At 49.8% G+C, this 115,343-nt stretch carries 91 protein-coding genes and 1 pseudogene (2 of these 92 only partly in view); 11 read left to right on the top strand and 81 right to left on the bottom strand.

Annotation, left to right across the window (positions count from 1 at the left end):
* From AC0YNV_RS02895 to AC0YNV_RS02870, 6 genes are all read right to left on the bottom strand, one after another.
* On the bottom strand, nt 1-778 hold the 5' portion of the coding sequence (locus AC0YNV_RS02895; RefSeq protein WP_475765670.1) for an extracellular solute-binding protein. Its footprint begins 734 nt before the window's first position; 778 of the gene's 1,512 nt are visible here — the first part of the coding sequence; its start codon is at nt 776-778; its stop codon lies off the left edge, out of view.
* Nucleotides 779-817: 39 nt separating this feature from the next.
* Nucleotides 818-1,696, bottom strand: a complete 879-nt coding sequence (locus tag AC0YNV_RS02890; protein WP_210039451.1) for a carbohydrate ABC transporter permease — start codon at nt 1,694-1,696, stop codon at nt 818-820.
* Between the two features lie 73 nt (nt 1,697-1,769).
* Nucleotides 1,770-2,681, bottom strand: coding sequence for an ABC transporter permease (locus AC0YNV_RS02885; protein WP_475767273.1), 912 nt, complete (start codon nt 2,679-2,681; stop codon nt 1,770-1,772).
* Between the two features lie 584 nt (nt 2,682-3,265).
* On the bottom strand, nt 3,266-4,504 hold the full coding sequence (locus AC0YNV_RS02880; RefSeq protein ID WP_475765668.1) for a hypothetical protein: 1,239 nt from the start codon (nt 4,502-4,504) through the stop codon (nt 3,266-3,268).
* Complete coding sequence (locus AC0YNV_RS02875; RefSeq protein ID WP_475767271.1) at nt 4,497-4,967, bottom strand: RNA polymerase sigma factor; 471 nt, start codon at nt 4,965-4,967, stop codon at nt 4,497-4,499. The genes AC0YNV_RS02880 and AC0YNV_RS02875 overlap by 8 nt, the downstream gene beginning before the upstream one ends.
* A gap of 246 nt (nt 4,968-5,213) precedes the next feature.
* Nucleotides 5,214-6,335 (bottom strand): ATP-binding protein, encoded by a 1,122-nt coding sequence (locus AC0YNV_RS02870; protein ID WP_475765666.1) that lies wholly within the window; start codon nt 6,333-6,335, stop codon nt 5,214-5,216.
* 344 nt (nt 6,336-6,679) lie between these two features.
* Between AC0YNV_RS02870 and AC0YNV_RS02865 the strand changes: the two genes are divergently transcribed.
* The gene (locus AC0YNV_RS02865) at nt 6,680-8,098 is read left to right on the top strand and encodes an ABC transporter substrate-binding protein (RefSeq protein ID WP_475765664.1); all 1,419 of its coding nucleotides are present in this window, start codon (nt 6,680-6,682) and stop codon (nt 8,096-8,098) included.
* A gap of 25 nt (nt 8,099-8,123) precedes the next feature.
* On the opposite strand, the gene AC0YNV_RS02860 is transcribed toward AC0YNV_RS02865, so the two are convergent.
* From AC0YNV_RS02860 to AC0YNV_RS02755, 22 genes are all read right to left on the bottom strand, one after another.
* Nucleotides 8,124-9,113 carry a phage baseplate protein gene (locus tag AC0YNV_RS02860; protein WP_475765662.1) on the bottom strand — a complete coding sequence of 330 codons (990 nt, stop codon included), beginning with the start codon at nt 9,111-9,113 and terminating at the stop codon, nt 8,124-8,126.
* Between the two features lie 159 nt (nt 9,114-9,272).
* Nucleotides 9,273-9,677 (bottom strand): hypothetical protein, encoded by a 405-nt coding sequence (locus AC0YNV_RS02855; RefSeq protein ID WP_475765660.1) that lies wholly within the window; start codon nt 9,675-9,677, stop codon nt 9,273-9,275.
* A 519-nt stretch (nt 9,678-10,196) separates the two neighbouring features.
* Nucleotides 10,197-11,498: a 4-hydroxybenzoate 3-monooxygenase gene (locus tag AC0YNV_RS02850; RefSeq protein ID WP_475765658.1), complete on the bottom strand. Its 1,302-nt coding sequence runs from the start codon at nt 11,496-11,498 to the stop codon at nt 10,197-10,199.
* A gap of 694 nt (nt 11,499-12,192) precedes the next feature.
* Nucleotides 12,193-13,299 (bottom strand): glycoside hydrolase family 172 protein, encoded by a 1,107-nt coding sequence (locus AC0YNV_RS02845; protein WP_475765656.1) that lies wholly within the window; start codon nt 13,297-13,299, stop codon nt 12,193-12,195.
* 15 nt (nt 13,300-13,314) lie between these two features.
* The gene (locus AC0YNV_RS02840; protein WP_475765655.1) at nt 13,315-14,301 is read right to left on the bottom strand and encodes an ABC transporter ATP-binding protein; all 987 of its coding nucleotides are present in this window, start codon (nt 14,299-14,301) and stop codon (nt 13,315-13,317) included.
* Nucleotides 14,291-15,289 (bottom strand): ABC transporter ATP-binding protein, encoded by a 999-nt coding sequence (locus AC0YNV_RS02835; protein ID WP_475765653.1) that lies wholly within the window; start codon nt 15,287-15,289, stop codon nt 14,291-14,293. The genes AC0YNV_RS02840 and AC0YNV_RS02835 overlap by 11 nt, the downstream gene beginning before the upstream one ends.
* Before the next feature lies 1 nt (nt 15,290).
* Complete coding sequence (locus tag AC0YNV_RS02830) at nt 15,291-16,115, bottom strand: ABC transporter permease (protein ID WP_475765651.1); 825 nt, start codon at nt 16,113-16,115, stop codon at nt 15,291-15,293.
* A gap of 24 nt (nt 16,116-16,139) precedes the next feature.
* Entirely contained in the window at nt 16,140-17,138 is a 999-nt protein-coding gene (locus AC0YNV_RS02825; protein ID WP_475765649.1) for an ABC transporter permease, read from the bottom strand.
* Between the two features lie 88 nt (nt 17,139-17,226).
* Complete coding sequence (locus tag AC0YNV_RS02820) at nt 17,227-19,164, bottom strand: ABC transporter substrate-binding protein (protein ID WP_475765648.1); 1,938 nt, start codon at nt 19,162-19,164, stop codon at nt 17,227-17,229.
* A gap of 99 nt (nt 19,165-19,263) precedes the next feature.
* Nucleotides 19,264-20,763, bottom strand: a complete 1,500-nt coding sequence (locus AC0YNV_RS02815) for a response regulator transcription factor (protein WP_475765646.1) — start codon at nt 20,761-20,763, stop codon at nt 19,264-19,266.
* An 18-nt stretch (nt 20,764-20,781) separates the two neighbouring features.
* On the bottom strand, nt 20,782-22,515 hold the full coding sequence (locus AC0YNV_RS02810; protein WP_475765644.1) for a histidine kinase: 1,734 nt from the start codon (nt 22,513-22,515) through the stop codon (nt 20,782-20,784).
* Nucleotides 22,516-23,467: 952 nt separating this feature from the next.
* The gene (locus AC0YNV_RS02805) at nt 23,468-26,173 is read right to left on the bottom strand and encodes a UxaA family hydrolase (protein ID WP_475765643.1); all 2,706 of its coding nucleotides are present in this window, start codon (nt 26,171-26,173) and stop codon (nt 23,468-23,470) included.
* A gap of 378 nt (nt 26,174-26,551) precedes the next feature.
* Entirely contained in the window at nt 26,552-27,370 is an 819-nt protein-coding gene (locus AC0YNV_RS02800; protein WP_475765642.1) for a class I SAM-dependent methyltransferase, read from the bottom strand.
* A gap of 258 nt (nt 27,371-27,628) precedes the next feature.
* Nucleotides 27,629-28,444, bottom strand: coding sequence for an SDR family NAD(P)-dependent oxidoreductase (locus tag AC0YNV_RS02795; RefSeq protein WP_475765640.1), 816 nt, complete (start codon nt 28,442-28,444; stop codon nt 27,629-27,631).
* Between the two features lie 16 nt (nt 28,445-28,460).
* Nucleotides 28,461-29,300, bottom strand: a complete 840-nt coding sequence (locus tag AC0YNV_RS02790) for a carbohydrate ABC transporter permease (RefSeq protein ID WP_475765638.1) — start codon at nt 29,298-29,300, stop codon at nt 28,461-28,463.
* A gap of 2 nt (nt 29,301-29,302) precedes the next feature.
* Nucleotides 29,303-30,190 (bottom strand): carbohydrate ABC transporter permease, encoded by an 888-nt coding sequence (locus AC0YNV_RS02785; protein ID WP_475767270.1) that lies wholly within the window; start codon nt 30,188-30,190, stop codon nt 29,303-29,305.
* A gap of 165 nt (nt 30,191-30,355) precedes the next feature.
* Complete coding sequence (locus AC0YNV_RS02780; protein ID WP_475765636.1) at nt 30,356-31,702, bottom strand: ABC transporter substrate-binding protein; 1,347 nt, start codon at nt 31,700-31,702, stop codon at nt 30,356-30,358.
* Between the two features lie 61 nt (nt 31,703-31,763).
* A complete protein-coding gene (locus AC0YNV_RS02775; RefSeq protein ID WP_475765634.1) occupies nt 31,764-32,573 on the bottom strand; it encodes an SDR family NAD(P)-dependent oxidoreductase in 810 nt (269 codons plus the stop codon).
* On the bottom strand, nt 32,573-33,571 hold the full coding sequence (locus AC0YNV_RS02770) for a sugar phosphate isomerase/epimerase family protein (RefSeq protein WP_475765632.1): 999 nt from the start codon (nt 33,569-33,571) through the stop codon (nt 32,573-32,575). Before AC0YNV_RS02770 ends, AC0YNV_RS02775 begins: the two co-directional genes overlap by 1 nt.
* Nucleotides 33,572-33,602: 31 nt before the next feature.
* Nucleotides 33,603-34,373 (bottom strand): SDR family NAD(P)-dependent oxidoreductase, encoded by a 771-nt coding sequence (locus AC0YNV_RS02765; protein WP_475765630.1) that lies wholly within the window; start codon nt 34,371-34,373, stop codon nt 33,603-33,605.
* A gap of 96 nt (nt 34,374-34,469) precedes the next feature.
* Nucleotides 34,470-35,462: a zinc-dependent alcohol dehydrogenase gene (locus AC0YNV_RS02760; RefSeq protein WP_475765629.1), complete on the bottom strand. Its 993-nt coding sequence runs from the start codon at nt 35,460-35,462 to the stop codon at nt 34,470-34,472.
* A 60-nt stretch (nt 35,463-35,522) separates the two neighbouring features.
* On the bottom strand, nt 35,523-36,683 hold the full coding sequence (locus tag AC0YNV_RS02755) for a mandelate racemase/muconate lactonizing enzyme family protein (protein ID WP_475765627.1): 1,161 nt from the start codon (nt 36,681-36,683) through the stop codon (nt 35,523-35,525).
* A gap of 262 nt (nt 36,684-36,945) precedes the next feature.
* On the opposite strand from AC0YNV_RS02755, the gene AC0YNV_RS02750 reads away from it, so the two are divergent.
* The 6 genes from AC0YNV_RS02750 to AC0YNV_RS02725 all read left to right on the top strand — a co-directional run bounded on the left by AC0YNV_RS02750 (nt 36,946) and on the right by AC0YNV_RS02725 (nt 43,838).
* The gene (locus tag AC0YNV_RS02750; protein WP_475765626.1) at nt 36,946-37,749 is read left to right on the top strand and encodes an IclR family transcriptional regulator; all 804 of its coding nucleotides are present in this window, start codon (nt 36,946-36,948) and stop codon (nt 37,747-37,749) included.
* 426 nt (nt 37,750-38,175) lie between these two features.
* Nucleotides 38,176-38,952, top strand: coding sequence for a helix-turn-helix transcriptional regulator (locus tag AC0YNV_RS02745; RefSeq protein WP_475765624.1), 777 nt, complete (start codon nt 38,176-38,178; stop codon nt 38,950-38,952).
* Between the two features lie 195 nt (nt 38,953-39,147).
* Nucleotides 39,148-40,092 (top strand): carbohydrate ABC transporter permease, encoded by a 945-nt coding sequence (locus AC0YNV_RS02740; RefSeq protein ID WP_475765622.1) that lies wholly within the window; start codon nt 39,148-39,150, stop codon nt 40,090-40,092.
* Nucleotides 40,093-40,108: 16 nt separating this feature from the next.
* Nucleotides 40,109-41,482, top strand: coding sequence for an ABC transporter substrate-binding protein (locus AC0YNV_RS02735; protein WP_475765620.1), 1,374 nt, complete (start codon nt 40,109-40,111; stop codon nt 41,480-41,482).
* A 66-nt stretch (nt 41,483-41,548) separates the two neighbouring features.
* Nucleotides 41,549-42,409, top strand: a complete 861-nt coding sequence (locus AC0YNV_RS02730) for a carbohydrate ABC transporter permease (protein WP_475765618.1) — start codon at nt 41,549-41,551, stop codon at nt 42,407-42,409.
* 76 nt (nt 42,410-42,485) lie between these two features.
* Nucleotides 42,486-43,838 carry a family 4 glycosyl hydrolase gene (locus AC0YNV_RS02725; RefSeq protein WP_475765616.1) on the top strand — a complete coding sequence of 451 codons (1,353 nt, stop codon included), beginning with the start codon at nt 42,486-42,488 and terminating at the stop codon, nt 43,836-43,838.
* 156 nt (nt 43,839-43,994) lie between these two features.
* Here the strand turns inward: AC0YNV_RS02725 and AC0YNV_RS02720 are convergent, their stop codons facing one another.
* The 14 genes from AC0YNV_RS02720 to AC0YNV_RS02655 form a co-directional block, all read right to left on the bottom strand.
* On the bottom strand, nt 43,995-44,177 hold the full coding sequence (locus AC0YNV_RS02720) for a hypothetical protein (protein ID WP_475765614.1): 183 nt from the start codon (nt 44,175-44,177) through the stop codon (nt 43,995-43,997).
* Between the two features lie 341 nt (nt 44,178-44,518).
* Nucleotides 44,519-46,300 carry an extracellular solute-binding protein gene (locus tag AC0YNV_RS02715; protein ID WP_475765612.1) on the bottom strand — a complete coding sequence of 594 codons (1,782 nt, stop codon included), beginning with the start codon at nt 46,298-46,300 and terminating at the stop codon, nt 44,519-44,521.
* Nucleotides 46,301-46,359: 59 nt separating this feature from the next.
* Entirely contained in the window at nt 46,360-47,259 is a 900-nt protein-coding gene (locus tag AC0YNV_RS02710) for a carbohydrate ABC transporter permease (protein ID WP_210039479.1), read from the bottom strand.
* 12 nt (nt 47,260-47,271) lie between these two features.
* On the bottom strand, nt 47,272-48,246 hold the full coding sequence (locus AC0YNV_RS02705) for an ABC transporter permease (RefSeq protein WP_475765610.1): 975 nt from the start codon (nt 48,244-48,246) through the stop codon (nt 47,272-47,274).
* Between the two features lie 25 nt (nt 48,247-48,271).
* On the bottom strand, nt 48,272-48,667 hold the full coding sequence (locus AC0YNV_RS02700) for a Rieske (2Fe-2S) protein (protein WP_475765608.1): 396 nt from the start codon (nt 48,665-48,667) through the stop codon (nt 48,272-48,274).
* A gap of 18 nt (nt 48,668-48,685) precedes the next feature.
* A complete protein-coding gene (locus tag AC0YNV_RS02695) occupies nt 48,686-49,741 on the bottom strand; it encodes an amidohydrolase family protein (RefSeq protein ID WP_379113078.1) in 1,056 nt (351 codons plus the stop codon).
* A 499-nt stretch (nt 49,742-50,240) separates the two neighbouring features.
* The gene (locus tag AC0YNV_RS02690; RefSeq protein ID WP_475765606.1) at nt 50,241-52,481 is read right to left on the bottom strand and encodes a helix-turn-helix transcriptional regulator; all 2,241 of its coding nucleotides are present in this window, start codon (nt 52,479-52,481) and stop codon (nt 50,241-50,243) included.
* Nucleotides 52,482-52,900: 419 nt separating this feature from the next.
* Entirely contained in the window at nt 52,901-53,692 is a 792-nt protein-coding gene (locus AC0YNV_RS02685) for an endonuclease/exonuclease/phosphatase family protein (RefSeq protein WP_475765604.1), read from the bottom strand.
* A gap of 133 nt (nt 53,693-53,825) precedes the next feature.
* Nucleotides 53,826-54,563 (bottom strand): tyrosine-protein phosphatase, encoded by a 738-nt coding sequence (locus AC0YNV_RS02680; protein ID WP_475765602.1) that lies wholly within the window; start codon nt 54,561-54,563, stop codon nt 53,826-53,828.
* A 37-nt stretch (nt 54,564-54,600) separates the two neighbouring features.
* Nucleotides 54,601-55,479: an MBL fold metallo-hydrolase gene (locus AC0YNV_RS02675; protein ID WP_475765600.1), complete on the bottom strand. Its 879-nt coding sequence runs from the start codon at nt 55,477-55,479 to the stop codon at nt 54,601-54,603.
* A gap of 77 nt (nt 55,480-55,556) precedes the next feature.
* Nucleotides 55,557-57,107 carry an extracellular solute-binding protein gene (locus tag AC0YNV_RS02670; protein WP_475765599.1) on the bottom strand — a complete coding sequence of 517 codons (1,551 nt, stop codon included), beginning with the start codon at nt 57,105-57,107 and terminating at the stop codon, nt 55,557-55,559.
* A gap of 49 nt (nt 57,108-57,156) precedes the next feature.
* Nucleotides 57,157-58,032 (bottom strand): carbohydrate ABC transporter permease, encoded by an 876-nt coding sequence (locus AC0YNV_RS02665; RefSeq protein WP_475765597.1) that lies wholly within the window; start codon nt 58,030-58,032, stop codon nt 57,157-57,159.
* A gap of 1 nt (nt 58,033) precedes the next feature.
* Nucleotides 58,034-58,864 carry an ABC transporter permease gene (locus AC0YNV_RS02660; RefSeq protein WP_210039489.1) on the bottom strand — a complete coding sequence of 277 codons (831 nt, stop codon included), beginning with the start codon at nt 58,862-58,864 and terminating at the stop codon, nt 58,034-58,036.
* Nucleotides 58,865-59,281: 417 nt separating this feature from the next.
* The gene (locus AC0YNV_RS02655) at nt 59,282-60,871 is read right to left on the bottom strand and encodes a cache domain-containing protein (RefSeq protein ID WP_475765594.1); all 1,590 of its coding nucleotides are present in this window, start codon (nt 60,869-60,871) and stop codon (nt 59,282-59,284) included.
* Nucleotides 60,872-61,093: 222 nt separating this feature from the next.
* Between AC0YNV_RS02655 and AC0YNV_RS02650 the strand changes: the two are divergent.
* Nucleotides 61,094-61,273 (top strand): annotated as a pseudogene (locus AC0YNV_RS02650) (arginase family protein); the annotation flags it as partial.
* A 114-nt stretch (nt 61,274-61,387) separates the two neighbouring features.
* Here the strand turns inward: AC0YNV_RS02650 and AC0YNV_RS02645 are convergent.
* The 9 genes from AC0YNV_RS02645 to AC0YNV_RS02605 form a co-directional block, all read right to left on the bottom strand.
* Complete coding sequence (locus AC0YNV_RS02645; RefSeq protein ID WP_475765592.1) at nt 61,388-62,260, bottom strand: sugar phosphate isomerase/epimerase family protein; 873 nt, start codon at nt 62,258-62,260, stop codon at nt 61,388-61,390.
* A 67-nt stretch (nt 62,261-62,327) separates the two neighbouring features.
* The gene (locus AC0YNV_RS02640) at nt 62,328-63,374 is read right to left on the bottom strand and encodes a glycoside hydrolase family 18 protein (RefSeq protein ID WP_475765591.1); all 1,047 of its coding nucleotides are present in this window, start codon (nt 63,372-63,374) and stop codon (nt 62,328-62,330) included.
* Between the two features lie 122 nt (nt 63,375-63,496).
* Nucleotides 63,497-65,710, bottom strand: a complete 2,214-nt coding sequence (locus AC0YNV_RS02635) for a helix-turn-helix domain-containing protein (RefSeq protein WP_475765589.1) — start codon at nt 65,708-65,710, stop codon at nt 63,497-63,499.
* A gap of 169 nt (nt 65,711-65,879) precedes the next feature.
* The gene (locus AC0YNV_RS02630; RefSeq protein ID WP_475765587.1) at nt 65,880-67,520 is read right to left on the bottom strand and encodes a type 2 periplasmic-binding domain-containing protein; all 1,641 of its coding nucleotides are present in this window, start codon (nt 67,518-67,520) and stop codon (nt 65,880-65,882) included.
* 225 nt (nt 67,521-67,745) lie between these two features.
* Nucleotides 67,746-68,645, bottom strand: a complete 900-nt coding sequence (locus AC0YNV_RS02625; protein ID WP_475765585.1) for a carbohydrate ABC transporter permease — start codon at nt 68,643-68,645, stop codon at nt 67,746-67,748.
* A gap of 15 nt (nt 68,646-68,660) precedes the next feature.
* Nucleotides 68,661-69,641, bottom strand: a complete 981-nt coding sequence (locus AC0YNV_RS02620) for an ABC transporter permease (protein ID WP_475765584.1) — start codon at nt 69,639-69,641, stop codon at nt 68,661-68,663.
* Nucleotides 69,642-69,980: 339 nt separating this feature from the next.
* On the bottom strand, nt 69,981-71,384 hold the full coding sequence (locus AC0YNV_RS02615) for an alpha-L-fucosidase (protein WP_475765583.1): 1,404 nt from the start codon (nt 71,382-71,384) through the stop codon (nt 69,981-69,983).
* 206 nt (nt 71,385-71,590) lie between these two features.
* Nucleotides 71,591-72,142 carry a DUF5412 family protein gene (locus AC0YNV_RS02610; protein ID WP_475765581.1) on the bottom strand — a complete coding sequence of 184 codons (552 nt, stop codon included), beginning with the start codon at nt 72,140-72,142 and terminating at the stop codon, nt 71,591-71,593.
* Nucleotides 72,143-72,320: 178 nt separating this feature from the next.
* Nucleotides 72,321-72,764, bottom strand: a complete 444-nt coding sequence (locus AC0YNV_RS02605; RefSeq protein ID WP_475765579.1) for an Lrp/AsnC family transcriptional regulator — start codon at nt 72,762-72,764, stop codon at nt 72,321-72,323.
* Nucleotides 72,765-72,912: 148 nt separating this feature from the next.
* On the opposite strand from AC0YNV_RS02605, the gene AC0YNV_RS02600 reads away from it, so the two are divergent.
* Complete coding sequence (locus AC0YNV_RS02600; RefSeq protein WP_475765577.1) at nt 72,913-73,740, top strand: alpha/beta fold hydrolase; 828 nt, start codon at nt 72,913-72,915, stop codon at nt 73,738-73,740.
* 102 nt (nt 73,741-73,842) lie between these two features.
* Here AC0YNV_RS02600 and AC0YNV_RS02595 read toward each other — a convergent pair whose 3' ends face one another.
* From AC0YNV_RS02595 to AC0YNV_RS02575, 5 genes are all read right to left on the bottom strand, one after another.
* Entirely contained in the window at nt 73,843-74,469 is a 627-nt protein-coding gene (locus AC0YNV_RS02595) for a cysteine hydrolase family protein (protein ID WP_475765575.1), read from the bottom strand.
* A gap of 245 nt (nt 74,470-74,714) precedes the next feature.
* Entirely contained in the window at nt 74,715-77,021 is a 2,307-nt protein-coding gene (locus AC0YNV_RS02590) for a helix-turn-helix domain-containing protein (protein ID WP_475765573.1), read from the bottom strand.
* 142 nt (nt 77,022-77,163) lie between these two features.
* Entirely contained in the window at nt 77,164-78,042 is an 879-nt protein-coding gene (locus AC0YNV_RS02585; RefSeq protein ID WP_475765571.1) for a carbohydrate ABC transporter permease, read from the bottom strand.
* A 12-nt stretch (nt 78,043-78,054) separates the two neighbouring features.
* The gene (locus tag AC0YNV_RS02580; protein WP_475767268.1) at nt 78,055-79,011 is read right to left on the bottom strand and encodes an ABC transporter permease; all 957 of its coding nucleotides are present in this window, start codon (nt 79,009-79,011) and stop codon (nt 78,055-78,057) included.
* 103 nt (nt 79,012-79,114) lie between these two features.
* On the bottom strand, nt 79,115-80,716 hold the full coding sequence (locus tag AC0YNV_RS02575; protein WP_475765569.1) for an extracellular solute-binding protein: 1,602 nt from the start codon (nt 80,714-80,716) through the stop codon (nt 79,115-79,117).
* 484 nt (nt 80,717-81,200) lie between these two features.
* Here AC0YNV_RS02575 and AC0YNV_RS02570 point away from each other — a divergent pair, with 484 nt between their 5' ends.
* Nucleotides 81,201-82,103 carry a manganese catalase family protein gene (locus tag AC0YNV_RS02570; protein WP_475765567.1) on the top strand — a complete coding sequence of 301 codons (903 nt, stop codon included), beginning with the start codon at nt 81,201-81,203 and terminating at the stop codon, nt 82,101-82,103.
* Between the two features lie 229 nt (nt 82,104-82,332).
* On the opposite strand, the gene ppsA is transcribed toward AC0YNV_RS02570, so the two are convergent.
* The 23 genes from ppsA to AC0YNV_RS02455 form a co-directional block, all read right to left on the bottom strand.
* A complete protein-coding gene (ppsA, locus tag AC0YNV_RS02565; RefSeq protein WP_475765566.1) occupies nt 82,333-84,927 on the bottom strand; it encodes a phosphoenolpyruvate synthase in 2,595 nt (864 codons plus the stop codon).
* A gap of 360 nt (nt 84,928-85,287) precedes the next feature.
* A complete protein-coding gene (locus AC0YNV_RS02560) occupies nt 85,288-85,881 on the bottom strand; it encodes a YdeI/OmpD-associated family protein (protein WP_475765564.1) in 594 nt (197 codons plus the stop codon).
* A 308-nt stretch (nt 85,882-86,189) separates the two neighbouring features.
* A complete protein-coding gene (locus AC0YNV_RS02555) occupies nt 86,190-86,612 on the bottom strand; it encodes a DoxX family protein (protein ID WP_475765561.1) in 423 nt (140 codons plus the stop codon).
* 270 nt (nt 86,613-86,882) lie between these two features.
* On the bottom strand, nt 86,883-87,794 hold the full coding sequence (locus AC0YNV_RS02550) for an aminoglycoside phosphotransferase family protein (RefSeq protein WP_475765560.1): 912 nt from the start codon (nt 87,792-87,794) through the stop codon (nt 86,883-86,885).
* 148 nt (nt 87,795-87,942) lie between these two features.
* A complete protein-coding gene (locus AC0YNV_RS02545) occupies nt 87,943-89,370 on the bottom strand; it encodes a sensor histidine kinase (protein ID WP_475765559.1) in 1,428 nt (475 codons plus the stop codon).
* A 3-nt stretch (nt 89,371-89,373) separates the two neighbouring features.
* Complete coding sequence (locus AC0YNV_RS02540; RefSeq protein ID WP_475767267.1) at nt 89,374-90,081, bottom strand: response regulator transcription factor; 708 nt, start codon at nt 90,079-90,081, stop codon at nt 89,374-89,376.
* 126 nt (nt 90,082-90,207) lie between these two features.
* Entirely contained in the window at nt 90,208-92,391 is a 2,184-nt protein-coding gene (locus tag AC0YNV_RS02535) for a M1 family metallopeptidase (protein ID WP_475765558.1), read from the bottom strand.
* Nucleotides 92,392-92,422: 31 nt separating this feature from the next.
* Complete coding sequence (locus AC0YNV_RS02530) at nt 92,423-92,782, bottom strand: YxeA family protein (protein ID WP_475765556.1); 360 nt, start codon at nt 92,780-92,782, stop codon at nt 92,423-92,425.
* A 25-nt stretch (nt 92,783-92,807) separates the two neighbouring features.
* The gene (locus tag AC0YNV_RS02525; protein WP_475765554.1) at nt 92,808-94,739 is read right to left on the bottom strand and encodes an FtsX-like permease family protein; all 1,932 of its coding nucleotides are present in this window, start codon (nt 94,737-94,739) and stop codon (nt 92,808-92,810) included.
* On the bottom strand, nt 94,726-95,484 hold the full coding sequence (locus AC0YNV_RS02520) for an ABC transporter ATP-binding protein (RefSeq protein ID WP_475765553.1): 759 nt from the start codon (nt 95,482-95,484) through the stop codon (nt 94,726-94,728). Before AC0YNV_RS02520 ends, AC0YNV_RS02525 begins: the two co-directional genes overlap by 14 nt.
* Nucleotides 95,485-95,787: 303 nt before the next feature.
* Nucleotides 95,788-96,375, bottom strand: a complete 588-nt coding sequence (locus tag AC0YNV_RS02515) for a protein kinase (RefSeq protein WP_475765551.1) — start codon at nt 96,373-96,375, stop codon at nt 95,788-95,790.
* The gene (locus tag AC0YNV_RS02510; protein ID WP_475765549.1) at nt 96,332-96,880 is read right to left on the bottom strand and encodes a hypothetical protein; all 549 of its coding nucleotides are present in this window, start codon (nt 96,878-96,880) and stop codon (nt 96,332-96,334) included. The genes AC0YNV_RS02515 and AC0YNV_RS02510 overlap by 44 nt, the downstream gene beginning before the upstream one ends.
* A gap of 131 nt (nt 96,881-97,011) precedes the next feature.
* Entirely contained in the window at nt 97,012-97,659 is a 648-nt protein-coding gene (locus tag AC0YNV_RS02505) for a nucleotidyltransferase domain-containing protein (protein ID WP_475765548.1), read from the bottom strand.
* 132 nt (nt 97,660-97,791) lie between these two features.
* A complete protein-coding gene (locus AC0YNV_RS02500; RefSeq protein ID WP_475765546.1) occupies nt 97,792-98,319 on the bottom strand; it encodes an N-acetyltransferase family protein in 528 nt (175 codons plus the stop codon).
* A gap of 31 nt (nt 98,320-98,350) precedes the next feature.
* Nucleotides 98,351-99,076, bottom strand: coding sequence for a Stf0 family sulfotransferase (locus tag AC0YNV_RS02495; protein ID WP_475765545.1), 726 nt, complete (start codon nt 99,074-99,076; stop codon nt 98,351-98,353).
* 184 nt (nt 99,077-99,260) lie between these two features.
* Nucleotides 99,261-101,393: a GMC family oxidoreductase gene (locus AC0YNV_RS02490; protein ID WP_475765544.1), complete on the bottom strand. Its 2,133-nt coding sequence runs from the start codon at nt 101,391-101,393 to the stop codon at nt 99,261-99,263.
* A gap of 208 nt (nt 101,394-101,601) precedes the next feature.
* Nucleotides 101,602-102,339 (bottom strand): UMP kinase, encoded by a 738-nt coding sequence (pyrH, locus tag AC0YNV_RS02485; protein ID WP_210039652.1) that lies wholly within the window; start codon nt 102,337-102,339, stop codon nt 101,602-101,604.
* Between the two features lie 215 nt (nt 102,340-102,554).
* Nucleotides 102,555-103,391 carry a nucleotidyltransferase domain-containing protein gene (locus AC0YNV_RS02480; protein WP_475765541.1) on the bottom strand — a complete coding sequence of 279 codons (837 nt, stop codon included), beginning with the start codon at nt 103,389-103,391 and terminating at the stop codon, nt 102,555-102,557.
* Between the two features lie 334 nt (nt 103,392-103,725).
* On the bottom strand, nt 103,726-105,519 hold the full coding sequence (locus tag AC0YNV_RS02475) for an ABC transporter ATP-binding protein (RefSeq protein ID WP_475765540.1): 1,794 nt from the start codon (nt 105,517-105,519) through the stop codon (nt 103,726-103,728).
* Entirely contained in the window at nt 105,516-107,267 is a 1,752-nt protein-coding gene (locus tag AC0YNV_RS02470) for an ABC transporter ATP-binding protein (protein WP_475765538.1), read from the bottom strand. Before AC0YNV_RS02470 ends, AC0YNV_RS02475 begins: the two co-directional genes overlap by 4 nt.
* Before the next feature lie 623 nt (nt 107,268-107,890).
* Complete coding sequence (locus AC0YNV_RS02465) at nt 107,891-109,093, bottom strand: macrolide family glycosyltransferase (RefSeq protein ID WP_475765536.1); 1,203 nt, start codon at nt 109,091-109,093, stop codon at nt 107,891-107,893.
* Nucleotides 109,094-109,304: 211 nt separating this feature from the next.
* A complete protein-coding gene (locus tag AC0YNV_RS02460; protein ID WP_475765534.1) occupies nt 109,305-110,312 on the bottom strand; it encodes an SDR family oxidoreductase in 1,008 nt (335 codons plus the stop codon).
* A gap of 239 nt (nt 110,313-110,551) precedes the next feature.
* Nucleotides 110,552-111,475: an AraC family transcriptional regulator gene (locus AC0YNV_RS02455; protein ID WP_475765532.1), complete on the bottom strand. Its 924-nt coding sequence runs from the start codon at nt 111,473-111,475 to the stop codon at nt 110,552-110,554.
* Nucleotides 111,476-111,707: 232 nt separating this feature from the next.
* Between AC0YNV_RS02455 and AC0YNV_RS02450 the strand changes: the two genes are divergently transcribed.
* On the top strand, nt 111,708-112,676 hold the full coding sequence (locus tag AC0YNV_RS02450; protein ID WP_475765530.1) for a quinone oxidoreductase family protein: 969 nt from the start codon (nt 111,708-111,710) through the stop codon (nt 112,674-112,676).
* A gap of 138 nt (nt 112,677-112,814) precedes the next feature.
* Here AC0YNV_RS02450 and AC0YNV_RS02445 read toward each other — a convergent pair whose 3' ends face one another.
* Together AC0YNV_RS02445 and AC0YNV_RS02440 are read right to left on the bottom strand one after the other, a co-directional pair.
* Complete coding sequence (locus AC0YNV_RS02445) at nt 112,815-114,266, bottom strand: hypothetical protein (RefSeq protein ID WP_475765528.1); 1,452 nt, start codon at nt 114,264-114,266, stop codon at nt 112,815-112,817.
* A gap of 346 nt (nt 114,267-114,612) precedes the next feature.
* Nucleotides 114,613-115,343, bottom strand: the 3' portion of a protein-coding gene (locus tag AC0YNV_RS02440; protein WP_475765526.1) for a zinc-binding dehydrogenase. Its footprint extends 202 nt past the window's final position; only the last 731 of its 933 coding nucleotides appear in the window; its start codon lies beyond the right edge, outside the window; the stop codon is at nt 114,613-114,615.

Here is a 115,343-nt window from a genome sequence, read left to right as displayed (position 1 = left end):
CCCGGTTCAGCCACTGGAGCGCTTCCTTCATCTCCGGCAGCAGATTCACATTGACCAGCTTGCCGTCCACTTCCTTCCAATCGCCGGTGGTATGGGTGAAAGCATTCACAAGGGTGCTGAAGTAGGCCATCCCGTTCTGATCCACAAAGCCTGCGTAGCCTATTGTATCCTTCTTGCCGTTCCCGTCGGGATCCTGCTCCACAAAAGCCTTCAGCACCGTGTACAGCTCATCTGTTGTAGTCGGAGCCGCCAGGCCCAGCTTGTCCAGCCAGTCCTTGCGGATATAGGGGAAGCCTCCGCCTTCCACAGGACGGACCCTTGGAATACCGTAATTGTTGCCATCCGCCTGCTTCGTATTGGTCCAGGAATCCTCAGGGAATTTCATCAGATTGGGATAATCCTTCAGGAAGGGAGTCAAATCCCAGAATGCGCCCTGCTGGACCATGGTTCTCACCTGTGCCGTGAACGGGTCATCCAGCAGCATCAGATCGGGGATATCGCCCGAAGCGAGCGTGACATTAACCTTGTCCCCATAGCTGTTGGGAGAGACCCAGGTTATATTAAGCTCCGTATTGGTCTTCCTGGCGAACTCCTGCACAACGACATTGTCCGGTCCAGGCGGCTCAGCTGTGTAATACATGGTCATAATATTGACCTTCAATGGAGCTTCGCTGCCTGTTCCTTCATCGTTCGGATTCCCAGCGCTGCAGGCGGAGATAATCATGGTCATTACCAGAACGACGGCAAGGGTCAACCGTTTTTTTGATAAACGTTTCATAGTTTCATAGCCTCCCAATAGTTTATATGGTCCAGTTGCTTACTCTTTAACGGCCCCGATCATCGAGCCCTTCGCAAAATGCTTCTGCAGGAAAGGATAGACCAGCAGAATGGGAACCGTCGCAATGACGACCGCCGCCATCTTCAGCGTCTCCGGTGGAATCTGCTGCTCCGAGACCATCTCCGCCGCCGCAGCGCCCCCCGCAGCTGTGGAAGAGTCAATGAGCATGTTTTGCAGGAGCACCTGCATGGGCTGCTTGTCAAAATCATTAATGTACAGCAGCGCGCTGAAGAAGGTGTTCCAGTAGGCGACGGCATAGAAGAGGCCGAAGGCAGCCATAGACGGCAGGGATAATGGCAAAATGATCCGCCACCAGACACTGACATCGTTGCATCCGTCAATCCTTGCAGCTTCCTCGAGACTCGGCGGGATGCTGTCGAAGAAGCCCTTCATCAAGAGGACATACCAGCCGCTTGTCAGCACAGGCAGAATGAGCGACCAGGTGCTGTTGATCAGATGCAGATCGCGGACAAGCAGGTACGGCGGAATAATTCCCGGATTGAACAAGGTGGTAAGCAGGATAAGCAGCATCATGATGCGCCGGCCCTGCAGCCTTCGGCGGGAGAGGGAATAGGAAAGCCCCGATGTCACGAGCAGACTTAAGGCTGTGCCGACAACAGCGAGAAATCCGCTGTTGCCCATGGCCCGCAGGAACGCGTCCGTGGACATCAAATATTGATAGGACACCAGGCTCCAGTGCGCCGGCCACAGCGTTGCCCGGTTCTTGATGAATTCCGACGGGTCGGTGAAAGATACCACGAATACATAATAAAGCGGAAACAAGGTGACCAGGCCGACAACGGCAAGCAGAGCCGCATTGGCAAAGGTGAACATACGGTCACCGTAGTCTCTTTTCATAATCGACTCCTCCTTTCATTCTTGCGTAATTACAAGCCCAGGCATCTACGCGGACAATCCTTCGAACGCTTATTCAATAAACGCCTTCCTCGCCGAATTTTTTGGCCAGGCGATTGGCGCCAATGACCAGCAGCAGGCCGATGACCGATTTGAATACACCCACTGCCGTACTGAAGCTGAATTGTCCCTGCTTGACCCCCAGGCGGTAAACGTAGGTGTCGAACACGTCCGCAACCTCGGACACCGCTCCGTTCATCATCAGAAATACCTGCTCGAAGCCGACATCCATCATATGGCCGATGCGGAGAATCAGCAATATGATGATGACCGGCCGTATGCCGGGCAGCGTGACATGCCAGATTTGCCGAAGCCTCCCCGCTCCGTCAATCTTCGCCGCCTCGTAAAGCTGCGGGTCAATCCCCGCCATAGCGGCAAGGAAAATAATCGTCCCCCAACCTGCGTCTTTCCATATGGATTGTGCCGTCAGCAGCCCCCAGAAATAGTTCGGGGTCGTGAGGAAATCTATTTTGTTCAGACCCGCCGCCACAAGCAGCTGATTCACAACGCCTTCGCCTGTGGAAAGCAGCAGGAACGTGATGCCGACAATAATGACCCAGGATAAAAAATGCGGCAGATAGACGATGGTTTGAATGACCCGTTTGTAGGCGATGCTGCGAACCTCGGCAAGCATGACCGAAATGAGTATGGGAAGCGGAAAAAACAGCAGCAGCGACAACAGGTTAATCGCCATCGTATTGCGGAACAGCATCATGAAATCGGGATTGGAGAAGAACCGTACATAATGATCGAAGCCCACCCACGGGCTGCGCCACATCCCCTGATACGGCGAGTAATTCTGAAATGAAATGATGATTCCCCACATGGGCACATATTTGAACAAAATAAAGAAGACAATTCCCGGCAGCGCCAGCAGGTAAAGAAATTTGTCCCGCTTGATTCCGTTCCATATGCTCTGCTTGCGCATTTGTTTCACGGCAGAGATGTATGCGGTTTCATCACTTTGCTTCCGGTTCGCCTTATAATACGAAGACATTCTTCCTGCCACCTCCTTGACTGTATGAACCCAAGCCGCCGCCCAGGGTTCGGGTAAGGCCACTTTACGATATGCGGTCATTTCCGGCAATCGCAACTTTTTGCAAAGCGGGCCTGCCGGTGCCTGATTGCCCTCTGCTGCGGGGTTTCCAGCCTGACCGCTCCCGCTGCCCGGGAGGCTTCGCCATGGATTTTCACCAGTTGACTTTTCTTGCATAATGACTGTCCGGACGTGAAACTGCTCGTTGAAAATACAAATTGTTGAATGGGGATGCTGATTCCACGCGGTTATTAGAATGACAAAAACGGCAGCCCTGGACGAAAGAATGTCCTGGACTACCGCCGTTATATGGAGCCATTTAACCGGGAACGGGAATTTTCCATCCCGGCTGTATGCTCCCAGATCTAAACATTCAACTCTTATTCAGGGCCTGTTTGAATTCAAGATATAAGCCGCCAGGCTTGCAAACTTCACCGAACGGTCTGAATTGGAGCGGTATCGTCAGAATATGCCTGTTACAGCTTCAGATAATTAACGTTGCTGATATAAACCGTATCATCCGCATCCGCAGCTGCAGCCTCGGCTGGTTCGTCATGATCCTGTTCGGCTCGCCGAACATCGATCACGCCTTCATTCTTGATCAGCTTCGTTTGGACTATGCCATACTGTTCGCCCTCGACGCTGATGACGCCATAATTTACGATAGATCCGAGCGAATCGAACAGCAGCTGCGGATCGATCTCTGGCGCAACATCAAGCACCCCGTGTACAATGAAAGAGAGTGGTTCCGGCGTATATTTCAGCTCGCTCGGTGTTAAGCGGTATTCGCCTTCAACGACGCGCAGCTTGCCAGCGTAGCTCAGCACCTCCACGGCGGGATCGGTCGTTACGGCCAGCACGCCGTCTTTCAGTTCCAAGGGGCACAGGATCGTTCTGTCAGAGTGCAGACGGTCGACTGACGCGGCAAGCCGCTCCGGCGTTACGTCGCGCTCGAACCGGAGCATACTGGTTGCATGGATGCTTCTATTTGGCAGTCTCTGCAGCACGCCCGCATCCAGCGTCAGGTCGCGGTCGATATAGTACGTATCTGCAGGAATAGTTACGATCTTCGCCTTATGCGGATTGACCAGCCTGCCGGACAGCGCGGCCAACAGCTCCTCGCGGATAACAAGCTCGCCCGTGAACTCCGCATTGTGCAGCTTTTCATCCAGCAGGGCAGTGTCGACAGCATCCAGCAGAACAGCTTTTCCGCTGAAGGAAACCCTGGAGCCGGAAGGCAGCTTGCGCAGGAACAGGTCGTCGATATGGACCGGATCGTTAATCAGAAGCGCGTTATCCATGTATGAAGCGAGACGGCCGTTGTGCTGTATGATCTTCCGTTGAACGACGCTGAGCACGCCCTCGGGGCAAAAAATCGTGCCATTCACGATGATGCCGGCAATGCCGCGCTCCAACGATTCGGCATCGGCATCCGGCCGAATAACAATCGTCCCGTTGACCAGAAGATATTTCGGGCTGTCTCCCTCCGCGGCGGCTCCGACCTCGTACCGGTCGTTCACCAAATGCAGCTTGACGCCTTCCGGTATCTCGACCCGTACGTTGATGTTATTCTGAGCGACGTTAGCCAGCAAGCCGACGGTCGCTGTGCTGTACAGTAGTAAATTCACGTTCCTGATCATGCTTACGTCGTCCATCGTTTGTTCGGCTGCCGTCGTGATGTCCAGCACATTAACATTTTGGATTACTTTATTCATGGCGGGAATCCTCCTGTTCTTGGTTCAGCTTATTTCGCAATAGGCGTAAGGCGGTATGAATACGATAGCGGACGGTGGCGTGGGGGACGCCGGACCGATCGGCGATCTGCTTGCCGGTCATGCCCAGAATATAACGCTGTCGGACGATTTCGCGAAGCTGGGAAGGAAGGCACTGCAGCAGCTCTTCCGTTTCTAGACCAGCCAGGAAATCGAAGTCGGTCCAGGGGTCGTACCCTTCGGGCAGCGCGGTCTCGAATTTCGTTCTCCGGCGCCGGTCGTAAAGCAGGTTCCTCATCACCTTATAGAGCCAAGCCCTGCGCTCGTATGCCGCCAGCCGTTCGAGGGTTACGGAATGGGCCAGCGCCCGAACGAACGTCTCCTGCAGCAGATCTTCCGCTTCCTTGTCGTTGCCGGCGATGGATCGGGCAAAGCGGTTCAATTCGGCATAATGCACGGTATACAGTTGTTCGATGATCGCGGCAGCCCCCTTTCAATATCCGTCCATTTCAGCTCCATCCGTCCTTCGCATGTATAACGTTCGGGCGGGGAAAAGTGTTGGGCAATGCGCGAACTTTTTTTTCTGGAAGCACAATCCTTGAATTTGAGACTGGCTGGGAGCAACAGTATCCAGTAGATTGTATAGGGGTAATGACATATTTGAATAGCACGCCAAAGAGCCAACCATCGAAACGGTTGACCCCTGGATCGTCTATTGAATGCTGAAACGCAGCTCTGGATTGTCTTCTCTGAGCTCATTGACTCGTGCTTCTATGACTGCTTTGTCAAAACCGCCCGCAAACAGATCCCGTTCGGGCTTAAAGGTAATGCTCGTGCCCGTTTCATTCGTCTCACCGACCATCATTAATCCGGTTTGCGGTATCCCGTGCCGATACTCTTGCCGATAAATTCCGCCCTCTCTGCGAATTTCCACGTTCAACACGTGAGATAGCGCATTAATGAACGCCATCCCGATTTCTTTCTCCGCACCTGGAGCGAAAAACGATGTGCCTTCTTTGGAAGCGTTGATCTGTTCGATTTCGGTCAAGACAGTCTGCACCACAGGCTTGCCGGTATGCGGCAGCAATCGAATCGGAATCCCCCGTCCGTTATCCGTTACCGTTATGCTTCCGTCGTCATGCAGATAGATACCCAGTTCGCTGCAATATCCGGCCCGATGCTCGTCGATCGAATTGTCGAGAACAGGCCAAAGCAGATGATGTATATCATATCCTGACTGTGTTGGAGCGCCCAAATAGGCATGCGCTTCATTACGGGCTTCGGTCATATCGATAAAATCACTGGTATCGATCAAATCCGAAACCGCTGACAGCAGAAGAAGAATCGGAAAACGGCGGTGAGCCGGAATGGTATAGCGTCCTCCGCGTTCCTCCTGAGTCAATAAATCCGCGCCAGACAATGCCTTCAAATGATGATACAGCTGTCCGGTTGTCCCCATATTCAGCCGCTCTACAAGCTCCGTTCCAGTACGTGGCTCATCCCAAACCTCAAGTAGCAAATCCAGACGCTGTTTATGTCCGAGCGCGGAAATTACTTTCGCCGCCTTGCCTCTGTCAAGTCCGAGCAAATCGTCAGATTTTCGTTCCTGCGGCCCGCATCTTACGGTTTGCTGCCCGCTTCGATAATAACCCGAGAAGTAAATCGCGCCATGTTCCGCGTTACCATCCTGCAGAAACGCTTCCGTTGAGAGCGGTTCGTTCCCTCCTTCAGCCGCCGTTTTCCGCTCTGTTCCTCCCATTTGCCGAATAAGCCGCTCGAGCTCTGACAACTGCGCTTTCAAGGCATCCAGTTCAACTCCGTAATCCCGATCCATTGTATCCTCACTCCTTTTATTCAATAATGCTGCGATCATTTAAGTTATTCATTCGCGTTTAATGTAATTACGTAATTACGTTATTACATACATAATAACAAATATATCCTTCGTTGTAAATGCCAATGGGCATAAAAAAACAAAAGGAGCTGCCGCAGCAGCCCCTTCGTCAAATGACTTTCGTTAAGTCAGGTATCGCTCGCTCTCATTCTGATGGAGGTTAATTCGAGCAGATACAAACGTTTATATTTTGTTTACAACTTCATTACGTTTAGGTCACAAGCTTCCTTTACATTAAATGATGCAGAACTCTGAATCCCCAAATAGGAAGACAGGTGTCCACAATGAAAAAAACAGCCCTAGCATTATTTCTAAATATCCTTTTTGTATTTCTAGCCGCCTGCAGCAATAACAGTTCACGCAGCGCAGCATCCCCCTCCACGCAGGAGACGGGAAACAAGGGAGATCCGTCCAGCCCGCCAAACCAGACGGGAACAGGAACAGATCCGCAGTCTCCTCCGGCAGAGGGGAAAGCCACAATCGTCTTCTCGACGTTCTGGGAGGACGCCAATCTTCAGGGAGCCGTAAAGAAATATGAGGCGCTGCATCCCAATATTGATATCGATCTGAAGTATGTGAAGACGGATAATGAGCATTTTACAGCCGATTTTGAAAAATTCGTGGAGACCTCGAACACGTCTATGCTGGCAGGCAAAGGTCCCGATCTGATCATGATGGATGATTTGCCGATTGATAAGTATGTGGATCATAAGCTGCTTGCCGATCTGAACCTTATGATGCAGCAGGATTCGGGCTTTCCGGTGGAAGACTATTTCACCAATATTCTCGATAAGCTGGAGCTGGATGGAGGTCTGTACGGAATGCCGCTTTCTTTCCAGCTCCATGCGCTGGTCGGCGATTCAGACGCAATCAGCCAAAGCGGAATTAAGGTGGATGATAAGAACTGGACATGGAGCCAATTTGCCGAGTCTGCGAAGCAAATCAAGGAAAAAGGCAGTGACAAGAACAAAATCGGGTTTGGCGGCACTCCGAATTATATGCTGCTTCAGATGGTGAACGATAATTATTCCCGGTTTGTGGACCGGACGAAGCGGCAGGCAAATTTCGACTCGGAGTCCTTTACCGGTCTGATGCAGCAGGTCAAAACACTCTTCGACGACGGAGTCATAGGCCCGGGCGTTTTGGGAGCGAATGGGTCCTTCTCTTATTTTAACCAGTCCCAATTCAATTCTCCCAGCGACTACCTCGTTTCCCTGAAGGAATTTGGAGAGGGCGCCAGGCTGTATGTCACACCACATACGCAAGACGCAGGAAATGGAGGTTATTTCACTCCCTACAGAAGTATAGGAATGAACGCCAGCTCTTCAGTGAAGCCGGAAGCCTGGGAATTCATCAAATTCCTGATCTCGGAAGAAGGACAGACCCGTACCAATCTGCAGTCTGCTGGATTCTCCTTCAACAAAAACGTCTTCAAAAAACAAATCCAGCAGCTGAAGGACGCAGGGACGGTGCAGCCCGATAAGGAAGGACCTCTTCAAGGAAAGCCGTTTGCGGTTGATGCCGCTGCGCTCGATCAATTGGACGCCATCGTAAACGGAGAGTTTCATTCCGCCGCGCCCAAATCCTCACAAATTGAAGATACGATTATTCAGGAATCCGAAGCATTCTTCACCGGCCAAAAAACGGTGCAGGATGTTGCCAAGCTGATTCAGAACAAAGTTACTCTCTTCCTTAATGAGTAATGAGAATGCCTTTTATTGGCGCTATTTAAAAAATGCTATCAGGAACGTAATAAATTTTCTGCGTATTTTTTTTATTCACGGGGTCTGTAACGATATTAAAATAAACGTTGCCGTCTTTTGTCTGTACTCCCTCGATTTCATGGGTTCCCACATTTGTGATATTCACAAGGGTTTTGTATGCTCCTGTGTTTGACATCATTGCAATCTGGGGAGTATCGCCTTCCGCTCCGCCTGATGTATAGATTTCTGTATTAACGAGCATATCAAAACCCTGGAAAGATCCGTTCGGTCTGACTATTGCACTGCCTGACTGGGTAAAGCTTGTAACGCAGGCGCTGACCGCCGCAGCACTGTCCATCCGCACCTGCTCATTGCTGTCAAGAAGCCGGTTCAATGCTGCCGTGTCATAAATGGACCAGGTAACAGTTCCTTCTGCAGTTTGTGTGCGTAAAATCGTATAGGTGCTGTTGCCGCCGCCATCAACACGGTATGTCTCACCTAATCTTGAGCCGGTCTTATCGGCGTAGTTCATATAGGTAAACCGATGAAGATCCGTATAATCATAAGTCGCGCCAGCCGAGTATTGAAGTCTTGCTACCTGAAGCGACCAGTTATAAGTTGTTGAGGGATCCGCTTTTGAGCTGAAATAAAAGTAATTTATACCATTATACGTGTACATATCCAGGGTTTGGCCATGACCGGAATTAGTAATGGTCATTTCATCCACGTAAGTAGCGTCACTTCCGTTCATGAGCAATCTTGATAGATAGACTGTCCCCCCAGACCGCTGGGTAACGTAGAGATATGTTGAAGCGATGTAAGCTTTCTGAACGGCCAGGTTGTGATTAAGTCCCTTGAGATTGTATGCGAGTTTTGCCGAAGCGTTTACTGTTTTCTCAGGAGATGCCGCAAATACGGGCAAAACAGACATTCCAAAAATAAGAATGGCGAGAAAAACAGATGTGAATATTCTTAGTTGGCTTTTGATAAGACTGAGCGCTTGAATTTGAAGCATAGTGATACCTCCATTGTATTGGACTAAAATCGTTGTACAGCTCCGGAAAACTAAATACATAACCGGTTTATAATTACAACTAGATTATCCAGTATTAGGATTAATCTTAGAATGGTCATTTAGAACCAAAAAATGTTAACATTCTGTATATGAAGATGGTTATGCGCACTTTCCTATAATATTTACCTTATCCTTACTAATTGTCACTTTCGAATTTCCCGCCAGATATTCCGTATAGCCGCAAACCGTTTCCTTACCGGTAACTCCTCTTGAATCGATATAAGTTATATATATTGCCCCTTCACCACTTAAGGTAAGTTTAGGCTTTATTTTCATGGTTTCCCCGCTCTTGATTTTCTTTGTATGAATATCTTTCGAGGTCTCTTTTATTATTCCAGTCTCCACTGAAACAATCTCATAGTCTGATTTATTATGTATGGTTACTGAAAAGCTCTGAAATTGGTAAAGAATATTGTCCTGAAGCCAATTGAAACCTAAAATAACTAATAGTATAAAAGAAAACGCGGAAATTAACAGAAGAATAGGCCGCTTTTTTCGGTTCACATTCGTAACCCTCTTCCATTATTAGTATAATATTACTACTATAAGAGACGTATTCATACGCTTATAAGTTGCACCCTGCCAGATTAACCTATTGACCCAAGTGTGAAAGGATTCACCATTATCAGAATAGCCATGCAATGTCAATTGTGAACAATGAAACGTAGAATGTTGAGCATTATCTGCACTCTTCGTGCCCGTTCTAATGCGCTTCTTTGAAAATCCTTCCAAGTTATTTCTTCCAGTTAATGGATGGATTCGGTGTTATTTTTTTAGTTCAATAGGAGATGGACAGATCAAAGGGATCGCTATCAATGACCCATTTCCATTTCCATGTATTTCACCGGGTTTACATTATTCACGACACGGTTCACATAACGAGACCCCTGTGCGTAGTCCCCAGGGGCAGAATACTTTCTCATATTCACTGCAGTACGATCGATGGCAGACATTCGTCTGGTTTTAAAAAGCATTTTTAGTTCGTTACCTCTCGGACGATGATCTACCCGATTAGCAGGATCGCTATCGACCGACATAGCTTTCCGCGAACAGATTCGCATAAGCGTTGGATCCGCACAACCTTTCAAGTCTTGCTCTTCGCAGGCGCTCGGAGAACGCCTGTTCATTACTTCCATCGGTGCTGTGGATCAACCGCAACATCCAGTCGGAGAACTCTTGTACCCGCCACACATGCGGGAGGCGTGTCTTGGAGTACTCCTTTAGCAGCGTTCCATCCCTCTTTCGGTAGTGAGCGATAAGCGCGCGTGCGAGGACTTCGGCGTCGGCAATGGCGAGATTCATGCCCTTCGCTCCGACGGGAGTGATGATGTGGGCAGCATCGCCGGCGAGGAAGAGGTTTCCATACTGCATCGGCTCAGTTACTACGCTACGCATGTCGAGTACCCTGCGCTCGATGATCGGGCCTGTGATCAAGTCGTTTTCACCGTCGATAGCCATACGCTTGCGCAGCTCTCTCCAGACACGATCATCAGGCCACTCTGATTCCAGGTCCCCGGGCGGACACTCCAGGTAAAATCTTGTGACCTGTGGGGTTCGAGGCATCTGCCCGGCAAAGCCGGAATCGTGCAGTGCATACACGATCCTTTTCATCGATGATGGTACCTCAGCGAGGAGAGCGAGCCAACCGATCCCGTACTGCTTAGTGAATGTCGTAACATGGGTCGAGGGGATCGATGTGCGGGACAGGCCGTGGAACCCGTCGCACCCCGCGACGAAGTCACATTCCAATTCCAATAGGAGCGGACTGTCAGAAGAGTCCTGCGCGACACAGGTGACCACTGCTCGATTGTCCTCCAGGCCTTCCATTTTGACAGCCGGGTGTGAGAACAGCACTTTCCCGCCTCGGGACGTAAACAGCTCGAGCAGGTCCCTCACCAAGAACTGCTGTGGGTAGACGACGTGGGCACCGCCGGCGAGATCACCGTATGGAACTATGTACTGGCTCCCTCCGTGGCGGAACTCGCATGTCGTGTGGGGTACGCCTCGAAGGTCCAGCCCCTCCGAGAGGCCATGTCGGCGCAGGAATTCGACTACGCGGTGCTCAATAAATCCGGCTCGTGCACGGGTCTCCACGTATGCCTGGGTCTGACGCTCGACGACGACGCAATCAATGCCCTCATGCTGCAGCAGGAGGGCCAGGACTAGACCGGCTGGCCCCGCTCCGACGATAGCCACTTGCGTTCGTGAGCGTATCAGATCCTCGCCAGCTACCGGGCTGGGCACAATTTCCTCACCCAACCCTTTGGTATAGCATGCAGATTGGTCACTAGCAATCTCGTCGTAATGAAAGTACCGCTTCGCCATTTGAACAGCCTCCCTTATTCTCAAACAATTCTGATTTTGATAGAGTCATTACTGTTTTTTGTTCTCTAACAACAGTTCAAGAGATTATATAAAATCACTCACGATTGTTCGTGAACCGATGGCATTAAGGCGTTTACTGGTATTTTTGGCGACTTACGGTCAATTTGTTTTATTCGTATCTCTATGTGTGGCAACACGCCACCATAAAGCAAAGACAGCCTTCTCCAAATGCTGAATGCTCAGTGAAATTGAATCCCTCTCCAGTTTTTCATAGCCATTTATCCACTCATGGCGCAATAACGGGTTAGAGCTCGCAAATTTCTTCAAGTACGTAAGGACTACATGTGCTCCTGCAATTCTCCGTCTTCTTCCCGAATCCTTCCCCCACCATTTTATCACTTCCAACATTTGGTTTGTTAAATTTCTTGTTTCACTTTCCCGCTTAATCTTTCGCATACCCTTGTTCTTTATGTCTTTGCAGTCTTTTTGCTTCTTCAGCAGAAGTGAGCGGCATGTGTTTCCGGCTATTTTACAAAAAATAACCTGAGTCTGCGACAATCCATACAGGTTCTTATCAGGAACTGACAAGAACCTGTACCGATAAAAAAAGTCGCGCAGTTGCGCGACCACCAAACCATAATATTTATCCTTATCTCTGCCCAATAAATTTTTTTTGAATTAAGATGACTGGGCTTTACCTCGGCCATCGCTTGTTCACAGGCAGCAGCTGCGGGAATGAAGCATGCGGCTCGGCCTGGTACCAGTACGCGACGGAAGACACATCATCCGTTCGTTCGTACAGGGCGCGGCTGTTATGGCCCATCTGCTGAATCGTAACCCGCAGCTCGCTGTCGAAGCGGATCGGGTCCATCAGATGCCAGCGATACAGACCGTGCATCGGAACGCTGTCTTCGCCGAAGATGTCGCTGCGGGTGTTGTCCTCCTTTGAGTAGAACGGATAGCCCATGTAAGGCGTGTTATAGGGGGTTTCTACAATTTTGCCGTCGCGCTTCTCATAGAAACACCAGGCTCCGCCGAAATAATCCTCCGTACCGGTGCCGCAGATCGTCGGCCATTCCACGTCGCCGTCCATAAAGAACTTGATCTCGCCTTCGCCCCACCAGTACCGCTCAAGCGCGGCCCATGCGAGGTATGTGCCTACGTAATGGCCTTTTCCCTTAATGCCGTCCACAATTGTGTAATCCTGCGCTTCTGCCGTCATGTTCTCTCTTCGCCATTGGGCGTGAAAATAGCCTGCTTCCTCCGGGAGCGCATCAACGAGCGTGTAATTGAATTGATAGAAGAAGCCTTGAATATCGGCAGCGTGCTGATTCTCCACCGTGATCTTCGCCGATTTGCGGAATGGCATCGGGAAATAGCAGTTCATGCCTCCTGTCGGGTTGACCACGACCGGCAGGGAGTTCACATTGCTGCGGGCTCCGAAGCCGTTGCAGAAGAAGTCGCCGAGCGGCGCCTCTACCGAAGGCTCCGCTTCGTCGTCCCAGTACATCCGCAGTACTAAATCCCGCAGGACGAAATACCCCTGATCCGTTCGATCGGTAACGGTAATCCAGAAATGCTGGAGAACGCCCGGCCCTGTAATTTCTGCGAGAGTTACCGTGTCTCCCTGGGCAAGCGTGATACAAGGGCGGCCTTTTCGCGCTACACCGAGATGGCTTGCTTCTTTTCCGCCTGCGCCTGCTTCGCCCTTCGGATTCTCGGCCGAGATGGAGCGGGATTTGCCGCTGGTCATTAATGGGGCGGTGGATAAACCGAAGCCTAAACCGTGATTTTGCAGCATGTTCATTACCTCCTGTTATCGTGTGGATTGGTATTCGTTGTGTTTGATGCATAACACCTCATGTTCCGGTTCAATGTCAACCATGTAAGGCTGAGCGGCTCGGCAGGCGTCCTTCGCGTATTTGCATCTTCCGGCAAATTTACAACCGGAACCGTCTGATTGGACACCATCCCAATCGGGGAGCGTGAGATCTTCATCCCATTTCTTGCCTACTCTCGGAATGGAATCGAGCAGCAGCTCGGTATACGGATGGGAAGGCTTGTTCAGAATGCTTCTCGCATCCCCGAACTCGATGAGCTGGCCGCGATACATGGTTGCAATATAATCGCTGATATAGTAAGCCGTCGAGAGATCATGCGTAATGTAAATGAAACTGACCTTATATTGGTCCTTCAGCTTGAGAAACAGGTTGACGATGTTCATCCGCAGCGAAGCGTCGATCATCGCGACAGGCTCGTCGGCTACGATCAGACTTGGTTTCGGGATAAGCGCCCGCGCTATCGATATACGCTGCAGCTCCCCGCCGGAAAACTGGTTCGGATACTTCCCTTTAATATGGTCCGGATCAAGACCAACCGAATGAAGCACCTCCGCTACGACCGCGTGCGCTTCCTTCTTGTTTGCGGCAATTTCAAGATTGATCGCGGTTTCGTACAAATAGGAGTCGACCGTCTTCTGCGAGCTGAACGACGTGAACGGATTCTGGAAGATCGGCTGTACCTTCTTGAAAAATGCCTTCCTGTTCTTTCCCTTCCCATAGGCTGAGAGCGGGACGCCGCCAAGGTGGATATCACCCGAGGAAGGGGCAAGCAGACGCAAAATCATTTGCGCCAGCGTCGTCTTGCCGCTGCCGGATTCACCGACGATGCTCAAAATTTGCGGTTTGTCGCCAGGCAGCTTCAGATCAACCTTGTCGACAGCAATGATCTTCTTGCCGAGCACCATGCCTCCGATTTTAAAGCTGCGGCTTAGCTGATTAATTTCCAATATATTAGCGGACAATGATTTCACCCCTTTGCAGCGAATGGGAATCGTTCAGCAGGTGGCAGCTCGCGAAGTGATCCTCGCCGACGACCGACTCCGCAGGATCCTTCATCCGGCAAAGGTCCATCGCCAGTGGGCATCTCGCAGCGAACCGGCAGCCGGCGGGAGGGTTTTTCAAGCTCGGCGGCGTACCGGGAATTCCCTCCTTTTGGCTGTTATCTCCAATTTTCGGGAGCGCGTTAATCAACATTTTCGTGTAAGGATGCTGCGGGCTGTTGAAGATTTGCTCCGTCGGTCCAACTTCAATCATCTGCCCTGCATACATAATGCCCATCCGGTTTGTAATCTGGTAGTGAACGCCCATGTCATGGGAGACGATTACCATCGAGTTCTTCATCTTTCTCTGGACGCGGGAGAGCATCGTCAATATCCCCCGCTGCACAATGACATCCAAGGCGGTCGTCGGCTCGTCGGCAAGTATGATGTCGGGATGGAGGAACGTCGCCAGCGCAATCAGGACGCGCTGCTTCATGCCGCCGCTCAGCTGATGCGGATAAGCATTCAGCACTTCTGGAGGGAGCTCAAGCTCTCTTAAATACTGTACGATCTCCTCCTGCAGCAGCCGCTTGTTTTTCTTGCCATGATACTTGCCGATTGCATCGAAGAACTGCCCCTTCACCCGCGCCACAGGATTCAAGACATGCATAGCTCCCTGAGGGACATACGAGATGACTTTCCACCAGCTCTTATGAATGTCTCCGTTCGTATAGACAATCGGCCTGCCGTCCTTTTGCGTGGAGTGAATTTCTACGGAGCCCGTTGATATTTCCAGCGGATATGCGATCAGGTCGTACATCACCTTCAGCAGGGTCGATTTGCCGCAGCCCGATTCTCCCGCAATCCCGAAGATCTCATTCTTTCGCACCTCGAAATTGACGCGGTCTACCGCCTTCACATAGCTGCCTAGCATATTGTATTGAGCGCTTACGTTGTTCAATCTCAGCATACTATTTCCCTCTCCTTAGCGCAGAATATTGCTGATATCCTGTCATGGTCAGGAACAGGGCAATGAAGATAAGAGCAATCGAGACAACCGGAGACCCGATCCACCACCAGCGGCCCGCCAGCATCGCCTGATGCTGATTCGCCCAGTAAATCATCGTGCCGAGCGTCGCTTTCTCGTTGCTCGACATCCCGATGACCGCAAGCCCGGATTCCGAGCCGATCGCGACCAGGATGGTATTGACGAAGTTCGCAAGCGACCATCCCGCTACGAACGGAAAGATCTCTTTGACGATAATTTTCAACGTGCTGCTGCCGGAGAATACAGCGGTATTGATAAAGTCGCGCTCCCTCAGCGACAGCGCCATCGCACGCAGCTGGCGCGCGGGCCACGGCCAGTTGAAAATAATCAGGATAAGCGCAATATAAACCAGGGACGCCCTGCCCTTGAGCAGTGTGCCGAGAAGGATCAGGATCGGCAGCGACGGAATGACAATGAACGAATCGGTCATCAGCGTGATGAGCCGGTCAAGGAAGCCCCCTTTAAAACCGGCGATCAGCCCGAGCAGCGCCCCGATTACGGTGGCGAAGAATGCGACGGTAATGCCGATGATGAACGAGTTTTGCAGCGATTTCGTAAGCAGCCAGAACGTATCCTGGCCCAGGTTCGTCGTGCCAAACCAGTGCGCCGGGCTTGGCTTCAAATTTTTGGGATACGTTCCCCACTCGATCGGGTTTCCCGCGTAAAACCAAGGAAATACTAGTCCAAGGATAAGGAAAACGGCAAGGATGGCAGCTCCCGTTTTTAATCGAAAGTTCCAATTCTTCATGATTTCTCCTCCTTTTTCCTCTGGTCACTTGTAGCGTACACGGGGATCCAGGAACGGATACAGGAAATCCACGATAAACGTCGCTCCAGCAACGGCAATGATGGACAGCGTGATCGTACCCATAATCAGGTTGTAGTCGGCCTGCAAAATGCTGTTATAAATAAGCGTTCCGACTCCCGGATAGCCGAAGAGGATTTCCGTGACAAGCGCTCCGTTAAAAATAGTTCCGAGCTGCAGCGCCAGCATGGTCACCTGAGGAAGCGCCGCATTCGGCAGGACATAGCGGGTCATAATTTTACGCTCCTTCAAGCCTTTCAACCGGGCAAAGTGCACATAATCCTCCTCTGCGATCCCGGACGAAATCGTCTTCATGCTGATCACCCACCAGCCGGTGCCGACTAGAATCATGGACAACGCGGGGAGCGTCGAGTTAACCAGCAGGCTCCTGATATGTTCCCATGTAAAGCCGGCCCCCTGAAACGTCGCCGTGAGCGGGAAGATCGGAATGATATAGGAGAACAGCATAATCAGCACAAGCGCGAAGATATAATAGGGAATCGGATAGAGTGCGATAGACAGGGCTTCAAAGAATTTGGAATACGGCTTCTCCTTCCGGAATCCGGCCAGCAGTCCGACGGTATTGCCAATCAGCCAGGAGATGAAAGTGGAAGTCAGCAAGAGGCCCATTGTCCAGGGCAGCGCGCGTCCGATCAGCTCGTTGACAGGAGCCGGATAGTTGGCCAGTGAAGGCCCGAAATCCTGAGTCAGCAGCACCCGCTTGAAAAAACCGAAGTATTGCGACACAACCGAGCCTTGCAGTCCGAAGGAATCGTTCAGCGTTTCCCGCAGCGTCTCAACGGCTTTCGGATCGAGAAACGCGGATTTGGACGTCATTTGTCCGATCATCGCTTCCACCGGGTCCGAAGGCAGGAATCGCGGTACGAAGAACACCGCCGTAATGCCGATGAACACGACCAGGATAAAGGTTAAAATCCGGGAAAATAAAAATTTATAGAAATCCATGGGGACTCACACTCCCTTTTTTGAAGCGCATTCCGGGCCGGATACGTTACACCCGGACCCGGTATGAAAGGCTTCGATTTCTTCTGTCCTACTTGCCGGTCGGTTTATAATTTGGCGTATAGAACTTGAACTGGGACCACCACCACCACGGTCCTTCGAATTCATTCTTGGCTGTTTGGAATCCCTTCCAATAATACGTGTCGACAGGGACGAACTTGGATGTGCCGAACATGGGGATAAACGGCATTCCTTTTACCATTTCCTTGCTGATTTCTGTGATGTTCGGAATGACCTTCGGATCGCTGCTTTCCAGCCCGTTCAGCTCCTCGACCAACTGGCTGACGCGGTCGTTCGCCCAGCGGTTCCGGTTGCCCGGCGCCTGCTGTCCGTTGGGAACGATATATTCCTTATTCCAGCCCTGCAGGTTGGCCGTGCTGTCCGGCAGCAGGCCGCAAGCAGGCCAGTATGAACCGACTTCGAAGCTGCCGGTCGATTCGCTGTCCCAGAACGTGGCGGCATCCATCTGCTGTACGTTCACATCAATGCCGTTCTTTCTCCAGCTGTCCGCAACCGCGAACGCCAGGCGCATCGATTGCACCTCGAAATTGGCAGGGGCGTTGATCGTCAGCTTCCAGGGCGTACCGTCCGGCTTCAGCCAGTTATCGCCCTTCTTCTTGAAACCGGCCTTCTGCAGCAGCTTGGCGGCCTCATCGGGATCATATTTGAACCAGCCTACACCAAAGGTGTTGACCATTTCTTTCGAGTCGGTCGGCAGCCCTTTAATGCCCTGCTGCTTCAGCATGTCGACCATGTCCTTCGCATAGCTCTCCTCGAACGGCTTATAGCCGTCACTGAGCTGAAAATCCTTCAACCACGCCGTCATCGGCTTATGGTAATTATCCTGCAGCACGGAGATGGGCGGGAGAATAATCGGCGATACGCGAAGCATGCCGCCAAATGTCGCCATGGAAACGTTCTTGATATCGGTCATGAGCGCCAATGCCCATCGTACATCTTCGTTATCGTAAGGAGCTTTAGAAGCGTTGAAGGACATGCCCCTCTCGCAAGGGTCGTTCATATCGGCGTACGGGAAATTATCGTACCACGCCTGGGCAAACGTGTTCTTCTGTCTTAATACCTCCCAGCTCTCTGGCGTAATATCCTGAAGAATATCCATATCATGCTGGATAGCGGCTACGATACGCTTCTCCTCAGGACCGAAGTATTTGAATAGAATATATGGGGGTCCGGGCTCTCCTACAAGCTTGCCAACGTCGCTCTTCTGCCAGTCCTGTCGCTTCTCGTAGAGAAACCAGTTGCCCTGCGGGTCCCGCTTGCTCAGCTTGTAAGGGCCGACGCCGATCGGATCGGTAAATTTGAACTTCGTCGGATCTTCCTTCTCCCAGATGTGCCTCGGCATGACCCGGAACGAAGTCCCCCAGATCACGACGCCCAGCTTCTGCGCGAGGCGCGTTTCCGGCTGCACGGTTTCCACTTCGATCGTCGATTTATCGACTGCCTTCATGCTCTTCACCAGGCTGGAAAAATAGCCGCTATATCCGATCTCCTTGGTTTTCAGCAGCATATCCGCCGTGTACTGCACGTCATCCGCCGTAAATTCGACACCGTCGGACCAAGTGAGGCCTTCCTGAATCTTGAATTTGAATTTTGTATTCGTCTTGTCAAGGGGCTCCGGCATCGTTGCCGCCAAATCAGGAATTTGCTCGCCTTTTACCGTATTAATTTCCCATAGATTCGAGTAAATCAGCTGATGCAGGCCGCTGTCCATCGCGACCGCTCCCGGCATATACGGATTCATGCGGTCGGGGTCCGGGCTTCTTCCGCTAAGAATATCCACGATGAGCGTCTGGTTTCGCGGTGTGCCGACGTCTGTCATTTTCCCTCCGCTGCTCGCGGACGGGGTATCCCCGGCAGACTTCGGTTGGGTCGTCGTGGCGGAATCCGTACACGCCGTCAGAAGAATAATAAGAGCCAACAGATAACTGACCAACCATTGATTTTTCATCACTATGATTCCTCCTTGATTAGGATATCAAAAGTGTATCACCGCCCCTTATTGAAAAAATTGAATATCCTTTGATTTCTTGTAATCGTATTGGGATATTCATGTAACCGTTTTCTGAAAATCCTTCGGGCTCATCCGCTCAATGCTTTTAAAAACGGTGCTAAAATACGCGGGGTCTTGAAAGCCGACCATTTCGGCCACCTCATATACTTTCAGATCCTTCTGTTTCAGAAATTGTTTGGCCATTCGTACGCGGAGCTGGTTGACGTATTCGCTGAAGGAAACGTTCATCCACTTCTTAAATTGCGTGCTGAAGTACCAGGGATTCAAAAAAACCGTATCCGACACGTTCTTGAGTGTAAGCTCCTCCATGTAATGCTGCTCCATATACCGGATGGCTTTTTGAATGTATCCCGGCATTGCTTCATCCCCCTCCGACTGGCTGAGAAACGAAGTTGTGACCCGCCTGATCCACAGCATCAGCCCATGGAAGGTGGCCTGGCGTTTCACTTCATCTACGTAATCGATCCATTCATGCCGTATCGACCTGACGCCGTGTTCCTCCAAATACTCCTTAAGAAACAGCACCTCTTTAAGTACTTCGTTCTTAAGCCGCTTCGGATCCCAATAAAGATGAAGTCTCTCAAGCGCCTCGACGGCTTCCCCGAGGACCTGCTTCAGCTTGGCTTTATCTCCCTTCAGGATGCACGTTCCCATCACCCGGATGGAGAAATAATAGCTGAACGAATAGGGTTTCTGCTTCTTCATATTTTCACAATACGATATGGCATTTAAAAGGGGCGGTATCTCGTTAAATGAGGCAAAATCCATCCGCCTGAGACACTCCTCATAGATTTGTCTCAGCTTGCCCGGATCGTCGAACCGATCGCCAATGCCAATATACGTCCTGTAGCCTTGCTCCAGCAAAAACTGTTGAACTTCGCAAAGGCTGCTCATGAACTTGTCGTCATTTACCGGGGCGCGAAAGATCATGACAACATGCCCGTCATCGCACACCAGATCATCCATCCCCTGCAGCATGACGCCCGACTTCCACCGCTCCTTGAGCAGCAGAGCGACCCGTTCAATGGCGCTGATTTGTGACGCAAGCGTCACCATGAGCCTTGGATGCGGTTCAGTCCAGGTTGCCGTCAATACCCGCTTCCCCGACAGTGCCTCCTTCAGCAGCTCTTCATTCGCCCGTTCCTCATCCTGTTTGCTTTCTTTTGACCTTCGCTCTTCTATTTTGTGCAAAGTGTCGATAATATTCTGGTAATGACAAGGCTTGAGCAAATAATCGCATGCGCCGTGCTTCATGGTTTCCCGGACAAATTCAAAATCCGCATATCCGCTGTGTACGATGACAGAAGTATCCGGGTATTGCGATCGGATAAATTTGGTCAGCTCGACCCCGTTCATATCCGGCATTTTAACGTCCGTAATGACACAATCGACATGTTCGCCGGAGAGCAGCCGCATGGCGTCGGCGGCATTCTGTGCCGCACCTACGATATCGTAATTCGGGCAGTATTGAGACAAAATATGCGCCAGACCCTGCAGGACGGTATTCTCATCATCAACCAGCAACAATTTCAGCATATCGATTGATCCCTCTCTTCAGGCATTGTCTTCGCTAACTGAAAGCGGTCTGATGTTTATTCGATTGCTAAGCTTTACTGTAATGATCGTTCCCTTTCCCACGGTGCTTTGAATCGAGACTCCATAGCCCTCTCCATATATATATTTCGCCCGTTGATGCACGAGCTGTATGCCAAGGCCCAAACCTTCCTCTGGGTCCTCCTGCTCGCAGGCCGCAAGCAGCTGCCGCACCCTCGCCTCGGGTATTCCAATCCCGTTATCCTCCACTTCAAATACCAAATCTTCCCTGCTGATCCGATAACCGCGAACGGAAATGTGTCCGCCATGCTTCATATCCTGAAACGCATATTTGAACGTATTCTCAACCAATGGCTGAATGACCAGCTTCGGTATTTTGTCTTCCCATATTTCGGGATGGATGTCGAAGCTGTAATTCAGTTTATCTTGAAACCGCATGTACTGAATCGTTAAGTAGCTTTCCAACTGGTTTATATCCTCACGTACGGTGACGAAATCATTGCTGTGAGAGATGGAGTAGCGAAGAATATTGGATAAGGCAACGATCGAGCCCCCAATCTCCTCCTCTCCTTTCATAATCGTTTTCCAGTAAATCATATCAAGGGAATTATAAAGAAAATGAGGATTAAGCTTGGACAGCAGGCTTACGATCTCCGCTTCCCGATGACGCCTTTGCTGCTGAAATACCGTTTCGATCAAGCTTTGAACCCGATCCACCATGTAATTGAATTGGAACATGATCGCGCTGAATTCGTCATTGCCTTTATGCTCCAGCTTTACGTTCAAGTTTCCCTGCTGAATGCTCTCCATGCCTTTAATGATCTTCTTCAGAGGCCGTAGAATAGCTCTTGCCGACATCATTGCGAATGACAGGATCGCCGCCAGTATGGCAATGACCATCAAAATGAAAATTCGGTTGAACTCGTGGATCAGTTGTAAAATCTCAGCCTGTGGAACAATTCCTACCAAGGTCCAGCCGGTTTCGCTCATGGCATATTGCCCTCTTGTGCTGCTTCTGCCGGCTTTCTCCCGCTCATTCAGGGAGTTCCCAATCTGCGACCGGTCTTTGGCATACAAGATGGTATCGTCTTTCACCAAATAAATTTCGCCCTGCTTGCCAAGCTGGACATCGTCGAGGAAGCTGAAGAATGAATCGCTCAAGCTGATTTGCAGAATGCCGTACCTTTCGGTTTCCTGAATGGGTAAGAATGCCGATATCTGACCGGGTTCCGCCCGGGATTCCTTCCATAGAATCTTTTCTGGCTGCAAGCCGGAAGTGTCCGTCATCATTCTTTGGATGTCGGCATCTGCAGTGAATACCGGTTTTGAATAGAACAGATTAATCGGAGGCTGACCGTCGACCGGATAAATGCACATATTGTCAATCCAGCTTAAATTCGCCGTTCGTAAAATTACGTAGCTGATTTTATACTTCGCAATCGTATAGTTGATGGAACGTCCCTTCAGATCCGCCAAATAATTTTTGACGACCTGATCTTTTCCGATCCCGATCGCCATCGTCTGGAACTGTTGAAATTGCATATCCACCCGTTGTCCGATTTGATAAACGGTTCCCTGGAAGTATGTTTCCGATTTATCCAGAATGATCGAGCGGATCCATTGCTGGAAAACCCCGATCTGAAGGACCAAAATCATGCTTGCAAAAATAATGAAGAAAATAATAATCTTCGATTTCAGCGAACGAATTTTTATTCGTCTCCCAAGTGATATCATAATTTGCTTATATCGTCCAAAAAAGTCATTTTCATCCGCCTCCTTCGGCTCAATCGTATTTTGTAAACGATTACAATTTCATTGTAATTCTAGTACTCCCTTTCCGAACCCGTCAAGATTATAATTAGCCGGCAAGTCGGCCAAGATCCGACCGGAATATCGGAATCAGACATTAATAGGCGATAGCTTCAGCCACCACAATGATTCCTTAGTCCATGTGCGCCAAGCACAGAAAAGCCTAATCTTCAGTTTTGGACTGAAGATTAGGCTCGTTTTGTTAGTGGGAGATTTAGCTGATCTAAGGGACATCATCTTACTGCAGTCCCCCCTTCAATCCTATTGCTTGATACTCTTTATGTCCCCATAAGCCAATCTGAGACCGTCCCAAGTGGCAATAAGTTCGTTAGTATCCAACTCATGAAGACGAATGACGGTATAGTCATACAGGTTATTATTCGCTGCACAGTGAATGATGCGGTCTATATAATACTGTCTTGTATTTTCCAAGTTTAAACATCCCCCTTGAATTATTTGAATTCAATGATTTTCAATTGTTTCATTGACGAAGCTTCGAGCAAAATAAGTTGGGCGACGATTAGTAAAGCTTGATTTCACCGCTAATCTGAATGTCCTATATCGAAGTTGGACGAAAGAGCAGAAGCACGTTTAACTTTTACTCTTGTTGCTTTAAACCCAATATAAAACGGATCCAAATTTATATCAATAGTTAGATCATCAAAACAAAAAGAGTCGAGTACTCCAATACTCGACTCTTTTATCACTTTATAACGTTAGCTTTGGCATACTCAATCCCCAACAACTTAATTTAGATTCAAGCTACCAGGGATAATCAGAGGAAAAGGTTGCTGAAAACACTCCCTCGGATTTAGTCCCATCAATCTATTTGCCAATATCATTTTATCCAATATTAAAACCTCACCTGAGGTCCCATTCACAATGAAACACCCAAAAATCCGCGTGTTAATTGAAAATCAATATTACCCTGTTGATAGAGACGAGGAGTATAGCTATGCTCAATGATTTGCTTAGATGTCTCCAGAATCTGATTGGTCCAAGCGGCTGGATTCCCGTTAAGCAACAGATCCAAATCCTTGGGATAGGTTTGCTGCATAGTCGGCTCCGATGCCATTTGCAGCATCGGCACGAACGGATGTGTCTGCATTGGGCGATTGTGGACGAGCGCAATAATTAACTCTACACCCGTGGCTGCTAAGCCCGTTACGGTCTCCACCCAATGCCCGGTCGGGGTTTCCATGATGTGGAAACCTGTGAGGCGGGCATGTTCGCCATATGCCAATGACGGCGGGACATTGGAGGCATTAAATAAATTATCACGGAAAGCTGGCTTTGAAAGCAACCCGCTGTTCTCGGGGATAACCACCATACCGCCTTCGCCGACAATCATCTTTGTCAACTTCGCCAGTTGTTCACCATCTGCGTCTGTAACGGAACCATCACTTAAGATGCCAATGCGTAATGCTTCCAGACCGACAGTCTCCTTCGTGGTTGGCCCATTCGCGGACAATTGATCAGCAAACCACGTTTCCACCTTCCGAGTTACCTTATCAATCCCGCCGTCAAGTTGAATACTAGCAAAGCCAAGACGGCTGGGATCAACCCCCATCTCCTCCATCTCGTGACGCATATAGTCATTGTGGGTTTTCTCACAGCCATGCTCCAGCAACAGACAATGCTGAACCAGAGGATGGGTAATATAGCCAATCATAGTGCGGGCATACAACTGTTCGGGCTGCCCGGCCGAATTACCGCATCCTTCCGTATGAGCCAAGGCCACAAAGCGTGAGAGGTGCTCAGGCTGCCCAAGCCCCTGTTTGTTCAGCTTCAGAGCAATCATATTCGCTACCTGACCGGCACAAAGACTTGTGGGCAGGATTAAGCCAATGTGGTCACTGGCTCGATGGCCGTTGCGACGTGTTAATGTGAATCGGAAGGAATTTGGATCCGCGGCTGCATCCGTTTGAATCGCAATAGGTTCCCCCGTCGGCAGAGGTGCATGGAGCAATGTTTCAAGTTGGCTGGAATCGGTTTGCCGCCAGTTGCGCCAGATCTGCACCTGTGAGTGGCCCGCCTTCTCGCCAACACTGCGCTGACCGGAGGCTATTCGTAACGAAAGTTCAAAGGCCTGCTTGCCCAACTCATCCATGGATACACCTTCCAGGTACTGACCGGCGTTGACATCCATATCATTGGATAATAATTCGAAACGACGCGTTGTTGTTACCACCTTGACTGTCGGTACAAAAGGAAAGTTGGTGATCGAGCCATTGCCTGTCGTAAAGAAAATCAGGTTGCAGCCTGAAGCCACCTGACCGGCAATGCTCTCGAGGTCATTACCCGGGCTATCCATAAAATAATATCCGGATTCTTTCATGAGCGCACCATAGTCTATCGCATAGTCAAGGCGGGTGGACGGGTCTTTCTTGAGGGCAGCACCAATGGACTTGAGATAAATATTATAAAGGCCACGATATTTATTACCACCGGATGGGTTTCCTTCAGCGTTAGCGCCATGCCAAGACGTGCGCTCCTTGAATTCTTCTAAGAACGTTAAAAATTTGCGGGCGGTTTCCACGTCGCGTACCTTCTTCAAGACATAGGGCTCTGCGCCAATTAATTCATCGGTTTCAGCCAGACTGGCACTGCCGCCGTAATTTATCAATTCCTGCGCAATCCAGCCCAGAAGCGGATTAGCAGAAATGCCGGAAAAGGCGTCTGAGCCTCCGCATTGTAATCCGATTTTTAGATTGCTAATGGATTCAGGAGTCCGCTCCATGTCATTGACCGTTGGCAGCCAATCTTGCACAATAGCCTCCCCTATGTTCAGATTATCCTGAAAGCCGCCTTTGATTGACAGAAACCGATGCAGAACTTCATCCAATGGATAATTGTGTTCGCGTAAATACGTTTCTACCATCTGGTTGGTCACGGATTCAATGCCATAATCTACTATCAAGACCGCGCCTACGTTGGGATTGACGATAAATCCGGCCAGCGTGCGCAGCAATAGCGCCAGGTTATTAGGCTGTTCAGTGCCTCCCTCAGTATGCGCTGCGGGGACAATCCCATCCACTTGGGGAAAGTTCTTCAGTTGCCCTTGCAGACGAGCGGCAAGTTGCTTGACATAGCTGCCCGTGCGTGAAGTTGTGCCCAACAAAACAATCGTGTTGCGGGTACCGACACCGCGGGCTTGGCTGCGCCGGTAACCCATGAAGGTGCGTGTTTCTTGGTATGCGGGCAATGCTGCAGCCGGTTGGAAATTCATCTCGTCGAGAACATACGGAGGAACTTGATCAGAAAAATTGGGCGCGGCCGGCAGCGCAAATTTCAACGAACGTACACTGAGCGCCTCCAGCACGCTTTTGTTGATCACATAATTGCCGGGCTGAATGGATTGCAGAGCCACACCAAATGGTAATTCCCACGAGAATAGAGCTTCACCAGGAGCAATCGCCTTGACCGCAAAACGATGGCCTTCCATGACCGTGAAATCCAAGTTCAGGATTTGGCCTTGATAATGAATGATGGTGCCAGCGTCCAGTTGCCGGGTCGCTACCGCGACATTATCTCCGGGTAAGGGAAGTCTGCCCACTTCGTCAAAGTTATAAGATGCTTTCATAGATTTCTAACTCCTTATTTAAGTTTTCACTTGAGTTAAATATAAATCCGTAGCCGCACTGATTCTTGAATAGCTCGCTGATCACCAGTGGGAAGAGATGAAACCGATTACAAAAAGTCGAAATCAAACCTTCGCAACGACGCAGGTTCATGCAAATATTGTATCATAAATTGAAATAACTAGCTGATATTTTCATCATGCATTTAGGTTTCTCAATCCAGAGCAGTCCTGCCCGTTACTTTAATGAAAAAGAGGAACTGCCACCTGGCAGCTACTCCACTAACGTGCCCGTTAGCATTCCATTAGAACGTTAAATTTCCGAATGCGAGCGCCCCGTACGATGGGAGTACGCAAAGGGTCATAGCCCGTTAAATCCCATCATCCAGATGTTGGGATGCTTAAAACATTTGGATAATTATACCAGATAAACTCAATCCAAGGCGGTGCTATATTTGCAAAATGTCCCCAACTGCCAGGCAATGACTCCGTATCGTTGCTTTTAATCTCGGAGAAGTAAGCAAGAAGAAACCCCTCTTTAATTAATCCATTCATCACTCTGCTTAATGTTTGCCTGTATTCTCTCGGTTCTTGTATTTTAACAGGAGACTTGGATTGATCATACACCCACTCTTGATCCGGATAAGAAGTCACTGTTTCATCTTCGTATGGATGTTTTAATGTGTAACCATCCCCGTTCCAATCCTTGTGGGTTACTCCTGAGAAAAAAGGATTAGCGCACATCAGATGATAGAGTCCGCCCGCTTTGAGAACACGGGATACTTCATGAAATACAACCCGTGAATCCGGAACAAACGTAAGAGAATACGGATGCCAGACTATATCAAATGAAGCAGCGTCGAAACAGGATAAATCCCGCATGTCACCCTGATATAAATTAATTCTGATCCCATAATGTTCAGCTGCAGCTTTATCACGTTCCAATTGGGACGGGGAAATGTCTAGGACCGAGACCAAAGCGCCGAGCAAAGCAAATGCAGCTGACTGTTGCCCTCCACCACTTGCCAGACAAAGAACCGTCTTTCCGGATAAATCCCCATCAACTCCCAGCCTGTCCAATCCCAAATAATCGCGTGCTGTTTTTTCATCAAGATCTAGCTTTGGTCGCGTGAATAAGGCATTGGCTTCAGCCAACGCTTCCCAGCGGGCGTGATTATATAAATAGACATCATCTTTCAATACGACACCTCCTAAGATCAATATAAAATGGATTTTATCATCCAAATCATATCATATACAGAGATTTATTTTACTCAGCCATGCTGCCGGTTATATCAAATAGACTAAAAAAGAGGAGCTGCCCCGGGCAAGCTCCTCCATTATCTTGTCAGCTAGCGAAATTAAAGCCATTCCATATCGTTATATTTTAGCCCAGATCTGTTTTATCGGGATGCCGGATTAGTTGACACGGATGTGCAAACCGCATGCTTATTCTTCTCACCGAAGGCTGGCTCCCCCGTCCACGGTCAGGATTTGGCCCGTTATCTGACCTGCCAAATCCCCAGCCATGAAAACGACTGCGCCGGCGATATCCTCTCCGGTCTGCATCCTTCCAAGCGGCATTCGGTCACCGCGCTTGTCGATTTCTTCTTGATCCATGCCCAAGGCTTTCAAGCGCTCAAGTTCCCCATCGGACATTACCCAGCCGGGGTTGACGCAATTGACGCGGATACGATGTTTGGCCAGTGCCCGGGCCAAATTGCGTGTCAAGGTGATGATGCCGCCTTTGGAGACGGCATAAGCCATCGTCGATTCTTCGCCCATCCTGGCGTGGAGGGACCCGATATTGACCATGCAGCCGCCGCCGCGCTGTATCATTCCGGGCACCGCCGCCTGGCTCATCAGGTATGCCCCCTTCAGGTTAATGCCGAGCACCTTATCCCAGAATGCTTCATCGGTGCCAAGCAGGTCTGCCCTGGGGAAAATTCCCGCATTGTTTACCAGTACGTCCACGCCGCCGAATTCCAGCTCAGCTTTGCGGATAACGCTCTCCGCTTGCTCCGGAACGGATACGTCGCATTGAATAAACCGGACTGCACAGCCTGCCTGCGCCCACTGAGCAGCATCCTCTTCTCCGTTTTCAGCGACGTCGGCGATTACTATTCGTGCACCGTACCGGACGAACTGTTTCACGATAGCGCGTCCGATTCCCTTCGAGCCGCCTGTTACGACCACTGTTTTTCCCTCAAAATTCCAATCCATTTGGCGAATAGCGCATTCCCCCTTTTCGATCCCGCTTGTCAGTCCAACCAATACCTATGTCTCACCATTAACCTTTTATGCCAGTTGTCGAAATACCCTCCACAAAATGTTTCTGAGCAACGAAAAACACGAGAATGGACGGGATGACGGATACGAGCGAGACGGCGAGGAGCTGACCCCACTCAACTTTATACTCGGAATCGATAAAAACCCGCAGCGCCACGCTGACCGTATAATGCTCCGCTGAGCTCAAATACAGCAGCTGCCCGAAGAAATCGTCCCAGCTCCATAGAAACGTATACACGATAACGGTTACCAGCGCCGGTTTGACCAGCGGCAGTATGATTCTCAGGAAAATGCCCAAGGACGAGCAGCCGTCGATTTTTGCGGATTCATCCAGCTCGCGCGGTATTCCACGGATAAACTGCACCATCAGGAAAACGAAAAAAGCGCCTCCGCCGAAAAAGTGGGGCAAAATGAGCGGAAGGAACGAGTCTACCATTTCCAATTTGTTGTACATAATATACTGCGGTACGATGGTCACTTGTCCGGGCAGCATGAGGGTCATCATCAGCAGGCCGAACATCAAGCCCTTGAGCTTGAAATTGATCCGCGCGAACCCGTAGGCTACAAGCGGCGTTGTGATCGCGGCTCCCAGCACGCACCAGAATTCAAGCCAAAGCGTATTGCCAAAGAATCTCGTAAACGTGAAGGACGGGAATGATGTCCAGCCGTTATAGAAATTATCCCACATCGGCTTGGAAGGCCAGATGGTGGGAAGCGGCATCTCGGCATTGCTTTTTAGCGACGCGCCAACCCACCAGAATACCGGATACATCATCAGGAAGGAAAACACGAGCAGTATGATATGGTACCGGAGCGAGCCGCGTCGGATAGCGAAGGTCATTTTTACTTCCTGCCTCCTTCCGATTCATAGAATACCCAGTATTTCGAGACGTAGAAATTGACGACAGTCAAGAGAGCGATGAGAAACAGCAAGAGCCAGGCCAATGCCGATGCGTAACCCATTTCAAAGTTTTTGAACGCTTTGTCATAGAGCATGAGCGCATACGTATAGGTCGAGTTTGCCGGTCCGCCGCCCGTAATGATGAACGCCGAGTTGAACATTTGGAACGAGCCGATAATGCCGAGTACGAGATTGAAGAACATAACCGGCGACAGCATTGGCAATGTAATATGGAAAAACTGGCGAATCTTCGATGCGCCGTCCACGCCCGAGGATTCATATAAATCCCGCGGTATTTGTTTTAGGCCGGCCAGGAAAATGATCATGGTGGAGCCAAACTGCCATGTCGCGAGCAGAATAAGCGTGCCCAGCGCGGTATTCGGATTGGAGACCCAGCCGATTCCTGTGATCCCGAACCATCCCAGCATATGATTGACGTAACCGTCCATGCCGAACATGTTCTTCCACAGCACCGCCACCGCGACACTCCCGCCGATTAATGAGGGGATGTATACCATGGTCCGATAGAACGAGATGCCTCGAATTTCCCGGTTAAGCAAAATCGCCACCATGAGAGAGAAGAACAATTTCAGTGGAACGGAGAACAGAACGTATGCAAATGTGACGCCCAGCGACTTCATAAAGATCGGATCCTCGCCAAATATACGGGCGTAATTTTCCGTACCGACCCACTCCGGGTCGCGAAGCAACGGATAGTCCGTGAAGGATAGATAGAAGGATTGCATAATCGGCCATAAAGTCAGAAGCAGAAAGCCGACAAGCCAAGGCGAGATGTACAGGAAGCCGGCCAAATTGTTTTCGTCCGATATCCGCTTTCGTTTGAAAAAAGCATGCGAGCGACCTGCAGCCAGCTTTTTTGCCCTTGTCGAGTTCAATTTGCGTATCACCTGCTCTCGATAAGATTCGGGAAGGGGACCAAGATTTGCAAACTCCCGGCCCGGCCCGATTTGATCCTTCTGTAGGCTTGTGTCTGCTTAATTCACTTCGGCCATCTTACCCTCGGCATCCTTCGCGGCGGCCATGATTCTATCGAAAGCTTTCTCAATCGTCTGCTTATTGAACATGACGGCTTCCATTTCCGATAGATATACTTTCTCAAAGTCCTGCGCGCCGGCCGGGAGCGGATAAAACTTCTGGCCCATCTCACGCCCGACGTCCAGCATTTCTTTGCCAAGCTTCTGTCCTGGCTCGAGTCCGGGCTCGATCGCTTTCCAAACTTCCTCGTTCAAGGGAATGCCGCGTGCCGTCTCCATGATTTTGCCCGCTTCCGGATCCTCCAGGAACCACTTGGCGAACTTGAGGGCCTCGTCTTTGTTTTTGGAATTCTCGGCTACGCTCCAGAACAGCGTCGGCTGCGACCAACCGCCGCCTTGCGCCGCAGTGGGATCATTTACGACAGCAATCTTCCCGGGCATCAAATTCTCCACGACGCCAGCCGAGGCAACGGTGGCTCCTGTTACAAGCACGGCTCCGGAAGCGACCGGATCCAACTGCGGGTCGCCTTCTTTGAAGCTGATCGTCTTGTCGGGAGGCGGAACGACTCCTTCTTCGCGGTATTTCGCGTACAGCTGCTGCAGGCTCATCCACAGGTCTTTATCAATGTGCACCGTGCCGTCTCCCGGGAAGACGGGGCCTTTGCCGTTTGCCATCTGATAGGTCTGGAAGGGGAACCATAGCCGGGAGAGATCCTGAATACCGTACCGGTCTTTCGGAAGCTTCTGCCGCGCCTCCTCCGCAAACTCGAAATATTCATCCCAAGTCCAATTCTTATGCGGCGGCGTCAGGCCGAACTTCTCGACATCGGCTTTATTATAAATGTATCCGCCGCCATTCAAGCTGGTCGGAATGCCGTACAGCTTTCCGTTGAATTTAATCGCATCCAGCAGCTTGCTGTCCACAAGACCGGACAGGTCGACACTCGAGACATCCATCAACTGCCCGCGTTTGACGTATTGCTCCATGATCGCCATGTCCATATGGACGATGTCGGGCAGGTTCTTGGCGGCCGAAAGCGTTACCAATTTATCGAAATAACCTTGGACGGCAGCATATTCTGGTTGAAACTTCACATTCGGAAATTTCTGCGAATAGAGCTCAAGCACCTTTAACGTATTGTCATGCCGCTCCTGCGAACCGCCCCACATGATCCGCAGTGTGACGGGCTTCGCTTCCGACTGTTCGCCACTGCCCTCTTCATTCGCCTTCCCGCTGCCATTCTCTTCCGTGCCGGAGCCGGTATTTCCTCCGCCGCACGCCGCCAGGAAAACCAGACTGAACATGAGCGAAAACGTCAATGCACGCTGTACGTATAGTCCGATCATCTTCATAAAACCTCCTCCAGGTAATGAAGTGCCCTATTCCTGCAACATGTACCTGCCCTCCTCAAAACTCGTAGCTGCCATCCTTGGCGGCGAACTCATAGGCCGCTCTCGGGATTTGGGTCGCAAGCTTGCCTCCGCTGATATCGATCATCGTTCCGGTAATGTAACCTGCGTAGTCGGATGCGAGGAAGCAAATCAAATATGCGACATCCTCCTTTTTCCCCCAGTACCGCAGAGTTAATGTATCCAGAAGACGATCCTTGCGGTCCTGCGGCAAATCGGCAAAATGGTTCATGTCGGTCGGAATCATCCCCGGGGAGTAACAGTTCGCCGTGATGTTCCAGGGACCCAGCTCCCCTGCCAGCACGCGCGTGAATTGATGAACCGCCGATTTTGAAGCGGCGTAGGCAGCGCTTCCATAAGACGGGACGATGGCCGCGAAGGAAGCCGCGTTGATGATCCTCCCCGATCGCTGCCGCTTCATGACCGGAGCGACTGCTTTGCACATCAGGAAGGTGCCTTTCAGGTTAATGTCCATATTGAGATCCCAGGTTTCTATTTTCAGTGCATCTATGGGTCCCCCGCTTGCAACTCCCGCATTGTTGACGAGAATGTCGATACGCCCACGCTGCTTTATCACATCCTCGATCACTTCTTCAATGCGGGCATAATCCCGTACATCGCACTCGTACGGGTAGGCCTGGAATCCTTGTTCAGCGAGCTCCTTAGCAGCGTCCTCCACCAGGGACCTGTTCATATCCAGTAAAATGGTGATGACGCCCTCATTGGCGAGGGTACGTGCTATTTCCTTCCCAATCCCTCTTCCCGCACCGGTTATAACGGCCACATTGCCGCTCAAGTTGATATTCATTAAGAAGCCCCCTTCTTCGAAATATTCTGGTCCCGAATAAGCTGATGCATATAATCCAGACTTGCCTGCAGCTCCGCATTCTCGTAAGCGGCAATCGCTTCCGCCGGCTCGCCTTGCTCGTATGGTGTCCGCCATTCGTCTGGTGACGTCTCTGCATTTGTTTGAACATACCGGATCGTCCTGGCCAACTGATGTGCCGAGCGGGGCGGATATTCCGGCCAATAGTCGTCGGCGAGCACGCGTATATGCCGCGCTTCGAGAGCGCCGATCTCGATAGACATGGTAAGATCAGTTATCGATGATTTCCGGAATACATTCAGGAGCGCCGGAAAATCCAGCACGCCCTGCCCGATCGGGCACCGAACGAGCCTGTATCCTTCGCTGCTGAGGAAGCACCTATAGTCCTTCAAGTGCACATGCTTGATATAAGGCAGGATCTTCTCGACAAAATCAACCGGCACTTCGGCCGTAGCCAGCGGATTACCGGTGTCGAGCGTAATACCGAAATGGGGTGAAGCGATTCTTTCGCACAGCCAGATCAATTCTTCAGAGGCAAGGTCTTGATGGTTCTCGACGGCAAGCACGACCCCTTTCTCCTCGGCCATTCGCGTTGCCGCTTCAAGCCCACTCAATACGTTCTGGAGAAACGGCTTCCATTTGCCCGCCATTTCCCTTCTGTCGCCGCCAATTTTTGCTCCGCCGACTACGGTTCTAACCGTTGCCGCACCAAGCTTAACCGATAAATCGAATATTTCCGAAAGCTTGCTCGGATCATAGCCGCCGGATGCGATCACGATATACATATCACTCCTGCGCGCCCTCTTTGCAATCGCGGATAGATCGGCTCCTTCCAGAAGGTACGGCGGCAGCTCCACGCCCCGCAATCCGCAGTTCTCCGCCTGATCCAATAATTGGCCCGGCGTAAGGGGCGGTCTGCCGGAACGGGGGTGCAGCCCCATCGCATAAGTGGTGCCGAACATAGACAAACCAACTCGCATGCTGTTCACCTCTTCCTTCTTTATTGAAAACCTATTTTGCCGTCCAGCCTCCGTCCACAGTAAGCGCCGATCCGGTCATAAAGCTTGAGGCTTCGGAGGCCAGGAAAAGGGTCGGGCCCGCGATTTCCGAAGGCTTGCCCCAGCGGCCCATCGCAATATTGTCCAAAAACATGCGGTTCGCTTCCGGATTGTTTATGACTGCGGTATTGAGCTCCGTCGCAATCGGACCCGGGCATAACGCGTTCACCGTAACGTTATGGGCCGCGAGTTCGAGCGCCAGTACCTTGGTCAACTGAATAACGCCGCCTTTGCTTGAACAATAAGCGCTTCGTTCCGCCAGTCCTACGATGCCCAGCATAGATGCAATATTGATGATTCTGCCGTATTTCTGTTCTTTCATTTGTCTGGCCACCGCCCGGGAGCACAAGAACGGCGCCTTCAGATTCGTGCTTTGCACCAAATCCCAGCTTGCCTCGTCATACTCCTCGATCGGCTTTCGAATATTAATTCCCGCATTGTTAATCAGAATGTCGATCCGCCCGAAAGCATCCGTTGCAGATCGCACCATCGCTTCGACATCTTCTGCATTCGTTACATCGGCCGCAAGTCCGAGTGTCTCTTTGCCTGTTGCCTGTGCCAGATTCGCCGCCGCTTCTACCGCTTTCTCCTCCGTGCGGCTCGTTATGACGACGGCCGCCCCTGCTTCAGAGAGCGCCTGTGCCATCACAAGGCCCAATCCGCCAGTTCCTCCGGTGATCAGCGCAACCCTGCGGTCCAATTTGAATAGGTCTGAATAACCCAATTTATATTCCTCCATTCATAGCAGATTCCCGGTTTATGCGGGCGTGTACAGTCATTTTGGACCTCGCTCCGCCCTTTCCTTCTCCTTCCGTTAACATCAGCCGGGTGCAAGCAAAATTTTTGCCGTTTTGCCCGGGCCGTAAATCAGCTTGTCGAAGCAAACGCCTCCCTCCTCAAGCGGCGCCAGGCTGGTCCATGGGCTCAGCCGTACTTTTCCCTGGGCGATCCACTGCAGCGCATCCTTAAAATCGGCCTGGTTATAGGCGAAAGCGCCGTAAGTCCTGATTTCGTCACGGATCATCTCATTGACCGGCAGCTGGCTTTTGTCCTCGTGTAACCCTGTAAAGACTACACTGCCGCCGGGTTTAACCGCGCTTATGCATCCGTTCCGGGTAATCTGCAGACCGACCGCATCTACCGCAGCATCAAAGTCGTTGATCCCCCTTCTGGCATCTATTTGGGTCGCCGTTAAGGCGCCAAGCTCTCGCGCGATCTCCAGGCGCTCTTCATTGAGGTCAATGACCGTAATATCCTGCAAACCGAAGATTCGAGCGGCTTGCAGCGTAAGAAGCCCGATCGGACCTGCGCCCATGATCAGCAGCCTGTCGCTCGGATACAGCTTAATCAGATTGCAAATGTGGACCGCGCACGCAAACGGCTCGGTGTAGGCGCCTTCATCAAACGATACATGAGGCTCCAGCAAATGGACATTTCGCTCCGGCACGACGACGAACTCGGCAAACGCGCCCGGAAGGTGAGCGCCGAGCAGCTTTCGCTCCGTGCATAGCTGCGCGGCGCCCGCCGTGCATGAGAAGCACCTGCCGCATGTGACAAGCGGATTGGCGGTAATCCGGTCGCCCACATCGACAAGACTTACGCCGCTGCCAATTCGCTCAACTGTCCCGGAGAATTCATGACCCATAATAAGAGGGGGCTTGCGCAAGGAATTATGTCCCAAATAGCCGCTCAATTCGGATCCGCAGATACCTGCGCGCGCGACCCGTATAAGCACCTCGTCTTCACGCGGTTCGGGAACCGCCGCTTCGCGGACAGTCATCTGCTTCGGTCCCTCATATATCAGTGCTTTCATGCCGTACCTCCTAAAGCGTTTTCAAAGAAAACGCTGCTTCGTAAGCATTGCTTATTATCTTCATTGGCTTCTTTCATCCACCAGCGCTCTCTTCTCCCAGCCCTGCTTGAATAGCGGGAGATAATGACCGGGGTGGTACGGATGCTTCGCGATCTCTTCCAGGTTTAAATCAACGCCGAGACCGGGCAGCTCCGGAGGTTTGATATAACCTCGTTCAACCCTGCAAGCCGGCTCAAGGACGAATTCCTCCCAAGGCTCGTTAAACTCGTCAAAAATTTCATGAAGATAGAAGTTCGGCGTCGCCATATTCAAATGCGCGCATACGACGGAGCAGAGCGGCCCTTGCGCGCTGTGCGGCGCAATGACGCCGTTATGGGCGTGAACCATACCGCAAATTTGCTTGGATGCCGAGATCCCGAGAAACTGCGGTTCAAGCTGAATGATATGCACGGCGTCGTACTTGAGCAATTCTGCGAACTGCTCTCTGCAGTAGTAATCCTCTCCGCAGGCGATCGGCACCGGGCTTCTCCTGGCCACTTCCACCATGGAGGAGATGTTCTGCGGAGGCACGGGCGCTTCGAACCAGGTCGGGTTGAATGAGCGCATGGCTTCGGCGAACTGCAGTGCTGTATGGACGCTGAAGCGGTTATGGCCTTCGATCAGGATATCCGTATCCGGGCCGACTGCATCGCGGACAGCTTCGATGATGTCAAGAGCGAGGTTGAAATCCTTTTTCTCCACGGTTCTCCAGGCGCTGCCGAACGGATCGAATTTCAGCGCCGTGTAACCCCTTTCAACAACGACCTTGGCTTTTTCGTAAAAGTTGTCCGGGGTTCTCGGACCGCGGTACCAACCGTTCGCATAACAGCGCAGCTTATCGTGGCATTGACCGCCAAGCAGCTTGTAGAGGGGCTGGCCGGAGGCCTTGCCGATGATATCCCAGCAAGCGGTTTCAACCGCAGCCAGAGCCGATCCTTGAATTTGTCCTCCGTTCGAATAAACATCCCGCAGCATTTTCAAGGAGATTGTCTCCACATCGAAGGCACTTCTGCCGATGAACAGATGCTTCAGTTCATGTATGGCCGCCTCGACCGTCTTCGCAAAGCCATTCAGCGTTCCTTCGCCGATGCCGTACACGCCCTCTTTCGTATGCAGCTTGACGAAAAGCCAGTTCTTCCAGGGATTGCCCACGATAAACGTTTCCACATCGGAAATAATCACTCATGGTCACCTCATTTCATTTCTATATTAGAAACAATGTTTCTAATTTTATGGCTATAGTGTATGTGAAGATCGAATAGTCTGTCAATTGTTTTTGTGCAGATTGACTGAATCTCGTGCTGAGCTATAAAATAACTATATACTCTATTGTTTTCGAAGCTGCCGCAGCATCTCCGTTCTAACGTTGACTCTTCATGCTGTATTCTTGATAACACGACAACTAAATCGGAAATGAAATTTCGAATCAGGAAGGGGAAACATCATGACACGCCGAGTTCAGACAAAACCTTCAAAGGACAAAGTCGCTTCCTCTACGGTGCTCAAAGCGCTCCACGTGCTGCAGGCGTTAGCTGATTTATGCGATAACAATCCCCAAGGCGCTTCCGTCAGCAAAATTTCGCAGAAATCCGGGGAAAGCCCAAGCAGCGTTTGCAAGCATTTGGCCGCCTTTCAGCAGTACGGGCTCGTCGAGCAGGATCCGTACTCGGAGCTTTATCGGATCGGGATCTATGCGCTTCGTCTGTCCACCTCGGCCCTGAAATCGATGTCCATTCGCGACATTGTCTCCCCTTATCTTCGTAAAATCGCCGACCGGGTTGGCGAAACGATCCACCTAGTCGTTCGCGAGGGACTCCGGGTGGTGTACATCGATAAAGTCGAATCGTCCAAAACGATTCGCATGCACTCCGAAATCGGGCTGCGCAACCCGCTCTATTGCACGGGCGTTGGCAAAGCGATTCTCGCTTATTCGCCCATTTCGCTCGTCGATGCGGTCGTGACGGAAGGCCTCATTCCGTTTACCCCCCAGACCATCACCTCCCGGGGAGCTCTCCTTGAGGACTTGGAACAAATCCGGGCACGCGGCTATTCGATCGATAATTGCGAGCACGAAAGCGAGGTCCGCTGTGTTGCGGCTCCGATCTTAAACCACCTGAAGGAACCGATCGCTTCCTTCAGCGTCGCCTGTCCGAAGTGGCGCCTGCTTGATGAACGCGTTGACGAGATCGGAGACCTGATAAGAGAGATTTCTGCGGAGATTTCCGCACGTTTTGGTTATAACGGCTGATCGCTGCCCTGTCCTCGCTGCTCCTTTTGACCTAAACATATCGCTCCTGTCTCCACGAGCATTCGTATCACTATTTGTATAGTTCTCAGAACCTCATATTCGCGCCTGGTTTCATTATCAACTTTAGAAATCCCCACCCTTCATCCTTGGGCGGGGATTTTTTGCATTAAAAAGTGTATGGAGGGATGAATCGAAGCGGTCACAATCCGACATTTTTTGCTCCCTGCTGTAAAAGCCCAGTAACCCATCAGAGAGCCGCTGCTCGCATAGACAAAAATTCAATAAAGGTATAAAAAAGTAGGTAAGCCAATTGGTCAAATGGCTATTTGATGACAGAGGGGGGTTACGTCTTGCAATATCCGCCGCCTGACTAAAGGGTCCGCTGCCCAGGATTCCAGGAAATCTATTAGAAGAGGAGGTATTTTTATGAATAAATCATGTCTATACTCCGCACTCAAGACTCATATATCCGGGTGGGTGATGGGATTTCATGAGCATCCGCATTTTGAAATATCTGTCGTTGTATTTGGCTCCGGTACCTTCTTCATACACGATGATGACCAGGCATATCCGATTCATGAAGGCGATATCATTCTTATTCCGCCAAACGTCCCCCATAACTTTACTTCCTCCACTTCCATCCGTTTCGCCGTGCTGCAGATTCAGAATTTGCCCGCTGAACTGCAAGCCATCTTTTTTCGCATGACCCGAAACTCTTTTTTGTATTCCCTGAGCTATATCAAGCTGGAACGTTATGAAGCGTTATTTAACAACTGGATCAATTCGGTCGTGGTCGTGCAATCCTTGAACTGCAGCGAGCGGGTGATCAAACTATGGATCGAATTATTGCTGCTGTTCATTAACGATTCCATCGAGAACGTTCAAGACAAGGGCTCTTTGCAAAGCGCCGCGGATTATATCCACAATAATTATGATAAGGACATCCGTATTTCGGAGCTTGCGAAGATGGCGAATATGTCCGAGAATGGTTTTCGATCCGGGTTTAAAAAGAAGTTTGGCCAGTCCCCGAAACAATATCTCCAAGCATACCGCATGTCCCAAGCCAAGCTCCTGCTGGAGTCCTCCTCCAAATCGATTCAACAAATAGGCCAGCAAGTTGGGTTCCCCAGCATCCACGCCTTCTCTGCATGGTTTCAGAATATTGAAGGCAAGTCTCCTTCCACTTATCGCAAAGAAAAATAAGGGAATTTTGGAATGTTGTGTTTTTTATAAAAGGTTTATTTTTTTTTGTAAATACTTCAATTGGCGATATATATATAATCATTCCTGAGGCCTGTAAGCGCTTAAAACTCAACGTATCCGCGGAAAAGCTGAGAATGGTCACCACGTTTTGACCCGTTTCACCATACGTTTTTATCAAGCATGGGGGGTGTTTATTTGTCGGCTTCACCTGCACAGATTGGTCAGCCCGTTCCAAGTGAATCGTCAAGGAAAAAAATGACTAAAGTAACCAAGCGAAATGTCGTAAACGGAATGCTGTTCGTCTCGCCCTGGGTGATTGGATTCATTGCACTTACGATGGTTCCCTTTGTCTTGTCACTGTACTACAGCTTCACCACCTATGATGTGGTTGCGGCGCCCGACTGGACCGGAATTCAGAATTATGTTCAGCTGATGAAGGATCCGATATTCTGGACATCGATCTACAACACCTTATTTTATACGGTATTTTCGGTCCCGTTGAGCATTGTGATCGGGGTTGCACTCGCGCTCCTGCTCAACTTGAAGATCAGGGGAATGGCATTCTATCGTACCATCTTCTATCTTCCGAGCATCGTTCCGCTGGTAGCTTCCTCGATTCTATGGCTCTGGCTGTTCGATCCCCAGTTCGGATTGATCAACAGCATGCTTGAAGCCATAGGCATTCGAGGGCCGGGGTGGCTTGTTGATCCGGCTTGGTCCAAGCCAGCGCTTATCGTGATGGGCCTGTGGGGAATCGGCGGTGCCATGATCATTTATCTGGCTGGTCTTCAGGATATACCACAGGAAATGTATGAATCGGCGGAGCTGGACGGAGCCGTGTGGTGGCACAAAATTGTGTATATCACCCTGCCGATGCTGACTCCCGTCATTTTCTTCAATCTCATCATGGGCCTGATCGGATCTTTTCAATATTTTACGCAGGCGTATATTGTGACGTCGGGCGGTCCCAACGATTCAACCCTGTTCTATTCTCTCTACCTCTACAATAATGCATTCTCCTACTTTCATATGGGATATGCATCGGCCATGGCGTGGATTCTGTTCCTGCTGATCATGGCCGCAACATTGATCGTCTTCAAAAGTTCAGCCCGCTGGGTGTTCTATGGCGGCGACAAATAAATTTGGAGGTGTGTATATGAAAGTCCGAATCAGAACCTGGGTATTGCCGCTGTTTGCCGTCTTGCTTGCAATTAGCGTTGTCGCATGCTCCTCTTCTTCTACTCCCGCCGGCACAAGTGAAACCGACGATGCTTCAGTCAATGAGGAGCCTGCTAATACTTCGGCGGACGGTAAAGTCGTAGAAGTAACGTATTGGCATATGTGGACGAGTGATTGGAAAAAGCTGATCGACAGCCTCGTGGCGGAGTTTAACGAAACCCACCCCAATATCAAAGTCAATGCACTGTCGATTACCGGCGATGCGAATGCCAAATTCCTGACCGCGCAGGCGGGCGGGGATCCGCCGGATGTCATGACGCAATGGAATCAGATTATCCCTTCCTGGGCGGAGAAGGGCGCGATCATGTCCCTCAAGGATTACATCGACGGCTCGGCTCCCGATCTGGGGGATTGGATGTATCCCATCGTCCGGGAGATCGGTACCTATAATGGCGAAATGTATGCCGTTCCCTTCTCCATGAACACCTTTGCCATGTTGTATAACAAGGATGTGCTGGAAGCAGAGGGCTTCGATCCGGAGAAGCCGCCGTTAACTATCCAAGAGCTGGATGCGATGCAGGATAAACTGTGGAAGACGGATGATCGCGGCTTCATTCAGCGGGTAGGATTCATGCCGAGCTGGCTGACGCAGTGGACCGCGCCATTTGGCGGAAGCTGGGCGGATGCCGAAGGAAATCCAACTGCGACCGATCCGAACAACCTGGCTACGCTGGAATGGTTTCAATCCTATGCGGAGAAATTCGATCCTACCAAGGTGGCCGCTTTTAATAAAAGCAATACCTCCAACGTGAATGCTGCATGGCCATTCCTCAGCGGCAAGCAGGTTTTCGCCGTCGACGGAATGTGGAGGCTGGTCGATCTTCAGAAATATGCGCCTGACCTGAACTATGGGGTCACACCGCTCCCTTATCCAGTCGAGAACGGGAAGCCAAACGCAACCTGGGTCAACGGCAACTACAATATCATTCCTGCAAAAGCCAAACATCCCAAGGAAGCGTGGGAATTCATCCTGTGGCTGACCGGTTATCATAACGAAGAATGGGCAGCATCCATGCTGAGCAAGGGCGGATGGATTCCCGCGTCGCCGAAGATCACCGAGCAGCAGCCGTATCAGGATTATCTGAATGAGATTCCGGCAAGACGGTCGTTTGTCGATTTGCTCAGCAGTGAGAATGCGGTCATAACGCCGTTAATTCCGGACCAGCAGTACTATTGGGACCGCGCGGTCAAAGCTGAAGAGGATGTCATGACCGGGAAGAAGGACCCCAAGAAGGCGCTTGAAGATCTGCAAAAGGAAATTGAAAATGAAATTTCCAAAAATACAAAATAACTGATAACGGGTGGAAGGAAGGACACACGTCTCTTCCTTCCCTTCACCAGGAAAGGGGAGAACCGGATGGCTGCGATCAGTAATCGGACGTCAACCCGAAAAAAACAGGAAATGCTCAGACAAGGAATAGGTCACATCATTCTCATACTGCTTGGCTTATCCTTTCTGTTTCCTTTCATATGGATGCTTTCAACAGCCCTTAAACCCGAAGCACAGATATTCAAATGGCCCCCCGAGTGGATTCCCGAACCGTTCATATGGTCGAACTTCCCGGAAGCGCTGACCTTTGTTCCATTCGGCTCTTATGTCAAGAACACGCTGATCATATGCTTCTGGTGTGTGGTGGGTACGTGCCTGTCCTCCGCTCTGGTGGCATATGGCTTCTCCAGAATACAATGGCCGGGACGGAATCTTCTGTTCATCATCATGCTGAGCACAATGATGCTTCCTTACCAGGTCACCATGATTCCTTTATTCGTTCTGTTCAAGCAGATCGGATGGGTCGGAACCTTCAACCCGCTGATTATCCCCTCTTTTTTCGGGGGAGCGTTCTTTATCTTCCTGCTTCGCCAGTTCTTCCTCACCATACCGCATGAGCTGACGGAAGCGGCGAAGATCGACGGCTGCTCGGAGTTCCGCATCTTCTGGCAGGTGATCCTCCCGCTCGCAAGACCTGCCCTTGCCACAGTTGCATTATTCACATTCATGAACACCTGGAATGATTTTCTCGGTCCGCTCATTTATTTGAATGACGATTCCATGTACACCGTCTCGCTTGGTCTGCAGCAGTTCATCGGTCAATATGGAACGCGGTGGGGCATGCTTATGGCTGCTTCCACGGTTGCTGCCCTTCCTATTATCATTCTGTTCTTCTTTGCACAGAAGACCTTCATCCAGGGCGTATCGACTACGGGAATCAAGGGATAAGCGATTGATGTGAATCATAGCTTGTATAGAGATATAAAAGACCTGCTCACATTCGCAAGCGAAAGGAAGGGTTAGTATGAAAATCGTTATTATCGGAGCCGGCAGCGGCTTCGGCAGCAGACTGAGCATTGACATCATGTCCAGAGAGTCTCTAAGGGAGGCTACTATTTGTTTGTGTGACCTGCACGAGGAGCGCCTGAAGAAAGTTACCGCTTATATTCAGAACACGATTGATAAGTATAACTTGCCCACTAAGCTTGAGAGCAGCACAGATCGGACCAAGCTGCTGCCCGGCGCTGATTTTGTCATCACCTCTGTTTCAGTTGGCGGCGGAGCTTATTATGGCTTCCCCTATAACATAGAGGTAGAGATACCCCGCAAATATGGCATTGAACAAACGGTTGCCGATACCTATTCAGTAGGTGCAGCATTCCGTCTGATGCGTACCGCCCCTGTTCAGCTGCAAATTTGCCGCGAGATGGAGCAGTACTGCCCTGATGCCTACCTGCTTAACCATACCAACCCGATGGCAGGGCTTACGATGCTGCATTCCACGGCCAGCAGCATTAAGAATGTGGGTATCTGCCACGGCGTGCAGCATACGAGCAGCGTAATCACCAAATTCATCGGCTTGAAGGATGAGGATGTCACTTACAAGGTCGCCGGGATTAACCATCTTGCCTGGTTCCTGGAGTATCAGCGAACTGACACCGGTGAGGATCTGTACCCTATGCTGCGCGACATGCTGGATAATCCTCAAACGGATGAGCAGAGGGATTTCCTGAAAAAGGAAGCCGTACGTGTCGATATCCTGCGCAAGTTCGGTTACTTCCCGACAGAGAGCAACCATCATGATTCCGAGTATTTGCCATATTTCCGCCGCAATGCGGATCTGATGAATCAGTACTTCCTCAAGCCCAGAGATCCTGTCCGCGATTCACTTGGCGAAAAAGCCCGCGAGTGGCTCAAGGATAGCATGGATAGCGAGCACCAGCTGTCCGGCGATTTACGTAGGTCCAATGAGTACACCTCGGGCATTATGGAGGGTATCGTAACCGATCGCCCTTTCCGCTTCATTGGCAATGTGATGAACAAGGGCCTGATTACCAACCTGCCCGGCAAGCTGTGTGTTGAGGTTCCATGCTTTGCGGACAGACATGGCATCAACGCGTCCGTTGTTGGCGACCTGCCCACCCATCTGGCTGGTTTCAATCATGCTAACGGTACTTGCGTGCAGTTGACCGTTGAGTCCATTCTCGAGAAAGATAAGGAGAAGGCCTTCTATGCGTTCGCTCTGGATCCCAATGCCGCTTCCATTCTGTCCCTGGATAATATCCGCAAGATGTTCGAGGAAATGTGGGAGGCTGAAGGCGACCTGCTCGAGTGGTACTGGAAGGATAGCATCACCGAACGTTACGCCTTGAACTGATAAAAACAAAAGGGCTATCCAATATGAAGATTCACTTTCTCTGGTTACGCGGTGCCCCGAGATACGCCCGCTTGAAAAAAACGTACAGCTGCCAAGGTAGACCGGCAGCTGTACGTTTTGTACTGAACTAACGTTTTCCTTAATCTTATTTTGGATTTAACCGATCACCCCTCCCTCCAGATTACCGGAGAATCGGAGATTGGCCGAAGTGCCGATTGGGCCGTCTATGACCGCATATACGTCCTTCATCTCTACCATGCCGTCCGCCGCAGGGACTTCTCCGCGCATGATCTGTACGACGAGCTCATCCGGCGTCGAATTGAAATCGCCCATCAGCATATATGGAATATTTTTCCATTAAACGGATTTCGCGGATTCGCCTCCAGATCAGCTCGATCCCTTTTACTCTCGCCGTCCGGCCTTTGTGATCCAGGTGCTGTATTGAACAAGAGGAATTCGGTACCATCCGCCTTATGACGGACATGTGCCCAGGTACAGATGCGGGAGCTCCCGCTTACCTTGCGTCATGCCGGACATTTGCGAAATCGCCATAATACGCCTCGCAATGATGATCCAGACTACGATCTCCTATTCTTTCCAATTCCCTATCCGCCAAGTTTGGCGGCTTGATTGTTGTTTGCTTGCCCTTTATGCGCTCATTCACTCTCTTTCGTGACGAATTATTTGACGCTCTGTAACCAATCGTTTGCTTCTTTGGTTAGTTGATCTCCTCCATCCTTATACCAACGATTCACGGCATCGTTGAATGTGCCGTCAATATCGATATCGCCGGCTATAGCCTTCACCACATACTCCTTAATCCGGGTATCGGTAATCTCCGAATATTTGGCCGCAGATGGCAGCACAATTCCTAACTTATTTTCATAGGAAGGAAAAGTATTGATAACATCCATGGTTAGCTTATAGCGCTGGTCTGCACGCGGTCCGCCAATGACGCTGAAAAATTCCGGATTCGTATTCTGTACAGGATTCAAGATCCAATCTCCTAATTTCTTGTAACCGGGATCATACAAAGCATGCTTGACCCAATCCGGATTCAGCAGCCTTCGTCCCTTCTCGTCGCTTTTCCACTCCAATCCGTCAATCCCGTAACTAAGGTATAGATAGGCTTCTTCATCGCTTGTAATATAATCGACGATTCTTAGTAATTTGGCCAGCTTCTCAGGATCCTTCTCCATTTGTTTTCCAAACACCATTGGACTGCCCTGAAAACCGGAACGATAAAAACCTTTGGCTCCGTTTGGTCCTGTTAATGAAGGCAAGTTGATATAAATCGGCTGGGGCACTTGATCATTAAAGTCGGTGAACAGCTTAGTCGCGTACATAGTGTCCGGATTGTTCTTATTATCCTCAAAGAACTTTTGCCACTCCGGACTATTTTTGACCCATCTGTAGTTAATATGGCCGTCATTATCCCATTGGCTGTCCTCAAAGCCAAGGTTATCGATATATCCGATCTTGCCTTCAGAGAATTTGGTCGCCAGGTCTTCAACTTCTGTGCTTCTTGCGTTATCGGTAATAAATTCCGGCGAAATCAGTTCCATCTCATACCAGCTATGAAGCCTCTTCAAGGCTTCTTTGGTTTCATTAGTTGTGAAACCAAACTGCAGCTTGCCGTCACGCTCAACCCAGAGGAACGGATTGGTTCCGTAGGCGCCGAAGATGGATTGAAACCAGATTTCGCCGTCTTCAGTGCTTGCATTCGAAAGCGCATAGGTGTCCTTCTTGCCGTTCTTATCGGGATCATCGTTTCTGAATCGTTTGAAGGCTTCTTCAAGCTCATCCAACGTTTGCGGGACCTTATTGATTCCTACGTTCGTTAACCAGTCTGCCCGAATGTTTGCAGTGAGCGGTACTCCGCCTTTGGCTGCGTAGAAGGGCAGAGCCATGTTTTTACCATCGATCTGGACGCTTTGAAATAAATCAGCCTTCTCGATTTGAGGATAATAGTTCGGCATATTCTTCTCAATCATATCCATGGGAACTTCCGCCAGGAGACCTTGGTTGGCGTACTCGCTTACATTCAACAATGGGATATAGGATAAGAAGTCGGGAATCGTGCCGGTGGCAAACATCGTATTTAACTGCTCATTCCGATTCGTACTGTCAAGCGGGACAAATTTGAGCTTGACGTTAAACTTCTTTTCAAAATATTGCTGGCCAAACGATCCCTCCTTCTCCGGAGATGTCGGAAATTGAACGGTATACTCGTACGTAGGCGTGTTCTTAAAGTATTCAGGCGTCTCCACCTTGGCAAGAGCATCTGCGATCATTTTATTGTCGGCCGATAAAGAAAAGGGGTCCGTGCTATCCGTGGCTGTATCTGCTTTTGTGGCGTTATTCCCCTCCTGATTTTGCTGATTGCCCGTACAGCCCGCAAGCATTGCGGCAACCAGGCACACTATCAAGGCTGCCGTCATGGGTCTGTTTTTCCATGTCATCCTTTAACCTCCCAATAGTCGTTTACGATTCAAATTGCTCTTTTAAATCGTCGTGTGAATCAGCCTTTAACCGCTCCCATAACCACTCCTTTGACAAAGTATTTTTGGATAAACGGATAGACGCACACAATGGGAATCATCGTGATCAGGATCCCTGCCGCCTTGATGCTCTCTGCGGTGGGAACACTATCCATATTGGCGAATCCGATTGTGCTGGCCATCAACATCTGGCTTTGTTCAATCACGAGCTTTCTAATCAGAACCTGAATCACTTGTTTATCCAGTGACTGAACATAGATCAGTGAATCAAACCATGAATTCCAATGCGCAACGGCCACCCATAGGCTGATTGTCGCGATCGCCGGCCCCGACAGGGGGACAATAATATAAAAGAAGGTTTTCCAATCGCTTGCCCCGTCCATCTTGGCCGATTCATCCAGACTCTCGGGAATCGTCATAAAAAAGTTCCGCAGAATCAGAATGAAGAAGGAGTTGAATAAAAATGGAGGAGCCAGAATATAAACCAGCGGATTATCCAATAACCCCAAACTTTTAATCAAGATAAAGGTAGGGATCAAGCCGCCTGTAAAAAACATGGTAAAAATGAAATAAAAGGTGAACGTTTTTTTTAATGGTATTTTTTTTGAAAGCGCATAGGCTGTCAACGCCATTAAAAATACGCCTGCAATCGTGCCGATTACGGTTCGGCAAATCGTATAGAAATAACCGGTATAAATAAAGGTTGTCTTGAAAAATGCCGTGTACGCCTCCGGAGTAAATCCCTGCGGCCACAATAATACAGTGGCACTGGTCCCGCCTGCGGCCAACCCTTCACGGGTACTTAACGACAAGCAAATCAAGTATACGACCGGATAAATGATTGAAACGCATAATAAGATAAGCGCTGTGTAGTTGAAATAATCAAACACGGTGAAGCGCTTTCTTCTTTCGACGGGCATTTCCGTCACCTCCTACCATAATCCGGTTTGGCCGAATCTGTTCGCGACCCGATTCACCAGGAGAACCAGCGCTAAGCCGATCGCATTCTTGAATAAACCCACAGCCGTGGAAAAGCTGTAATTCATCTGTGTAAGGCCCACACGGTATACATACGTGTCAATAATGTCGCCGACCTCATATACTCTCGGATTATACAGATTGAAAATCTGGTCAAAGCCGGCATTCATCAGGTTGCCAATATTAAATATCATCATAATAATAATGACATTCATAATCGAAGGCAGCGTAATACGCCAGATTTTCGTGAACCTGCCCGCTCCGTCTATGGTTGCCGATTCATAAATTTGCGGATCCACGCCAGTAATAGCTGCCAGATAAATAATGGAGCCCCATCCGACGCTTTGCCAAATATCCGAGACGATCAGTACGGGTATGAACCAATTAGGATCGGCCAAAAAGTAGATCGCCTTGCCGCCCAGCGCCTTAATGATATTGTTCACAAGTCCGCTGACGGGAGATAACAGCTCGATCATGATGCTTCCGATAATCACCCATGATAGAAAGTGAGGCAGATAACTGATCGTTTGGACGATTTTCTTAAACTTGTCATGAAATATCTCATTTAATACAAGAGCCAGAACGATGCCGGACGTGTAAACAAATAGGAGCTTCAAACCGCTAATAATCAGCGTATTTCTCAATACTCTTATAAATTCGTATGTGTGGAACATCTGATTGAAATTCTCAAAACCGATCCATGGGCTTCCCAATATACCATCCATAATTTGAAAGTCCTTGAATGCGATCGTCAGGCCATACATAGGAATGTAATAAAAAATGAAATACCAGACAAACGCCGGCAATAAAAACAAGAGCAGAAGCTTCGATTTCCGGCATTCTTTAATGAATACAGCAACCCTTGAATTTGCGGCATTCTTATGTCTTAATTTCCCGTTTTCGCGAGTGATCGCCCAAGGTTTTGACACCTGAATTCCTCCTTAAGCTTGACGGCTACGCATATAGAACGACCAAACCTTCTTCTACGGCTACCGGGTAGGTTTCGAGACTCTCCTCTAATGGCTCGACCGCCACATCATAACTCTTTACCAGACACTTGTGGGGGTTGAAGAGCGATTTGCCCGTTGTTACATCAAATTCCCACCCATGCCAGGGGCAAGCGAGTATTTCTCCCTCCCGCCCATAACGGTAGGTGCCAGGTAAAGATGGCAAAGTCGTCCCGGTAAGTCTGCCCTTGCATAAAGGCGCTCCTTGATGCGGGCAGCTGTTGCGCAGGGCATAATAGCTGCCGTTTGCATTGAACACGCCAACAGACCTCCCCCCAACCTGGACGATCTTCCGCTGACCGGGCTCCATTTCAGTTGTTTTACATACCACCAAACGTTCCATAAACAAGTGCTCCTTTACTCATAAGTTATAGAATGCCTTCGCGTTCTCGAAGAAGATACGCCGCTGCAGCTCATCCGGCAGTTTCGGAAAAGCACGTCTGGGCGAATCAAAGTCCCAGTGAGGATAGTCACTGGCAAACATCAGGATATGCTCTGCATCCATAGCTTCGAGCAGCGTCAGCAAATACTTATCATTATCAGGACGCTCGATCGGCTGGCTGGTCAACCGGACATGATCCCGTAAAAATTCGCTTGGACGTTTTTCGAGCCATGGCACCTCGTAACGCAGTCCTTTATATTCCGCATCCAGTCTCCACATCAATGGAGGCAGCCAGGAAACTCCGCCTTCCACGAGTACAATCTTGAAGTTGGGAAATTTAACAAACACTCCCTCGGTCAAGAAGCTGACCAAATGCGCCTGGAACGCAAGAGACAAACAGGTATGGAATTCAATATACCGGCTGGGATGACCCGGAGTCGGCTGATGATTGATGCCCATTCCGTCGGTACCGGGATGGATAGCGAGCGGGAACCCGTATTTCTCGCAAGCTTCGTAAATCGGATAATATTGTCGTTGACCGAACGGAGCGCGGGCGCCGGAATCAGTCATGACCTGCACGAAATGCGGATGTCCCGCCCAACGCTCAATCTCTTTGGCAGCTCCGATGGGGTCCTGAGTGGCAATATATAAGGAGCCTTTAAATTTACCGTCATGATTGTATTTGTCCAGCCACGTGTCGGCAAGCCAGTCGTTGTAGGCTGCTGCTACCGCCGAAGCCATATCGGGATCAGGCAGGTTGTTCAGCATAGCGCGAGGCAGCAAAATAGCGAAATCGACATCGTATTCATCTATAAGCTGCTCCCGCAAAAAATCGGGGTCGGAGCCCGCTCCCCCGCCTCCCGGCGGCGCCGCATCCTTCCGGTTTCCTTGAATATTGCCGTACGCGCGACTCAGAGGACGATACCAGTCCTGCCATGGCTGCGGCAAATACTTGTTCAATTCTTCTCTTGATTTGGGGTACACATGTACATCACAATCAATAATACCTTTCTTCACTGCAGTCTCTTTTGTCACTTGAATTTCCTCCTTAAATGACTTCATCTGCTTCATCGTTAACGTCTGAGCTCAGTGTCCCTTCCTGAATTTGTGAATTTTGTGTGAATGCATCTACAATGTAAACATACGAACATGCGAATGCAATAAACATGTTTCCGGCCATGCACCCTTATGCGGCCCGGCAGTACCATGTGCTGATCCACAATTATGCTGAATGCACAGTATTTTATAACCACCGCTCCCTGCTTGACCCGCCGGCAGCATCGTTCCTCATGAATAATCCTCAAAAGTGTCCAGCCACGCGATACACAATTCATGCGTAATACACCATTACAGAGTCCATATGCCCGTTGGTGCATGATAAGCCGCAGCAGCGAACCCACCGGAGGCAAACCGCGCGTCAACGAAAAAGAAGCCCAATTCGTCCTTAATTTCCAGACGAAATTGAGCTTTGACCGGTATAATGTGAAGGCAGCGTCCATCATCATATGTCAATAGACAAAGGATACGGCTCGCCTTATTTGCGGAAATCACCAGGAGTCATGCCAACCACTTTCTTAAATACCCGAATAAAGGAAAACGGATGCACATAACCAACCTTTACAGCGATATCCTGCACGGGCTCCATCGTACTTTGCAGAAGCTCCTTAGCGCGAGTCAAACGAATTCGAACCAGGTAGTCAACGAATTTTTCCCCATACTCTTTCTTAAACAATTCGCTTAAAGCGCGGGAATTGATATTAAATTCATCGCTCAAATAAGCAAGGGAAAGATCGGGATTCGCATAACACTCTTCAATATATTTTTTAACTTCGTGAATCAGTTGGTAGTTGGCCCTGCTTTCCCTCAGAGAACGCAGCTCCATCTCGAATGCTTTCATGATTTGATGGGTACGGGTTTGAAGCTCATCGAGCATCTCAACTTTCTGCAGCATTAAGGTTAAATCAGACAACGCGGTTTTTGTCCAAATGCTCTTAACCTCCAATGAAACCGCATTCATTTCTTTGTCCAAATAAAAAATGAAGTAATTCATTAAGCTTGTTATATCCTTACTCGAAAGTAAGGCCATCTTCATTTCTTCAAAAAAACGCAAGAATAAAGCGTCCCATTCCTCACCCATACGATAAACCTTGACGATCTGATGGACAAGCTGTAAATGAGTGAATATGTCCTGTTTGGGTTTGAGAATAATATCCGAACTGTTAATAACCCGTTGATTCCCCAATATCGCTTTGTAATTGAGATTATCCGATGCCTTTTCAAGCAGCCCGGGCAAATCAGCAAGATTGTCAGTGTAGCCTGACATGCCAATCGTAACCGTAAAATCCAAATTATCATTGACCCAGGCAATCGCTGTGCCGCACATTTGCGGGATGGAGCTGCTCAATTGCTCTTCAAATTGTTCATGCTTATTGTTCAAGAAATATAAAATGCCCAACCTTGAATGGGTAATCCACTCGCACCATATAGAGATGAAATGATTCTGAGCCATTTCATTAACCATGCTCTGAATGACAAATTTAAGCAAATATTGGTCCCGATCCGAATACTGGACTGAAAATTCTGGATATTTATCAATCTCTAATATGCCGAAGGATACCTCATCAAAGTTTTCTTCCTGCCCAAGCCGTCTCATGTTCGTTTTCCATTCTTCAAGCGTAAAAGCGCGATGCCCGCTCATCAGCTCCATAAAGAGATGCCGGCGTATGTGAATAAGATCTTCGGCGTATTGGTTTTGAAAAATATTGGATTGTTCCAGAAGATTATCGATGGCCATAGAGATAAATCTCATTTCGTCCGGTTTGCCTTTTCCAAAAATATCATAGTTCTTATTGAGGAAGAACTCATTGATCCGATTCATAATCGATTCGATAGGCTTGTAGTTTTTTCGGGTCACATAAACAATCCAGAGTACGCCGACCAGCAACGTTAAAAAGCAGGTAGCGACCCAAAAATAAGCAAAGCCCGAAAAGAAACTAAAGCTTTCCGCGTTTTTAATTCCACTGCTTATTATCCAATTGGTAAAATCGGATTTTACTTTTACGATTTCTTTGCCTTTGGCGGTATCTTCCTTGCCTTGTTCAACCGCCGTGCTGAAAATCAGACTTCCTGCTCTATCGTACAGATTGACAAAATTGATATTGTGGCTGGACATATTCATAACCAGGCTTCGAATCGTACTCACGCTTATGTTCACGACAACGATCCCCTGATCTCCGGTCAGAAAGGGAACTTTTCTTACCAGTGACACGACTTCGCTGGATTTTCTTGCTTTCTGGTCGTAGTACATTCGTTTCTCCGACCAGGAAGCGGTCAGATTCTGATTTAACTGCAATAAGATGAAATCCTTGTCAGCGAACTGATTAAAATCCGAATACATATTTTCACTCAATACCATATGGTCGGCTTGACGAAAAACATAAACGGAGTCAATATCCGGAAAATCCAATGAAAGACTTCTTAATTTTTGAACAATTTCATAATTTTCATATGTTCCATATTTGTGATCTTTGAAATATTGGATGAAGGTGGTATCAACCAATATGTCTTTAGTCACCATTCTTTCAATCGGCTGCAAAAAATTCTCCAAGACCTGGCTAACCTGTTCGCTGAATACATAAGTGGATTTAACTGTCGTTTTTTTAATATTTTCACTAATTGCCAGAAAGCTGATCAAGAACAATACACAAGACAGCAAGAAAAACGCAGGAAGGTACGAAAATAGCATTTTGTAAAACCAAGATCTGGTATTTTTCATGTTCATCTCCTCCCCATAACTAAATTTATCACAGCAACTACGATTTCCAATATGTCCCACTCTCATGGTATTCTTCAGCTTGCCTACCGTCAAGTTCATTTTACCGCCGAAAATAAAGTTCTACGGCGGCCTAAAAACGTTCGTTTCCCTTATTAATCGTACCGGGGGATGAGGCGGCTAACATCAAGCTGACTCCAGCGGCCATACCCTGGAAAGGCTCAGCTCTCCCGCATTTGACCATGATCCCCCTTTATTGAGCGGGCAGCATTCTATTATGCACGACTACAAGGTTTGAGAAAAAAAAAGCCCCTTGGTATGATTTATGGTCCCAGGCGCTGACTAGCTGCCGGACCAAAAACAAACCAAGGAGACTGCAAAATGCGATCTGCTTAAAAAGAATAATTAACAATAAATACCATTTACGTAATTTGCAGACGCGCCGTTACCGGATAATGATCCGAAGGAAACATGCCGTCGATCCGGCGGCGGTCAATCTCGGCGGAGAACACCTCCACCTCGGGAGTAACGAAAATATAATCGATCACGCCTCCCTCCAGATTACCGGAGAATTGATGATTGGCCGAAGTGCCGATCGGGCCGTCTATGGCCGCATATACGTCCTTCATCTCTACCATGCCGTCCGCCGCAGGGACTTCTCCGCGCATGATCTGCACGACGAGCTCATCCGGCGTCGAATTGAAATCGCCCATCAGCATCGCTGGAAGCTGCTTCCGGGCGCGGACTTCGCGAATTCGGCTCCAGATCAGCTCGATCCCTTTCACTCTCGCCGTCCGGCCTTTGTGATCCAGGTGCGTATTGAACACGAGGAATTCGGTACCATCTGCCTTATGACGGATATGTGCCCACGTACAGATGCGAGGCAGTGAGCTGTCCCAGCCTTTGCTGGATTCCACTTCGGGATTCTCCGACAGCCAGAAGGTATGGTCCTCGATGAGCTCAAGCTCGTCCTTCTTATAGAAGATCGCGCAATGCTCGTCCTCATTGCCCCCGCGGCGTCCCGCTCCGACCCAGCCGTATTCATCAAGCCGCATCTCCTCGAGCATATGAGCGCGGGCCTCCTGCGTCCCGAGGATGGCAGGAGCATGCTCGCGAATCATTCGGGCTGCCTTGTCGCAGCGGTTGACCCAGGCATGGTCGCCGTCGCTCGCCGTACTTGTCCGCAGGTTGAATGTCATCACTGTCATTTCCATCTGATATCACTTCTCCTTTTTTATACAAACCCAGCGAAAGATCAGTTACCTGCGGTCCACAGGGTGTTCGACTCGCTGTTCCAACTCCCCTGCCGACTTTTCCGCAACTTCTTCACCGGCCTTCTGCAAGTCTTCAGCCTTCAACCAGCCGCTGCTTCAGCGCCTGAATCTGTTCGGGCTTAAGACCGATCGACAGCAAGTAGCCCTCGGCATCCCCGTAGGCCGACTTTATATGGTTCAGCAGCACGATCATATTGTCCGGCGGAGAACCGAGATGAATTTCGTACTGTTCCGGGCTCACCGTCATTGGACGGCCTTTGCGCAGTTCCTCCATCAAGGGAGCGAGACATACGGCCGTGAGGGCGTAGTCCTCCGCAATGATCTCGTGCGGCACGCCTGCCAGATCAAGCAGCAAAGCCGCGACTATGCCGGTGCGGTCCTTGCCCGCCTTGCAGTGAAACAAAGTCGCCCCGCTCCCGGTGGAGCTGGCCAGGAGCGAGAATACGCGAAGCATCGGTTCCCCGGAGCCTTCAATAATATCGATATAGAGCTCTCCCAGGCCGCGCAGATAGTCGCCCTGATCGGCATGAATCAGACTGATGTTATAATAGGCCGCATCTCCCGAATCGGCGAATACGTCCCGCTGCTCGGCCAGCTCGCTGCTGTACCTTAGGTCAATGACCGTAGAGACCCCTCTGTTCACGAGGTTTTCCCGGCTTTTCTCGCTAAGCCCGTGCAGGCCGTCCGCTCTGTACAGCAAGCCCCAGCGGGTCATCCTGCCTTCCTTCGTCTTGTATCCGCCGAGATCCCTCACATTATAGGCGCCTTCTAATTGAAGAATGCGCTGTTGACCTGCCAATTGCATATCCATGAATGACAACCGCCTTTATTGAGATTCATATTGCACATCAAGCGCCCTCTTCGTCGATGGACAGCCCGTCATACGCAACGACGACACGGTGAACAGTGCGGTCGAATTCCTCCTGCATCTCGTCGTGCAGCAATTGATGGGCCGTATTAATATGCGTCGCCCATACAGGCGTCCGCTCGTTCACTAGTCCGATCTCCTTCATGCGCTCAAGCATCAGCACATAATTGGGAATGTCCAGATGGGAGTCCGCATATTTCGGATATCCTTCGCGATTGCCGAACGTGCACTCCATAATGAGCAAATCCACCGATTTTCCCTCAAGAAACCGCCACGTCTCCTCGGTGTACCAGCCGGTATCCGATGCATACAGCAGCTTCCTGCCGTCCGGCAGAGCAATGAGATAATTGATGGCCATTTCGTTCCGGCCCATGGCGTAATGATTGCCGGGCACGGTCGTTACCCTCAGCCTGCCGGCCTCATAGCTTTCGAAATAACGAAGCGGGTGAATGATAAACCGGCCGCCCCAGTCCGACCTGCCGGGAGCCGTGTCCAGACCGTACACGTCGAGCAATTTCCGGCTCCACTCGGCCGCGGGCTCGCTCAAGTAGATATGCAGCGGCTTATAGTTATGCTCGATCCGGTTCAGCTTGGACATGATCTCCCCGACGTCAAAATGATCCTTATGGGTATGCGTGACGAGCAGATGCTCCAAATCGAACACATCAAGTCCGAGCTTGGTCATCTGATAGAAAATATCCGGGCTAAAATCGATCTGATGCTGCGCATCGATGCGAAACGAGGAACGGCTGCGGATATTGGGGCCGCCCGCCTCTCTGATTCTGCTGCACAACTGGCAGCGGCAGAAGTATGACGGCGCGCCTTCGGCCGCGCCCGTCCCCAGAAATGTCATGTTCATTCGCTTGGTCCTCCACGAAGCGGCGTCCGCCGCAAGCCGCCTGCATCCTCAAGCGGCAGGCGGCGCGGCGGGCGCCTTTATTTGGCGAAGCGTTCGTTATAAGCCGCATTCATTTCCGTGATGATCTGCTGGTACTTGGCATCCGTCTTCAATTCGTTCACATGCTTGTCCCATGCCTCGATCGGCTGCTTGCCCATGATGACCTGGATTTTCAAGTCCTGAATCTTCTTCATAAACTCCGGTCCCACTTGATTAAACGTTTCGCTCTGCAAACCGACGGCAGGGCTGCCTATGCTGTACTGCTCGCGGTCATCGATAAGCTTCTGCATATCCGCATACTGCTTGCAGGTGACGAACGATCCCGCCGCAGGCACACGGCCGTACTTGTCGTATCCGTTGAAAATTTGTCCGATGTCGCCGAAGTTGTCGGTCTTCTTCTGCGGCAAATCCTCGTATCCGCACTCGGCTTCCTTGATGTGAACGCCAAGCAGCCCCTTCTTCAGCATCAGCCCGTCCGGTGAAGAGCCGTAGTCCAGCATGGCCAGTATCTTCTTCAGCTTCTCCTCGGAAACGGTCTTCTTCGGAATGACCAGTCCGCCGGTCATCCCCGTGCCCCGAATCGACATTTTCGCTTCGTTCGGGCTGATCATATACAGCGGCGACATCAATTGCGCATCAGGCGCCACCTTGACCAGATCGACCCCGATGTTGTTGATATTGTTGAGCGTGTTGTTGAAGCTGCCCGCCTTGTTCGACTTCAATTGATCCTCGTGCTGCGACGTCTTCATAATGGCAAAATCCTTCGGAATCAATCCTTCGGCGAACGCCTTGCTCAGATACACCAGCATGTCGCGGGTGCCCTGCAGCAGATCGGTATCGACGAGCTTGTCCCCGTCCAGCTTCCATTTGCCGTTGGAATTGTTGAACAGGTTCTGGAAGATGACAAAGTTGCCCATCGAATCCGAGTCCACGCTTCCCGTAAACCCGTACGTATCCTTCTGTCCGTCGCCGTCCGGGTCCTTCTCTGTGAAAGCCTTCATCACGTTATAAAAATCGTCCAGCGTCTGCGGCACCGGCAGCCCGAGCTTGTCCAGCCAATCCTGACGGATGATCGGGAAGCTGTCGCCGTCCAGCGCGCGCACCCGCGGGATCATGTAGTTCTTGCCCTTGACCTTCGTATTGTTCCATACGTCCGGCGGGTAAGCCGACAGATTCGGGTAGTCCTTGATGTAAGGCGTAAGATCCCAGAAGGCGCCCTGCTCCATCATGGTAAGCACGTTCGGCGTGAAGGGGTCCGTCAGCACCATCAGATCCGGAATGTCTCCGGATGCCAGCGTGACGTTGGCCTTCTCCTCGTAATTGTTGCTGGAGATGAGGGTTACGTCCATTTTCATGTTCGTACGCTTCTCGTATTCCTTCTTGATCACGTTATCGTCGGTAAACGGCTCAGGCTGATAGTACGGCGACATGACGGATATTTCGGTGATCTCTTGCGAAGCATCCGAAGCAGCAGCACCTGAAGCGGTGGTGCTGGAAGCTGCGTCATTCGCAGCTTCCTTGCCGCAGCCCGCCGCAGCAAGCACAAGCGCCAGAAGCGGAAGCAGCCATTTCTTTCCCATCAATTTCATGAATATCCTCCTTAGTATTGAATCTCATTTATAATAAAAGGCTTGCGGGCTATTCCTTTACCGAGCCCAGCATGACGCCTTTGGTAAAATGCTTCTGCAGGAACGGATAGACGAACAGGATCGGCACGGTCGCAACAATGACGGCGGCCATCTTCAGCATTTCCGGGGGCATCCGCTTCTGCAGGCTCAGCTCGGACGCGTCGCCTCCCATGGCCGTAGACGAGTCGATCAGCATGTTCTGGAGGAGCACCTGCAGCGGGTATTTGCCGGCGTCGTTGATATACAGCACCGCGTTAAAAAACGTGTTCCAGTAGCCCACCGCATAAAACAGGCCCACTGCGGCGATCGACGGAAGCGAGAGCGGCAGTATAATTCTCGCCCATACGCCGATGTCCGAGCTGCCGTCGATTTTCGCCGCCTCTTCGAGACTGGCCGGCACGCTGTCGAAGAACCCTTTCATCAGGAAAATATACCAACCGCTGGTGAGCGAAGGAATGATGAGCGACCACAGGCTGTTCACCAATCCAAGATCGCGGACCAGCAAATATTGCGGAATGATGCCCGGATTGAGCAGCGTGGTCAGCAGTACGAGCAGCAGCAGCGCCTTTCTGCCCGGCATCCGCTTGCGGGACAGCGCATAGGCAAACGATGAGGTCACCACCAGGCTGCACGCCGTCCCCGCAGTCGCGAGAAACGCGCTGACTCCAGCCGCTCTGACAAAAGCGCCGGTCGAAAGCAGATACCGGTAGGAATCGAGCGTCCACCTCTCCGGAAACAGGATAAGGCCGCCGCGGTAATATTGCTCCGGAGTGACGAAGGAAATGACGAACACGTAATAGATCGGGAATATCGTAACCACCGCAAGGACGGCAAGCACGATCAGATTGCCCGCGTTGAACGCCCTGCTTCCCCATAACTCTCTCATCTTAGTACACCCCCTCTTCCCCGAAACGCTTGGACAAGCTGTTGGCGACGATCACCAAGATGAATCCGATCACGGATTTGAACATGCCGACGGCCGATGTGAAGCTGAACTGGCTCTGCTGGATGCCCAGCCGGTATACATACGTATCGAATACATCCGCCACGTCGGCGACGGCTCCGTTCGCCATCAGGTACACCTGCTCGAAGCCGACGTCCATGATATGGCCTATCCGCAGGATGAACAGGATGACGATGACATTGCGGATAGCCGGCAGCGTAATATGCCACGCCTGCCGCAGCCGGCCTGCGCCGTCGATCTTCGCCGCCTCGTACAGTCCCGGATCGATCCCCGCGATCGCCGCAAGGAAGATAATCGTGCCCCATCCCGCTTCCTTCCATATCGATTGCGCCGTAAGCACGACCCAGAACAGCTTGGGATTGGTCAGAAAGTCGACCGGCTGCATGCCTGAAGCCATGATCAGCCTGTTGATCACGCCCTCCGAACCGAGCAGCAGGAAGCACAGCCCGGCAATAATCACCCATGACAGAAAATGCGGAAGGTACACAATTGACTGCACGATACGTTTGAACACGTTGTTCCGCACTTCATTCAACAGCAGCGACAGGACGATTGGCAGCGGGAAGAAGAAGATCAGACTGAGCAGGTTGATTCCCATCGTGTTCCGAAACAGAACGATAAAATCCGAGTCCGCGAAAAACCGCCGGAAATGCTCCAGTCCCACCCACTCGCTGTGCAGAATTCCCAAATAAGGCGAGTAATCCATAAAGGCGATAATCAAGCCCCACAGCGGCACGTATTTAAACAGAATCATAAATGCCAGCCCCGGAAGAGCGAGTACAATCAGCTGCCGTTCGCGAACGATCCGGCTGAGGACAATTTTCCGGCTCGTCCGACTTTGCTGAGCCTGCCCGGCTGCGTTAGATATTGAATTTGAATCGTTGATCGCACCTCTCCTCCTTTCATCGGGTTTATTGTAAGCAGAGGCGCTGTTTCCGGCAATGAGACATATTTTCCCCGCCGTTCACGCCCGGGAAGCCCTCTGTTATGCGGGTTTTGACCCCCTCTTCGCCTTTACAATTCCAACAGAATATTTGTCCCATTGCCGGAAAAACAGGTATGGAGCGGCAAGCCGCTTCCGACAGCTCCCGGCGCGGCGGGAGAACGGTCAATAAAACAAAAAACCGCAAGCTGCCCACAAGCCAGCCCGCAGTTTTTAGTTGTGATCCGTTTATTGTCCCAACGCGCCGCGGTACTGGCCAGGCGTATCGGTCAGCTTCCCCGCGCCGATCGTCACTTTCACCTTCAGCATTGTGTGCAGATAGTGAATGATGTCTTCGGAAAGCTGCATAAGTTTCGTCTTCGTCCGTTCCTTGTCCCCGTCGCACGCGAAGGATAAAAACACGCCCAGCAGCATGCCCTGGAAGCTGACGACACTCACCTCCACGTCCCGGCTGCGCACCAGCTCCTCCACAATGTTGGCCGCGGCGAAGGTCACCGACTGCTTGTCCCCCTCGGAAAATCCACTCTCCCGGCCGGCCAGGTCGAACAGCTCGATGGTGGAGAACGAAAAGCTCCTGCCATCGACATCCCAACCGTACGATTCCATCCGCTCCCGGATTTCCTGCTCCGACATGGAATAATAATGCCCATCCACGAACTGAATCAAGAATGCATTGCGGAGCGCCGGCAGGCTGTTCTCGAACCGCGTCTGGAACTCCCGGCTCTCGTACGTCAGATGCCGCCACTGCTTCTCGATAAATGCAAGCTCGTCCCGGCTGTCGTTGGGTCCCGCTCCGATCCGCCTGCCGCGAAACAGTCCGACGATCCTGCTGATCGGCCGGTACAGCTGATTCGTCGCGACCCAGGATAACAGGAATGCGATGACCAGTCCGAAGAAGCTGGCAGCAAGCATCAGCCGGGACGTAATGATGATTGGCCGGCTCAGCAGACTAAGCGGCGTCGCCGTCACGAATGTCAAGCCGACCTTGGACATCTCATACTGCCCTACCGCATACTTTTGACCGTCCCAGTCGAACTTGAACGCTTCTCCTATTTTCCCCTTCGCAATCTCCTCCCGCAATGCGGCGGCAAGGGGACTGATCTCCGTCTCCTCCGACGCGCCGTTTGCGACCCAATTCATGCTGTCGTTCAAGATAAACGCCGCTCCCGAATTCTCGGGATTTAATACGCGCAGAAGGCTGTTCATTTCCTCGGGGTCAAGGTCGATAATGAACGCGCCGTACGGATTCGCACTGATCACCGGCAGCTTATGAATGAGCGTCATCGAAGACAGCGGAGCCCCTCGGTCCGAAGTAACGCCGAATTTCCAGAAGAACCCGTCGCCGGACCGCAGCAGCGCGGCATACTTCTCCTGCTCCTGCCGATCCGTAATGGTCATCGCGCCTTGATAAGGCGAGATCAACGCGTTGGTCCGTTTGACGTACAGCTGAACCCGCTTGATCATCCGGTCGGCGGAGTTGAGGCGCGTAAGCAGCTCGAACATATTTTGCGCCAGACGAAAATTATCGTTATACGAATCCTCGTTCAGCTGATTCTGAAACAAATCCTGCTGCGCATACTGGTTCGCAATGATTTCCACTTGAGAGAATTGCTCATTGAGCTGCTCCGCCGTCTGGATCAGCCTCAGCTGGTGCGTATAATCGACTTCCCGCTCGATTTGTCTCGCGCTGATCAGGTACGTGCTGACGGCAATCAACGCCATCGGCAGGCTGGAGATGAACAGGACGATCGCAAGATTTTTGCGAAAAAGCCGTCCGCGTTCTGTCCGCTTCCCCCCTGCCCGGATAATTCGACCCAAAAACCAAGAGTTGATAGCGCCCTCCTCCTTTAACGATAATTGGCGCCTCAGTGCTTAGTCATAATTTGCTGTCGGTCTGACCGCAATTCAAGGCAGGCTAAATAAACGGACGAGCTTGACGCTTCCCGGACGTATAATACCAATCAATTGTTATCGTAGTGTCACCTGTTTAAGAAGGAATTGCAAATCCCCTTTCATACCTGTCAATAAAGTGCGTACTACCCTGAAACGCCTTACGATCTTTCTCCTCCGGGAACAATGCAAATGCCTCAACTAATGAATCTGATTAAAGAACGGTCTGAAGAAACAGATGTAGTTGGATTAGGTATAACGGAGCATATGCCGTGGGATTCAATTAACCTGAAGAAACTGCTTGGAGAAATTTCTATTTTAAATAAGTAAAGGGCGAGGAGATTGGCGATAAAAGCGGTTGTCTTTGGTGCAGCAAGCCCGGAACCGATTCAGATTCCGGGCTTGCTGGCTGCCTGAGCATGGGGAATTTCTTTTCAGACTCCCCTATGCCTCCTCCCAAAAACGCCGCAGGTTGTCCATCGCGATCTTGGACGCTGCCTTGCATTCCTCCATGCCTTCGAACTCTATTGTAATGCTGCCGTCGTATCCGGAATCCTTGACGAGCTTGACAATTTTCCGGATCGGGATGTCGCCGTGCCCGACGATTGCTCCGCGCAGGAAATTGCCATGCGCCGTTCTGAACCATTCCCCTTCGCCCGGATGCTCGTCGTAGGGGCGGAAATAGAAATCTTTGAAATGAACCAGAGACGCATACGGCAGATTCTTCATCACTCCGATAACCGGGTTCTCATCCACGCACATGAAATTACCGATATCGAGCGTTGTCTTGAAGTTGGGGCGATCAACCGCATGCAGAACCCGTTGGACACGGTCGCTCGCCTGTACACTGAAGCCGTGATTTTCGATCGTGGTCGTAATGCCGAACTGTGCGGCATAATCGGCAATGATCCGGCTGCCCTTGACGATCAGGGGCAGGCTGTCCTCGAACCAGGCTATCGTCATTTTCTCCTGCGGCAGCGTAAATGCCGTTACGTCATGGCGCATATGGGTCATGCCCATTCGGTGCACGACATCTACATGCCGTTTGACCCGGGCCATTTCCGCTTCGAAAGCGTCCTCTGTCTCTTGAACAAAATTCGCGGGCAGAGAGTAGTTGGACAGTTCAATGCCTGCAGACTTTGCCCGCTCGCGAATGGCGTCAGCCAGTTCAGGATTATCCTCCACCGTGTACCCGTAGGGAACCATTTCCATATGCTCGCCGCCATTCCCGGCAATCCAGTCGATAACGTCCAGAACGGTCATTTCGCCGGATTTCAAATCATTTAACAAACTATACGTGCTAAGGCCTACTTTCATTTTCTCAGCTCCCAGGTTATATTTTCGTATGAACTACTCACGGCCAGGCGGCAACGACGCGGGTTGATCATGATTGGTTGCCACGCGTGAATTCCTTGCTTATAGCATTCAGGAGTGTCAACGTCGTGTCGCATCCGTATTCCCAGAACATGATGCCGGCTAGCCCCTCATTGTTGACATAGCTGCATTTGTGATGAATGGATTCCTCATCCTCATACGTGATAAACGAACTCCCGTCAAACAGGTACGGCGCTTTCGCCTCATGATCCCAATAGCGCGTGTACCCGTTCTTATTCCTATATTCCGCTGCCAGATTCGTATAATCGGGACCATATCCTCCCGGCCCGCCAGTCATCTGATGCAGACCGCAGTTATGGTTCGGAACGTCCTTCCACATCCGGGAATAGAACGCGGCTCCAATCACCAATTTATCGCGGGGGACGCCCGCCTTCTCGAACATGCGGACGGAGGCATCCGCGCTGATCCGGAATAAATCCCCTGTCGATGCATACAGATTCGTATGATGGCCCGTCAAGGTCTGGAAACCGCCGCGCATATCATAGGTCATGAGCTGCACGTAATCCAGATATTGCTGGACTTGATCCATCTGCGTGCCGTCGAGGTAATACTGATCCGCTCCCGCAGCAATCGTCAGCAAGTAATGCCGACCATCCTCAGCCGCTTTGCGGTCGAGCGCCGCTCTGATTTCCTTCAATAGCAGCGTAAAGTTTACTTTGTCATTCGGGGACGCCGCGATCCCGGCCACGGCATAACACGGATACTCCCAATCGAGGTCGATTCCGTCAAAAGAACCTCGCTCCAGCACCTCAACTGCCGACCGGGCCATCCGCTCCCTGCCTTCCTGCGTGGAGGCCGCTTCGGAGAAGCCGCCCGCGCTCCAGCCTCCGACAGATAATAGAATCTGCAGTTTTGGATGATCGCCCTTCAACCGGTCCAGACTGTCAAGTTGCTTCAGATGGCCAATGCGAATTTCATCCTGCTCCACATGCCCGAACGCGACATTCAGATGGGTCAGCTTCCCGGCTGCATCTGCCGTGATGTCAGGAAGCGCCCGGTCGCCCGCATATCCCACAATAAACTTCTGACTCATCATCCGTTCCTCCCTTTCTCAAATGGTTCCCTATGACGCCGCTTTCCTACTGCTAATCCCTTGCCTGAGCGGGAATCGAAGCGTTTTTGTAATCCTCTTGCAGACTCTCCCCATCGGTTTGACTTTTATATGGCCTTTCTGTAATCACTCGGAGCGATGCCGACCACATTCTTAAACGCCCGATTGAAGGAGTTGTAATTCGTGTAGCCTACTTCCTCGCTGATCTCCTGAATCGGCTTATCCGTCTCCATCATCAATTGCTTGGCCTTCTCTATGCGGTGGGTGATCAGCAGGTCCACGAACTTCTCTCCGATCTCGTCCTTGAACAGCTTGCTCAAATATTTCGGATTGATATCAAACAGATTGCTCAAGTAGTTCAGTGAAAGCTCGGGATTATGATAATTTTCCTCGACATATTTGCGGATTCGCAAAATATGCGTCCGATGTTTCTTGGCATAGCGCAGCTTCTGCATCTGCTGGGCCAGCTCCCGGAACGTTTCCCAGCAAAGCAGCCGGAGATCATCCGCCGTTTCCCAATCGTCCAGCTGGTTAAGCAGGCGGCCGAGCAGCGCGGTCCATAACTCCAAATATTCGCGGGGCAGCTCCGCGAACTCGCGTTTATATTGCTGGAACAACAATTGAACCGTATTGATCATTTCCTGACGGGACAACACGGATGCCGTGATTTGTTCAAACAACCGGTCAAAATGCTTCTCCCAGATTTCGTCGGATACCCGCATAGCCTGTACCAGGAGAGAGATCGTCTTCAAGAGCTCGTAAACATCATTTTTGGAATCCGGCACATCCGCGAACCGGATGATTTGGCCCACCCCCAGAACCGCTTTGTAATCAAGGGCGCGAACTGCTCCCTTCAAGGAGGACCTGAGACCGCGCAGGTCAGTCGCAGTCTGACCCATTCCAATCGTGACGGTAAAATTGAGATACTGCTCTACCTTATCAAGATACCCGGAAAGCACCTTATGTTCAACCTCTTCCGGCTGCATCGTTTCAGGAAGCCACAGGATCGCATACAGCCGGCGGTCTGAAATCCATTCCGCCCATACCTCATTCCCCTCCTGCCGCGTGTTTTCCTGCAGAATGCTGATTAGTACGAACTTGAGCAGAGATTGGTCCTGCTCATGGTAGTCTGCTGCAAATTGCGGGTAGCGGTCAATTTCCACCACCGCCACCGTCCACCTGTCCGCAAGCTCCGGGAGGTTGAACTTCCTCATTTCCGACTGCAAATCGCTGTCGGCGAATTCCCGCGCGCCTTCCAGCAGCTCCTGGAAGAAATATTTTTTTTGCAAAAGCAGATTCTCTTCATATTCCTCCTTATATTGTCTCGTTTGATCAATCATACGCTCCAGCGTGTTTTGGATAAAACGAAACTCATTTTCCTTCACAGGACCCAGCTGTGTCTGGGAGGAGACGGTCTGGATCAGCGTCACAATCTGCTCTATCGGCTTATAGTTTCTGCGGGTCACATAGATCACCCATAACACTCCGATGAACACGACTGCCACCGCAAAAGCAAACCAAATATCATAAAACTTCAGCGCAAATTTAATGATCTTGCCATTATTAAGACCCGTCTCTACTTTCCAGCCGCTGTAGCCTGATGTGAATTCGGAGAACACTTCGCCTGAAGCAAGGCTTGTATTATCACGGCCCGTCCTATTATTCTCCCATAAACTGTCGCCGGACCGGTTGAATACATTTACGAATGTAAATTCCGGATCGTACATCTGCATAATGGATTTGCGCAGCGTCTGCAAGTCGACATTAACCACCATAAGACCTTGGCCGCTCCCCACACTGCGGACCAGCGTAATGACATGCTTGGCCGGCTGCGCTGCCTCATCGAAGGCTTTGAATTCTCTGGACCCCGCCCACTTCTGGCTGTTCGCGGCACGGCTCTCCCCGATGAACGCCGCATCCGGAAACTCCCCGATCGGGACCCCCTTGCCGTTGCTGAATACCGTGTCATCCGTATAGCGCACCAAATAAATCGAATCAATTAATGGAAAATCTATTTTTAAATCATCAATCACCTGAACAGCCTGAATGCCGGCATACACGTCATGGCTGCCGGATACCGCAAAATAGTTCTTCAGGCTGGGATTCGTCAAGATTTCACGCAGCACTTTAAAATCAATGGAGCGCAATGAATTATCCAAATATTGCATGACCTGCGATGCCAGGAACTCATTCGCCTTCAGCGCTTCTTTCCGGTTCTGTTCATTGAATACCTGGAAAAAGATAATAAACAAAATCGTTGTCACAATAAAAAAGACAGGCAGATAAGATAGCAGCAAACGTCTAAACCAATTGTTGTTCATCTCCGAAGTGCCCCCCACCACTGTTTATTCGTAAGACGACAACCCTCTGACCAGGCCGCTAATTTTGATCCATTTTATTATATAGGATGAAGTGGGGTTGTCAAAGGAGAAGACTGCTCCGCGTCATGTCTGACAGGCAGAGCAGCCCTTGTGAACAAACGTTGTGTTACTACTGGGTTTTCTCTATCGCACGCTGATAGATATCAAGATAATTGCCAAGGCCCAATCCGTCGAAGCCTTTTACATACGCATCCCAATCCTTCTCGATGCTCTTGCTGCCGATAATGAACTGAGCCATGTTGGTTTGCACGTAATCCTTCACTGCCGTGGTCAGCTGCGCTGCCGATTCGGTATCCTCCGGGCGAATAAATACATTCGAAGGATACGTCTCTTGCGGAGCAAACGGCTTGTAGACATTGGTTGCTTGCGCCAGACGCGTGCCGTAGCCTTCCGCCGATAAAGGCTCCTGTCCTTCTGCAAACAGGTTGCGGAACGTATTGGACAAGTCATGCGCTCCGATTTGCGACCAGCTCTCGTTGACAATGATGTTCGGATCGCGTTCCGGAAGATTATAGTACGTGTATTTGGCTGGTTCGCCGTTGATGTTCTTCTCATCCGCACTGGCTAATTTCCAGCCTTTCCCGTCTGTTGGCCCGTATTCCGCATACAGGGCGCCTTCTTCGCTGAACATGTAATCGACAATTTTAATTGCGGCTATCTGCTGTTCTTCCGAAGCTTTGTTGGTAATCGCAAATTCGAATTCCCCTACGCTTTGCGTGACGCCGGTCGTTTGCACGCCGTCCGGCCCTTTCAGCGGAGGCACAATGTCCCAGTGCTGATGGCGGGTAAGCTTCTTGTCGTACGTATCGACCAAATAGCTGACGAGCGCCGTTGTAATGGAACCGACGATTTCATCGCCTTCCTTCCTGCCCAGCTGCGAGACCGCCTGATCGTTCTGCGTGAATGAAGCGGGATCAACCAGACCTGCCGCATACAGCTTGTTCATGTATTCCAGCCCCTTCTTCCAACCCTCCTGGTTGGCTGCAAACTCCACTTTCCCGTCCTTGACGATCAAATACTTATCGTTGTCATTATAGATGAAGCTATTCATCAAATAAGCATCGATACTCCCGTTCCATACATATTTGTTCGGTGCGCCGGTGAGCGGGATTTCATCCGCCTTGCCGTTGCCGTTCGGATCCTTTTCCTTGAACGCCTTAAGCACCGTGTACAGCTCATCCGTCGTCGTCGGCATTGCAAGGCCCACCTTGTCGAGCCACTCTGTGTTGATCCAGTATTTCTGCGCATACGTACAGTGGTAGCATTCATTGAATATAGGCAGCGCATAGATGTTGCCGTCCGGTGCGGTGATTGCCTCTTTGAAATACGGCTTCTCTTCCATTATCTTCGTAAGGTTCGGTCCATACTTGGCAATCAAATCGTTCAGCGGGAGGAAAACTCCCTGTTTCCCGTAAGTCTGGAGGTCCGAGGTTGTGAACTTGCCGTGAAGGAACACTTCGGGATAGTCACCGCTCGCGAGCAGCAATTGCCTGCGATCCTGCAGAGCGTCTGTTGGAGCCAGATCCCATTTCAGCTTAACGTCAAACTTCTCTTCAATAAATTTCGTGAAGTCATTGTCTTCCATAGGGGCCTTGCCCTGCGGAGCAAAGAAGGTCATCGTTACGGGGCCGGCGCTTTCCCCGCTTCCGCTGCTGCTTTCTGTATTTTTCTCCTCTGATTTACTGCAAGCAGAGAGCACCGAAACCGCAGCCATGATTACCAGCAGCATCGAAATCCAAGATTTTCTCAAACCTGACTCCTCCTTTTGTAAAATAGAAGAAAGTATAAATTTCCGCCATACTTTGCCGAAATGAAACGCGCCTCGCCGCCAAAGGACGGCTGAAGCCGTTTCACCTTGTAACGAGGCATACACTCATGTTAATGTACGCTATTAATCCCTGACCCGAAATCCACGGCGCTCCCCGCACCTCCCTTCAAACCGCTTTTGTGAATCGTGGTGGATACCACGGATGTTCTATCCTTTCAAGGAGCCCACCATAACCCCTTTGACAAAATGCCTTTGAACGAACGGGTACATGATGAGAACAGGGATACTGGCTACAACGATCAATGCATATTTGAGCACCTGCTCGAACCCCTGATCGCGGATTTGCTGGCTCGTATTGGCCAACATCGCCGGATCGGCGGCGTTCAGGATCAGCAGATTGCGCAGCACATATTGCAGCGGGAACAAGTTCTCGGACCGCAGATAAATCAGCGCATCGAAGTAAGCATTCCAGTGGCCGACCGCATACATCAGGGTCATGACGGCCAGGATCGGCTTCGATAACGGAAGAACGACGCTGACCAAAAACCGGGTATCCCGGCAGCCATCCACTTCCGCCGCCTCCCCCAGCTCCTCCGGAATCGAAGACTGGAAGAACGTTCTCGCTACGATAACCTGGAATACAGCCAGTGCTCCAGGCAGCCACATCGCCCATCGCGTATCCAGCAAATGAATATCCTTCATGAGCAGGTAGGTCGGAATGAGACCTCCGTCGAAGAACATCGTGATCATCATAAGGATCATAATAGCGCTCCGGCCATAAAACGTCTTGCGGGCCAAGGGATACGCCAGCATAACGGTCAGCGCCACATTGATCAAAGTCCCTACGACGGTATAGATGATCGTATTGTAGAAACCCAGCATCAGCTGCGAGCTATTAAAAATAGAAACATACGCCTTGAAGTTTAAATCGACCGGAAACAGCCAGACCTGCCCCGACGTGACCGCCCGGGAGGAACTGAAGGAGGAGCTGACAATATAGAGCAGCGGGTAAAAGACGACCAATAGCACAATAATCAGAAATACATAGTTGAAACCCATGAAGATGCGGTCGCCAAGCGGATCCTTGATCTGATTTCGTTTAAACATAAATATCCCCCTCCTTTACCACAGGCTGTTCTTAGAGACTCTTCGGGAAATGGCATTGACAAGGATAAGCAGAATCAGGTTAATGATGGAGTTAAACAACCCTACAGCCGAGGAAAAGCTGAAGTTCGCCCCGATCAGACCCACTTTGTACACATAAGTCGAAATAACCTCAGAAGCACTCGTATTCAACGGATTTTGCATCAAATAAATCTTCTCGAAGCCGACTCCCATAATGCTGCCAAGGCTCAAAATGAGCATAATGACGGTCACCGGGATAAGGCTCGGAATATCGATATGCCAGATCTTCTTGAGCCGGGAAGCCCCGTCCATCCGGGCGGCTTCATATAGGGCAGGGTCCACCCCTGCCAGTGCCGCGATATAAATAATGGATGAATAGCCCATCCCCTGCCACACACCCGACCATACATAGATGGATTTGAAATATTCCGGAATGCCCATAAAGTTGGTCATCGAGAATCCAAAAAAGGAGAACAGCCTGTCTACTATCCCTACGTGAGGAGACAGCATCAGAATAATAATGGATACCATAACGACCGTTGAGATAAAATGCGGGGCGTACGTTACCATCTGCACCGTCTTTTTGAAATAACCCGTGCGAATTTCGTTCAAAGCTAGAGCGAGCAGGATCGGAACCGGAAAACCGGCCAGCAAGGAATAGAAGCTGATTCCAATTGTGTTTTTGATAAGCAGCCAGAAGTTAGGAGAATTGAAGAAGGCTTCAAAGTGCTTGAAGCCGACCCACGGGCTCCCCCAAATGCCTTTAACCACACTAAAGTCTTTGAAGGCGATTTGCACACCCACCATGGGAATGTACTTAAAGATTAATAGATACACTACCGGAGGCAGCACCAATAAATAGAGCTCCCAATGTTTTTTGATGCTTTTAATGAAAGGATGCCCTTTTTTGCGTTTGGGCGGATTGATTCCTTTCTGGAGCTTCATCTGTGCGGGTATGCTTTCTGTAACTTGACTCATCCATGTCACCCCTTACGCGTATTGTGTCATAATACTTTACATAAACCTTCATTATTTATCTTTTTTTGTTTCCGAAACTCTCTTGTAAAGATTTATTATGTAAAGATACATGTCAGGAAACGCTTTCTTAAGTGGTATGAATTGATAGTACCTTGAGAGGCGTTCTTTAAGCAATTTGCAATTTTCTCATACCTCTCCATATTCCATAAACCCTTGTCCGACAAGGAAAAACCGTTGTTTTGAGCCTGATAGCCTGCCTGAATCGCTTGCGTTCCGCCCGCAACCCCTTGCACAATAAAAAAACCGGGGGTACTGCTCCCCCGGAATTCCTGAACCTGCTTATTCGTTTGCAATCAATCGAAATACATGGGTAATCGGCGCTTGCTCCGTGACGGCTGCTTGCGGAAGTTCAACCACCAGCCCTTCGTCCGTGCGATTGAACTCCAGACGCCCGGCCGTTCCGATGAACTCAATCCGTTCTACACTTCCTGTGTAAGGAATGACCGTCTGCTGATGCACAGGCTCATTCTCATTCTTGTACAGGCGGAAAGCGTAGGTCGTGTCTGCCTTGCAGGTGAATGCCCATGCTCCCGTGAAATAAGGGCCGCAAATCCTTGTTCCGTAGATTCCTTCACCATATACGTTGAGCCATTCGCCAAGATCCTTGATGCTCCGAACCGCGCCTCCCGGAAGGCGACCGTCCGGCTGCGGCCCGACGTTCAGCGCCAGGTTCCCGCCCTTGGCCACCACCTCCAGGAGGATGTGAGCCAGTTGTCTTGCCGTCTTATAATGGTCATCGAATCCGAAGGCAAAGGAATTCCCGACCGTAATACAGCTCTCCCACGGGATATTCATCGGCCGATCCGGGATCGTCTGCTCCGGGGTTACAATATTCTCATAGGGACCTCCGACCGTTCGGTCCGCGGCCAAAAGCCAGGGCTGTGTCTTCCGGGCCTTCTCAACGACCTCACCCAGCCGGATATCCTGGCCTCTTCGGCCCGCCCGCACCCAGCCCGCATCCAGCCACAAGCATTCAATCCGGCCGTATTTGGTCAACAGCTCCATAATCTGCTCATGCGTGAATTCCACGAACTTCTCCCACATCCAGGGATATTGTTCCGGATTATAGGAAGGGCCGCGCCACATATGCCGCCCGCGCTCCATACCGGGCGCCCAGTAATAGGGCGTATGCCAGTCCGCCTTCGAGAAATAAGCCGAGATTCCCAATCCCTTGGCGCGGAAAGCGTCAAATAGCTCCCGGCAAATATCCGCATATTGATGGGTATGAAACGGTGTGTCCGGTCCCGTAATGCGATAATCGGTCGTATGCGTATCCCACATGCAGAACCCGTCATGGTGCTTGGTGGTAAACAGAAAATATTTGAAGCCATTGTCGGCGGCAAGCTCTGCCCATTTCTCCGGTTCAAACCGAATCGGGTTGAAGGTTTTGTTCAGATCGAAGTATTGGCGCTTGAACTCCTCCATGTCATCGAGCCAGTCGATGTCATTGCGGGACCAATCCCCGTCATCATCACTTAACGCCCAGGATTCTACCAGTCCAAGCTGCGAATACGGCCCCCAATGCATCATGAGGCCGAGCTTCTGATCCTTGAACCATTCCAGGCGTTCATTCAGCAGCGGATCCTCCGGCTTGATCCATTCTTCCTCTTTGCTGAAATTGTGCACGCCGGATTCAATCACCTGTTCTTCCTGATCCTGCAGTGTATCCTTCGACTCGCTCATCGCATTCATTCCCTTCCCAGTACGCTGATGTTCACAACCAACGTATACCCTTTTCCCCGGAACAGCACAATTCTCAATAATCGTTTGCTATGCTATTTTCCATTTGCTCCTCCTGAATCCGGTGAAAAGACGGGGGTGTTGTGGCGACTTCCACTTTACACGAATCCATACATGGCCTCTTTGTTTTTCTTGCTTCGCACTTCATATTACAATCCGTCAAATATAAATAAAGTTCCGCCTTCCTTTAAATCCAATTCATGATGGTTAATCAAAATGATATGGTTATTTGCCCATTCAATATCAGCTTGATCCACTCTTCGTTCACTATAAATCTTTTTCTTAAACCAGAGAGGTCCATTTAATTCACCCATTATTCCGAACGTCCCCATGGCCCCTGCATCGGTATAGTAAAAATCGATCGTATAGTGGTTGTCTGGGGAGTGTGCCGTCTTCAAAAATACTTTTGCTCCTGAAAACATGGTTGTGAATGATAGGGCAATTAATAGAACGAAGGATAATACGACTGAAAGAAGCACAGTTAACCAACTTCTCATTCTTGCAAACCAACTGGATTTATCTTTAAAACCTATAATAGCTAAGATCAAAGCGAGAATGGACAGTAATAAAATCATATAATTAGGCGGGGCAATCAACCAAATGTCGTGAACATTCGAATATACAGAATATGCTGTTGTCAGGGAACAAAATAAACTTAAAAAGAAGGAAACGAGATTATACTTTGATTGCCGATTTTTCAATTTTATTTTCCTCCTTGTATTTGCTATATTTCTTCAGACTGCAAACCCCCTCCCACAACTGCCGATTAACATCTCAAAGGGCTGCCATACGGCAGCCCCTCTGTTTGTTAGAATAATAGTTCGCTGCTTTCTTTAATCTTTAAGATAACGACTGTCTGACGTCCTTGCCCAGTTTGCTTTAAATAAGTCTATCATGGCTTGCGACAATGCTTTTATCCTCGAATCGCGTGGAGAGAACAACGAGGGTCGACGAAAATCCGAATGTGTTGCACGTTTCAAGGAAGGTTTCCAAGGTTTCGCTTGTTTCGGTTACAACCTTCAATAAATAATTATACTCTCCGCTGGTTCTGTAAAAATCGACTATCTCGGGGGCAGTTTCGCCGAAAGCTTCAAACTCCTTGCATTTATTCGATTTAAACAGTACAAACGCGGTTGTATACTTGCCAAGCTTAGACGGGGAAAGCTCTGCCCGATAGCCCGTGATGATGCCCTGATCCTCCAGCTTCCGAAGCCGTTCCGTTACAGCAGGCTGCGACATCGCGATTATTCGACTCATCTCGGAAATCGTAATTCTGGCATTATCATGAAGTGTTGACAATATTTTATAATCAATGTGATCCATGATCAGAACACCTCATTTTTATAAGTCAGGATCGGAAAACAACGATAGAATTAAGTTTTCAGGCCATAAACTCCTTAATAATCTCATTTAAATTGTAGGGCAATTCCAATAAAATGTCACTAACAACCAGTGAGGGAGAATGAAAACGATGACAATGACATCAAACGAAACCAGAGCGGCTGAAGGGTTAAACTTTTTCACAACCGGTGACGGAGTTCGGATTGCTTATCAAATCAACGGATCAGCCGGTAAACCGGTATTGATGCTTGCAAACTCCATCGCCACCTCGATGAGCATGTGGGATGGCCAGATAGCTGATTTTTCTCGGCATTTCCGCGTGCTTCGCTACGACTATCGGGGGCATGGCGAATCGGATACGCCCGCCGGTCCGTATTCATTCGACAGACTGGGACGGGATGTAATCGAACTGCTCGACGCACTTCACATCGACCGTGTGCATTTCCTCGGGCTGTCGCTGGGGGGTGTCATCGGACAATGGCTCGGCATCTACGCTCCCGAGCGGGTCGACCGGCTGATTCTGAGCAATACCTCCTCCTACCTGGGACCGGCCGGGCATTGGGAGAGCCTGATCGCCTCTGTGCAGCAACCAGAGAAACGGACCGAATTCGCCGATATGTTCATGAAGAACTGGTTCCCTTCGCATATGCTGGAGCCGCAGAACCCGCTCGTCACGTCGTTTCGCAAGATGGTGCTCGCTACTCGTGCGCAGGGAATTGCAGGAAGCTGGGCTGCGATCCGTGACATGGATATGCGCCGGACGGTCGCCCTTATCAGCAGCCCGACACTAGTCATTGCCGGCCAGTATGATACAGTGACGCTTCCCAGCCACAGCGAATTGATCGCTCAGACGGTGCCAAATGCAAAACTCGTCATGCTGCCCGCAGTTCACCTGTCCAATGTCGAGTATCAAGCCGAATTCCTCAGCGCCGTGTTCGAATTCCTGCAATCGAAATAAGGAAAAGCTGTTATCAGCTATTACATATTATTGCACGATCCTACCCGTTCAGCTTGACGAAGGGCTGCCCAAGAGGCAGCCCTTTTTATCCGTTAAATACGTTCAAAATTCTTCGTTATGACGTATATCTCTGACTATCTCCAGCTCGTCCCAATAAATAGGCGTACCCCAGAAAGGAAAGAGCGTCTCGAAAAGCACCTTCTTCTGTTCCAAATTACCCGAATAAGTGTCCACGCCTTCAAACAGGACCTTGGCACGATAGCCGCGATGATGCAGTTCCTGGAGAGTGCTCAGAACGCAGATTTCGAGCACCAGTCCGATCAAGACAATGTCTTGCCCGGAGCCCGGTGGTCCGATTGTTTCGGACAACCACTTGCTGAAACCATTCGGCGAGGGATACGGGATACCCGGAAGATCATTCGCTTTGCCGGCTCCTTCACGAATCCACATCGGCGACGGTTCGGACTTCACCCATGTAGACGGGTGTTTGATGTCGTCGGGGATGAGAGATTCATACCCCCACATACCCGGGACACATACAGAAGTATCCTTTCCAGGCTCGCTAGCACGATAATCCGAGATAATCTCAAAAATCGTGCAACCTCGCTCGCGAACAAACGGGAATACTGTGTCCCTGATGAATTCCACGCACGGGCGCCGGCTGTAATGGGCGCCACCTGCAGTGGCGAAGTCGTTCTGCAAATCAATAGACAGGAAAACGACTGACATATTGCACCTCCGTAGATCATGCCTTTTGTGCTGGAAGATACCGTACTGCATAATTTCCCCAATATACTCAAAACCCATATTAACATAGGTTTCTACTTTCCGCCCGTTAGTGTGGAAAGGTAGTCGAATGACACCTATATTTATTCGTTACTTTAATGGATAAGAGGAGCTGCCGCGTAGCAAGCCCCTCCACTATTAAAGTATCGAGCATCCCCTTGTCACACCGCAATAATTATGATGAATAATCAGCAGCTGTCGCGGTACTTGCCCGGCGTAATGCCCTCTATCTTCTTGAATACGCGGATCAGAACGAGATCGTTCGCATAGCCAACCTTTTGGGCAATTTGGGCGATCGTTAAGTCTTTTGTGGAAATCAGTCTTTTCGCTTGATGGATACGACATTGTGCAATGTAATCGGTGATGTTCCGGCCGCTCGTTTTCTTGAAAAAAGTCGAGACATACTGTGGTGTCCGGTTGAATTGTTCGGCAATCATATTAAGTCCCATATACGGATCGGAGTAATGATTATCGATAAAAGCAGTCATTTCCTGCAGCAGCTGATCGCTATGGCAGCCCCGGTCGGCTTTGAGCGAAAGGGTCAGCGACAGAAACATTTGCTTCATCTGTACATGCATCTCTTCGGCCGTTGCACAGGCCAATATGGTTGTGATGGCTTCGAATTGACCGTCAACCTGCTCTCCGAGCCGTGCCCTTGTTACGTTAATGAGCTTCAAATGCGTGCTTGCCAAATCAAAAAACAGGCACCGGGCGAGTCCGGGTGTAATCGGATTAGAAGTGAAATTGACCGCGTATAAATTATTCAACAGCTTGCCGACGCTTTCTGCATCACCGCTGCGGACATAATTCATCAATTGTATTTCTGTCTCCATGGGATAATAGTAGTTCTGATCTTTGCAGTTTATTTCGTGAAAATATATAATCGCGCTCCCTTTAATCATCTTATACTCCATAGCCGCGAGCGCCTCAACATAAGCGCTCCCGATCCGCTGCCATCCTTCGTGAATGTTGCTGACGGCCAGGGTAATGGCGATTTTGAATTGGTGCTCCACCACCTCCTTGAGTGTACTAACGAGCTTCTCCGTATCCTGCATGGCTTCGTTCAGGCGATTTTCCTTGAAATTAAGCAGAATGACGAGACGATCGCGGTCGAGTTCAATACAATATCCGGCATGATGCTCGTGAATCAGATCGGTACAAATATTCGAAATGACAAAACGGGTCAACGCCCATTGCCGCTCGGAATGCTCTTTGGAAAATTTCCCTGCCTGATCGACCTGGATCAGAATAACTGCAAATGACCCGGACACAAACTGGATGTTCATAAAGTCAAGCGAATGGCTAAAATCTTCCGTGTGATCCACAAGCCCCCTTATGAGCCTTGACAAAAAGTTCGCCCGCATGACGGGCGTCTGCTGTTTCAGCATCCCTTGCAAATTTTTCTGTTCAATGAGTACGCTTTCAAAAGATTCCTGAATGCATTCGTATTCATTGGATAGATGCGATTGTGCTGCAGTGCGGCCTTTTACGAAAGCCTTGAGCATTTGCTTTACCGGTCTGTAGTTGTGGTAAGCCATCAAATACGAGGCCACCAGCCCCCCTGCCAAATAAACCGCGAACAGCCAAATCGCGGTTACCTTGACCGAATTGACCTTCTGCATGTACAGGTCCCGCGGCATGACGGAAATGTATTTCCAACCGATTTGTTTGGAGGATGTGTAGGAAACCATCAGATCCAGTCCATTTTTCTTATAGGGGAAAAACCCGGGTTTATCCTGCATTTGCGCAAAAACCTGCTTGCTGAGTGGAACCTGATCCGTTGTCCCGGTCAGCACCTTTTGATTGGCGTCGATAATGTAGATGTTGCTTCGGTTGGCTGACTCGATTTGCCGTATCATTTCTTTGACCTGCTTTTCATTAATCAGCACGACAAGACTTCCCTTGACGTCTGACGTGCCTTGTATGGGAATGAGAGACTGAACATACGTGATCACTTGAATGGGTTGTCGTTCCAGGCTTGCCGTAAGAGGAAGACCTCCGTCCTGGATAAGTGTTTGGGAAGGCAAGTAATCCCTATTGTGACTGCTCTCCAGTACCTCCTTGCGCCAGGACTCATAATTCATGTCCTTATAGCTGTAGTAACTATTGTAGAACGTTCGGGAATCCGTGCGGACTCCCGGTTTAAGAATGGTATCGCTTCCTTTGAAATAAACGTAGTAATCCTCGATAAACTGCCCGCTGAAGCTTCTATAGCGGTTTAAATAATCCGAAATAAATTCAATGTACTTGTACGATGATTCGTCCGCCAGGTCGTTGTTCAGCAGCAGATCCATTTTGGGGTTCAACGCGATTTGCTGCGACAACTGATCGACTTCTTTCACGCTGCTGTCCATGGACAGCCTGAGCTGCTCCAGCATGGCAAGGTTGGAACGGTTGGCCTGATCGACCATCGCCTTTTCCACCCGTGAATACAAGACGCCTCCGATTACAACGGGAAACACAAGAAAGCAAATGTAAGAAATCAGCAAAGTCATGAACACGCTTCTCCGGCTGCGCCTCTTTAACCGGAGTAATTGAATGACAAAAGGAATCATAGGGGTCCCTTTCTTCACTTAATATGCCTTTCCTCACTAATTCGTGGAAAACCGTCCCATTTCCTTCTGTTCATCCATGTTTTCACTCCTTAATCGCTCCAATCATGACTCCTTTGACAAAATATTTTTGCAAGAACGGATAGAGACACAAAATCGGCAGGGTCGATACAATGATGGTCGCATACTTGATCGTTTCCCCAATCGGCATTTTGTCCCCGACGGAGGCGCCCGTCATCATCGCGTCCGTGCTGTTTGTAATTAATATTTCCCGCAAAATAAGCTGCAGCGGATATAACTCGCGGTCACGCAAGTAGATCAATGCGGAGAAGTATGAATTCCAGTGTCCTACCGCGTACCATAATATCATCACGGCAATGACAGGCATGGACAGCGGGATAACGACCCGGAACAATATGGTCAGGTCGTTCGCTCCGTCGATTTTGGCGGATTCCTCCAGACTGACGGGTATTGCTTGAAAAGCCGTCCGCATGATGATCAGATTAAAAGTGCTGATCGCCCCTGGAATGAGCAGCGCCCAAGGCGTATTCAACATACCGAGATTGCCGATCAGCAGGTAAGAGGGAATTAGGCCTCCGCTGAATACCATCGTAATGACAATCATGAACATGATGTGATTTTTAAAATACAAATTGCGGCGAGAGAGCGCATACGCCCCCAGCGAGGTCACGAACAAGTTGATCGCGGTACCTGCCAGCACGTAAAATAGCGTGTTTTGATAACCTTTGGCAATCATGGGATTATCGAATACCGCTTTGTATGCCGACAAATTAAATCCGCGCGGTGCGAACAAGAGTCCACGGTGCTGAGCGACCTCCGAGGGATCGCTGAAGGAGGCAAAGAGGACATAAAGAAACGGATAAAGCGTTATAAAGCAAAGCAGCAGCATGAGAATGACGTTGAACACGTCAAAGCTCTTCTCCCCTAAACTCCTTTTAATCATGAGTTCCCTCCTTTACCAGAGCTTATTTTCGCTCACTCGTTTACTGACGGTATTCGAGATGACAATCAGTGCAAAGCTTATGATTGAATTAAAGAGACCTACGGCAGCGGTATACCCGTAATTGGCCTCCAGAATCCCTTTGCGGTAGACGAATGTCGAGATGACGTCCCCGGTTTCGTAGGTCTGGGGGTTGTACATAAGCAGGACCTTCTCGCTGCCCACGCTCATCATGGATCCCACATTCAAGATCAGTAAAATCACGATGGTCGGCATAATGCCGGGGATGGTAATATGCAGAACCTGCTTCAATCGGCCTGCCCCATCGATTTTGGCGGCTTCGTAAAGCGTTGGGTCAATATTGGCGATAGCGGCCAAATAAATGATGGATCCCCAGCCTACACCTTGCCAGACGCCGGATGAAACATATAAGAAACGAAACCATCCGGGCTCCCGGAAAAAAGCGATTGAGTCAAGGCCCAGAAACCCCATTATTTGGTTGATAAGTCCGTCACGGGCCAAAAAATCAACCATCATCCCGACCACCACAACGATCGATATGAAATGAGGCAAATACGAAATCGTTTGTACGGAACGTTTGAATAGGGTGCTGCGAATTTCATTGAGTAGAAGGGCCATGAGGATAGCGGCTGGAAAACCGAACAACAGCTCATAAATGTTAATCAGGATCGTATTACGGACAAGACGCCCAAAATAATAACTGCTGAAAAACTCTTGGAAGTGATTGAATCCGATCCAGGGACTGCCGGCAATCCCTTGTCCAGGACTGAAATCCTTGAAGGCGATTTGCAAGCCGTACATGGGTCCGTAATGAAAGATGACGTAATAAGCGACAACGGGCAGCACCATCAGATAGATCAGTTTATTAACCTTTAGATCCTTTCGTATGGTGCGCCAGGCACTGTCCTTTTTCAATACTGCGGTTTTGTGTACCGCAGGCTCCGTTTGCATGACGGACATGAATATTCACTTCCTCTCGATCGCTTCCGATGATTCCCTGAAACTGCCGGGAGCTAAAACGTATGCCCCATCCTCCGAAGAATCGAACGGCCGGTTATTTACGGTTGTTGTACCTTTCCAGGGCGGCCTGCTGGATTTTCAGAGCCTCATCGAGGCCCATACTCTGTATGGTTTGGACATAATTATCGAAGTTTTCGATCGGTTCGGCTCCCATGACGAACTTGTTGAACATTTCGTCCTTGTAGGTATTAATGTCCGCCATAATTGACGCGAACCGGCTGCTTTCATCCTTGGTCGGGGTTACGAGCGGCATCTTCTTCTCGTTGCTCGGTTCGGACCATACCGTAACCGCATCTTTCTGCTCTGGCAGCGCTAAATATTGTTCCAAATAACGCTTGTCCTGAATGTACGGGCCATCCCAGGACGCCCTGTTATGGCGGGCCATAGCTTGCTGTACCGGCAGCCCGTCAGCATTTTTCGAGATGTCATCCGTCCATTTGGGATAGCCGTCAACCAGATTGTAGCTTATGCCTTCCGTTCCGAAGTTGAACAGCATGTGCCCTTCTTCGGAATAACCATAATCGAGCCATTTGACCGTTTCGATCGGGTTCTTGTTGCTTGTTGTAATCGCCGCTCCTCTTCCGTTGAACGCAAAATCGAGCTGCCCGAGCTCCGGCTTATCGCCCGGATTCAGCACGGGATACGGCACAGCCGCCAGCTTGAAGTTCGGATCTTTATCCTTCATCAGGTTGGAATATTTTCCGATTCCCCCACCAACAAGGAGTACGGCGGATCCGACTTGATTGCCCGTGATTTTGGCATCGTACAGCTTATCATCCGTCGCTGCATAATCACGGTCCAGCAGGCCTTCTTTATACCATTTGTTCATCGTTATCAGGAATTCCTTGAATTCGGGCTGAACCGGACCGAACTTGACGGTTCCCTGGTCCTGGTAGAAGCCGTTGGTAATGCCGTATGCGCCAATGAATGCATGCGTTCCGAGTTCTGCAACCCGCAGCAGCAGAGGGATCTCATCCGGCTTGCCATTGCCGTTCGGATCCTTCTCTTTAAACGCTTTCAAAACGTTGTACCATTCGTCGATCGTCGTTGGCGTTTTCAGCCCGAGCTTATCCATCCAATCCTGCCGGACGGCAGGTCCCTGGAACACCTGCAGCTCTCTGCCATCCCGGATAAACGGGAATGATATGATGCTGCCGTCGTCTGTAGTAATTTGCTTACGCCAATCCGGGTGGGAATCGAGCAGTTGTTTAAGATTAGGAGCGTATTTATCGATATAATCATTTAATTTGATAATGGTGCCGTCTTTGACCGCCTTCTCCGGACCGCCGGGGAAGCTCGTTGTCCAATGATATTCAATGACATCAGGAAGCTTGCCCGATGTAATCATTAAGTTAAACTGCTCTGCATCCTGTCCTTGAGGCGGATGCTGGAAGTCGACTTTGACTCCGGTCTTTTGTTCCAGTCCTTTATATAGTTCGATTTCGTTATAACTTTTCATAGTTGCGGACGCTTGACCGGCCATGCCAGTCCAATACGTCAGACTGGTCAGCTTTGGAACCTCTGCCGGATCGGTAGTTGCTTCTTGTGCAGGACTGGATGAGTTACATCCAGCCAAAAGGGATGCTCCCAAGCATGTAATGAAAAGAAAACTTGAAACCTGTTTCTTTTTCGTCATGAATCTATTACCTCCTTTTTCTTATCACCCGGAATCAAACACTTATCAAAGCTGCAAGGAATAGATACCTGGTGTCACATAAGCGTAATCGCAACGCTTGAAATAGGCTATAAACGATATTTAATGTCGACCTCTATTTTTATAATTTTGAACATGCATTTTTTCATCCGGGCTGTTAAAACTAAAGGTTTAGAGCAAAAATCGATTCAGAAAACAAGAAAAGCCCACCTCATGGCGAGCTGATTCCCGGTCTGCGAACGTTGAGTAAATACAAGCAGCCTGGTCGCAATATTGGCAACAACCAATAAGCTAACTTCTCAGTTGTACCGAAAAAAACCAGCCCCCTCAGGGGACTGGTTTAGCCTCATGAATCCTAATTTTCAGGATGTCCAATTCTCGAAAAGCATAATAAATGCTTATTACTAGTGATTCCAGGTTAATAGCCCTTAGCATCTCACAACCATTTTGGGAGGTAGAAAAATTTATGTTCAAGCGTATGGATGAAATAATGATTGAGATACCTTCTGTCGAGAAACCCGATCCCAATGCTGCTTCAGCCATTCAAGAATTGTTAGGCGGGAAGTTCGGCGAAATGTCGACGTTAAACAATTACCTTTACCAATCTTTTAATTTTCGTTCAAAAGAAAAACTAAAACCTTTCTATGATTTAGTTATGAGCATAACGGCGGAAGAGCTTGGCCACGTCGAGCTGGTTTCTCATGCGATTAATAACTGTCTGAGAGGCTCAACCGATTATAAAGAGCCGGACAAGACTCCTCTCGGTCCGGTCAAAGACTCGCGCTTGTCTTACCACTTTTTAGCCGGAGCGCAAGGTGCGATGCCATTTGACTCCATGGGGAATCCCTGGACGGGTGCCCATGTCTTTAACAGCGGAAATTTAGTGGAAGACCTGCTGCATAACTTTTTCCTTGAGTGTGGCGCCAGAACACACAAAATGAAGGTCTATGAAATGACGGATCATCCTGCTGCCCGTGCAGTCGTTGGATTTCTCCTTGTAAGAGGGGGCGTACATGTTGTGGCGTATGCCAAAGCACTGGAAATCGCAACAGGGGTCAATGTAACGAAATTGGTGCCGATACCGTCATTGAGCAATAAATCGTTTAATGAAGCCAGAAAGTACGAGGAAAAGGGTGTTCACACGAAACTGTACACGTGGAGCGATAATGATTTTAATGCGATTGATCAGATCTGGAAAGGAACGCATCCCGAAGATGGACTCCCGCTTGAGGTTATTCAAGGCGTACCCAAAGGGGTACCCATTCCAGAAGCCCCTGCTGCCGAAGAGGAATTTGCACCCGGAATTTCCGAAGAGGATTTTAAAGCCATAGCCAAACGACTTAAATTAGCCGGTAATATTAAAGAATAGCCGCAGCCATATGAATGTGCTCTTAACATCTCGAATCTCATTATGAAAGCTGTTCAGATTTTCTGGACAGCTTTCGCTTTTGATGGAGGAAGATGTTTATTATGCTGCCAATCACCTAACTAAGGTGGGTAGATAAATGGACGAACAGGCTAACCGCCCTTTTATCCATGACAGGATGCATTTAATGCCGTCCATTATGTTAGAGGCTCTTACTTGACGTATTCAGCCATTACAATATTTCGATATACCCTTCTGTTCCATGCACGCGAATTCGTTGCCCATCCTTAATCAGCCTGGTAGCATTTTCCACTCCGACAACGGCCGGCAAGCCATATTCACGCGCGATAACTGCTCCATGGGTCATCAGTCCGCCAACTTCGGTGACCAGACCTTTTATGGATACAAATAATGGTGTCCAGCCAGGATCAGTAAAGGAGGTGACTAATATATCTCCATCTTCCAGATCGGCATTTTCCATGTCTAAAATGACACGCGCTCTTCCTTCTATCACTCCGGAAGAAACAGGCAGACCTGCAATCGCATTCGCCGGCAAATTTACTCGTTTGTACTCACCTGCAATGATTTCACCATCAGACGTCATGACACGCGGGGGAGTCAGTTTTTTGAAAAATTTGTAATCCTCTTTTCGTCTGTGGATGATCTGATCATCAAGTTTGTTTGTGCGTACGACTTCGTGAAGTTCTTCAAAAGTGAGATAGTACGTATCTTCTTTGTCATGGATTACGCCAGCATGAACGAGTTGTTCGGCTTCTTTCAGTAAAGCCTGCTTATAAACGAAGTAGCGGCTTACTATGCCGTATTTTGGATATTCCCGGTAGCCGATGAAATTCCGGATGAGGTCGATCATTCGTTTTGTTTCTTTGGCTTTTTGATCACCATCCGGTAATTGCTTCAATCGGTCTATTAACTCTTGTTCTTTTTCCAAAGCTTCCTGGCGCCCTTGCTCAAATTTTCGCTTGCCGGCATTAGGCTCAAAGTTCTTGATGTTACCAAGAATCATGGGGACAAGTGTAATTGGTTTCTCACTCCAACGTGTTCTCGTAATATCGATTTCTCCGGCACATCGCATTCCGTATTTGCTGAGATACTCATAGATAGCGTCTCGGGTTTCCCTTCCTCCATCAAACTTAACCAGTTCATCCAGAAAGTTATCTTCTTTTGCATGCTGCAAATAATCAATCGCCTCTGGATAAGGGCGAATCACATCCGCGACATCCAATAGCGCCAGACCCATTTCCGAAGTAATATTATTGGGTACAGATTGAGAAAGTGTATCTGCTGCGTTTTTTTCGCCTAACCACTCGTTCATGTTTTCATTGATCCATGATGTAGCATTTATAGCAGCCATAAACACAGCCGAACTTTGCGGGTCAAATAAGATCTTCTTTAATTGCTGGAGATCTTCCAGAATAAAATCAAACAATTCCGATCCCGATTTCGCTTGGATGTTTTGTTTTAACTCTTCTATCGATATTTGACTGCGCTTAATAAAATCAGAAACGATTGTCGGATCGTTCTCGAATTGTGCCAGCATATCTGTATTACTTCTACCCAGAATCGGAGCTGCTTGATCATTAGGTAACAATTTTATAAAATCTCGTTCTATTATGGTCATGAGTGCGCCTATTATGAGCGGATCGGATCCCAGGGTATTTAATAAAGCTTCCCGGCCGGCAGGTGTAGCCAGCCTAGGTGCAACATCAACAAACAACCTCCCGCCGGCTTTACGCATAGGTGCAGGCGTAATTAACAGGTAAAAAGACAATCCCAACGGTTTTATGGGATCTAACATCATTTGTTGATGACCAACAGACAGATAGACGTGATTTTCTTGGGTCTTCGCTTCAGGGATCGGGTATAAAGTAGTGATCGGCCGACTCTGGACAATATAAAATGTATCATCAGCCAAACACCATTCGATATCTTGCGGGCAGCCAAAATAAGCTTCGATCTGTCTTCCGATGCGTGCCAGCTGCAAAATTTGTTGCTCAGTGAGTGTTTGAGACATCTGCTGATCAGGATCGATCTGCTTTGTCTCTGTTCCGCCTTCTTTTCGTCCATAGATAGCCAATTTTTTGGTTGCGATCCTCTTCTCGACGATTTCCTCTTCCCGCACTTTATAACAATCGGCAGATACCAAGCCGGAGACCAGCGCTTCTCCAAGTCCAAAACTGGCATCGATGGATAGCAGCTTTCGGCTTCCAGTAATCGGATCAGCGGTAAATAAAATCCCTGAAGCCTGCGGGAAAACCATCCTTTGAACGATAACGGATAAATAAACTTGACTGTGGTCAAATCCATTTTGCATACGGTAGATTATCGCGCGATCCGTAAACAGGGAAGCCCAACATTTGCTGATATGCTGCAAGATCGCATCTTTGCCGATGATATTTAAATAGGTATCTTGTTGACCGGCAAAGGAGGCATGCGGCAAATCTTCAGCAGTCGCACTAGAACGCACGGCATAAGCATGTTCATCGCCAAACCGGGAGAGATAGTGAGCAACTGCATTCACAACATCGGAAGGAATTTCTACTTCCATGATGATGTGTCGCAGCTTCCTGCCGATTTCACCAATTTGATCTCGATCCTCTACTTTTAGCATGGTTAGTCGATCCAACAAAGCATGATACGTTTCGCTTTGTTCGATGGCTTTTTGGTACCCCGCTGTTGTAATACAAAATCCTTCCGGTACTTGTATCCCTTGAATTTTTGATAATTCCCCTAAATTCAACCCTTTTCCGCCAACAAGCCAAAGCTGCGTTTTTTCCATTTCCTGAAAATCGAGAACCAAAGAACTCATTCAACATCTCTCCTAACTGTTAAATTGAGAAAAAACATTTGACAAGAGTTTACCGGCATGGTACACTAAGAGTGTAAGATGAAACAATTATGTCCATATGACTTTACGGAGTCGTGATCTGATTATATCATCGTGTCTGTTTATATGCAATATAAAAGAACCTGATTAAACTACCCAGGTTCTTTTTTGTATTCCCGCTATCATTAGTCACATCAAAAACCATGGTTCGAGCCGAACTCCGTGCATAGTATCCTAGCCGTCCTATGCAGCCTAAGGAAATCCTGGCGTTGCGTTGGACAGTTTGTTTGGCATGCATGAAATGAGGGATCTCATGCACCGCGCTTTTGCAACAAAGGTATACTAATCATCTAATCCCTTTCCATTGAGGATATGCACAATATATTTTTCAACCCTTGATTCTCGAGTTTTGGATTGCTTGGGTGTAGAAAAATGCAAAATATATGCTCTTTGCCGTCCCGGCGTCAGTGCTTCAAAAGCTGTTTTTAAGTCGGGGATTTCAACGAATTTATTATCTAATTCTTCAGGTATGATATATTCCGTATTCTTTTTATAGTTCACTTGCAAGCCGGCTTTCTCAACTTCAATGGCTTCATCAATATATGCTTTCAACATAAGCTGCATTTCATCGATATCTTGAACATTGGTGAACCGAATCTGGCGCCCTGCCTGAACATTCTCCGTTTGTTGGATTAGGATCCCATGGGGATCTTTTAACAACGCGCCTTTATGAAACAGAAGCGCGCAGTAATCCTTAAAACCATGGATCAAAACGATGTTTTTATTGTCAACCGTGTAACAAGGATGCATCCACTTAAAATCCTCGGTCAGCCCGCAGTCAAGAACGATTTCTCTCAATAGCTCGAATTCTTCCTTCCACTTCTTAAGCTTGTTAAAATAAGGATCAATCTTAGGATTCCTTTCACCTTTTATCATAATGGTACCCCCTTCAGTTTTTTGTTTTCACTTGCTTGATTGCGGTCCGATAAATCAAAAGCCGCGGTTCTCAAGTGCTTCATACGGCCCTTGTTGCCAATACCTTTTCAAGCTCGCCGCACCATTTACTCCAATGTCCGACGACGGGCTCAAAATCATTTTCCATCGCCTGACCATTATGGATGTTGACCGCCCACTTGGCAAGCTTGCTCGTTGCAGCTGGTTGTTCTCGCTCACAACACCCTCTCCATTCTGTAGTAGAAATCTATTGGCGATACCAATGGACAGCCGTTAATTTCACCGCCTCCCTAAAATTTGCGGCCCTTCGGACGCAGCGCCCACGAGGCGATATTTAGTGCAGCGTATGAAAGTGGAAGAATAACATTAAACCCGTAATCACCATAATCGTCAGCAAACACATGAGATAAAGCCGCACCAGTCATTAAAAAGAAGATACCAGCGTGAGCCCATTCTTTAAGCTGAGGAAAACCCGGTACGACGAGAGCGATGACTCCAAGCACTTTCCAAATCCCGAGAATGGTCAAGATGTATAATGGGTATCCAATATTCGTCACTAACTCGACGTTTCCCCCATATTGCATCAGTTGCCCGATACCGCTTAACATAAGAGCTGCTGAGAGCAGTATTGTGACTGACCAATAAGCAAGCATTTTTCCTCGGGGCCGGATTTGTACTATCGCGGTTGTTTCCTTACCAATGATCGTACTCATTTTGGTTCCTCCTCATAATGGATTCAAGCGAACTATTTTCTTGCTCCAAACTTTCCAAATGACCATCCAAATTGGACACCATATGGTGACGATTTGATTATAGGACACCGTTAAGTGTCCTGTCAACACATTTTTAAGTTCCGCTGAAAACGTCTGTAAGCAATGTGTGACAACATTTTATGCCATTTGGTTGTTTGACTGCATGTTAAAAAGCCTCGGCACGATAATGCCAAAGCTTTTGATCACGACTCCATTCTTTTTGGATAGATCTCAATCCAGGCATTTGGCAAAGCGCTCTGTAATTTGGATGCCTCTGTGCCAATCCGTTCCTCCGTCTTCAATCGTCCAGCACGCCTCAAGCACACCTCGCGCCACACCCCACATCGCAATTCGGCGAGGATCCAGGCCGAGTCGATCGGCCATTATCGCAATCCGGTCCCGTAGAACCTGCTCGCAGTTACCGCCTCGATCCTCATAATTAAGCAGAAACTGGATAGTATCAAAATGGATGTCACCTATGATGCCTTTGGGATCAATGACACCCCATTGCTCTTCGCCTTGGCGAAGGATGTTTTCATGATGCAGATCGCCATGCAGCAGGAGATTCTCACTTGTGGTCGTTATGAGATACGCCAGATATTCTTCGGCATTTTCCACCCAGCTCACAGGCAGCGGCGCGGCAATGTTCACATCATCGAATCGCTCTCTATATCGCTCGATTGCCGCGAAATGCTGCCTCATAGACGGGTACACACTCCCGGTTGGTGCAGGAAGGTGAAGACGGCGAAATACTTCGCAAAAGAGATCCGTCGCGCGTGCATCATCCTGAATTGATGACAACGGTGTGCCAGGGTCGGCCCCCTCCAGCAGGGCCACGCCCCACTCCTCGTCCGCATCCAGGACATGAATCGCCCCCCGGCCCTCATAGGCACGAAGCACACTGACTTCCCTAGAAAGCTCATCTTTCATAAAAGATGATTTAAGGACGGCTGGCTTCCCGGTGCTGCGCTTTACTCGAAGCACGAAGTTATAGGATAAATCGGCAAATGGAGCTTCTGCGATAAAATTGAAACGGCTTTCACAGTCGGCAATCAACCCAGGCAGCGCCTCCGACCATGTTACGCCTTGCTTACCATGGAGTTCGTGCATTCTTTCAATAAAATTATCAGGGATCACAATCATGCCCAATGTCTCCTTTCAGAGAGTAGTCTGCTTCTTCTCTTCTTCGACATGAGGTATTGTAAAATCCTGTTTCGCCCAAAGTAGCACAAGGTTAGAGCAAGATCGTCGATGCGGGCGCGCACGCCCATGAAATCGAAGTCGGTAATTATCAATTGCCCGCTTTTTGCGGCAAGTTTAACCGGATTTCAATGCGGGTACCCTGGTGAGGCGCGCTGCTGACCTGAATTTCTCCTTTATGCGCCACAATGATGTCATTCGTAATGGCCATGCCCAAACCGGAGCCTTTATGAAGCTCGCCTGTGTTGGTGCCACGGTAATATCTGTCAAAGATGCGTTCAATTTCTTCCTCCTTGATTCCCTTTCCGTTGTCCTCGACACGGATGATGGCATCGCTGCCGCTTGTCTCCACGCTTACTTGGATGTGCACGGCTTCGCCGTTATGGACGATTGAATTATAGATGATATTGGCGACCGCCCGCCGGATCAGAATGTCGTCCACCTCCGTGACGATGACCTCGTCGCTGCAGTGAAAATCGATATTGCGGCTCGCGTACATGGCATCGTTCAGGATGTCAATGACGATATTCCGGACAAGACTGACGATATTTACATTTTTCAGTTTGAGCGCAAGCTCTTTATTCTTCAAACGGGTGGACAGGTTCAGGTCCTCGATGACCTCTTTCAAATACAGCGATTTCCGTTCAATGATTTCTGCATATTCCCTTATTTCCTCGATCGAAAATTGATAGTCCCTGTCCTTGATCATCTCCGCGTATCCTTGAATGGAAGCCAAGGGCGTTTTGATGTCATGCGAAATATTGCCGATCCATTCTTCCTTCATCCGATCCAGCTTTTTTCTTTCGATTTCGTTGGCCTGAAGCTCATTGGAAAGCAAATTGACGTTCAAAAAAACGTCCCTGTATACACCCTCGGGCCTATACTGGACCTTGTAATTTTTATTCGCCATGCGCTTGATGGCCTCAATTAGCACATACAGCGGCTGCGTCAGCCGTTTGCTGAACAGATAGCCGATGAACAGCGCGATCAACCCATCGAGGACAATCAGAACGAGGCTGCCGTTTTTCAAAATTTGCCCGGTTTTGCGGATATCAAGCGCTACAACCACCCGCCGCAAATTTGGATCTTTAAACCCGATCAAGTAGCTGTAGCGATGATTTTGAACCTTCTTTTCCCCCACAAAAACCGTTGAAAGGTAGTTAACCTCCAGGTATTTGTAAATATCTATAATATCCAGCGGGGTATATTTGGTTTTAGCCCCCTCAGGGACGAGGTAGCCGTACAGCTGCCCGCCGTCTTCATCCAATACCTGAATCCATGCCTGATGGCGGGCAAGAAGCTCCTTTCCCCCGTCCGATACCGAGATTCCGGATGGCGTTGCCGCGATATATTGCCCGAAGGAACGGGTCATCGACTCGGCGGAGTTCCCTTCGGTCTGAGCCAGAAAGCCGCTGTTCATCACCAGCAGCGCAATAACCGCCGTAATATTCATGACGATCACAATGACGACAATGAGTACGATGGATACGAGGTATCTTCCGGTCAACTGCCATTTCATCGGTCAATCATCCTTTACGGCCAGTTTATATCCCAATCCCTTAACCGTAACCAGATACTGCGGGTTGGAGGGATCGTCTTCGATCTTTTCCCGAAGCCTTCGGACATGAACCATCACCGTATTGTCGAATCCAAAAAACTCCTCGCCCCACACATGGTCATACAGGCTTTCCTTGCTTATAATCCGGTTTGGATGCTTGAGCAGATAGGTGAGGAGGCCCAGCTCCTTCGGCTTCAATTCAAGGAGCATTCCGTTCTTTTTTAATTCGACTTTTTGCTCATCCCATTCAAACGGTCCTGCCTTGATCAAATGCCCCGTTTTCTCCCCTTCCTGAGAGAAATCCTCTCTCCTGAAACGGGCCTTGATCCGGTAGGCTACTTCTTTCGGACTGAACGGTTTGGTAATATAGTCATCGCCGCCGATCGCGAAGCCCAGAATTTTATCGATCTCTTCGGTTTTTGCCGATAAGAAGAAAATGGGCACATTGGAGACGCTGCGTATTTTTTTGCATACGTCGTACCCTTCTCCGTCAGGAAGCATGATGTCCAGAACGACAATATCCGGCTGCCTTCTCTGAAACTCCTGCCAAGCCTCTTCCGCCGTAGAGGCCGTGTATACATGTCCGATCCGTTCCTTGATCAATACCGTTTGCAGCAACCTTACAATGTCCGCCTCGTCGTCCACAATGAGCACCTTATGATTGAGCGTCAAACCGTTCACATCCTCCTTGCCTGGGGTCGGATTCGCTGCCGCGGCAGACGAACCCGGCACATACCCTCATATTACCCTCCCAACAGGTTACTATACAAATGTCCGGCCGCAAGGGGTATGCCTTTGCTACTCTGCGAAAAATTTCGAAATGGGGTTGACAAGCTTCTTTTCCGAGATGATTTTTCCCGTCTTTCCCATTTCATAATATTGATAAAAATCGGAGGTGAAATTGAAGACCTTCGACATCTGCGCCGAAATCGGCCCCGCGGCTTCCCCGCTTAATTTATCCCGGTTCCAATAAAAATGGAGCAGCAGGCGATCATGATTATAGGGGTGCTTGATAATATAGGCCCCCGCCGCTTCCGGCTTGCTCATCCTGTCTTTCCAGGCAAAGCCGATGTCTCCGGAATTTTGGATAATGCCTGGCTTCAGCGCTTGAATAAGCCCGTTCGACTCGGCATTGCCGATCGCGATAATATTGCTGACCGCCAGTTCTTTTCCCATTTCGCTTTTCAACTGCCGGCGGCTTGTGATGACCTCGGGCTGAATTCCGAAGATGGCCAGCATGCTTTTCAGATCGGTGACGAAATTTCCCTGCCCGTCATTATCGCCCGCATCGTCGCTCACGACGATGGCCAGCGGTTCCCCCTGCAGCGCCTTGCTAATGATCCGGCTCATCGTTTCAAAGGGAAGGTCCGGCACTTCCAGGGAAGATTCGTATGCCTGCTGGAAAACATTATGGGTGTATGCGGCTTTCTCTGCGTCCGAGAGCCGAAATTCCTGCTTCAGAACAAAGCTCGGTTCATGCAAAGACTTGTCCATCTCATCGGCCGCCGCGCTCCCCAATGTATCCTTGACCGTCTGCAAAAGCCCGTCAATCGATGCGTTTTTATATTCGTACCTATTGAAATATTCCTTCATGAACGTATCGAACTTCTCTTCGCCCACCGTGCGGTACAGCTGGTAAATCGCCTGCCGGCCTTTCACATAAAAGACCGGATTCGCCAAATCGCCAACTTCGCTGTTGGATGAGGTGATGGACACATCGAAGGACGATTCATCGAATCGAACAGCTTGAAAGCCGCTTAAGGCATCTCCCTGTTTCTCAAAAAAATAAGCGCTGGAAAAATCGGCAAAGCCTTCATCCAGAAACGATTCCTTCTCCGAGTTGTTGCCGATTAGCGAATGGAACCACTGATGCGCGATTTCATGGACGAATACCGTATCTTTCGCCGGGTCAGCATTGCTCTGCAGCATGCCCATCTGAATAATCCGGGAAAATTCGACCGCGGCTCCTTCAACGTACGACTCGGCAATCCGGAATTCGGGATACGGGTATTTGCCGTACTTTTCATTAAAAAACCCGATCGCTTGAAAGGCTTGATCGATATACCGGTCTACAAGCTTTTTCTTATCCGGCTGATTGTCGAAATAATAATATTCGATGGTCAACCCATCCCTCGTCACGCTCGCCACCTTATAGTCAGCACTTGCAAAAAAGACGAACTCCCGGGTGTTTGCAGCAGCGGCGGATACGATTTTCCGCCCGGCTTCTTCCCGGTCCTCCTCGGTGGTAATCGTTCCCGGCATCAATACTTGATACGAGTCCGGCACATTGAGATGTACCTGGAAGTCGGAGGAAATGTAATAGTCGGATTCGAAAGTTGTGCTGTACGGCGCCCGATCCCATTGATGCGTGCCATCATTATAGATGGACATAACGGGAAACCAATGCGCTCCGTTGATGATGTCCTTATAATGCGACAAGCGCTCCTGGCCATACGGAATTGTGACATCGAAGCTGACCTGCACGCTCGCCACCTCGCCCGGCTTAAGCTCCTGCTTCAACTGAACAGTGAACGCCTGATTGGCATTGTTGTATGTCAAAGGCTGACCATCGGCAGCCACCTCCTTTATATCGATGCCGCCGAGAAAGTCGTCGGACTTCAATGCCGGATTATTCTTCAGAATCTCTTTGTTGCTGTTTGCAAAAGTCGCAGACTGGGTGGATGCCGAGCGATTGGCGTCGGCATACGTGTGAAATACCAATTCCTGCAGCGTATCCTTCGACGTATTCCGGTACGTGACTGTTTCACTTCCCAGGATATGCATATTCGTCTCATCCAGCCGGGCATCGATCCGATATTGAACAGGCGCGGGCGCTTCGGCGATATTAGCGGCTTGCCGGGCAGCCGCTGCCGGCTCTGCCGAGGCGGTCCCTGCAATGGCGGCTGGGAAAGCCGCAAGTGTGAATACAATGGAATAAGTCACGGCTTTTCGGGTTGCGGATGCAAAAACTGTTTTTTTCATTTTCAGCTCTCCTTATGATTAAAATTCCGTATTAATGACCTTCCAGCTCCCGCTTGGCCGGCTCCGGCAGCTCTTGCGCCTGAACCTCCTGATAGGAGCTCGCCTTGCTGCCCTTCAGATATACGCACAAGTAAGCATCCTTGCGCAATTCTTTGTTTGCGGTAAATGTGACGTTCTTCTCTTTGCCATCCTTGTCGAAGCCATCCAGCGAATATTGGTAATACACATAGGTCATGCCGTCGTCCGCTTTATCTTCCATTTTCACGCCTTTTCCGACTTGGACATAATATTGGTCGGTGCCCAGCCTGTTCAAATTCACGTTTTGAAGCAGCAGGACAGATCCGAACAGCAAGACAAGTACGGTTATAATCGTGATTAGGAAAGCTTTCATCACCAATCGCTCCTTCTATTTATCGTTAGTTGAAGTTCGTTACGATTCTGCAGTAGGCATTCACCGTAAACAAATAGTAGATGAGATAAATACACGTATAGACCCCCATGCAGATGGCAACCGGAATGGCCAAGCCCGACTGCATCAGATGGGACACAGCAGATAAGGCCGCCGCACAGTGAGCAATTCCGGCAACCAGCGGCAGGGCAAAAATAAACCTGACCTGTTTGGCGACCGCGCGGCGGATCTCTTTCTTATTAAAACCGATCTGATATAAAATCCGGTACCGCGCTTTATCCGAATTCGCTTCGGTCAATTGCTTAAAGTAAATGATGCTGCCTGTCGCCGCCAAGAAGACAAGGCCCAGGAATGCGCCCATAAACATGATCAGGCCGGTCGATTGCATTCCCAGGGAGTAATCGCTATAAAAGCTTGTAAAATTGGCTTTCTCCGGCAGAATGCCCTTCAGCTCCTGCGTCAGAGGCTTGGCATTGTCCTGGCGGGTGATGCCGTAAGCCTCGACGGTCGTTGCCGGAGACTTGGTCTTCAGCTTCGCATACACTTCATCGCTGACGACGATAGTGAAGTACACCGTTCGCTGGTTCAGAACATTGTATTTCTTCAGTTCCTTGAAGGTCAGCTTATCGCTCCCCCCGCTTTCATTCAGCGTAATGGCTGAACCCGTGTATGCCGGTGACATGCCGTCGATATACACCGGGTCCAGCGCGGCGGCTTCGTCCACCTGCAGGCTTAACGAATCGTTCCGCCCCTGGAGCTTGGCGAGCCGGTTGAACTCCCGATTGGACAGCACGGTAAAGGTTTGCTCGTCCGAACCGCCGGTCTTGTACAGTTCCGAAATATCGGCATCCGCCTGAAGCAGCGGAATCGACTCATGGTAGCGTACGTGATGATCCGGAGAATGCCGGATCGCGTTATCCGCCTGACCGGTGACGCCGATGTCCGTATCCACAAACATGATGCTGTTCGGGTTGGCCTGCGAGACAGAGCTCCGGTTGTTGTAATACAAGCTGTACGCTGTGCCGACTGCCGTGAGCGTGGTTGCGCTCAGCACCGCAATGACGGTCAGCATCCGGGCGTTGCCCTTCATCCGGTACAACAGCTGGGACGTCCCGATCAGGTTGACGCCTTTCCAATAATGCCGCTTGTTGCGTCTGGACAGCTTCAGGCAGGTAACAGTCACCGTATTGAACAGCAGATACGTTCCGATAATCACCGCAACCAGGATCGAGAGCGGGGTGATCATGAATCCCAGAGCCATCCACGCATCCGATTGAAGCGGATTTTGCAAGGCCAGCCAATAGCCGCCTCCGATCAGGATAAGAGAAAGTACTGCGATCGCCACAGAAGCCTTCGGTTCATCCTCGCGCTGCCGGTCCGCATAAAACAATTCCACTAACTTGAACCGGTAAATCAGCCGATAACCTTGAATTGAAGTAAACAGTATAATGATCATAAACACGATGAACGTGTTGATGACGGCGGCGGAAGAAATGGAAAAGCCGGCTGCGGCGTCATAGCCCATCGTTTTCATCAGAACCATTACGAAGAACCGGCAGAGCGCGGAGCCAAGCACAATCCCCGCTGCAAGCGCGAGAAGGCCCATCACAATATTTTCATAAAATAACATGAGCCCGATTTGTTTTTTGCGCATCCCGAGCAGGGCGTACAGCCCAACCTCCCTTTTGCGCTTCCGCGTGAAATACGAATTCGAATACCAGATAAATATGGCGACGAATATGCCCAGCACGACTGCCGCGCCGCTGAAAGCGGACCTGATCTGGATCGTTCCGTCCGATACCGACTGAATCGTGCTGTCGTATTTTAAGGACACGAAGGTAAAGTAAATGACAATGCTGAAAATCATGGAAGCAAAATAGAGGAAATAATGGGCGAAATTTTTCCGGATATTTTTTCCGGCGATTTTAAACAACGTCATGATAGCCACCTCCGAGCGACGCCAGCACTTCCAGAATGTGCTGAAAAAATTCTTTGCGCGTCCCCTGACCCTTATGAAGCTCCCTAACGAGCCGGCCATCGTTTATAAAAAGGACCCGCTGGCAATAGCTGGCGGCATAAGCGTCATGAGTCACCATCATAATGGTTGAATGCTCGGACAGATTGAGCTCCTGCAAACTTTCCAGCAGGCCGGCTGCCGATTTCGAATCGAGTGCGCCGGTAGGCTCGTCGGCCAAAATGAGGCGAGGCTGCGCAACCATTGCCCTCGCCGCCGCCGCCCGCTGCTTCTGCCCTCCCGAAATCTGATACGGATACTGCCCGAGAATATGAACGATACCGAACGTATCCGCGATTTTGCCCACCCGCGCCTTGATCTCCGCCGGCGGCACTTTGGACAAGGCGAGCGGAAGCAATATATTTTCCTGTACCGTCAATGTATCGAGCAGATTATAATCCTGGAAAATAAAGCCCAGCTTATTCCTCCTGAAATCGGACAGCTCCAACTCGCTCATGGACACGATATTTTGGCCGTCGATCGTGATTTCGCCGGAGGTCGGCGTATCGATGGTCGAAAGAATGTTCAGCAATGTCGATTTCCCCGACCCGGAAGGGCCCATCACCCCGACGAATTCCCCTTCCTTTATATCGAGGTCGATGCCCGGATATTCATTTTCTTTGGTTCCGAACGTCTTTTGCAAATTAACAGCTTGCAGAATGGTTTTCATTTGACTATCTCCTTAAAGAAATGAATTATGTCGCTAAACACATCGTAACAGCCCCACCTTACAGGATTTTAATCCGAACCTTACATAAACCTTAAATATGTACCGCATACTAATCACTTGCAGCGCATCGTCACGAGAAAGAGAATAGCCGCTCTTTGGGAACAAAAAAAAAGCCGCGGATTCCGTGGCCTTTCTGGGGTTATTATGAATGTTCTGCGGTCATTAAAGCTGCCGCAGTCTGCCTGGTTCCTAAGCAAAAGGTCTGCCGCGCGGCAGACCTTTTTAATAAATTATCTTGCCCTGTTAGCTCAATCCCGGCTCGAACCCGATTGTTGCACAGATACGTTGAATCTCCTTGACTGGAAATGGCGTAGTTCTGCTCACCGAAACGAGATTCGTGTAGAAATCATTCATCACTAAGGCTATTGGAGCGTACCGCTTGATAATCCCAGCTGCTGAATCCATCACCGCTGGCGACTCGTTACCCTCAACAAATTGGCGTATAAAGTTTATACGTTCTGTTTGATTCACAGTACCGCCTAAGGCCGTTACAAGCCAGTTCACAAGCTCTGTTACCACATAACATCCATCATGAGCCTTATTCAATTCGAGAAACTCCAATTCGCAATCGGACAACTCAAACAAAGAAGACGTTGCAAGACCGAAGTCCGAAATATAAACACGGTGTCCGTCGGTTAAAACGTTTCTAAAGTGAACATCGAAATGCAGTAACCCATTCGCATTCATGAACGAGACAGCAGACCGCAGGTTAGAATCCACCATTCTAAATGCTGAGGTGGCTGCATCCTCACCAATAGCGACTTGTTCTGTAAGCCAGTCGTGCAGGTTATAGGGTATGTACTCGCAGAACACTGTCCACGGATTGCTCAATTGCCTCGATACGATCCCGCACTGCCTGGGAACCCCAAAACTCAACCATACGGGAAACATCTCTCAGTTCCTCCGGGAGTGGCATATGTCGTTTCGGATTGTGCAACACCCGCCAGTGATACATTAACGGGAAGCTCTCACAGTGTTTCGCCAGCACCCAGTTGGTGGTCATGGTGTGGGCGGCGACCTCTCTCCAGACTCCACCACCTGGTGAACCTAAGCCATAATGGCAAAACGGAGGGAGTTCAAACGCGTTTCCAGTAGACATGACATTCCGGGTGCGTCTTTCTAATTCCGTAAGCGGTACTATTTTCACGAAGATGGACATGTTTTCAAGTTGCAACAACGCCGTTGTGCCACCGATGCCTGTACTAAGAACCACAGCATCCTCCATCCGCTCTCGAAGCCGTTCATCGCTGAGCAACGATAAGGCAGTGGACACATCGGCATAGCGGACAAGTCGAGTTTCATGCGACACATAAAGCTCTGTCATGGATGATTTCATAGGGATATCTATCCTTCCGCTCGAATGTGGTGGTTTGGCGTTTGACCTATTAATTCCAAAAAATGGAGCAGCTGCTTCACACTATTGTACCCGTTTGTTAATAGCAGCAACAAGCAGTCAGGTTATTCAATTTATAGAAATTTGACCCAGGCATGACCTTGTGGAAATTGCCGGTATAAAGAAGATTTCAGCCATGCTTTTTCTTGTGGTAGAAGTGACGGAAGCATGGTTTGGAAATCATTATAATCCTTTTCGCGTACTTGCGAACCACCCGCTTTATGGAGAAGTTGGATTTCAGGTCTCAAATAAGGTATGCCTTCAACAGTTCTCAAAAAAATTTCATCAAGTGGTCTTCTAACTGATTTATCCCTCTTATAAATCCAAGAATTTTCTTCGGTATCAATTATCATTATTTGAAAAGCCCAAGGCGTCTCGCTGCTCCTACTAATCCATATGTCATTTGTCGAGTTCAAATATTCTCCATCTTCCCAAAGATCAAGCTTACCATCCTCCGCCTTGTATAACTTCCAATCACGTTTTAAATACTGATAGGCGATTAATTGCTCTTCTCGAATGATAATAACATCAATATCGCTATGTTCCCTTGTTTGCTTGCATAGATGCAAATCTAAAGCCCAACCTCCAGCGATACACCAGTAAAGAGGCATGTCCGAAAACATTTTATTTATTTCCGACACAGTTATTGGCATCCAATTACTTATATCCGTCCTCAAATCCATTCCTCCCTTTTTACTTTTATAGCTTTTAGGTTTCTCCATCCTGCGCTATCCTGCCTGTTACTTCAACAAACGAAAAGGAGCTGCCGCGCGGCAAGCTCCTCACTAACGTGCCCAGTTAGCTCAATCACGACAAATTAATGTTTTGCCATTTTTGATTGCAATAAACCTTCCTCACCTTGTTAATTTAGATAATACCTCGCCAATATTACTCCACTCATATATAAGGAGATTCAATTCATTACCGGCAATTGTTATCATCTCTGATTTAAATAAATTGGCACCATAATATTCGTAGAAATAACGGGTTTTATTATCTTCTAATACCTCAACAAAGACTCTATTGTAACCGAGTTCTTCAAATTGAAGAAAAAGTTCTTTTAAAAGTTTCTTCCCTACACCTTTTCCTTGAAATTCTTCAAGCAAATATATAGATGTCAAATCACCAGAATTATCGATATTATTGCTTTCTCTTTTTCCGCAATCTGCAAATCCTACGATTTCTCCCTCATTATTTAATGCGACAAACACATAATTCCCCTTTTTAGAGATATTACGTTCCCATAGGTCCTTTCGTTGATCATAAGACAGGTTCTTTAAAAACTCATCTGGAATAATGTTTTTATAAGTAGATATCCAACTATCGACGTGAACCTTTGCAATACCCTTTGCATCCTCTAAACAAGCTTTTCTTATGTACAATGATTCTCCCTCCTGCGCCTGCCATCTTCAGTCACCAGGCTATGTTGTCCCAGCCCACTTGCCGCTCCTTGCGAAAACGTTGTACCCAGATTTCAGCGATATCATCGGCGATTGGGTCATAGAAGGGAGAAGCGACCTGAATAGCTTCCGTCGATATGTTCAGAAAGCTCAAAACTTTCATAACCGTATCATTGTAGTTCCGGATAAAGTCTTCGTATACAATCGTCATGGGTACAATATGCTCTTCTGCGAAAAAAGCTTCCATGGCAGCTTCACGCAACGTGCACTCCACAAGCAAATGATTGATTGCATCAAAGGAATACTTTTCCACTATCTCCTCTTGATGCGGCTGCAAGCCATGTACCCGATGCCATTCACCGGTTACGATCGCTCTCCACCACGACACCGCGAGCCTCACTTTATTACGACGGGTCATGAAGATGTGTTTACAAGCCGGGAAAGCTTCTTCCCAAATCTTTGGCCCGGACAGCCCATCAGGCAGAAGTAACTCTTTTTGGAATGTACCCAACCATTCATCCAACTTGACTGACGAGATCTTGAGCCCGAATACGCCATTTGGAGTCATACCATTCTGCCACATTTGCCGTATGTCCTGGTAGCCGAATGTAGCGGGATCTGGTTCCGTCAGCCACTCACCTGGAATTCCTGCTACCCCGGTCGATTCGAGTGCTTTATACAGCAAGGTACTTCCGGTCCGCTGTGAAAACCAGATTGTATAACTGAGTACAGGCTTCATTGAACATACTCCTTAAGGGTTATTTCGTTGGAATACCAAAGCAAGACAATTCCTTGTCTGTTAGTATTAATACAAAAGCAGCTATGATGATTTGGTTCAAAACGGAGTACACGAACGAGGACACAGCAAACTGTCTCTGCCTTTTTAGGTAATGTGCCTTGGTCACGCATATCCCATCATCTCGCTACCCTTGTTTCACCAGGTTTTCTGCCGTGCGGAAAGCCAAGGCAAGAATCGTCAACACCGGGTTAACGCCGCCATTGGTCACGTGCACAGAGCCGTCGCTCACCCAGAGATTGTCGTATCCATGTATGCGGCCAATGGGATCAGTAACGGATGTCGATGGGTCGTTTCCCATGCGCAGTGTACCCGCCTGATGCTGACCGGCACTAAGCCCGCCACCTGGCCGAGTTCGCCATACCTCGCTTGCGCCGGCGGCCCAGAGCCACTTCTCCGCTTGCTCAGCCAGCATGGCTGAAGCTCGAAGAGACTCGGGATGGACACTTCCGGAGAGTTGGGCTGCAGGTATGCCAAAGCGGTCCTTGACCGTCTTCGATAGCCGCACTCTGGACTCGGCGCTCGGGATCTCTTGAATGGGTCCCTGAATTTGGCTGGTGCGCAGGTAACTCTCGCGCATCGTGTCCTTGCCTGCGCTCCCCCATCGTGCAGCATCCGGCGCAAGCGCCCGATACCAGTGAATAAGCGGCAGCCGAGTAAACTCGTTAGCAAGCAATCCGCCCCCGATTATTCCGCCTTCGTTGCGATGGTCAAAACGGAAGGTGGCAATACTCACCCCCGGACCAAGACCATCTTGAACCGGTTCATCAAAGAGGCCGTAAGCGCCGGAATAGACATGGCCTTGAAGGTTTCTCCCTACTTGTCCGTTCCGATTGCCGATTCCATGCGGTTCCGAAACGCTTGCCGAGTTGAGAAGAAGGCGTGCGCTTTCGATGGCTCCGGCGGCAACCACAACATGCCCAGCCCGCACTTGCCGCCGCTGGATAGCGCCGTCCAATTGCTGCACAAGACGAACCCCGGTGGCATGTCTTCCTCCCTCGGTATCGATGCGCTCTACCGTGGTATCGCAGATCAGATCGCAGTTGCCGGTAGCAACAGCCCTTACTAACATCGTATTGTGCCCGCCATTCTTACTGTTGGTCGGGCAGGCAAATCCGACACACTGGCCGCACCGGCCGCAAGCCGGCCGACCGTCCCGGTCGATGGAGTTGATGAGGAGAGGAACCGGCCCCGCTTCCCATCCCAGCTTCTCTGCCGCCCGGGCCAGGCGTTCTGCTTCCAGCGTACGCGGCAGCGCCGGCATTGGATAAGAGCGTTGCCGCTTCCCGCGTCCAGGGTGGGCATCCCCATCACCGGAGACACCGACTTCCCACTCGGCACGCATGTAATAAGGTTCGAGCTCCTCATAGCGAATCGGCCAATCGCTTAGCGAACTCCCGTCTGGTATCCCATAGCGACTTGCCATACGGAAGTCATCCGGATGAAATCGCCATGCCTGCGCCCCGTAGATCCGTGTTCCTCCACCCAGCGTCATTGCGTTATTATGGTAGTCGCCTTCAAAAGGCGCGGTGATCCGCTCGTTTCCGCCCGCCAATAGAATCGTACGAGGGTTGCCTTCCAAGCCTGGTCCCGTATTATGGCCATACTTGCTGAAACGATGGTTACGCAAGTGATCGCTGCCTACCTCACTGTAACGAAGCCAGCTTCCGCGCTCAACGACAAGAACGTGAAGTCCAGATTCAGCCAATACAGCAGCCGCTACCGATCCGCCAGCCCCAGCTCCAACGATGATCACATCATACTGATCACGAAGTTGATCGAAGGATTTTTGCGGCAGATCGGTTTCCGTGACCGGCACATGGCTTTCGGATACCGGGCCCGGGCGAAATCCGATCATGTCCCAAGACTTGCCTTCAATATTCCCGCCCGCCTCAGGACTGCCATAGTAGCCTTCGATGACCAGACACAATAAAGTGTCAAAGAAGCGTTTAGACGAAACAGGCCAGTCCCGAAAGGAATCATGCTCGGCGTCGTGGAGCAGTCTATCTTTCTCATGAGACGGCAGTTCCGAAAATGGTCGGTTATGGAGAGCTGATGCTTCTGCATCCAGTGCGCGAAGTCCAGGTTCTATCACATCCGTCCAGGCAGCAGCATCCTGTGCGGCACTACGTTTCAGGTATGTCAGGACTCCTCCACCGGTCGCCGAAGGCCATGCATCTTCCGGAATCATCCGGTCGGCAACCGCTTTCAAAGTCAGAGAGACCTCGCTAGTAAAATACTTCTGATCGCCATTCTTCATCTAAATTCCTCCACCCCATGATATTCAGCAGCATCATATTGACTCACCCTCATGAACACTCCCTCTTTTTCTTTGTCTATGAAATACAGCTTACTATCCATATTATACTTTTCAGAGAGTTGTTCAAGTACTTTCCATTCCTTGTCCAAAAACATAAACGGGCGTCTTCGTCGTACTTGTGAAGAAACCCGCGGCAACAATAGTCTATTCATTCCAATTCCAGAACTGATTCACCGCTAATGATCGTTCCGATGTTTTCCCCTTCACAAATTTCTTTCATTGAACCAGGCTTGTCAAAGTTGAACACATACATTGGCAGATTATAGTCTCTTGCCAATATGAATGCCGACTGATCCATCACCTTCAAGTTATGTTGTAAAACGTCGTTGTAATGAAGGGATTTGAACTTTCTGGCATTTTTATCGTACTTTGGGTCTGCATTGAGAACGCCGTCTACGCCTTGTTTTGCAACTAAAAGCGCTTCACAATTAACTTCAATCGCTCTTTGTACCGAAGGATAGTCAGTTGTTACGTAAGGCTGCCCGTTTCCTCCCGCAAAAATGACAATGTATCCTTTTTCCAGATGGTGGACGGCCCTTAGCCTGATATACGGCTCGGCAACTGATGTTATGGGTATTGCTGTCATTACCCGAACTTCTTTATTTGTTTTGGCCTTCAGAACTCCACGGAGCATTAAGCTATTGACAACAGTTGCAAGGGTACCGATGTTGTCAGCTTCTGCTCTTTCGATTCCCCAACTTTCCGCCATATTTCCCCGAAATATATTTCCGCCGCCTATAACCAAGGATACCTCTACACCCAGGTTCACAACGGACATAATTTCATTAGCGATGTAATCCAATCTTTCCGGCGCAAAACCGAATTCAGTATTTCCTGCGACTGCTCCGCCACTTAGTTTAATAAGCACTCTTTTGTATTTCGTCATCGTTACACCTCCATAAAAATAAAAAACACTAAAGCGATGAACGCTTTAGTGTCCTGATGAAAGGAGGAGAATATGAAAAAGTAAAATGGATTGGTTTCTGTTTTACTCTCATATTCCCACTCCTTCCGGAAATTTTTCGTCATTTCATTTTATACATAATGACTGTAAAAATCAATGAGTTCTGGTTGTGTTGTTTGGCGGTATTAAAGAACGATTCAAGAAATCTTCGTTTTGTAGACGTTCTTACTCTCAGTGTGAATCAGGCGAAGCAGTTCGACTAGATCATGCATCCGTTTCAATTGCGAAGCATATTCTCTTGAATGCTCTCCACGCTTGATTGAGATGGCCTCCCGGATAAGTCCATGCCAACGTTCGGGTAATCGTGTAAGGCCATACTCTCCGGCACCAATTTTGCTGGTCACGTCATGCTCTCGAATCGTATAAAATTGCCGCAGCATGCCGAGGGTGCACCATTCAACTGCATAGTCATTCCGTTCCATTGAGACTGCCTGCTCAGTCATACCCGGCGAATTAAGTTTTTGCTCCAATCGGTCAATCCATCCGGCCCAATATGAATTCATATTTTCAATAACGTATTGGGTGAGTTCATCGGATGACAGCTCATAATTGAAGGACATAGGCTGGCCATACACACAGATGCCATGTCTTTGAAGGATCCACCATGTGACCGGATTTAAATCCCCGTCCCCGTCAGATTGCATTTTTTTATCGAAATATGTGGGAACGGGAGAGATCGCTCCGACGGACTTACCCGCATCCTCCCGATGGATATAGGCGCCCATAATATCCATTCCAGAGAGCGCTGGTTCAACATCCTCGTGCGCTTCCATAATCAATCGGATGTCAGACGTCGTTAACGTTCGGTTAACAAATACGAGAAAGTCTATATCGCTTGAGCCTTCAATAAAAGCATTGAGAGCGGTCGAGCCATATACATAAACGGACTCTACGGTATCCGGTATCCGGATTTCCAGCGATTCGCACAACTTCCGCATAGATCGATTAACAGCTTCCGGTAATATTTCAGTCATTTCGATATCACTCCCTGTTAAAAAATATCTATTAAATATTAGCGAAAATGATGCCTTTATTGTAACAGGGAATATCTGAAAACGAACACATTAATTAAGTTCAATTACCTGTTATTTCAATAGAAAACAGGAGCAGTCCGCCGCAGCAGCCACTGCTGCAGCAATTAACGAACACAACAGCTTGGTCCGATTCCCGATTCCCCTCTTTCTCTTTTTACTTTGTTAGTTGAAGAAAGGCAGCCGATCCATCTGACCGGCTGCCTCATATAATGAGCTATTATGTCCCGTTAGATAAGCCTGGCTAAGCGCTTGTCGGCGTCCAACCATTCGCACCTCACGCCGGCTGTTCGGCCTCTTCTTCCTCGACGTCCACCCTCGACTCCTCGCCCTGCCACAGCAGCTGCATCTCCGCGCTGGTCGCCAACAGTTCGGACAACGAGCCCTCGGCTTCGATCCGTCCGTCCTTCATCACGAGGATGTGGTCGGCACGCGCCAGCGCTGCTCTGCGATGAGACACCGCGATACAGGTCACGTCCCGTTCCTGGAACAGCCTCTCCCACAGAACCTTCTCCGTCTCGACGTCTAGCGCGCTAGACAGATCGTCAAAGAGGAATACGTCCGACTGCGTCATGAGCATCCGAGCCGTGGCGGCACGCTGAATCTGTCCGCCGGAGAGCATGACACCGCGGGGGCCGACGAACGTCTCGAGCCCGTTCTCCAACGTTCGAAGGTCCTGCTCCATTACGGCCAAACGGATGACGCGGTCCAGCGCGTCCGGCGGGACGGGACTGCCTTGCGTGATGTTCTCGACCAGAGTGTCGCTGAACAGCCGCGGCACTTGAGGCGTATAGGACGTCCTCGGCGGCTTCAAGTAGGCAGCCGGGTCTTCTATCAACCGCCCGTTCCATTGGATGGTGCCGTCTGACTTCGGCAGGAGGCCGAGGAGCGTTCGGACAAGCGTTGATTTGCCCGAGCCGATCCGGCCGGTAACGACCAGGAACTTGCCGCGCTCCAGGCGGAAGCCGACGTCCCGGATTCCGTTCTTCGAGTTCGGATACGTATAGGACAGGCCCCGAACCTCCAGGCTTTGTAGTCGATCATCCTCGCTCGCGACCGTGGCTTCGATCTCCGGGGGATCGCCATACAGATGGATCTCGCTATGATCCGCGATGCGGTCCTCCTCTCCCGGACGGAACAGAATCCGCATCCGGTCGAGCGCAACGCGCAGCCGCTTATGTTGGAAAACCATGTAGCCGAATAGTGAAACGCTGAACGCGAACGTGCTCAGATAGGAGGTGAAGAGAGCGATATCGCCTACGGTGAAGCGGCCCTCCTTCATCTCCGCGGCGCACATCAGAAGGATGACGCCAGTGCAGATGCTGAGCACATGCTGGTTCAGCGATCTCATCCACTGCTTGAACAGATTGTCCCGCAAGGCCGCCTTCCGCCGGCTCTCGTTCAGCTGGAGGAACCGGTTCAGCACGTGATCCTCTGCCCGTCCGAGCTTCACGGCCTGCACTGCGCCGAACGTCTCCGCGATGAAGCCTGTGATCCGGCCGGTCGCTTCCCGGTTCAGCTGGGAATACCGTCTCGCCCGGTTGCCAGACAAGTTGTTGAACAACGTGACGACGACGAGCGGGAGGATGGCCACCATCGTAATCTGCCAATTGATGCGGGCCATGATCACGATACAGGTGACTGCGTAGATCACGCGGCCCCAAAAGTCGACCCAGGACTCCACGTATTCAACGACTTCGTCCACGTCTTCCCGGAAGCGGGTCATCGCTTCCCCGGGAGAGGCCGGCAGATTGCGTCCGGGCCAGCGCATGATCCCGGCCAGCATATTGCGGCGCAGAACGGCTTGGAGGTGATAGATGTACGTCACCCATTTGAAAAAGGCGATAAAAAACATGCCGACTCTGGAGAAGCGGATCAGCGCGACGACGATTAGCGGCAGCGCGAGCCACAGGTAATCATGGGACTGGGTCGTCGCTCGGTCGAAGTACCATTTCATCCCAAGCCCGATGCCGACGGGCATCGCGTGGAAGAGCCCCCATAGCAGGCCATTTACAAGATATAGAACGGGGTTGTAACGAAACAATCTCCCCATGAATTGCTTGACGGTCATGCCAATTCCTCCTGTCGGTTGGCTCGCAGCAGCTGGGCATATTCCGATGACGGATCTTGCGCCAAGGCAGCTCTCGCGCCGAACTCGATGATTCGGCCCTGGCGCAGCACCATGATTTTGTCGACTTGGTCCAGCGTGGCCAGCCGATGGGCGATCACGATCCCCGTGCACCGCTCCAGCAGTTGATCCACAGCCGTCTGCAGGATCGCCTCCGTCGCGGCGTCAAGCCGCGAGGACGGTTCGTCGAGGATGACCAGACTCGGTTGGGTCAGGAACACCCGCGTCAGCGCGAACAGCTGCGCTTCCCCTGCTGAGAGCGATGCTCCTCCGGCGGAGAGGCGTGAATCCAGCCCTTGGGGCATCGCCTCGATCCAGGGCCGCAGCCCGATCCGTTCGGTCGTCTTGAGGATCTCTTCGTCCGAGAGGTGCGGATTGAACAGCGTCAGGTTGTCGCGGAGCGTGCCGTCAAACAGCTGCACATCCTGCGTGACCATGCCGACCCTGCGGTACAGCGACTCCAGGCGCAGGGAACGGATATCCACCCCGCCTACCCGAATGACGCCGCTGTCCAAATTATATAGACGGAGCAGCAGCCGGCTGATGCTCGACTTGCCGCTGCCGGTCCGTCCGATGAGGCCCAGCCGTTCCCCCGGCTTCAGCTTGAAGCTGATGTCGTGCAGGATACGCTGATCCTCGTTGTAGCTGAAGTTCACCTGCTCGAACGACACGGAGAGCGGGCCTTGCGGCAGCTCGTCGTCATCGCCATCTACGATCTCGTTTCGCAGCGAGAGCAGCTCCTGGGCGCGGCGCATGCCGGACTTCGCCTTCTGGAACTCCTGCAGCTGATCGCCGAGCTGTTCGATTGGGTCATTCAGCATTTGGGTGTATTGAAAAAAGAGGAATAGCATGCCGAGCGTGATCTGCCCCTGCAGGAACAAGCGGACGCTAATCATCAGAACGATGGTGACGGTGACCGTGAACATCACGACCGTGACATTCCAAGGCATGACCCGGAGCATCCAAGCCCTGCGGCCGGAGAGGAAGACCGACCGCATTGCCCGGTGATAGCGATTCATGAGATGCGGTACTCCACCGTTCGCTTGTACGTCTTCAATGCCTGCGATCCGCTCCTCGATAAGGCCGAAGAGGGCGGCATTCGCTTGGCGTTCCGATTGGGAGGCTTTCACGCCCATGTCACGGATTCCGATCATGACGCCGATGGATAGGCAGGTGAAGGCCGTCATCGTCGCAGCGATCGGCCAGTTATAGACGAACATATATCCGAGAATACCCGCGAGCAGGACGAAGCTGCCCACGATCTTGGCGATGAACATCGCGAAGAAGTTCGACATGTAGGTCACGTCTCCGTCGATTCGTTCAATCATCTCGCCCGGCGTCTTTACGTTGTGGAACCGCATATCGAGCCGCAAAGTGTGCTTGAGCAGGTTCGCCCGAATCTGGTTGGTCGCACGCCAGGAGACGTCATTCCCCAGGTAGTCGACCGAAACCGTGAACAATTGATTGAGCACGGCAACGACGAGATACAGCCCTGCCAGAGACAGCAGGCTGGAGACGCTTCCCGAGCCGGTCGCCTGGTCGATGAACCGTTGGATGATCTGCGGGTTCAGGAGCTGGAGCGCTGTCGTCAATAACAGCAAGAGCATCAGCGCGAGCATCCGCCATTTGACGGGACGCAGGTATTGGAGGAGCCAGGACATGGATTGTTTTGGTTTGCGTGTTTGCGGCATGGTGGCGAAGAGCCCCTTTCTGACTTAAAGCAATCGCGGCGTGACCGTGACCGTGCAGACGGGAACCTGGAGATGAAATATAAAAACTCCAGGCGAAACCGCCTGGAGCGAGGTACATGGGGGAATTAATGCAGACGCACGGCAGGGCCAGCCGATGGATACAAGCCTATTAAGTTGGATTGGATTGGGACAATTGGACTTGCCATCTCGGTGACCTCCTTTATTAGATCATTAGAATTGGAACTTGAATAAGGAAACTATATCACGGGCTTACGAATAGCGTCAACCAGAATCTGGATAATACGTTTTTTTTGCCCTACTCATTTCCGTGCTTGAAACTGCCGGTGATATTGGCCTGATCAGTTGGTCTAGAAGTTTCTCCGCTATTAGGTTTCTCTGGATCAACGAGGTCATTTTTAATGTAAATGACTTCATCTTCCAGTAGTATGGTCTGAGGACTTGTGTCACAATCATACGGTTTATTTCTTGTCTCATCTTTTGCGCTTGGGTCCAGATACAAAAAAACCGCAAGCGCGGCTTTTTTGCATCATCAGTATTGCTTGCTCAAGAAATTTTGGAACTTGATCGGTCTCCTTCGAACCCCGGATGCCAGACCGACCGCTTTATAAGGCCGTAAGATGCCGCCAATGCATAATGAGCTCCGCCGCTTTCCGCGCCCCTCCCGCTTCGCGGAAGGATGCCCCGATTTTGGCGGCCTGCTGCTTATACGATGGATCGCTCAGCAGCTTCTTGGCCGTTTCGCGCAGCTGCACGGGAGAGATCTCGCTCAGCTTGAGCGCGATTCCCGCTCCCAGTTCGGCAACCCGTCCGGCCACAATCGGCTGATCCGCCGAGACCGGCACGACGGCAAGCGGCGTATCAAAGAACAGGCCCTCGCTCGAACTGTTCATCCCGCCATGGGTAAAGAATACGTCGGAGCACTGCAGCACTTCGAGCTGAGGCACATAATTCCGGACGATAAAATGATCCGGAATCGACGGGAAGTCGCTTAAATCCGTCTTTTTGCCGACGGACATCACGACGACCGCATCCAGATCCTTGAACGCCTCGAAACACATCTCGTAATAGGCCTTTTGCTGATTAAATACGGTGCCCATGGAAATAAAGACAACCTTGCGCCCTTTCAGCTCATGCAATGGAAAATCCGGCGCATCCGCGCGGTCGGCGATGGACGGCCCGACGAAATGAAACGAATCGTCGAACCGATCCGCTTTCGGCTGAAAATACGTCGAAGTATACACAATCGTCATATCGACCGGGTGGCACATGATTCCCATCTGCTGCTTAAGGAAGCTGAGGTCCAATTGATATTTGGTCTGCATCTGCTCCGACCAGTCATCGATTTTGTCTCTAAATTCCGCAAGCTTGGCCGGCGGAATCAAATCCTTCATCGGATTTTCCCATTCGGGATGAAACGCGAACGTCGTACAAGAGGCGATTTTTGGCACCTGCAGTGTTTCGGCAAGCATCCAGCCGGCCAGAAACACGTGATCGTAAATGACATAATCGTAGTTTTCGCGCTGCACCTGCGGCAGAATCGACTCGTACAGCCTCTCCGAGTTTCGCAGCAAAAACTCCATGAACATGAACGGGTCCCTGCCCGTTTGGCCGGCATTGTTCAGCAGCTCTTCAACGAAATCCTCGTATATTCGGACTTCAGCTCCGGCTCCTTCCATTCGATACCTGAATTTTTCCGTGCAATAATACGTTACCTTCTCTCCTTTGCTAGTAAGCTCCTTAACCAATCCTACCGTCGGGTTGACATGTCCTTCTCCGGGAAAACCAATGAACAAAACATTTCCCATGATCCATCACTCCCTTCCACCTAATGGTAATCCAAGACGGAAGGGAGAGTCAAAAAAAGGCCCGCGAATATTTCTAGATTATGGTTAATAGATAAAAAGTTCAATTTTCCGTCACATGAACGATTCCCGCGAACAGGTCTTTTAGCTTGGCAATATTCGCCCGTCCGGAATAATATTTTACTCATCTGGACAAAGTTGCGGCGGCTTGCCTTTATATCTTCGACAAAAACGCCTCGTAAGCCGCGATTAAATGATCCATTTTTGCGTTTAGCGCTTCATCCACGGTTTGCCGTTCCGGATGCTCGCTGAAATAGGCAATGGATTGACGAATCCCGTGCTCGAACCTGGTTGTCGCCATGTAGCCGGGAACGAAAGCTTTGATTTTGCTGTTGTCCAGAACGTAGCTGTTGCACGTATCCCCGAATAATTGGCCTTTGAATTCCGGCATGGCAAGCGAGATGCATTCCGAGGTGATGTGAATGATGTTCGGTTCCGCACCGACCGCTTGGCCGATGATAGTCAAGTATTGATCCCATGTTTTGACTTCATCGGAGGTAATGTGAAAAGATTGGCCGATGGCCTGCGTATTTCCTAACAGCCCTACCAGACCTTTTGCAAAATCGGTATTGTGGGTTATTGTCCAGAGCGAAGTGCCGTCGCCCGGAACAATAATCTTGTTTCCCTTAAGGATGCGGTCCACAAGCGTCCAGGGATGAGCTCCGCTTGTGATCGCAAACGGAATGCTGGTCGGACCGTAAGTGTGGGAAGGTCTTACAATCGTGATGGGAAAACCCTGTTCCCGATATTCCTTGACGAGCCTTTCCTCACAGGCTATTTTATTGACGGCGTAAGGCCATCCGGGATTGTGCTGAGGTGTGGATTCATCCAGGATGTAGTAGCCGGGGGGCCTCTGATAAGTAGCCGCCGTACTGATGAAAATATACTGATTGGTCTTTCCCGCGAACAGCTGAATATCTCGCTCAATGCCATCCGGCTCAAAAATGATCCAATTAACCACTACATCAAAATGCTGATTGTTCAAAAGCGTTTCCATTTCAGCACGGTTGTTGATATCTCCATGAAGTACAGTTGTACCTTCAGGCGCCAACTGATCACGGGTTCCCCGGGTTAACAAATAAAGATCAAAGCCCTTCTCGATCGCCAGTTTGGAAGCCGCCGAGCTAATCAGGCCGGTTCCGCCAATAAATAACACTTTCATCCTGCACACGCTCCCGTCTGTTCGTTATGAGTGACTCTGACGGCCCGCACCTGCCACCATGGACCGCCGGGATGGGGCTGCACCCACCCTTCTATTTCATTTTCGTTCTGTCGGGCAATCTCTATATCTGGAATAGTAAACTGTTCGTGATAGGCATATTTAATTCCTTTATTGGCTTGGATCATTTCGGCGGACCCGGCAGCAATCGAACCTGCAAGAATATAAAGCGGACTATCTCCTTACTTTTCTGTGCCCCCTGCTGCCCGTATGGCTCGAACATCCCTTAAGGGCGAGAGTCCGAATAGACGTTTGTATTCCCGTATAAACTGTGTCGAGCTTTCATAGCCAACCTGCGATGCCGTTCTGGTTACATCAATCATACCTGCTATAAGCAGTCTTCGTGCCTCTTGAAGTCTGATCCGCTTTTGGTATTGAAGCGGCGTCATAGTCGTTACGGCTTTAAATTTGTGATGCAGGTTGGAAACGCTCATGTTTCCCAAATCAGCTAATTGACTGATCGTAAACGGACTGTCGAAATGAGCAGTAATCCAATTAATTACATGGTTTATCCCGGCAGCCTCTTGATGCAAAAGCATTTTACTATAAAAAACATCACCCTCCTCGCCGGTTAAAAGGCGATAAATAAGCTCGCGCTTCGCGGCGGGAGCAAGAAAAGCGACCGCTTGGGCGTCAACGGAAAGCCGAAGAAGCCTTTCACATACCCCAAGCGCTTCCATATTCGTTTTCCCAATAAATGCGCCGGTGCTTAAGCTTTTATACGAATTGATGTTAACCTTTGCCTCCAAAGCAACCGATGATACCTCTTCAGAGGTAAAATTAATTTGCAGCGCAACATATGGTGTTTCTTTTGTGGCTTTCAGAACCTGCCCCTTGATTGGCATGTTGATACTTGAAGCAAGATAATTCCCCGCTCCGTATTCAATTGTTTCCCGCCCGGCATGAAGTACTTTATTTCCTTGTATGACTACACAAACAGAAGGAGCAAGAACCCCTTGCGAGACGGGCGTAGATTTGTTTTCCTTAAGTATGGAGAGAAATGGAATATTTGTATGATAAACTCCATCGTAAAATGAAAATTGTGAAGTCAGAGTTAAAATTCTACTCAGACAACGTCTAGTATCAGCAGAGATGTCCTCTATCATTTCATCTACCTTCCCTATTAGTAATTTGCACAAAATAAATAAACCGGCGTTTTGATTTATAGGATTGATAGTTTTCGTTCCGTGATTGTATTATGTCTCTTTTTCACAGTCTTAGGCAATATTTAAGCACAATCGGACTATTTTTGCATCTGAAAATCATTGAAAATAAAGAGGTCAGCGAGCTGACAAACTAAAAAGCAAGCCCATACCCAGACTTAAGGAGGAAATCAGCATGAAAGCTATGGTAGTCACACAATACGGAGGTCCTGACGTCTTCTCGGAATCCGAAACGCCAGACCTTCATCCAGAACCGGGGCAGGTCAGCATTGATGTAACCCACTCTGCAGTCGGATTGATTGATTCTTTCCTTCGCCGCGGTACGATTCCTATTTTTTCGCCGCCCTACGTACCTGGGTTGGAGGTTGCGGGTACTATCCGAGAATTGGGAGAAGGTGTCACCGACTTTCGAATCGGTGAGCCTGTCGTTACACTTTCTTTGATGAGTTTGGGTGGGTACGCGACTGTTACAGTTGCCGATTCCGCTCTTACCATATCTCTCGATGGATTCAACATTGACCCGGCGCTTGCCGTGTCGGCGCTCCCGAACGCTGTGACTGCGTATTTGTCCCTGACAAAGGTCGCCCACATTCAAAAAGGTGAGAATGTATTAATCCACGGCGCTATTGGAGGACTGGCATCTGCGTACCCTGCAGTTGCTCGTTCACTTGGAGCATCCCGCATCGTTGGAACGGTTCGAACTGCCTCCAAACTGGAAGCTGCGCGTGAATTAGACTATGACGATGTTGTTCTGTCCGAAGATTTTCCAACGGCGTTCGCAGATGAACAGTTTAATATCGTGGTCGATCCCGTAGGCGGAGATATGCTTGCTTCAAGCTTGGACTTAATGGCTCCACTCGGCCGTGCTCTGCTTGTAGGCAATGCAAGCGAGCATGCCGTGGATATTTCGAGCAACACATTGTGGTTAAAAAATTTAGGGGTTCAGGGATTTAACGTTGGTGGCTATTTGATGGGAAACCCGAGTGCCGGCCGTCCTGCCGCAAAGGCTGTTCTCCAATTACTCGAGGAAGGAAAGATAGATTTTCCGGTGACCCTTCTTCCGCTTCAAAATGCGTCTGAGGCGCATCGAAGGATGGATGCAAAAGAAATAATAGGCAGAATTGTCCTTCGAAATGAATTTTAAAAGTTTTCGGAACAGGATCAATTGTGGACAAGGCAGCCGTTTCATTTTCGGCTGCCTTTTATGTTTCGTATCAAGCTCAAAGTGCCGGGCAGCACGAAGCCTCGTATTTTCGCTGCCAATTAAATAAAGTTACGTTGCCTAAGGGGCTTGGTGTATTCGTTTTGCGGTCACAAACAGCAGCATTACGGCGATCAACGCAAAAAGTACATTTCCGATCCAAGCCAAAGAGTCATCCGGCCACAACAACAATGTCAACTCAAAGCCTCCCCATGCATACGTCAGCAAAGCTCCGGCAACCAAGGCGAATTGATGCACCAAGCGCCACTCCTCCTGCCGTGACCAATGGACAACGAGCGGCGACACGATGCATAAGATGAAGATGCCCATCGTCAGGCCAGCCCAGCTTTCGGGCTTCATAAAAAACAGGCTGGCCGCTGCAAATGCACCCACACCAAGAGGCCATGGCTTTGGCACCGGGCGGGCCGAAGGAACATCAGGACTCCTTTTCTTTTTAATAACAAAGGCGAAAGCAATCAGCGCGAGCGCCGCAGAGGCTGTACACATCAACTGCATTGGCGAAGCCAGGAATTTTTCATCGGCGTATATAAAGCTGAAAACAATGGCACAACCCATAAGATACAAACCGCCGGTTATGATCAGACCCGCCTTCCCTAACCAGGGTACCGTCATTCTGGCAGGCGTCATCATCTCTACAAGTGCAACAGGAACGGCGATACTCCATATGACATGCCCCATCACAAAAGCCAGAGTGTTATAGGCGCTGATTCCCAGCACGGGAATAGGTGTGACTTTCTGGGATTCTAGGCCTAAGAAGGCCTGGTTAAAGAGCGATTGATCCACCAGACCCGCCTCAATAACGCCATATGCCGCAGCCAAGAGGAAGAGGGACGGCCAACCGCGGCCGGTATGACGGACCAGCTCTCGAATGAGCAGGGCACCTCCGCCGTACAGCGGCACAATAAGCGGAAACCCGGGAAGGTTCCGGAGGGGACTGACTCCCAGTAAAAATTCACCCACCCATGGTGCAAGAAGGAGCAGGCCCAGCGCTGGAGCAAGGCGGCGGAGCCGTACTGAAGACGGGAATGAATTGCCGGATGGATTCTTCGTTCCTCTCTCCCGAATCCTGCATGCAACGTTTGCGATCAAGCCAAGACATACCCCTGCCATGAAGCGGACAGCAAGTATTCTGATAAAGATCACGAAGCGAATAACTATCTCTTCCCCTGCCGGGCTGAAGAAATCTTTCAAATTTCCCTTGAGCTCAGGCAAATTATTGTCCATGGTGATCTGATGAGTTACTGCAACAAACAGGCCCAGCAGCGTACCTAGAACGATAAAGTCATAAAACGGCCTTTTGTTCTTCCGTAACAAGGCAATACCAAGGTAGATCACAAACGGACCCGCAGAAAGCGCCTTATATAGAGGCGACTCCAGCGAAAGCAGCTGCAAGTCTTCAATGACCACGCGGGGAATCGCGATTGCAGCCAACACCATAAGCAGCACCAGCGGCATATCTGTACGCAAAGCGGCTATCCGCCGTTTCTTTAACCTCTCTATTTGCTTTTTCATCGGAGTGGATCCCTCCTTCATCACGAAATTTGATTATATATATAATTTTTTGATCGATTAATCAAATAATATTCTCTACAGTTTAATGTGTCAATAGCAAACACACACAAACTCCCGGTTATTCGAAATTTCCCGCTCGTGGTGGATGCCTTTCCTTGGTTAAGGGGAAGTATCGCCTGCTCCCTTCGGCCCTGGAGTGACTCAAGTGCCGGGTCTATAATAAGAAAGGAGCAGCTGTCTGCACAGCTGCTCCACTCTACCCTAAATTCAAATCCGGAATAAACCATGCAGCCACTCCCGGTACCAATGATCATTTCTTCCATTCCAGTGATTGTAAAATGTCTTATTAAGAAACAGAAAGCACCGCCTTGCCAGCGATACGACGGTTTAAGAGGCTTTGGGCAACCTCAGCAATTTCAGTCCAGGATGACTCCTGGGCCACTTGCGGATGCAATCGTCCCTCAGCAACCATCTGAGCTAATCGGCCGAGATCCTTAGATACACCCTGCCGGTCTCCAATCCCATCAAGGACAAGTACACCATCGGGTACGGACTTTAGCCGGTCTTCTAATGTCATCTCAGGCTCTGTTGCAGCTCCAACGTTAACACAGCGGCCGCCGGATTCGAGAAAAGACGAAACAATGCTTAACGATTTTCCACCCAACGTATCCACGATGAAATCGTAAGGCCCTGATGAATGAGCTGCAGCAGCGTCTTCTCCAACGACTATATTGAGTCTTCCTGTCTTTCGGAGACTCGCGGCGCGTTCTTCGCGCCGTACAAGCGCAGTAACTGCAGCGCCTGCTTGATGAGCCAGCTGGCAGGCAAAATGGCCTACACCGCCCGATGCTCCGGTGATCAGGACATTGCGATTAAGTAGAAACCCGCCTCTCTCCAGAGCATATAAAGCTGTGAGGCCAGCGACGGGCAGCGCAGCAGCTTGAGCAAAAGTGACATTTTCGGGAATCTCCTCTAAAAAGGCCGTTGGAACAGCCACAAATTCTGCCCATGATCCGGAAGGGACCATTCCAAAGACTCTTGTTCCGATTGGCGGTCCAGATCCATCTGCTGCCGGTT

The organism is Paenibacillus sp. JT31N11, from assembly GCF_056269285.1.
Note: the sequence above shows the minus strand (reverse complement) of the source record. Positions and strands in the feature narration are given on the sequence as shown.

Excerpts from the sequence above, each read along its gene's own strand:
- AC0YNV_RS02460 (WP_475765534.1), bottom strand. The coding sequence starts at position 110,312 with ATGAAAGTGTTATTTATTGGCGGAACCGGCCTGATTAGCTCGGCGGCT.
- AC0YNV_RS02520 (WP_475765553.1), bottom strand. The coding sequence starts at position 95,484 with ATGAAAACCATTCTGCAAGCTGTTAATTTGCAAAAGACGTTCGGAACC.
- AC0YNV_RS02825 (WP_475765649.1), bottom strand. The coding sequence starts at position 17,138 with ATGGATTTCTATAAATTTTTATTTTCCCGGATTTTAACCTTTATCCTG.
- AC0YNV_RS02465 (WP_475765536.1), bottom strand. The coding sequence starts at position 109,093 with ATGGGAAATGTTTTGTTCATTGGTTTTCCCGGAGAAGGACATGTCAAC.
- AC0YNV_RS02585 (WP_475765571.1), bottom strand. The coding sequence starts at position 78,042 with ATGATTAAAAGGAGTTTAGGGGAGAAGAGCTTTGACGTGTTCAACGTC.
- AC0YNV_RS02670 (WP_475765599.1), bottom strand. The coding sequence starts at position 57,107 with ATGAAATTGATGGGAAAGAAATGGCTGCTTCCGCTTCTGGCGCTTGTG.
- AC0YNV_RS02885 (WP_475767273.1), bottom strand. The coding sequence starts at position 2,681 with ATGCGCAAGCAGAGCATATGGAACGGAATCAAGCGGGACAAATTTCTT.
- AC0YNV_RS02530 (WP_475765556.1), bottom strand. The coding sequence starts at position 92,782 with ATGAAAGCTTTCCTAATCACGATTATAACCGTACTTGTCTTGCTGTTC.
- AC0YNV_RS02835 (WP_475765653.1), bottom strand. The coding sequence starts at position 15,289 with ATGCTGAGATTGAACAACGTAAGCGCTCAATACAATATGCTAGGCAGC.
- AC0YNV_RS02745 (WP_475765624.1), top strand. The coding sequence starts at position 38,176 with ATGAATAAATCATGTCTATACTCCGCACTCAAGACTCATATATCCGGG.
- AC0YNV_RS02770 (WP_475765632.1), bottom strand. The coding sequence starts at position 33,571 with ATGCGAGTTGGTTTGTCTATGTTCGGCACCACTTATGCGATGGGGCTG.
- AC0YNV_RS02845 (WP_475765656.1), bottom strand. The coding sequence starts at position 13,299 with ATGCTGCAAAATCACGGTTTAGGCTTCGGTTTATCCACCGCCCCATTA.
- AC0YNV_RS02600 (WP_475765577.1), top strand. The coding sequence starts at position 72,913 with ATGACAATGACATCAAACGAAACCAGAGCGGCTGAAGGGTTAAACTTT.
- AC0YNV_RS02455 (WP_475765532.1), bottom strand. The coding sequence starts at position 111,475 with ATGATAGAGGACATCTCTGCTGATACTAGACGTTGTCTGAGTAGAATT.
- AC0YNV_RS02830 (WP_475765651.1), bottom strand. The coding sequence starts at position 16,115 with ATGAAGAATTGGAACTTTCGATTAAAAACGGGAGCTGCCATCCTTGCC.
- AC0YNV_RS02760 (WP_475765629.1), bottom strand. The coding sequence starts at position 35,462 with ATGAAAGCACTGATATATGAGGGACCGAAGCAGATGACTGTCCGCGAA.
- AC0YNV_RS02710 (WP_210039479.1), bottom strand. The coding sequence starts at position 47,259 with ATGCCCGTCGAAAGAAGAAAGCGCTTCACCGTGTTTGATTATTTCAAC.
- AC0YNV_RS02815 (WP_475765646.1), bottom strand. The coding sequence starts at position 20,763 with ATGCTGAAATTGTTGCTGGTTGATGATGAGAATACCGTCCTGCAGGGT.
- AC0YNV_RS02775 (WP_475765634.1), bottom strand. The coding sequence starts at position 32,573 with ATGAATATCAACTTGAGCGGCAATGTGGCCGTTATAACCGGTGCGGGA.
- AC0YNV_RS02560 (WP_475765564.1), bottom strand. The coding sequence starts at position 85,881 with ATGATAAAAGGTGAAAGGAATCCTAAGATTGATCCTTATTTTAACAAG.
- AC0YNV_RS02510 (WP_475765549.1), bottom strand. The coding sequence starts at position 96,880 with ATGAAATCATCCATGACAGAGCTTTATGTGTCGCATGAAACTCGACTT.
- AC0YNV_RS02570 (WP_475765567.1), top strand. The coding sequence starts at position 81,201 with ATGTTCAAGCGTATGGATGAAATAATGATTGAGATACCTTCTGTCGAG.
- AC0YNV_RS02720 (WP_475765614.1), bottom strand. The coding sequence starts at position 44,177 with ATGCTGATGGGCGATTTCAATTCGACGCCGGATGAGCTCGTCGTACAG.
- AC0YNV_RS02495 (WP_475765545.1), bottom strand. The coding sequence starts at position 99,076 with ATGAAGCCTGTACTCAGTTATACAATCTGGTTTTCACAGCGGACCGGA.
- pyrH (WP_210039652.1), bottom strand. The coding sequence starts at position 102,339 with ATGACGAAATACAAAAGAGTGCTTATTAAACTAAGTGGCGGAGCAGTC.
- AC0YNV_RS02545 (WP_475765559.1), bottom strand. The coding sequence starts at position 89,370 with ATGAAATGGCAGTTGACCGGAAGATACCTCGTATCCATCGTACTCATT.
- AC0YNV_RS02750 (WP_475765626.1), top strand. The coding sequence starts at position 36,946 with ATGACACGCCGAGTTCAGACAAAACCTTCAAAGGACAAAGTCGCTTCC.
- AC0YNV_RS02615 (WP_475765583.1), bottom strand. The coding sequence starts at position 71,384 with ATGAGCGAGTCGAAGGATACACTGCAGGATCAGGAAGAACAGGTGATT.
- AC0YNV_RS02780 (WP_475765636.1), bottom strand. The coding sequence starts at position 31,702 with ATGATCGGACTATACGTACAGCGTGCATTGACGTTTTCGCTCATGTTC.
- AC0YNV_RS02580 (WP_475767268.1), bottom strand. The coding sequence starts at position 79,011 with ATGCAAACGGAGCCTGCGGTACACAAAACCGCAGTATTGAAAAAGGAC.
- AC0YNV_RS02805 (WP_475765643.1), bottom strand. The coding sequence starts at position 26,173 with ATGAAAGCATCTTATAACTTTGACGAAGTGGGCAGACTTCCCTTACCC.
- AC0YNV_RS02640 (WP_475765591.1), bottom strand. The coding sequence starts at position 63,374 with ATGATGAGTCAGAAGTTTATTGTGGGATATGCGGGCGACCGGGCGCTT.
- AC0YNV_RS02475 (WP_475765540.1), bottom strand. The coding sequence starts at position 105,519 with ATGACCGTCAAGCAATTCATGGGGAGATTGTTTCGTTACAACCCCGTT.
- AC0YNV_RS02555 (WP_475765561.1), bottom strand. The coding sequence starts at position 86,612 with ATGAGTACGATCATTGGTAAGGAAACAACCGCGATAGTACAAATCCGG.
- AC0YNV_RS02735 (WP_475765620.1), top strand. The coding sequence starts at position 40,109 with ATGAAAGTCCGAATCAGAACCTGGGTATTGCCGCTGTTTGCCGTCTTG.
- AC0YNV_RS02725 (WP_475765616.1), top strand. The coding sequence starts at position 42,486 with ATGAAAATCGTTATTATCGGAGCCGGCAGCGGCTTCGGCAGCAGACTG.
- AC0YNV_RS02675 (WP_475765600.1), bottom strand. The coding sequence starts at position 55,479 with ATGAACATGACATTTCTGGGGACGGGCGCGGCCGAAGGCGCGCCGTCA.
- AC0YNV_RS02680 (WP_475765602.1), bottom strand. The coding sequence starts at position 54,563 with ATGGATATGCAATTGGCAGGTCAACAGCGCATTCTTCAATTAGAAGGC.
- AC0YNV_RS02625 (WP_475765585.1), bottom strand. The coding sequence starts at position 68,645 with ATGTTTAAACGAAATCAGATCAAGGATCCGCTTGGCGACCGCATCTTC.
- AC0YNV_RS02590 (WP_475765573.1), bottom strand. The coding sequence starts at position 77,021 with ATGACTTTGCTGATTTCTTACATTTGCTTTCTTGTGTTTCCCGTTGTA.
- AC0YNV_RS02700 (WP_475765608.1), bottom strand. The coding sequence starts at position 48,667 with ATGGAACGTTTGGTGGTATGTAAAACAACTGAAATGGAGCCCGGTCAG.
- AC0YNV_RS02480 (WP_475765541.1), bottom strand. The coding sequence starts at position 103,391 with ATGACTGAAATATTACCGGAAGCTGTTAATCGATCTATGCGGAAGTTG.
- AC0YNV_RS02865 (WP_475765664.1), top strand. The coding sequence starts at position 6,680 with ATGAAAAAAACAGCCCTAGCATTATTTCTAAATATCCTTTTTGTATTT.
- AC0YNV_RS02445 (WP_475765528.1), bottom strand. The coding sequence starts at position 114,266 with ATGAAAAAGCAAATAGAGAGGTTAAAGAAACGGCGGATAGCCGCTTTG.
- AC0YNV_RS02660 (WP_210039489.1), bottom strand. The coding sequence starts at position 58,864 with ATGATTCTGTTTAAATACGTGCCGCTGTGGGGCTTGATTATCGCCTTT.
- AC0YNV_RS02505 (WP_475765548.1), bottom strand. The coding sequence starts at position 97,659 with ATGGAGAAACCTAAAAGCTATAAAAGTAAAAAGGGAGGAATGGATTTG.
- AC0YNV_RS02665 (WP_475765597.1), bottom strand. The coding sequence starts at position 58,032 with ATGAGAGAGTTATGGGGAAGCAGGGCGTTCAACGCGGGCAATCTGATC.
- AC0YNV_RS02490 (WP_475765544.1), bottom strand. The coding sequence starts at position 101,393 with ATGAAGAATGGCGATCAGAAGTATTTTACTAGCGAGGTCTCTCTGACT.
- AC0YNV_RS02880 (WP_475765668.1), bottom strand. The coding sequence starts at position 4,504 with ATGAATAAAGTAATCCAAAATGTTAATGTGCTGGACATCACGACGGCA.
- AC0YNV_RS02605 (WP_475765579.1), bottom strand. The coding sequence starts at position 72,764 with ATGGATCACATTGATTATAAAATATTGTCAACACTTCATGATAATGCC.
- AC0YNV_RS02620 (WP_475765584.1), bottom strand. The coding sequence starts at position 69,641 with ATGAGTCAAGTTACAGAAAGCATACCCGCACAGATGAAGCTCCAGAAA.
- AC0YNV_RS02470 (WP_475765538.1), bottom strand. The coding sequence starts at position 107,267 with ATGCCGCAAACACGCAAACCAAAACAATCCATGTCCTGGCTCCTCCAA.
- AC0YNV_RS02850 (WP_475765658.1), bottom strand. The coding sequence starts at position 11,498 with ATGGCGAAGCGGTACTTTCATTACGACGAGATTGCTAGTGACCAATCT.
- AC0YNV_RS02860 (WP_475765662.1), bottom strand. The coding sequence starts at position 9,113 with ATGCTTCAAATTCAAGCGCTCAGTCTTATCAAAAGCCAACTAAGAATA.
- AC0YNV_RS02890 (WP_210039451.1), bottom strand. The coding sequence starts at position 1,696 with ATGAAAAGAGACTACGGTGACCGTATGTTCACCTTTGCCAATGCGGCT.
- AC0YNV_RS02575 (WP_475765569.1), bottom strand. The coding sequence starts at position 80,716 with ATGACGAAAAAGAAACAGGTTTCAAGTTTTCTTTTCATTACATGCTTG.
- AC0YNV_RS02820 (WP_475765648.1), bottom strand. The coding sequence starts at position 19,164 with ATGAAAAATCAATGGTTGGTCAGTTATCTGTTGGCTCTTATTATTCTT.
- AC0YNV_RS02690 (WP_475765606.1), bottom strand. The coding sequence starts at position 52,481 with ATGAAAAATACCAGATCTTGGTTTTACAAAATGCTATTTTCGTACCTT.
- AC0YNV_RS02810 (WP_475765644.1), bottom strand. The coding sequence starts at position 22,515 with ATGATATCACTTGGGAGACGAATAAAAATTCGTTCGCTGAAATCGAAG.
- ppsA (WP_475765566.1), bottom strand. The coding sequence starts at position 84,927 with ATGAGTTCTTTGGTTCTCGATTTTCAGGAAATGGAAAAAACGCAGCTT.
- AC0YNV_RS02635 (WP_475765589.1), bottom strand. The coding sequence starts at position 65,710 with ATGAACAACAATTGGTTTAGACGTTTGCTGCTATCTTATCTGCCTGTC.
- AC0YNV_RS02645 (WP_475765592.1), bottom strand. The coding sequence starts at position 62,260 with ATGAAAGTAGGCCTTAGCACGTATAGTTTGTTAAATGATTTGAAATCC.
- AC0YNV_RS02535 (WP_475765558.1), bottom strand. The coding sequence starts at position 92,391 with ATGAAAAAAACAGTTTTTGCATCCGCAACCCGAAAAGCCGTGACTTAT.
- AC0YNV_RS02525 (WP_475765554.1), bottom strand. The coding sequence starts at position 94,739 with ATGACGTTGTTTAAAATCGCCGGAAAAAATATCCGGAAAAATTTCGCC.
- AC0YNV_RS02550 (WP_475765560.1), bottom strand. The coding sequence starts at position 87,794 with ATGATTGTGATCCCTGATAATTTTATTGAAAGAATGCACGAACTCCAT.
- AC0YNV_RS02870 (WP_475765666.1), bottom strand. The coding sequence starts at position 6,335 with ATGGATCGGGATTACGGAGTTGAACTGGATGCCTTGAAAGCGCAGTTG.
- AC0YNV_RS02730 (WP_475765618.1), top strand. The coding sequence starts at position 41,549 with ATGGCTGCGATCAGTAATCGGACGTCAACCCGAAAAAAACAGGAAATG.
- AC0YNV_RS02595 (WP_475765575.1), bottom strand. The coding sequence starts at position 74,469 with ATGTCAGTCGTTTTCCTGTCTATTGATTTGCAGAACGACTTCGCCACT.
- AC0YNV_RS02790 (WP_475765638.1), bottom strand. The coding sequence starts at position 29,300 with ATGACCTTCGCTATCCGACGCGGCTCGCTCCGGTACCATATCATACTG.
- AC0YNV_RS02715 (WP_475765612.1), bottom strand. The coding sequence starts at position 46,300 with ATGACATGGAAAAACAGACCCATGACGGCAGCCTTGATAGTGTGCCTG.
- AC0YNV_RS02685 (WP_475765604.1), bottom strand. The coding sequence starts at position 53,692 with ATGGAAATGACAGTGATGACATTCAACCTGCGGACAAGTACGGCGAGC.
- AC0YNV_RS02450 (WP_475765530.1), top strand. The coding sequence starts at position 111,708 with ATGAAAGCTATGGTAGTCACACAATACGGAGGTCCTGACGTCTTCTCG.